This window comes from Sphingomonas sp. BL-S-30 (assembly GCF_055521475.1).
This window is the reverse complement of the sequence record NZ_CM145481.1, coordinates 1,412,096-1,526,370: the sequence shown is the minus strand read 5'-3', so window position 1 is coordinate 1,526,370 and position 114,275 is coordinate 1,412,096. Positions and strand designations below refer to the sequence as shown.

The following is a 114,275-nucleotide window of genomic DNA, read 5'->3' as shown; positions in this document are numbered from 1 at the left end:
CCCTGTCCGGCCTTGGTGATCTGGTCGACGTTCACCACCGACACGGCCATCGCGACCTTCTGCAGCGATTCGGCGCCGGACCGGTTGGCCGTGACGACGATGTCACCGAGCTCGTCGCTCTTTTCCGGTGCCGCCTGTGCTTCCTGGACCGGCGGCGCTGCTGCCGGGACTGGATCCTCGGCAGCGAAGGCCAAGCCGGGTGTGAGTGCGGCAAGGCTCGCGCCGGACGCCATCAGGACCGCCAGCAACCGCGCACGACGGCCGAAGCGAACCGATTTATCATGTGACTTTGTCATTAGCCCCCCATTTTGACGAAAATACTCTATCAGGCCTTTTGCGTCGCCGCGTCGAGCATGCATGTGCTCCAGCTTGCGACTATTGGGGCCTGACCCCCGATTTGATGGTGAAGGTCACCTGATTCGGCTGGAGCGGGAAGCAAAATAATCGGATGGGGGCATCCAATATAGGCATCATCGCCGCGTCATCCCGTCATGGGCGAGCGGACCCAGCGTTTCGACCAGTGGGCCGAGCCAGGGTTCGAAGCGCCGCCACTGGTCGAGTCCGTCGCGAAAGATCGGCTGTCGCACCTGTTCCGAACTCGGCGTGCGGACGGCCCGGTCCGTCTCGAAGAAACTGAGGCACCCATTTTCGAACTCCAGGCCGCAATGGTCGAGCAGGCGTTGCACCTCCCGCTCCGGCTCCTCGACGATCGCCTCATAGGAAAGATGCAGCACACGACCGGGCAGGACCGTATCGAAATGCCGCATCAGAGCCTCATATTCCACGAAATAGTGGCCAAGGTCGCCCAGATCGTAGCTATAGGCCTGGCCCCGCGCGAAATTCTGCTTGAACAGCGACAGGCAGCAGGCAAGCGGATGGCGCCGGATATCGATGATCCGCGCCTTGGGCAGGATCAGATGGATCAGCCCGACATGCAGGAAATTGCCGGGAAACTTGTCGACGAAATGCGCCCGTTCGAGGGGGCGATGTCCGCGCGTCCGTTCCAGATATTCGTCACCCAGCGCGGAAAAGGCATCGCGCGGCAGGTCAGCCAGCGATGCTGGATACGCCTCGCCGTCGCGCGCCGCGAGGTTCGAAAGCCGTCGCGCCAGAGCGGTAATGTCCGGCAGTTCCGACGCGCCCTCGACCTTGCTGTGGCTGGCGAGGATCTGCTCGACCAGGGTCGATCCCGATCGCGGCATGCCGAGCACGAAGATCGGGTCTTCAGCCGCCAGCCCGACATTCGCCCGCTTGGCGAAAAAGTCCGGTTGAAAGGTCGCAATCGTGCGCCTGACAAAAGCTGCATGGCCGTCCGCATCATGCGGTGTCACCGCGCGCCGCGCGGCATTGGCCTGGCGATAATGGTCGAACGAGTCGGCATAGCGCCCCTCATCCTCCCGCGCCTTGCCGAGCGCGAAATGAACATGCGCGACGCTGTCGGCGTTGAGCTCGCCGCCCGCCAGCAGCCCAAGCATGCGGTCGATATCGCCCGGCTCGAAACGCCAGGTCTTGAGATTGGCCAGGCTCCACCAGGGTTCGCCGAACGCCGGGTCGAGCGCGATCGCGCGGCGATAGGCGCTTACAGCCTCGGCCTGCTGGCCCAGCGCGCGCAAGGCATGCCCCTTGCCGTGCCACAACCGCGCATCTTCCGGCGCGGTCGCGATGGCTGCGGCGAACTCCTCGACTGCCTCGCGCTCCCGGCCGAGCTGCATCAGGATCGCTGCCTTCAACGCCCGGAAGGCAGTGATACCGGACTCCGCGATCTCCTCCAGCGCCTCCCGGTTGCGTTCGAGCCGGTGGAGCAGGATGGCCCGATGATAGCGCGCCGGCGGATAATCGGGCGCGGTCGCGAGCAAGGCTGCGGCAGCCTCGTCGCACCCGAGCCGCACGGCGACATCGGCAAGCAGCCGCCTCGCCGCCGGATCGTTGAGATCCAGGCCGAAACGAATGCGCAGTTTCTCGGCGGCAGCGGGATCGCGCCCATCGAACAATCCCATAGCCACCTCGCCCAGCGCCGCGTCGCTCGCGCTGCCGGGGACCAGTCGCGCTTGCGCCGCCGACGCCGCGTCGATCCGGCCAAGCATCGCGAGTTGATCGCCTAGCGCATGCCATGCGAGCGAGGATTGTGGGTTGACCCGGGTGGCGCGCTCCAGTCCCGCCGCGGCTGCCTCGCATTGGCCAAGCGCCGCGAGGGCCATGCCATGCTCATATTGCAGGCCCCACGCGCCCGGCCGGGCGGCGGCCAGCGGTGCCAGCACCCTCAGTGCACCGCTGGGATCGCCACTACGACGCAAGGCGGCCCCCAGCACGAACTGCGCCTCGACCGAATGCGGCGTCGCCAGCAAAACCTGCCGCGCTGCGTCCGTCGCAGCAGCCGGATCGGTGCCGAGTAGGTCTCTTGCCCGTTTCACGGCCGCCGCCGCGTCGCGATGATCGCCAGTCATGGGCAGTGCCTGAATCCCCGACATCGACATCGGGCACCGCAGTGCCGCAACGGCAGAAAGACTAGGCGCATCGTCTACCGGCCGGGCTTTCTAAAATCTATGACGGCATTGCAAAAAGGCATTGGAAGGGGTGGACGGCATGAACGCACTACCGGCACGCAACGGCATTTGCCGGGCCAGCGCGGGGGGCGCACGATAATGCCGGGTTCGCGCCGTGAGTTTCTCGCCGCCTCGCTCACCGGCCTTGCGCTGGGCCGCAGCAGCCTCGCCCGCGCGGCGGAGCCCAAGCCATGGGCGCTGCCACCCAAGGGAACGGTCAAGCATATCGACGCGGCGCGCATTCCGATGCGCGATGGCGTGACGCTCCGCGGCCGGATCTGGCTGCCCGCCGATGCCGATACCAAACCCGCCCCCGTCGTCCTCGAATATATCCCCTATCGAACCCGCGACGCCTATAGCGCCGCCGACGATTATTGGGGCGAGACGCTGGCCGGCTACGGCATCGGTTTCGCGCGGATCGACATTCGTGGCTCCGGCGATTCGGATGGCATCCTCCACGACGAATATCTGGCGAGCGAACAGGATGACGGCGCCCAGATCATCGCCTGGCTTGCCGGACAGCCCTGGTCGAACGGTGCCGTCGGCATGCGAGGCATTTCCTGGGGCGGGTTTTCGACGCTGCAGACGGCGATGCTCAACCCACCAGCGCTCAAGGCGATCATGCCGATGGCCTGTTCGGATCGCCGCTATACCGACGACGCGCATTATGTCGGCGGTTGCCTCGGTCTGACCAACTTCAAATGGGGCGCCAATTTCAAGGGTGTCATGGCCGCGCCGCCCGATCCGCTCATCGCCGGCCCGGCCTGGGAATCGATGTGGCGCGAACGGCTCCAGGCATCTCCGCCGATCATCGCGCGCTGGACTGAGCATCAGCACGAAGACGGCTATTGGCGGCATGGGTCGCTCCACTTCGATTACGCCGCGATCAAATGCCCGACCTATGTCGTCGGTGGCTGGGCCGATGCCTATGTCCATTCGGTGCCGCGGCTGCTCGAAGGATTGAGCTGCCCGCGCAAGGCGCTGGTCGGGCCTTGGGGCCATACCTATGCCTGGGTCGGTGGCCCGGGCCCGGCGCTGGACTGGGCCTATGAGGAAATCCGCTGGTGGTCGCACTGGCTGCGCGGCGAACGTACCGGCATCATGGATGAGCCGATGCTGCGCTTCTATTGCCCGAGCGCAACGCCCGCCCAGTCCGCCCCGGGCGAAATGCCCGGCCATTGGGCCGCTGAACCAGTGTGGCCGTCAAAGGCCGTACATCGGCAGCGCCTGTATCTCACCGACACCGGCCTCGCGCCGCGCCCCGGCCCGGCGAAGACGCGTCGTCACAAATCCAGCAATGCCGTGGGGCTCAAGACGCCCGAATGGGTGCCGTTCGGCCAGGCGGAAATGCCGGGCGACCAGCGTACCGACGATGCCCTTTCGATCACCTATGACATGGCGCCCCTGCCCGCTGACGTGGAACTGCTCGGCGTGCCGAAAGTCCGTCTGCGCGTCGCGGCCGACAAGCCGGTCGCCCAGGTTGCGGTGCGGCTGTGCAAGGTTATGCCGGACGGCACCTCATGGCGACTGGCCTATGGCCTGCTCAACCTCACCCATCGCGACGGGCATGACACGCCCCGACCGCTGACGCCTGGCAAGGCCGTCGATGTGGAGATCGCACTCGGCTTCGTCGCGCAACAGCTCAAGGCTGGGGAACGCCTCCGGCTCGCCATCTCGGAAGGGCTATGGCCGCTCGTCTGGCCCTCACCCGAAGGCCCGACGCTGACGCTGGATCCGGTCGCCAGCAGCCTGGAGCTGCCGATCCGAACCCCGCCGCTCGCCGAACCGGCCATGCCTATCCAGATCGTGCCGATCCCGCCCGACAAGGGCGAGGTCGTGGTAAGCACGACGATCGACCAGGGCCGCCTGACCGTGACCGGCGTCTGGCCCGACAAGAAACGAACCTGCGCCAACGGAACCGAGCTCTCGGGCTATGGCCCGAACACGGTTGCGTCGATCATGACGGGCGATCCCAATAGCGGGGTCTGGTCGGGCAACCGCATCAGCCGCTATCGCCGTGAAGGCTGGAATTGCGAGCTCCGAATTGCCTTCGAGGTGAGGTCGACAGCGGCGACGTTCGACGTCGTCGAATCGATCGAGGCCTTCAACAACGGCACATCCATCTTTTCACGCGAAGCGAAGCAGTCGATCAAGCGCCGCCTCGTTTAGACGGTCCTCGCATCATTGCCGACCGTGCGTGCCCCGCCGGGGCACGCACGGTCGGTTATTCCGGCAATCAGAACTTTGCGCGGACGCCGACGCGATACACGCGGCCCAGCGTGTCGTAGAGCGCCGGGTTCACGTCGAGGCCGGTATTGGTCTGCGGCGACGGTGCGGGATAATGGTCGAAGATATTGTCGACCTTGAAGAAGGTTTCGATCCCCTGGGTGATCTTCACCGAGCCGCCGAGGTCGAGATAGAAGGCGCCCTTCATCTTGTTGAAGTCGATCGTCGGATGATTGGCGGTCGAGGCCGGGCAGCCGGTGGTGCACACGACATATTGATTGCCGAACACGCCATTGCTGAACCAACGCTCCTGAACGAGGAGGCTGAACCGGTCGTTGCTGTAGCTCTGCGTCGCCAGCCACTTCCAATGGGGCGTGTTGCCGGTGTTGGCGCCGGCCTGGTCGACCACGTCGACGCCGGCGATGCCGGCATCGACCAGGAACTCACGGATATGCGTTCCAAGGGCGCGGATGGTGAAGTTGCCCGGCAGGCCAAGCGGCTGCTGCCACTGATAGCTCGCCTCGATATCGAACCCGCTGGTCTTCCAGGAAGCGAGATTGAACGGCTTGACGTTGATGAAGTTGTCGGCCTGGTTCGCATTGTCCAGTTTGAAGGCGCTGCAAAAGCTCTTGAGACCATCGGCGCAGAATTGCACGATCTGCGCTGCCGACAAGGTCGAGATCACGCCCTTCAGCTCGATGTTGTAATAGTCGAACGACAGGCTCAAGCCCGGGAGCCAGGACGGACGCGACAGAACGATGCCGAGTTCGGTGTTGCGTGCGATTTCCGGTTTCAGGTCGGGATTACCAACTGTGTTCTGGAACGCCTGCACCGGTGGGCCGAACGGATTGGTGAAGCTTGGCTGCGTCGTGACGGTAGGCGCGGCGAACAGCTCCGACAGGTTTGGCGCGCGCACGTCGCGCGACGTCACGGCCCGCAGCCGGATGCCGTCGAGCGGGGTTTCCCAGGTGCCGCCGATCTTCCATGCCCAAACCGTGCCCGACGTGCTGTAATGCGTGACTCGACCGGCGCCGTTCAGGTTCGCCTTGCCGATCCCGTCGCCATCGAACAACGGCACGTCGAGTTCGAGGAACCCTTCATAGACATCATATTTGCCGCTGCCATTCTTGTAATTGCCGGCCGCCCAGTTGCTCCCCTGGGAAGCATTGAGCAGCGGATCCGCCGGATAGGCAGCACTGCTCGGGCTGATGCTCGAAACGCCGGCACCATAAGGATCGGCGTTCACACGATAGAATTCGTGCCGATATTCGCCACCGAACGCGACCGATAGCGGGCCTGCCCACAGATCGAGCGGCTGGCCCGAGAAGTTGAGGCTGACGACATCCTGAGTCAGCTTGGTATGCTGGAACGGCCCGTTGGCCGGCGTGATATAGGCAAGCGCGGCCGACGACGGGACACCGCCAAAGATATTGATCGGCTGACAACCGGCGGCTCGCGCACCCGCGTCGGCGCATACGATGGCGCCGTTCAGCGTGATGGCATTGGCCGCGGCGACGTAACGGTTCTGAATGACGATGTCGTGAACTTTGATGTCGGAAATGGTCGTGCCGTGCTCGTAATAGGCATCATATTTCCAGTCGGAACCGCCCAGGTCGAACGCTCCCTTCAGGCCACCGACGAAGCGATATTGACGCCGATCGGTGAAGACCTTGGGATCCGGGAAATAGCCGTTGCTCGAGCCGAAGTTGAACTTGGTGATGCCGGCGGTGACGCACCGATCCTTTACCAGCTGCGGCAGGAACGCGTTTGAGCATTGGACGTCCGCCAGATTCTGTCGATTATAGCCTGGGCTCGGCTGATTGCTGGTCGTCACCTTTGCAACGTTGACAGTCAGATAGGCTTCGTTGTTTTCAGCGAAGTCGAAGCCGATCCGGCCAAAGCCGTTGAGGCGCTCCAGCGCCGACTTCAGCGACGCGCCGGAGCCGGGCGCACCGGACAGGTCGCCGCCGACGCAGAAGCCATTGCCGGGGTAGCAGCCCGTAACAGTGCCGGTGCCCGTCGGCTTGCCACCCGACCCGTAGTTGAAATTATACGGCGCGCCGTTCTGATCGAACGCGATTCCCTGCAGCGGGCCGTTGTTGATCAGGCCGTACCGCGCATACTGATAGGGCTGCGCATAATCGCGATAATTGAACCGCGGCAGGCCGTTATTGGCCTGTCCTGTATCGACCAGCGTGGTCGCGCGATACCAGTCGCGCCCGCCCGCAAGGTCCGTGCCGAAATCGCCCGGGCCGACACCGTCTTCATGGTCGAATTCGCCGCTTACGATCAGGTGCAGCCGGTTGTCCAACAGCGCCGTGCCCCAGGCCGCCTGGACCAGCGCCTGCTCGTCATCACCGTAATTGGTGATGCCGCCCTGGACGTTCGCCTTGAAACCCGTGAAGCGCGTGTCGGTGATGAAGTTGACCACGCCGCCGACTGCGTCCGACCCATAGGATGCGGATGCGCCGCCGTTCACCACGTCGACCCGCTTCACCAGCAGCTGCGGGAACATGCTAATGTCGGGAACGCCGGTCACGTTCGCGCCGACGACACGCTGGCCATCAAGCAGGGTCAGCGTGCGGATCGTACCGAGGCCGCGCAGCGAGAAGGAGCTCAGGCCCTGCTGGCCGCTCGACGTGCTGAACGTGCCCGTGGCCGCACCGGTCGACCCCTGCAGCGACGGCAGCTGGGCGATGGTGTTGAAGATGTTCGGCTGCGCGTTGCGGGCGATCGACTCCTCGTTGATGACGGTCGTCGGCGTCGGCGCATTGAAGCCGCTCGACATGATGCGGCTGCCGGTGACGATGATATCGCCCTCCGGCTTTTCCGCCTCTGGCGCCGACTGCAACGGCGCCGGCGTGGCTGCCTCGAGCTGAGCGGGTGCGGTTTGGGCGGATGCAGGGGCGAACGCGAGGCCGGCAGCGAGTGCGGCAAGGCTGGTAACGGTACCACGAAGGCCCGTCAGAGCGCGGCGGTCAAACGAATTTTTTCCCATCATCCATCCCCTGTTTGTCATTCTTGGACGCGCCGCCTTGGCTGACGAATCGCGTACTTGTGAGATACACTTACCGGATCACGATCCGCCCATCATCTACGACCATGGTCGCATAGCATCGCCCCGATGGGAGCGTTCACGGCCGCGCGGAATACAGTGCATGATGCGTGAGGATGAACAGCGTGCGCCCGTCCGGGCCACCGAACAGCAGCTGCAGCGGCCGCTCGGGCACGTCGATCCGCCCCAGTTCGCCGCCATCGGCACCATAGATGAATATCTGGCCGTTCGCGACATAGACGCGGCCGTCCGGCCCCGCCGCCACGCTCTCCCCGCCGCGCGGCGCGAAGGGCTTGAGATCGGTCACCGCGCCGCGCGGGCCGAGCAGGCCCGAATAGGTCCGGTCCTCCGAACCATTGGCGACATAGACCCGCTCGCCGATCTTGCCGGTGACCCAGCCATAGGTGTCGAGTGTATCGGAGAAGCGCCAGCCCAGATGATTGGCCGGCCCCTGCTGCCACACACGATAGGCCGGCAGGACCAGGCTGCCATCGGGCGAGACATAGTCGCGAGCCTTCGGTGTCGCCATGTCGCGCGCGAACATCTCGGCCAGCGTGGTGAAATGGTCGGTCGCGGGATCATATTGATCGCGGAACTCGCCATTGTTCCAGAAACTGCCGGGCAGCGCGATCCGGGCGCCCGACCGGTCGCCGGCGGGCGTCGGGGCGATCACCCGCACTGCCTGGGCCTCGCCGGGTTTGATGCTGTAAACGGTCGCCTCGGGGCCGTCTGAGGACAATATCATCAGATTGCCCGACCGATCGACCGCGAGGTTTATAGGATCGACCGGGGCATCGGCGACGATCGAAAGTCCCTCCCTGTCCGACCAGCCATGGATGCGGTGGAACTGCCGGTCGACGAAATAGAGTTTGCCGGCCGAATCCACCGCGCCGCCGCCAAGCGCGTAAAAGTCACCGGCGAGCCGCGTCACCGGCACGAGCGGCGGCACTGCGGCAACGGGCGCCGCGTCAGTCACGTCCAGCACCGCGAACTCGCGCTCGCGCACCTCCGTACCGCGCGTCAGGTCCTGGATCGCATTCGCATAAGGGTATTTGCTCGCGCGCAGATAGGTGCCGCAACCATTGGCGTCGCAGGTCGAAAAGCCGCTCTCCGCATTGACATGGACATTGCGGAAACGGATGCCGGTCGAGCCGTAAAGCTTGACCGCCGCCGGTGCCGGCTGGAGCGAACGGGTGACGCGGTAGCCATGGAAATTGGCGAACAGGATGTCGCGCGAATTGCGCACCTCCAGCGCGACCGTATTGCGCCCCTCGCCCGCCTCTTCCTCGGTCTGCGGCGCCAGGAATTCCCAGTTGCGCACGCCGTCAAGCACGATCTCGGCGCGCACATGATGCTCGGCTGACATCTGATAGACATAGCCGGGCGTCGCCGTATCCGACACATGAAGCCCGGACTGGGCATAGGTGTTCGGCGTCCACAGGCCGTTGAAAGTGCCGCCACCGCCATCCGTCACCCACAGGCTGGAATATTGCGCGTCCCAGCGCTTCTTCGGGTCGGCATCCGATGTGTGGTTGGCGTTATAGGGATCGAAGCGGCTGCCATCGGCGAGATTGGTGCCGTGCCCGCCCTGGAACTTGACGTCGTCGACCAGCGACTTTTCGCCCGCGCGCCACAGCAGCGCCGTCGCGCGCGGGTTGATGCCGCCGGTGGCGAGGCCGAGACCCGAGACGATCGCGTCGCCGCCTTTGGCGCTTTCCATCAACGCCCTGGCCGGGCCGACCCCGCGATAGGCGGGCGTGTCGTCGGCCAGCACGATCTGGGTCAGGCTGGGATGCAGGCCGATCAGCACGCTGTCGGGGCGCAGCTTCAGCGTATCGGTGACGCGGTAGAAGCCCGAGGGGAAATAGAGAATCTGATGGGTGTCGATCGCGCGCTGGAGCGCGGCGGTATCGTCAGTTGCATTGTCACCCTTCGCACCGAGATCGTGGACATTGGACCACCCAGCGGTACCGGGGAACGCGCGGATCGCCGGATCGCGGCGGCGCGGCAGCGATGACAGCGGGGCGGCATCCATGCGTGTCGCAAAGCTGCCCGCCTGGCCGAGCGCCGCCAGGGTCAGCCCATAAGTGAACTCCTTGACCCGGTAACGCGGCGCCGGCCCCGCGACCGTCTTGCCGCTCTCACGGAACCGGGCGAACACCGGCGTGCCGCTGGCCACGGCATTGTCGAACCCGATCTGGGTATAGGCATTGCCTTCGTTGCTGATGATGATCCCGGCTCGCGAGACATTCTCGAAGCGGACGTCCTTGCCCCACAACCAGTCGCCATAGCCGCGGTCGATCTCGATCCCGACGGGTACGTTGCGGAGCACGGTATTCACCAAGGTCAGCCCGGCCTCATGCTCGCGGATCGCGGCATCGCGCTGGCCGTCGAACACGGAATCCAGCAACGTGTACTGCCAGGCGGGCGAGGTCTTCTCGGCCAGGATGCCATAGCGCCCGCCATAAAATCGCAAGTCCATGCCGAGATTGCCGACCTGGTAGATGCCGGCGAGCGCCGAGCCTAGATGGAAGTCGATATGGCTGAGATAGGTGTGCTGCGCGGTGTGGAAGCGCACCGCCGTCGCCGCCGGATTGCCATTGCCGATCTCGAAATTCACATTGGCCATCGCCGAATAGAAAGTGCCCGAATTGGCGTCCGCAATGTCCGGATCGAACGGCACGCTGGTCGGCGGCGGCACCGGTACCTTGCCGCGCAGCGGTACGCCGGCCGGCCCCGGCGCGGTGCCGCTCGGCTGGTTGCCGGTGAAGAAGACCATGCTGCCGACGCCGCGCTGGAAGCCGGGCGTCGCCGCGGCGAGCAGGAGCACCGGGCGAGTCCTGCCCACGCCGAACAGGCGCACGCCGGGCCACATATAGAGGGTGCGGGTGAGCCGATGACGTCCCGAGGGCAGAAACACGATGCCGCCGCCGGGACGCGCAGCCGCCGCATCGATCGCCGCCTGGATCGCGGCGGTATCGTCAGCCAGGCCGTCGCCCCGCGCCTTGACGGTGACCGCAGCGGGATCGTTCGGGGCGACGGAGAAGGCCGAAACCGCGGGCTGCTGCGCGCCGGCGACCGCACCGATCGGCATCGCCGCGACAATCAAACACCGCGCGATCATGCTCGCCTTCATGCGTCTTCACCTTTCGCGACAAACCCGCATTTTCGCGGTTAGCGCGCAGGGTACGCGGTCGCAGCCATGTCTGCGACCGCGACAAAGGTCGCAATAGTCAAAACCGCCACGTGCCCAATAAGGTCGCCCTGGATGCGTCGCTCGAATTCGCGCGAACGGTGACGAAAGCTGAGGACGCGAGGTGAAGGCACAGGGTAACATGACTGGATTGCCCCCCTGCGCGATCATCGCGATGGGCGTGAGCGGTTGCGGGAAGTCGACCCTGATCGCACATCTCGGCGCGTCTCTGTCCTGCCCCGCCCTCGAAGGCGACGATTTCCATGCCGAGGCGAGCGTCGCCAAGATGCGGGCCGGGCAACCCCTCGACGATGCCGACCGCTGGCCATGGCTCGACCGGCTGGGCGCCGCGATCGGATCGGCGGTACATGAACATGGAATCGCCGTCGCCGCCTGTTCCGCACTCAAGCGACGCTATCGCGAGCGGCTCGAACGCGCGGCGGGCGTACCGTTGCTATGGGTATTGCTCGACGGCGAGCGGGACGAAATCGCCGCGCGGCTGGCCGCGCGAAAGAGCCATTACATGCCGACCAGCCTGCTCGACAGCCAGTTTGCCGCGCTGGAGCGGCCTATGCCCGACGAGCGCGCACTGATCCTGCATTGCTATGCGCCGATCGAGAATCTCAGCCGGGAGGTCCTCGCCTGGGCACAGGCCGGCATCCTCTCCACAGCGCGTTAGAGTAGCTTGCATTAAATCGGAGCCACCCGTTCGTCCTGAGTAGCCATCGAGTAGCCGCGTAGCGGCGTATCGAGATGGCGTATCGAAGGACAGGTTCCGCGCGATAACCTGTCCTTCGATACGGGCTCTCGATACGCCTTCGGCTACTCGATCCCTACTCAGGACGAACGGAGCGAATTAGGCACGCGCTGCTCTAGGTTTCCGGCATCAGCCGCTTGCGGCCCTGCGACAGATGCCAGCGCATCGCCAGTGCGGCGCCATCGGCATCCTGGGCGCGGATCGCATCGACGATCGCGTCATGTTCTTCCATCATCGTGGCGATCACGTCGGGTGGACGCGAACGCGAGATATCGACCCCGGCGCGCAGGATCAGCATCACGTCTTCCTGGAGGCGATCGAGCGTGTCGGCAAAGGCGCTGTTGCCGGTCGCCTCCGCGATGGTCCGGTGCAGCACCCAGTCCTCGGTATGGGCCGGGTCGCTGGACAACAGCGCTCGGCGCAACCCCTCAAGCGCCGCGTCGATCGCCTCCATCTGCTGGTGCGAGCGTCGCTGCGCGGCAAGCCGGGCGGCTTCGGCCTCGAGCACGAAACGCACTTCATAGGTGCCGAGCGTCGCCGCCAGGCCGTGCATCGGCATGTGCGAGCCGAGCCGTTCCGATGGACGGCGCTTCACATAGGAGCCCGCGCCGCGCCGCGCCTCGGTGATGCCGTCGGCGGCGAGCCGGACCAGTGCCTCGCGCACGATCGAGCGCGACATGCCGAAGACTTCGGCAAGCCGCGCCTCGGATGGGAGCCGGTCGCCGGTCACCAGGCCCTCATCGTTGATGATCTGAACGATGCCGGTATAGGCGCGCCCCGCCAGCGTCCCTTCCCGCACCACCGGGCCGTCCTTGCCGATGCGGGCGCCGCCGCCAGTCATATGACGTAGCTGAGCGCCACGACCGCGGCGAGCCCGGCCACCGAGATGACCGTCTCCAGCATCGACCAGGTACGGAAGGTGTCGGCCGTACTGGTGCCGACATAGCCCTTCACCAGCCAGAAGCCCGGATCGTTGACATGGCTGAAGAACACCGAGCCGGCGCCGATCGCCAGCACCACGAGTTCGGGCGACACGCCCGACGCGGCGACGACGCCTGGCATGACCCCGACCGCCGTGATCGTCGCGACCGTCGCTGACCCGGCGGCGAGCCGGATGCCGACCGCAACCAGCCAGCCGAGCAGCAAGGGCGAGATCGCATACATCATCACCACCCGCGCGAGCAGGTCGGACAGGCCGGCAGTGACCAGCACCTGCTTCAGCGCACCGCCGGCACCGATCGCCAGCAGGATCGCCCCCGCCGCGCCCATCGTCTCAAACCACACGGCATCCTGGATCGCCGCCTCACTGAGCCGGCGCCCGAACAACAGGGGCAGCGCGATGAGATTGGTGACGAGCAGCGCCAGCACCGGGTTGCTGGCGGCGGCCAGCCAGACGGCGTCCTTGAGCCCCGGCACCAGCTTGCCGAGCTCGCCCGCCGCGATCAGCACGATCGGCAGCAGCACGATGAACAGCGACACCGCGCGTGGCGGGGGCGTGAGGTCCAGGGAATGATCGCTGAGGACCGGTTCGACCAACTTCACGCCCCGCGTCGTAAACCTGGCGAGCACCGGGCCGGCGAGAATGGCGATCGGGATCGCGATGATGATGCCGTAAAGCATGGTGAGGCCAAGGCTGGCCCCGAGCGCCTCGACTGCGAGCAACGGACCCGGATGCGGCGGTACCAACGCATGGACCACGCCCAGGCCGGCCAGCGCGGGCATGATCAGCCGCAGCTTGGCGGCATCCCGGTCGCCATCGTCGGGCATCGCTTTCGCCGCCGCCACCACGATCGGCAACAACAGCACCAGCCCGGTTTCGAAGAAGAGCGGAAGCCCGATGATGATGGCGATGCCGAGCGTTGCCCAAGGCGCTGCCTTGGGCCCGGTCAGGCGCAGCGCGCCGGTGGCGAGCGACGCCGCAGCCCCCGACAAATGCAGCATGGCGCCGAGCGACAGGCCCAGCGCGACCACCAGCCCGGTGCCGCCGACGATATCGCCGACTCCCTTCTGCACGGCCTTGGCCGTATCGGCGAGCGGCAGGCCGGCCAGCAGGCCGACCGCGAAGGCGCCGCACAACAGTCCGATGAACGGGTGGAGACGCCCGCGAACGATCAACAGGATCGCAAGGGTGATGCCGGCGATGGCGGCCATCACCAGCCTGATATCGGCACCGGTCACCAGCACCGCTCCAGCCGTGGCACGCGACTTTCAATCGCTACGGACATCGCCCCTCCTATCCCGGCGGCGTTTTCACCTCCGGATCCCTATATCATATCTGTAGGACAGGTTTCCGCGTCGTAGCAACGAAAAAAGACTTGATCCACCGTACGTTTCAAGAACATAAATAAAGCTGTCCAACTGATTCCGCGTAAACAGGAACCCGGACAGGGGTTGCGCGACGGTGCGGATGCGCGACACGGCAGGCCGAAGAGCCAAAGGAGCGAGGATGATATGACGGGGAATCGCCAACAAGCTCATCAGATCGGCGCGGGTGTGATGCCATGCGCGATGGATGGCATCGGCGCACCGGTGCGGCTCACGCCGACTCAGGTCAAGGTGATGCGAGGCGTCCGTTCGGGTCAGCTCAACAAGCAGATCGCGTTCGAGCTGGGGATCGCGGAAGCAACGGTCAAGGCGCACATGACGGCGCTGATGCGCAAGCTCAATGTCAGCAACCGCACGCAGGTCGCCATCGCGGCGCAGACTCTCACTCTCTACGCGTCCTGACCTGACCGCTAGAGTAGCTTGCATTAAATCAGAGCCACCACCACCCGTTCGTCCTGAGTAGCCATCGAGGTGCCGCGCAGCGGCGTATCGAGAGGGCGTATCGAAGGACAGGTTCCGCGCGACAACCTGTCCTTCGATACGGGCTCTCGATACGCCTTCGGCACCTCGATCCCTACTCAGGACGAACGGATCAGATTTAACGCTCGCCGCTCTAATATGGGCGCCTTACTGCGACGCCCGTCGCGCTCGCCGAACGGTGACGCAGAAGAGCGGAAGGTCACGCTCGGACGGTGATTCGCCGATATTTCGGGACTCGATCCAGGCGAGGTTTATGCCCTGGTTCGCATCCTGAAAATCTCAATTCAGTGCGCCATGTCTTGCTTAACGCGCTCCGCCGCCCGCATTACTCTCAGGACATTTTCGCCGGCGACCTTGGCGATATCGGCGTCGCTCCAGCCCCGGCGCATCAATTCCGCGAGCAGTGCCGGATAGGTCGCGACGTCCTCGAGACCGACCGGGAGCGCATCGCCGACGCCGTCGAAATCGGAACCTAGCCCGACATGGTCGACACCGGCCACCCTAGCGATGTGCACGATGTGATCCGCCACTTCCGACAAGGTCACGCGCGGCGCGGGGTGGTCCTTGAGCCAAAGCGCATAATCGGCCTTCGCCTTTTCGGGTTGCCCGATGTCGAGCCCGCCGAACGGCGGCGAATTCAGCCGGCTTTTTTCGGCCACCGAGTCCGCCGACCAGCGGCGATAGGCGTCCGACACATAGGCCGGCGCATAATTGACCATCACGACGCCACCATTCGCGCCGACCAGCTTGAGAACCGCGTCCGGCACGTTGCGCGGATGATCGTCGATCGCCCGCGCGCTCGAATGCGAGAAGATGATCGGCGCCTTTGACAGGGCGAGCGCGTCGCGCATCGTCGCCTCGCTGACATGGCTGAGATCGACGAGCATGCCGAGCCGGTTGAGCTCGAGCACGATCGACCGGCCAAAGTCGGTCAGGCCATCATGCCTGGGATCGTCCGTCGCCGAATCCGCCCACTCGATCGTGCGCGAATGGGTGAGCGTCAGATAACCGGCACCGAGGGCTGCATAGCTGCGCAATACCGACAGATTGTTATCGATCTGTCCCCCTCCCTCGACGCCGATCAGGCATGCGATCCGGCCTGCGGCATGAGCACGGACGACATCGTCGGCGGTCCGGACCATGGCGAAGGTCTGGGGATAGCGCGCGGCGATCGACTTCACGAGGTCGATCTGTTCCAGCGTCTGCTCGACCTGCTCCTTGCCCTCGAGCGCGGACGATACCCAGACCGACCAGAACTGGCCACCGACAAGGCCCTTGCGCAGCCGCAAGATGTCAGTGTTGTAGCGGACGGGGCGCCCCGACAGATCCGTCAGATCCGCAGTCCAGCGCGCATCGCCCTCGCGTTCACGCAGGGCCTCCGGCCAGTCATTGTGCCCGTCGATCAACGGCGTCGCCTTCAGGATGCGTGCGACGCGGGCATTGTAATCCTGTGCCGGCGATGCCGTCGGCGCCGCGAGCATCGCGACCGCGGACAGCAGCAGCAGAGAGCGCCTCAACGGCTCTTCCTGACACGACGCGGTACGCCCGGCGCATCGCCGCCATCGCTCGCGGCGGTGGCGCCCTGGCGCGGCTCCTCATGCAGGGTCAGCAATGATTCCATCAATTCCTCTTCAGCGCTCGACATCACCGCCAGTACCTCCGCCTCATCGCAATCCTCCACTACGAGACACGCATGGCCCATGCTTGAATCGATATACAATGCCTCTCCCGGGCCCAATGTGACCGGATCGTAGAATTCGGTGTGCGCCAACGATCTTCCCGCTGAGGACGTAGAGGAACTCCTCGCCGGTGTGCCGGACGAGATCGCCGCTCCGCGGACCGGGCACGGATCTTGGGGACCGGGATCATGCGTTGGCAAGCGAACGCGTGGCAGGTTCATCGCAGGGTGAAATTCATCGCGCCGGCGAACCAGCGTGCGCCTTCCGCCTCCGGCTCGATATCGCCGCGTTTCGAGCGCGCGAATATGGTCAGCCCCACCAGCGTGTTGAGCGCGGTGCATCCTGTGTCCGATACGACAACCTGAGTGGCGCGGCCGCCCGGCGCGACGCGCACGGCAAAGCGCGCCTCGATATCGAAAGCCTTTTCGGTCTGGCCGGCAAACTTGCACTCGCCCTTCTTCAGCAGATCTTCCACGGCGAGGACAAGCTGGACATAAGGGAGGCGACCATGAAGCTTCAGGGCGGACAGCTTCTCCCAATTCGCCGTGCCGATGGAGATGCTCTGATCGGGCGCCAACTGGCCGGCCTGCAACGCCTCTTCGTATGAATAATCATCCTCTGCACGCCGCTCCACGCCCGAGCTATTCCAGGAAGCTTGCGTCTTGCAGAGGATGCGCTGCTTCAGGATGGAACCGGTTTCCACCGACCTGCGGCACACCACCCTGCCGGAATCATGACGTGGCCTCTCCGCCCGATCCGCGGCCTGGGCTGGCAAGGGCATCATGACGAGGACGGCAAGCGCCGTAGCAACTGCAAACACGTGAATCTCCGTCGCGCATCCGCAAGCCTGCCCGTGAAACGGAACAGGAAACATGCGGCCAACGCGCCGTTGCCACAATATGGGCTGCACGGTCTCGCGCAATCGCTCGCGTCGAAAATCGCGATGTCCGCCGATATGGTAAAAGCTGTCCTGCAGGACCGGCAGGGCCAACCGCGATCGGCTATGGCGATCTTCTGCCCTTGGCGGCGTGGAAAGCAGGGCGCCCCGGTCGGCGGGCTGCCCGCTTTGGATGCGTGGCGCCAACCACGATGGGAGCGGCCATTCGTCGACCGCCCCCTCTCGTTGGTTCGACAGCTATTACTGGAAGTACTTCTTTCTGGCCAACCGAACCGCCGAAACTTGAGGCGGCGGCAGTCCGGCCGTCTCGGGCGTAAAGCCGCCACCGTTCACGCCGAAGAACAGGAAGCTGAAGTCGAACCCGTTCTGAGTCTGCGCGACACCATGGCACCCCTGGCAACCACCGCTCGACGTGAGCGACCCCCCGCTATGATAGTCGATGACGTTGACCTGATTGCGGATATTGGTGAGCACACCGTTCGTAATCGGCGGGAAGCCCCGGAACAGCTGAATGCCCGGCTGGCTGCTTTCGACGACGATGTTGGCGAGATAGAAATCCCGGGTGCTTTCATTGTTCGTCGGGACCGCCTGGACGCCGGTGAGCTTGTAATATTGCCAGGTGAAATTCTGGTTGAAACCGGGAATTCCCTTCATCGCGGCGAGCGCCTGGGCGTTCACCGAGGCGACTTCCGGTACGGTCGGGACCGGTGAGGTGACCGGGATGGCGACCCCGCCAGGCACGGGCTTCGCCCCGGGGAAGGTGCTCGTATTGCCCTGGGGCAAGCTCACGCTGCCATTCACACCATAAGGTTTCGCCGTCGGCTGAGCTGGGTTGAAGCCGATATTCGGGTTGGGCACCACCTGACCGGTAGGCGGAAAGGTCGTGGTCGCCGGCGTCGTATACCCGACCGAATTGTAGGACGGGACATAATAGACGCCCGACGGTTGCCCGGTGACCTGGTTCTTGAAGTCGTCCACCTGTTCGAACGTCGCGAAGATGAAGGCGGGATAGTTGGGGGTCTTGTGGATGATGTGAAGCGCGATGAGCGCATAGGGCACGACATTGGTAACGGGCGCGGTGTCGGTGCCGGAATAAGTGAGCACGTTCGCGATGTGATAGCGATAGCGCTGGTTGGCCGGGATCGACGATACCGGGCGCCAGGCGGCCTTCACCTCGACGGTCGTGGTCGGAAGATTGACCACCGGGAAGAGGCGGAACGGTTTGAACTGCGGAATGAAGCTCTTGTAATTCTGCGTCACATAATTGGATTCATACTGGTTCACCTTCGCCTCGAACAATATCTGGGCATCGGTGGCCGGTTGCGGATTTCCCGGCTGGGCCGGATAGAACAGGATGTTCTGTCCGATCTGGTTCGCTTCATCGAGGTTGTTGAACGGCACTGGCCCGCCGCCCGGCACCGTGATGGTGCTACACAGGTTGTTACTCGCGGCGGTCGTGACATATTTGGGAGCCGCACCCCAGGGCTGTGGCGGTATCGGCGACGTCACCGGCCCGGTCGAAGAACTGGTGGCATTGCACGGAAACAATTCGGTCCGATGCTGATAGGTCTCCCAGACCAGCGGGCCCTTATTGGCACCGGTGCCCGAGGCCGCAAAACTGCCGCCAGGCACGCCGCGCATGCCCGATTTGTTGGGTGATACGGCCGAGATGAACTCGAGCCAGGCAAAGGTCGCCAGATCCTGATGCGCGACAGAGCTGTTGCGATAGATGTCGCTGGGGATCAGCGGATTGGTGTTGGTCATATCCGCTGTCTGCACCGTCCGTCCCGGCCCGACGACTGGCCCGAATGGCGGCGCCAGCGGTACGGCGGAAGAAGAAGACGAAGAGGTTTGCGCCACGGCGGCGGCAGCCACCAGCGAGCCTGCGCACAGCAGCAAAGTAAGTTTCTTCATAGCGGCCCCATTTCAGAGAGATCGGCAAGCAGCTTTAAATTCTGCAAATCTCTATATTGCCACAGCCTATAATGGGGCCCGACGGGCAGCAATCGAAGAAGAGGCCAGAATGGCTACATCGGAGGAGGAAACTCTTGGCCGATGCGGTACGGACCCGGGATCACTTGATCCGAATGCCATCCACGGCGGCGATCCATCGATCCGGCGCGATCAGCCATGCATCCACATGGTGCATGCCCTTGCCGTTCCACCCTTCACCCGCCGGGCCGAGGATCGGGCTTTCGGCGGATTCGCGCTCGGCATAGAGATCGGGCGTCAGGCGCGTTATCTCGAAAGCCCGCACGCCGCTGCCATAGCGCGGCCCGCAATCCTGCGCGAAGCGGTACAGGCGACCGTCCCATACCACCACCCGCCCACCGGGCCGCGACCTGCTCTTGTCTTCGGTCTTCAGCGGACTGGCCGGATGTTCGCGCCAGGGGCCATGGAGTGAATCGGCATAAAATAGCGCGAGCGCGTCATGCGTGGACGGCGCCGGACAGGCGAACATCCACCACCGCCCCTCGAACCTGAACAGGGTGGGATCGGCCAGCCGACCCGAAATAAGGTCGGCGACCGGAACCCAGCGCGTTGGAAACGGATCGGCGCGGTAAAGCCGGACAGCGTTGGCATCGAGCGTCTCCGGAACCATGAAGACCTCGCCCTCATGTTCGAACACATAAGGGTAAGACAGATGGAACGGCTCGCTCAGCACGATCCCGCGATAGGACCAGGCAGTCATATCCGCGCTGCTTGCCCAGCCGATCTCGCCCGTCTGCCGGCCATGGTTCAGCACTTCGAAGAACAAATGCCATTCGTCCCGCCAGGGCAGGAGGAACGGGTCGGCGACAAAGGCCGCCGGCACATCGGTCACCTGCTCGCGCGTCATGATCGGATTGGCGATGCCGGCGGGCGGTGCGAGATGAAGCGGATCGGGCCCGGCATAGAGGCCGATCGACCACGGGTCGCCGGGGAGCGGGTCAGTCATGGTAGCCGGCCGATCTCGCGCTGCCCGGAGCACCAGCGCAGCTTGTAGGTCTCCACGCCGCGAAGATAGTCGAACTCGGCCAGGCCAAGCGCGCACGCCTCGCGCACCGCGGCATTCGCCATCAGCATGCCGGGAGAGAAAGTCGCGAAGTCCGCGACGAACCCGGCGTTCCAGTTGCCGAGGCTGTCGGCACCCAGCATGCAGATGTCCAGTCCGATCAGCCGCTCCCCGGCCCACAGCCCGAACAGCGGTACACTGCCTTCGCGCCACAGCGCCGGGAGCATCGCGGTCGCAAAGGCCCGTGCCGCCGGATCGCGCAGGAACAGGCTGCGCTCGCCGAAGCGCGCGCGCTGCATGTCGACGAAGAAGATGCCCGGGTCGACCGCCGTGTCGCGCTCGGGATCAAGCCGGCGCACGACAAGGCCGTTGCGCGCCGCGCGGCGCACGACAAGGCCAAGCTCGCGCTGGAAGCCGGGGCTGCGTGTGGCGAACCAGCCGTCATAGCCGCCGGAAAGATCGGCGGTCGGGCAGATGAATGTCTTCTCGACGAGCATCGGTGCCGTGCCCTCGGCCGTCGCGCAGTTCGCGTCGGGACGGATGCAGGTCAGGTCGAGCCGGGGAAAGCGACTGCGCGCAAAGATCATCAGCCGCCGCGCGGCCGCGACGTCGCCATCCGCCACGATCAGGTCGTTATAATCGCTCAGCAGCGTGGCGAAACGCGCCGTTTCGTCGCGCGAGTGCTGGACCAGCGGAAAGACGCCGACGAGCTGTTCGCCGCGGCGCGCGGCGATCACACAGGGCAGGTGCTCGGGCCAGGCATCGAGCGCCGCCAGATACCAGCTCGGTCCACTGAAGGCGCGGTTGCAGCGAGAGCGTTCGAGCAGCGCACGCCACGCTCCCGCGATCGTCTCGACCGCCTCGCGATCCTCGAGCAGGTCGCAGGCGATCCCTCCGGTGACGATCTCCAGGTCAGCCGCGACCGTGTCCCGATCCGCATGGATCAGCGTGGCGACACCCGCCACCGGTGGCTGGGGTTGCCCGGCCGGCGCGTTCCAGGCGATGCGCTGGGCGGAAGGCAGCTTTTCGATCTGCCCCCTGAGGCTGTCGTCGCGCAGCAGTGCCATCGCGGTGCCGCTGGCCAGCGTATAGCGCCGCGAGACCTGGTCGAGAAAGCCGGCTGGATCGAGGCAGGATTGCACCACCAGATCGAGCTGACTGGTCCCCGTGGCCGCGCGGCACATCAGATGGGCCGGCGGGCCGCCATGGAGGCGAGCGCCGATCTCCACCAGCACCGGGCCGTGCTCATCGACGATCACCTCGCAATGCCCGGCACCGTGACGGATCTCCAGCGCATCCAGAACGCGCACGGCGAAGGCGAAGAGCAGATCGGCCAGCGGCCCCTCGGGCGGCAGCAGTTGCTTGGTGGACAGAAGCCCGATCGAGTCGAAACCCGGCGCCGGCTTGCCATAGGCCCACAACGCCGCCAGCCGATGGTGTCCATCATGGCTGACGGTGTCCACGACATATTCCGGCCCGCTCAGGAATTCCTGCACCAGCACGGTCTCGTTGCTGAACCCGAGCCGGTCGACCTGGCCGTGAACGGCATGGAAGGCGCGCGCCACCTCGTCCCGCGACGCGCACAGATGGACGCCTTCCGATCCCTTTGCGAGGCGGGGCTTCAACACCGCCGGCCAGTGACCCCCGGCATCCAGCCAGTCCATGATCTGGTCGAGCCGCCCGGATTCGATCTGCCGCGGCACCCGGATACCGTGGCGACCGACCTCCTCGATCATGCGGGCCTTGTCACGGCGTGCCTGGCTGAGACGGGTGCCGTTGCCCGCCAGGCCCAGCGCCTCGCCCAACCGATCGGCCAGCATCACGCCCCGTTCCGATCCGGCAATGACGCGATCCACCTTATGGCCACGCAACGAGGCGACGGTTTCAGTGATATCGTCATGCCAGAAGATCAGATCCCGGAAGGCCGCTGGATCGAAGGACGATGCCGCCTCCCGCGGAACTGCTGCCGTGCTTCCCACCATCACCGCCGCCACCCCATGCTCGGCAAAGGCGGGCGCCAGCATCGAACCGGCATCATAGGGATCGACGATGGCAATCGTGCGCGGCGTCACGGCTTGCGAAAGGCTCCGCGCCAGACCTGCTTGATCGGGTTTCCGTCCGGATCGAAGCTCGTCACCGGCTCCAGCACGAGCTGTTCCCAGCCGGCGAGCACGGCCTGGCAATAATCGCGGCTGAAGAAATGCATCGTCTGGCCGCCGGCGAGGATATAGGATCGAGGCCCGAGCTGGCGCTCCGGGGGCTGGAAGGCGAGCCTGCGCTCGAGATCCGCCATGGAATTGGCGTGAAACAGGAACAGCCCGCCGGGCCGGAGGCAGCGGCCGACCTCGCCGACGATGCGCCTCAGGACGATATCGTCGAAGCTGTGCAGCACCAGATTGCTGACCACCGCGTCGAACGCCTCGTCCGCATAGTCGAGCGGCAGACCGACATCGCCCTGGCGGAAATCGATCGCGAGCCCCTCCCCATCGGCGAGCTGTCGCGCCTGGTCGATCGCGACCTGCGCAAAATCCATGCCCTCGACCTGGAATCCCCGCCGCGCGAGCGCCAGCGCATCATAGCCGGTACCGCATCCGAGATCGAACACGCGGCGGCAATCATGCTCGTTCAACAACGGCAGGAACGGTTCCATCCACTGGCTCGACCGGTCCGGCTCGCCCATGGCGAGGATCGAGCGGAAGCGCGTATCCCAGACGCTCGCCCCGGCATAATGCTCTTCAGTCGCCATGACAGGAAGAAGGCCCTTTCTCCGGCACCGCGAGCGAGGCTAGACTTGCCGCCCGAACAGTTCATGTCTTGTTGGCCCAGTCCTTCCCGGAGCGAAAGATGACGAAACCACCGGAAGCGGTTCGATTCATCATCTTGAATGCCACCAGAACCGGCAGCAATTTCCTGTGCACGGTGCTGAATTCCCACCCGGGCATCCTGTGCCATCACGAAATCTTCAACCCTCATGTGATCGGGGTGGCGCGACACCTGCAGGACAGCGATTTCCGGCTGGGCAGCATGGAGGAGCGGGAACGCGATCCGGTCGAATTCGTCGATCGCGTATGGCGCACCGATCTCGGGCGCGCCGCGGTGGGGTTCAAGATGTGCCTGTGGCAGCACCAGCCGGCCTATGACGCCGTCGTGCCGGACGTGTCGGTGCGCAAAATCATCCTGAAGCGGCGCAACCGGGTGAAGAGCTTCGTGTCGCTGCTGCTGGCGCGGCAGACCGGCGAATGGGTGGTCTATGACGATCGCGGCGCGCCGGCGCCCCGCCCCCAGGTGCATGTCGATCGCGACGCCCTGCTGGAGAATATCGCGCTGCACGAGCGCTTCTATGCCGAGACCGAGCGCGCGCTGTGCGAGTCAGCGCAGGACCATGTGCTGCTCTGGTACGAGGATCTGTTCTCGCCAGACGGGATAGAGCCGGCGCTTGTCTTTCTTGGCGCCCAAGGGCGGCCGGCCCAGCCGGAAGGCCAGACCTGGAAGCTGACGCCGGTTGCGCTGCGGGAAACCATCGCGAATTTCGACGCGCTCAGCGAGGCATTGCGCGGAAGCGATCTCGAAGCGGAACTGCACGAGACGGGACGTTGAGCATCACTCCCCGTTCGTTTCGAGCGAAGTCGAGAAACACTGACGAAGCGCCAAGCCCTGTTTCTCGACTTCGCTCGAAACGAACGGAGGGGGTGATACGGGTGAGTAGTTTCAGAGCGATTCCAGATAGCGCAGGACATGGCCCGCATCGGTTTCCGGCAGGAAGCGTAGCGCCGCCTCGCGGGACGCGTTCGCGCAGCGGCGATATGCGTTGCCGTCCGACAACAGGCTGTCCAGCGCGGCCTGCCACGGCGCGATGTCCTGCGGCGGCGCGACATGGCCCATATCCGTTCGCCGGGCAGGCGCGACCGGCAGAATGAAATCCACCCCGAGCTTGGCCTCGGGCTGCCCGCCGAGATTGCCCGCGAGGACCGGAATGCCGCGCAGCATCGCGTCCAGCGCGACATAGCCGAAGGTTTCCGGCACCAGCGACGGCGCGACCAGAATGCGGGTGGTGCGCAGGACGGCACCGACATCGTCGGCTGGCTCGAGAACCGTCATGTTCGGCAGGCGCAAGAGCTGGTCGCGGACCGCCGCGTCGCCACCCCAGGTCGGCACTGCGGCAAACGGCGTATCCGGAAACAATCCCGCCAGTTCGAGGAAGATCGGAAGCCCCTTGACCAGACAGGGGTTGATCATCGTCACGGTGCCGGAATCCGGTCGCCCGACCGGGTCGAACGGGCCGTCGCCGAATACCGGAAAGTGCAGGACGACCGAGTCCAGGCCACCGAATTCCCGGAGATAGGCCCGGCTATGCTCGCTCACCACGACGATGCTCCGCGCACGGCGCAATCGTTCGTGCTGCGCCGGATCATGGGCCTCGGCCTCGGGACCGAACGGCAGGTGAAAATGGGTATGCACCAGCGCTACCACCCGGTCGGGCGCGCAGGCCAGGGCGAGGTCGAGCAGCATCGCCGGGCGATCATCGGAGACGAGGATCCAGTCGGGCCCGATCCTGCGGATGGTCTCGGCGATGCGCGCCGGCGCCTCGGGACTGCCGAGATCGAGCGCCTCGACGCTCACTCCCTCATGGCGATAGGCCATGCCGCGCGCGCCGGTTTCGACCGCAATGCCGCGTGCCTCCAGCGCTTGCGCGCTGAACCGGTCGGCCAGGACCCGGCGCCCGGCGGGCAGGCGCGACACGGCGTGACAATCGAAGCCGCGCGCCGCGAGCGCCGTCAGCAAGAGACGGTTGGCCTTGTTGCCCCCGCCATAGGACGGGAAATACGCCGCATCCTGCAGCAGGAGTATCGTGGCGCCCATCGCCGCCACTAGGCCTTTCGGCACGCGTCGCGGTCAAGCCGGTTACCTGTCAAAATGGGGGCATCGACTATGCGCCTCGTCCGATCCGCCCGGTAGAGTCGTGCATCGACCTGGGGAGAGACATGTGCGCGACCTGATCTGCGGATTGCTCGGTTCACCGGAAAGCGCTGGTACCGGGACCCCGGCGGGGCGTGCGCGCGACCTCACCGTATCGTGGCTGCGCTGGCATTATTTCGGCGCGATCATCGAGGGTGCCGATCTCGACACGATCCTCACCCGTGCCCGCGAAACGGGCGCCCGCTATTGCCTCGTTCAGGGTTACGGTCATGTCGTCGCCGAGCATGCCGGCCCGAACGGCGGCAAGGCCCGCAGCTTTTTCGACGCGCTGGAGGAATGGACCGGCGACCACGACTTCGTCTTCGCCGGCCTTCCCGGTCGCTGCCTGCTGGTCGACCTCGCCGCCTGGGCGCGGGACGGCGAGCCGGACCTCGACACGGTTGCGGTGCTGCCGTTCGGCCCAGGGCTGGATGGACATCTGATCGACCTGCGGCCCGACCTCGCCAATGCGTCGGGCTTTCTCGGTTTTCTCGACGAGATGTCCGAAAAGGCCGGGCGCGGCGTATTCGTGCTGAATTACGAATCCTATGACGATGTCGCTGAGCCCCCGCCCGGTTTCGCCACGCCCGTGTCGACCCTTTATTGCGTCGCCGCCGGGCTGAAGCCCAACCGAATCCTCGCGACGCACGGCGTGGACGCGGACAGCCAGGTGGTGTTCTTCGATTACAGCAACCAGGCACTGGAGTTCCGGCGCACGCTCGACAGCGAATGGGACGGGCGCGACTATCCGCTTTTCCTGCGCGGCCTGTTCGAGCGGCAGAACGGGGCCCATTATTATCTCTGGCCCGGCGCCTCGCCCGACAACATGGATTGGGCGGAACTCGACCGGCTATGGGCGGCCGAACTGGCGCGCTGGGGCGGCGCGGTCGCTTTCGAGGATCATTGGCGGCAGTTCCGCATATTGAAGCGCGAGTATCTGCTCTGCAACATCCTCGAGGCCGACGTCCTGCTCGCGCGCATCCGCAACGAGCCCGGCGCGCTGATCTGGTGGAGCAATGCCTTTTGCACGATCTTCAGCGCTACTCATTACAGCCTGGACCAGAAGCGCCGCATCTATGAGGACTGGATCGTCCGCCTCGCCGAGACGGCACCGGACATCTTCCTCTACGGTTCGGACCACAGCAACAGCAGCGTCAACGCGATCACCGCGCACGACTATCGCGAGCGCTATTTCGCGCATGGCGGGGATCCGCTCCTGGCGCGCGCCTTCCACCGCCATTCGATCCGGTTCTGAGGCACAAAAAACCCCGCCGCGAACCGAGGGTCGCGGCGGGGCGGATCATTCAGGCGGAGATCAGCGGAACGTCACCGTGTTCGGGAAGACGTGGCTGACGCTGGTGCCTTGCGTGCCGTTGAAGTCGCCATGGCAGCTGAAGCAGTTGGCGGCCGTGGCCTCCGGATCGGGATTGCCCGGTCGGACCTGCTGGAACGTCTCCATCGTCGTGTTCGCGACGAACTGCGACCCGATCAGCTGGTAGCCCGGCTGCGGCGGGATGATGCGGTTGCTCCAGATCGCGCCGACCAGGAAATAATTGGCCAGCGCCTTGCCGGTCGTGCCCGACGCGGCCAGCTTCGGTTGAAGCGATTGCATCAGCGATACCAGCAAGGTGTTGTTGAGCACGGCCGGGTCGGTCGGTGTCGGTGTGGCCGGCTGCTGACTGCCCCAGGGATTGAGGCGTGCGACGCTGGCCGGCGTCAATTTCGCCCCGGCCGAGACGATGCTGACGATGTTGGGGTCTTTGCCGGACGATGCCGTTTCGACGATCACATCGGGCGCGGTGGGAGCCCCTTTCGTGCCGTTGTAGAAAATCGAGGACTGGCTGCTCGTCTGGCTGAAGGTGACGGTGTTGAGGCAGCTCGTGCTCGCCTTGCACGCCTTGGTGGCGGGATCGTAATTCTGGTTGAGATAGGAATAGGTCGCATCGGGGCTGTTGAAGTTCGATTCGAACGTCGCCCAGACCATTTCCGGATGAGAGTTGACCGACCCCACGACGTGCATGCCGACCATCGCCAGGGTCCGCGTGACCATGGTCTCGCCATCCCAGGTCAGCACCAGTTGCCCCTGGGTATTGGTCGATTGGGTAAAGGCCGGGACGTCCGACTTGATCCGGATGAGGCTGCCGGCCTGAGCGGTGGTGAGATAGGCGACATCGACCCAGGCGGTCTTCACTTCGATCGCGAGCTGCTCGAGATTGGGCAGAGTCTTGCCGGAGGCTTTCTGGATCTCCTTCGCCTGGTCGAGCGTGATCGGGAAATTCGTCTTGTTCGGGCCGACCCGATAATAAGGCACCTTGCGCCAATGCTCCTTGAGCGCTGTGAAGACGTCATTTTCCTGGATCGCATAATAGACGACCGGATAGGTCGACATGCCGGGCGCGCTGGGCGCCGCGATCGGCTGTCCATTGACGATCAGCACGCCGCCGCCCGCCTGGCCGGTCGAGTCCGTATCGCCCGCCGGGCCGCCGACCACGTTATTGGTGCTGTTGGCCGATTTGAGCAGCAGCGTCCTGGGCTTGTTGACGCGGACGCGGAACGAGACGTTCGACTTACCCTGGGCATCCACGCCGGTGCTGTTGACCAGCTGGAAAGCACCAGTCGCGGTGTCCTCGACGGCATTATCGAACTTCGGCGAGAACATCAGCAGGTTGCCGCGCGCGTCCTTGGTGGTCAGCCAGAGGAACATCTGCGACGACCATTTGTAGAAAGCGCAATCCGATGAGGGCTGGAAGCTGGAACTGCTCGGCGGGGCGAAATTATTGCCGACCTTCCAGGTGGCGAACTCGGCGCTGCTGACGGCGCATAGCGGCGCCGGGCCGGCGGGCGTCTGGGACTGGACGGATGATTTGGCGGCGATGCCGACAAACAGAAACAGGCCGGCCGATAATAGCCATTTGCTCGGTTTCATTTCGCATGCTCCTTCAGAAATTCAGTGAAATCGGGAACGCTGACAACATCGGTAGATTGCGGTCGAGTCAGGTGGCGCCGACCCGCTGGGTCATCGCGCGATAGACGTTGCGGACGGCGAGATCGGGGACGGACACGAGATAGATTCCCCCGTCATAGGAGGAGGCGATCAGCCCATCGCCGCTGCGCGACAGCGAGCTAATGCCGTTGGCCGCGATGGTCCGGCGGCTGACGCGGCCCGTGCGCAGATCGGCCTTGACCAGCGCGCCCCAATAATCGCCGACGATCACCGTCTCGGCATCCCAGAAGCAGAGCGATTTGGGGGAACGGCGCCCAAGCTCGATCGAATGAGTCAGCCGCGCGTCGGCCAGGTCATAGACGTTCAGCGTGAAATCGCGCGACGCGCTGGCGATCCGGTCGCCCGTGGGAGAGATGTCGACATCGTCGACGATCGCGGTGTGGCCCGGGAAGTGATTGAGGATCTCCCCGTCGAGCGTCCAGGACAGCAGCCCGCCATCGGCGCTGCAGCTCACCCCGATCGCTTCGCTCGGGTGCAGGCGCAGCGCCTTCACCGCGCCGTCGTGCAGCGCATGGGCCTGAACGTCCCGCCCGTCCGGCGAGACCCGAACGATCGCGCCGCTGTAGCAGGCAGCGAACAGCGCGCCTTCATGGCCCGGACACTGCGCCACCCGGATCGAATTGATCGGCCCCTGCCCCAGCGCCACCGCGGCCACGCTTTCCAGCCCGGCACCGAAGATGTGCAGCTTGTGGTCGTGCGAGCCTGCGATCACCCGGTCAGCGCCGGGATCGCGGGTCACCGCGTTCATCAGCCGGCGCCCGCCGGGCGGGGCGGTACGCGCAACGAGGCTGGCCTCCCGATCGGTCAGGCGGATCAGCCGCACCATCCCGTCATCGGCGACCAGCGCAATACTTCCGTCCGATGTCGCGGAAGCTTCGTTGAAACAGGCATTGCCCTGGTCACCCGGCGCGCCGCCGATTTCGCACAGGATCCGGCCTGACGCCGCATCCCATTGCACGACGGTGCCGTCGAAGGTGCCGGCAAGGATCGTGCTGCCGTCCGGCGACCAGCCGAAGGACCGTTCCCATTTCGCCGCATGATTTTCCAGATCGACTCGCGGCGTAAAGGACGCCGCATCCCAGACCCTGATCACCTGATCATAGGCGCAGGACAGGATGTCGCCATTGACCGGCGAGACCGCGACTTTCTTGATCCCCGATCCGTGCGCCTCGATCGAGGCCAGGGCCGTGCCCTCACGGGCATCGAAGACGCGGATGACGCCGTCGTCGCAGCCCAGCACCACGCGGCCGTTGAGCATGTCGATGGCGCAGGTGTCGGTTTCGGTCTCGAACGGGCCCCAGGTGCGGATGAGCGCGCCGGTGGCGAGATCCCATTGGCGCAGCGTCATGTCGTCGCCCGACGAATAGATCAGCCCGTCGCGGCAGGCGACCGACAGCACGTCCTTCTCATGCCCCTCGATCGTCCGGCGGATGGCGCCAGTGACGAGATCCCACACGATGATCCGCCGGTCGCGCGAGGCGGAAACGCCGGTCGACTCATCGACAAAGGCAAAACCTTCCACATCGTCGCTATGCCCGCGCAGCACGAGCGCCAGTTTCCGCGCCGCCAGGTCCCAGATATAGATATCGTAATCCGAGGAGGACGAAGCCGCCCAGGCGCCGTCCTCGCTCACCGTCACATGATTGGCGAGATGGCGGTGATAGCCGAGCAGCTCGGCCGTTCCGGCTTCGAGATCGAACAGGCTGACCGCGCCGTCATAGGCGACGGCGATCGCGGCAGCGCGGCCCGGAATGGCGGCAACCGAGGTGACCGGCCCGCGGTGGCGGGTGAAGCCATCGGCTGCGATCGGGGCGATGTTGGCGTTGAGCATCGGCGGCGTTCCTACGGCGTGAAATCGTGGTGATGGAGTTCGGGCATGTCGCGCCGGTAGAGATCGTCGAGCAGCGTGGTTCCGCGCAGGGCGCCGGCGAGGTCGTCGAAATTCTCCACCACGGCGCCCAGATCGGCGGGGCCGCGTTTGTGGCTGGCGGCCGACAGCGGCGACGGTGCCGCTATCCCGAGAAAGGAAAGCACGCCGGCCATTTCGCCGGGATCGCCCAGCGCCTCATAATGCGTCTCGCGCCATGTCTGTCCGGACGCGCGGAGCGAATCCACGATCGCGGCATAATAGGCCGCGTTCAGGGCGCTATGCCGGATCAGGTCGCCCGGCTCGACATGCACCACCGGCAGCGCCGGGTCGGCCGGCGCGTCATAGCTCTCCCAGATTCCGGTCAGCTTCGCGATCTCTTCGGACACATAGGTCCGCACCCGGTTGCGCCGCCTGAGCAGGATCTTGCGCACCGACGGGTCGCGCAGGAGGATGTCCACCGCATCGCCATTCTCGTCCCGGTTCATCTTGAAGCCGATCGCCCGGGCATCCCCGCCCGAGGCCCAGACCGACGCGATGAAACCCGCCGGGTCGCGATCCCGCGCCGCCACGCCGCCCGGAAAAGCGCCGTCCAGCTGCCAGTCCCGCGCCCAGTGAAGCCCGCCCGGATTGAACAGGCCGTGATGACACAGGACATCGGGATGGGCGTTCAACAGGCTGCACAGCAGGTTGCTGCCCGTCCGGGGCGCGGCGAAGATGACGAACCGGACCGGCTGGCCGGGCATCACCGCGCCGCCCCCGCCGCGAGCGCAACCTCCACCACCCCGGATTCGAGCAGGAAACCTTCGCCAAAGGCGCTCGCCCGAAACTCGACGGGCAACACGCCAAGCGTGTCACGAGCACCGCGATCGGCGCCCTCCGCCGTGCCCGCGCGGACATAGATCGTCACCCGGTCGGCAAATCCCTGATTGAAGAAGGACCGCAACAATGTCGGCCCGCCCTCGACCAGCAGGCTTTCGATGCCGTGATCATAAAGCGAGGTCAGCGGCCCATGCAGATCATGACCGTTCATCGCCAGCGCGACCGCGCTTGGATCGACATGGTCGTGCGAGCTGACCACGAAAGCCGGGGCGCCGGGATGCGACATTGCACAGGGTTGCGACCCGGCGAAGATGACCCGGTTCGGTTGCCGGCGCGGCTCTCGTCCCAGCTTTTCCGGTCGCACCGTCAGGCGGGGCCGATCGATGTTCCAGGTCCTGCCACCGACCGCAATGGCATCGTAGCGCTCGCGCAGGATGTGCACGCGGTGCCAGTCGGCGCCACAGGAAATATTCCCGGAGATTCCCTGTGGCTGACGAACGCTGCGCACGTCCTCCGTGGCGAAGTTGATATGGATGAAGGGCCGCCGCATTCACTTCTCCAGCGCCTCTCCCCCCTGACCATCGTTGTCCACGACAATTGCATGTCGCAGAAACCAGGGCATCGCGCCGGCGCTGAATAGCATGGGAAGAACAGTGAGAAAGAAGTGTTACAACCATTTATAGTGGAACTTGCCGCACTGCACACAGAACATTGATTTCGCAGCTTCTCGGTGTTTACCACCATTCATGTGACATCTTGTCTGGACTTTTTATTTCACGTTTTGCAGTAGCCATATCCTATCATAATAGTATGGATTAGACTATCGCGCCTTGCATGGAGTCACACGTCAGCAGAGGCGCTGATCCGATCGCACGAACGCGGTTTGGCCGTTTTGCGGCCGAATTTTTCTGCACCTGTTATGTTTGATTCGGCGCGCGGATTTATCGTTCCGATCGAACACTTTAGGCACCGCCACCTGTTATTCGCCGAACAGGTGGGAACAGGTGGGATTGCCGGCGAAACAGGCAGCGCTTGATTCAAATCATCGGCGCGATCGGGTTTGAAGGTGGTGGGATCAACCATGGCTGGAACGATGACATGACCAGGCAGAGATTTGAATCGAGGGTCGAGACGAGGGACGACAGCGACGCGCGGCCAACGCAGCGTGTTCGGGGGCGGTTCGCCAAGGGCAGTTCCGGCAACCCCGCTGGGCGTCCTTCCGGACGGCGCGCGACCGGCGCGCCAGGCGACCGCCTGCCCGGATCGGATCAGCCGACGCGTGCGATGATCCTCGAGGAGGCCTATCGCCTGGTGAGACTCGGCGAAGGAGACGCCGCAATCGAGCTGCCGGCGCATCGGGCGGTCTTCCGATCGCTCACCGAGGCGGTGATGAAAGGCAACCAGGCGGCATTGCGGCGCTGGACTCAAATGGTGCAGCAGGCCGAGAACGACCAGATGCGACCAGCTCGCGCTCTACAATCTGATGGAGCGGGCGCCTTATGGGCGTGAGCCCGAGGCTTCCTATGAGGACGACATCCTGGTCGATTCGCGCTCCGGGCGGGTGATAATCAGAGGCGGGTATGGTGAGGAGGGAGGTGGCGTGAAATAGCGGCGATCAGCCTTGGCTCCGGCCACTAATCCAGGTCGCCAGCGTACGGCCCTCCGAATCGAGCGCGACGAGATCGGCGGCATATCCCGCCGCGATCCGGCCATGGGTTCGATCGAGGCGCAGGAACCGCGCAGGATTGCGCCCGGCCATGGTCAGCGCCTGGGCCTGGGATACGCCCAGCATCGTCTCCGCATTGCGCACGGCCTGGGCCATATCGAGGTCCGAACCGGCAAGCGTGCCGTCCTCATTGACGCAGACTCCGTCGACCACCTCGACCCGGTGCCCCTGCAGCACGAAGCTCTTGTCGGTCTGGCCGACGCTCGGCATCGCATCGGTGACGAGCATGATGCGGTCGCGCTTCGCATTCACCGCCACGCGCATCGTCGCGGGATGGACGTGCCGCCCGTCGACGATCAGCCCGCACCAGCTTTCCCGATCCTCGAGCGCCGCGCCGACCGCGCCGGGCTCACGCGAGGCGAGCGGCGACATCGCGTTGAACAGATGGGTGAAGCCGGTCATCCCTGCGTCCAGGGCCCCGCGGATCGCGTCATAGCTGCCGTCGGTATGGCCTGCCGCGACGATCACGCCCGCCTGCGCAAGCCGCGCGATCATCGCCGGATTGGTCTTTTCCGGCGCGAGCGTGACGAGGGTGACACCGTTCTTCAGGCCAGTGACCGCGGCAAAGCCGTTATCGTCCAGGGTGATGATCTTGTCGGGATCATGGATGCCCTTGCGCTCCACATTGAGGAACGGCCCCTCGATATGAATGCCGAGCACGCCCGGCACGCCGCGCGCGATCGCGTCGTCCACCGCGGCCACGCCAGCGCGCACCGTAGCGAGATCGTCGCTGATCAGGGTCGGCAGGAAACCCGTCGTGCCGAAACGCCGGTGCGCTGCGCCGATCGTCGCGATCGTCTCGACCGTCGGCGCATCGTTGAACAGCACGCCCCCGCCGCCATTGACCTGCGTGTCGATCAGCCCCGGTGCCAACACCGCGCCGTTCAGGTCGCGCCGTTCGGCCGACGCGGGGATATCGCGATCCGCGATGACCGCCGCGATCAGGCCGTCTTCGATGAGCACGGCCATGCCGCCGACCAGCGCGTCGTCGATCAACATGCGGCAGTTGAAAAGGGCAGTGGCCATCAGACGGTTTCGGTCACTTTGCGCAGATGGGGCGGCGAATCGGGATCGAACCCCCGGCGCACCGATAGCGCGTTGACCGCGCGGTAGAAGGACTGGATCTGCAGCATCGGCTGGATCGCGGGTGCCGCGTCAAGCGTCGGCAGCGCGACCGCGCCTGGAATGCTGCCGCCCGCACAATAGACCGTACCGCCCTGCCCCAGCGCCGCGCGCACCAGATCGTCGACGCCCGGCGCGGTCTCGTCGTCCTGGCGGAACACCAGCACGGGAAAGTCGGGGCCGATCAGTGCCATCGGTCCATGGCGCACTTCGGCAGCACTGAACGCCTCGGCATGAAGCCCGCAGGTCTCCTTGAACTTCAGCGCCGCTTCCTGCGCGACCCCAAGACCGAGGCCGCGCCCGATCACATACAGACCCCGCGCATCGGCCAGCCCGTCGACCAGCGGCGTCCAGTGCGCCTGCCAGGACTCGGCGAGCACGGCCGGCGCTGCGTCGAGCGCCTCTGACAGTGCAGCGTCTTCAGCCCATGCCGCGACCAGCCCGACGATCGCCGCCAGCGAGGCGATATAGCTCTTGGTCGCCGCCACGCTCTTCTCCGCCCCGGCGTGGAGCGGCAGCGGCGCATCGGCCAGCGCCGCGAGTGGCGAGGTGGCGTCGTTGACCATCGCCGCCAGATAAGCGCCGCCGGCCTTGCCTGCCTCGACCATGCTCAGCAGGTCGGGGCTGCGGCCGGATTGCGAAATCGCCAGCAGCAAGGTGCCGTCGAGCTGCGCCGCGGCATGATAGACCGAGGACACCGACGGCGCGGCCGAGCTGACGGGCACGCCGATCACCGTCTCGATCAGATATTTGGCGAAGGTCGCGGCGTGATCCGAAGAGCCGCGCGCGCAGGTCGATACCGCGCGCGGCGGCGCGGCGCGCAGCCGCGCGGCAAGCGCGTCGACTGCTCCACGATTGGCTGCGCGCTGGCGCATAACCACCGCCGCCGCATCGGCCGCCTCGGCGAACATCAAGGTCGATTCGGGCGCGATGCTCATGCCAGCGCGTTCAGCTCAGCAACGAAGTCATAGGCGTCACCCCGGTACCAGCTATGCGTCATCTCGATCGCGCGGCCGTCCTCCAGGAAACCGCGACGCTCGATGAACAGTCCCGGCGCGCCGGCCTCGATACCGAGTAGCGCCGCCTGGTCCTTGTCGAACAGCACCGCCCGCAAGCGCTGCAGCGCGCGCACAGGACGGTGCCCCGCCCCTTCGAGCGCTTCGTAAAGCGACACGCCGACCACATCGAGCCCGGGCAGGCCGAAACCCGGCACGGTCGAATATTCCAGCGCCATGGGCTGGTCGTCGGCGTAGCGGATGCGGTGGAAGCGGAACACGCGCGATCCGGGGCTGAGACCCAGGGTCAGCGACTCGTCCGAATTCACCGTGCTCTCGGTCTGCATGATCCATTCGCTGCGCGCGGTGCGGCCGCGCGCCGCCATGTCCTCGGAAAAGGAGGTGAGCTTCGAGAATTGCTTCTCGACTCGTCCGCCGACGAAGGTGCCCGCGCCCTGGCGCCGGGTGAGCATGCCGTCCGCGACCAGCCCGTCGACCGCCTTGCGCACCGTGATGCGCGAGATGCCGAATTCCTTGGCGATATCGCGCTCGGGCGGCAGCGCTTCCTGCGGCCGCAGCGACCCGGTCTCGATCCCGCGGCGCAGGGCATCCTGCATCTGCTGGTACAGCGGCGCCCGCGCATTGCCGTCAAGCGACCCGATCTTGTCGGCCAGATTGGTCATTCGCGCATCCCCGCTCCTGCTCGCCAGCCGTTGCCGACCCAACCTCTATAAGACCAATCAAATACCATTTTCCACAACAAAATTGCACCAACGTGACTGGACTTGCAAAAATCCTGCTTGACGCTGTCATTGGTATGACACATGTTTCACAAATTGGTATGTGATTGGTAATCAATTGGCATGCCAACAGGGACAAGAAGGGGAGAACGGCAATGACCGCAATACGACTTCTGGCTGCATCCGTGAGTTCGTTAGCATTGGCCGCCACCGCGCAGGCCCAGAGCACCGTCGCCGCCAACAACGTGCCATCCGGCCCGGCCCAGTCCGCGGAGGGAGATTCGGGCGAAAGCGACATCGTCGTCACCGGCATCCGCCAGTCGCTCCGCCTCTCGATCGACGCGAAGCGCGACTCGAGCGTCATCGCCGACGTGCTGTCGGCCGAGGACATCGGCAAATTCCCCGACAAGAACGTCGCCGAGGCGCTGCAGCGCGTGCCCGGCGTGGTGATCAACCGCGAATTCGGCGAAGGCGAACGCGTCTCGCTGCGCGGCACCGCGCCGAACCTGACCAAGACGCTGGTCAACGGCCATGCCATCGCCACCGCCGACTGGTTCATCCTCGAACAGCTCGCGGCGACGCGCAGCTTCAACTACCTCACCTTGCCCGCCGAGATCGTCGGCCAGCTCGACGTCTACAAATCGGGCCAGGCGGACGTCGAGGAAGGCGGCATCGGCGGCACGATCAATGTGCATACCCGCAACCCGCTCGACCTGAAGGCCTTCACCGTTTCCGCGTCGGTCCAGGGCGTCTATTCGGACAAGCGCGGTTCGTTCGATCCGCAGGTCTCCGGCCTGTTCAGCTGGAAGAACGACGCGGATACCTTCGGCATCCTGATCGGCGGCGTCTATCAGAAGCGCGACATCCGCCGCGACGGCATCGAAGTGCTCGGCTATCAGCCGGTCACCGTCGGCGGCCAGACCGCGCAGATCCCGTCGCTGATCGGCTCGGCGCTGTTCCAGCAGGAGCGCGAGCGCTACGGCGGCAACATCGCTCTGCAGTTCCGCCCGTCGGACGATCTCGAGCTCAACATCACCGGGCTCTATTCGAAGTTCAACGCCAACAATTTCAACCAGAATTACCTCGCCTGGGGCTCCAAGGCACTGGGCGACGGCGGCACGCTGAGCAATGCGACCGTACGCAACGGCACCGTCGTGTCGGGCACCGTCACGTCGCTGCCGGGCAGCCGCGCGGCGGTCTATGACGCGATCGACCGCCAGGCCTTCGCCAAGACCTATTCGGCCGATGCCGACCTGGTGTGGCATCCGACCGATGCGTCCACGCTGCACCTCAAGGCCGGCTACACCAAGGCGAACGGCAACACGGAATCGCAGCCCTTCTACGAGGGCGCGGCGCCCGGCGCCTTCACCTTCGACATCGGCGGCAAGGTGCCGCAGGTCAAGTTCACCGGCATCGACCCGACCCAGCCGAGCAATCTCATCCTGGACTTCGCCTCGCTCCACAAGATCACCAACACCGACGAAGAGAAGTATTTCTACGTCGATTACGAGCATGAGGTGGACTGGGGCCCGCTCCACGCGCTGAAATTCGGCGGCAAGTTCACTGACCATGACCGCGTTACCCGCTTCCTCGCGACGACCTACGGCGCCTTCTATCTCAATCTGGTCGGCGCGAACGGATGCGGCAGCCACGCCTGCAGCTCGGTCGATTTCGCCGGTGGCCCGACGCCCGACGATTTCCTCGACGGCGTCGCCCTGCCCGGCACGCTCACCAACTTCTTCCAGGTCGATCGCAAGAAGCTGCAGACCATCCTCAACAACCTGCCGGCCTCGGCACGCGAGCGCATCCTCAACCCGCCGGAGAATTACTCGATCAACGAGAAGACCTATGGCGGCTATGCCATGGCGAAGCTGGGCGGCAAGGAAGACGGCTGGAGCGCCAATTTCGGCCTGCGCATCGTGCGCACGGACCAGGATTCGCTCGGCAACCTGCTCGGCGTGCCGGCCTCGACGCCGGGTGCGGTGACCACCAATGCGTTCGGCGTCTATGTGCCGGTAGAGGTCAAGCGCAGCTATACCGACTTCCTGCCCAGCGCGAATTTGAGCGTCAACGTCACCCCCGACGTCATCGTGCGCTTCGCCGCGAGCCGCAGCGTCGCCCGGCCCGACTACACCGACATCGTCCCGCGCGTGTCGCTCAACCCCGGCTCGCTGACCGGCGACGGCGGCGATCCTCGCGTCGATCCGTACCGCTCGAACAATTACGACCTGTCGATCGAATGGTATCCGGATCACGACACGATCGTGGCGGCCGCGCTCTACTATAAGGACATCCAGTCCTACATCGTGAACCGCACGGTGCAGGAAGTGTATCCGGTGCAGAACGCGACCAACCCGAACGCCTCGCGCTGCACGGTCGCGTCCAACTCGACGCCCGCCAATCCGCTGTTCAACTGCGCGTTCGACATCAACCGTCGATCGAACGGCGCGGGCGGCACCAACAAGGGCGCCGAGTTCCAGATCTCGCGGCCGATCGCCTATGGCTTCGGGGCAATCATCAACTACACCTATTCCGATGCGAAATCGGAAACGGGCGATCCGATCCCCGGCAATTCGAAGCACGCGCTGAACCTGACCGGCTATTACGAGAACGACTTCGCCTCGTTCCGCCTGTCCTACAACTACCGGTCGTCCTTCTTCATCAACATCGACCGGGCAGCGCCGCTCAACCAGAAGGCGACTCAGTCGCTCGACGCCTCGGCGAGCTTCAAGGTGACCGAGAACATCTCGCTCACCGCCGATGCGGTCAATCTGACCAACAGCAAGATCGAGCAATATTCCGGCACCGAAGACCGGTTCCGCGCGATCTACGACAATGGCCGGCAGTTCTACGTCGGCGCGCGCCTGCGCTTCTGATAGGCATTGCGGGCCGGGGGATTCTCCGGCCCGCGTCCCTTTGTACAAGGACCTGTCCGTGCCGCGCATGATCCAGTTCCTCGGCAAGTCACTCCCGGCGCTCGCCGGGAGTTTCTTATGGGCGACGCCGCTTTCGGCTCAGGCGCTGCTCCCCGCCCCGCAATCGATGAAAGTCGCCGAGGGCGGCTTCACCCTGACCCCGGCAACGGGCATCGCTGTTCCTCCCGGCGATGCCGGCGCCCGCAACGCCGCGGCGCGGCTCGGCGAATTGCTCCTCCGCACCGGCGGGCCGAAGCTCGCGGTGGCCGCCGGCGGCAAGATCCGCTTCGAACGCGTGACCGGTCTTCCCGCCGAGGGCTATCGCCTGACCACATCCGCCTCGGGCGCCACGATCAGCGCGAGCGACGATGCCGGCCTGCTCTATGGCGCCGTCACGCTGTGGCAACTCGCTCGCGCCGGGGAGACCAGCCCCTTCATTCCCGCCGTCTCGATCGACGATGCGCCGCGCTTCAAATGGCGTGGGCTGATGCTCGACAGCGCGCGGCATTTCCAGTCGCCCGCGTTCGTGAAGCGGCTGATCGACGCGATGGCGGCGAACAAGCTCAACACGCTTCACTGGCATCTGGTCGACGATCAGGGCTGGCGAATCCCGATCCCCAAATATCCGCGCCTGACCAGCGTCAGTGCGTGGCGCCGCCCGGCCACCGCGCCCGGTGCGCCTGCCCTGCCCGTCATCGGCGGTTTCTACACGCACGAGCAAATCCGCGATATCGTCGCCTATGCCGCCGCGCGCGGCATCACCATCGTGCCCGAGATCGAGATGCCGGGCCATGCGCTGAGCGCGATCCGCGCTTATCCGCGGCTCGGCATGGGCGTTCCCATCCCGGCCGGCACGGAAAGCGACTGGGGCGTGTTCCCCTGGCTCTACAACAGCGACGAGGCGACCTTCACCTTCCTGCAGGACGTGCTCGACGACGTGATGGCGCTGTTCCCGTCGCGCTACATCCATGTCGGCGGCGACGAGGCGGTGAAGCAGCAATGGGCCGCTTCGCCCGCGATCCAGGCGAAGATGAAGGCGCTCGGCATCACCTCCGAGGACAAATTGCAAAGCTGGTTCATCCAGCGCATCGGCCGCTATCTCGCCGCGCATGACCGGCGGCTGATCGGCTGGGACGAAATCCTCGACGGCGGCATCATGCCGAATGCGACGGTGATGTCGTGGCGCGGGCTCGACGGCGCGGTCGCCGCGGCCAAGGCTGGGCATGATGCCGTGCTGAGCCCGGCGCCGACGCTCTATCTCGACAATCGCCAGGGCGTCAGCGCCGCGGAGGGCACCGGGCGCGGCAATCTCATCACGCTCGCGACCGTCTATGGGTTCGATCCGGCCCCCGCCTCGATCCCGGCGGAGCAGCAGCGCCATATCCTTGGCCTGCAGGGTAATATCTGGGCCGAGCATCTGCGCAACGAGTCCCTGGTCGCGGCGGCCGCCTTCCCGCGCGGGGCGGCGATCGCCGAACTGGGCTGGTCGAGCGGGAAGCGCGATTTCGGCGATTTCGTCCGCCGCCTCGCGCCGCAGATGCAGCGCCTGAGCAGGCTCGGCATCGAGCCGAGTGCGGCGGTGTATCGCCCGGTGGCGCGGCTCGCGCCGGACGGCGATGGCGCGAAGGTGATCCTCACCGGTCAGTCGGACCTGCCGGTTCGCTATACCATCGACGGCACTCTCCCCGGCCCCGCATCGCCGCTTTATGCCGGACCGGTGACGCTGAAGATGCCAGCCCGCCTGCGCGCCGCGACCATGCTGGGCGGTGCAGCGCTGCCGGGTGCGATCGACCTGAACCTCACCGCCGCATCGGTCCGCCGGCGCGACGACACGCAGCTCAAGCTCTGCTCGCAGGGCATTGCGTTGCGGCTGGCCGACGACGCGCCGGCCAGGGAGCCACGCGCCGCGCTGATGATCGATGTCGCCAATCCGTGCTGGATCTACGACGCCGCGCCGATGGATGGCGTGCGATCGATCGCCGTCTCGGTCGGGCAGGTGCCGTTCAATTTCCAGATCGGCGCGGACAAGGACAAGATCACATTTCGCCCGCCCGCGACCCCCGCCGGCGAGATCGAGATACGCGACGGCTGCGACGGCCCGCGTGTCGCGACCCTGCCGCTGGCGCCCGCCGCGCACCGACCTGGGATCACGCTGCTGACCACCCCGATCGCGCCGCTCAGGGGCAATCACGACCTGTGCATCACCTATACCGCCAGGGGCGTGAACCCGCTCTGGGCGGTGAGCGCCGTGCAGCTGGTGACCGCTCCGTGATCGTCCGCCTGCACGCGCCCATGGCCGGCTGGGCGCTCGATCTGGCGCAGGTGCCCGATCCGGTCTTTGCCGAGCGCATGATGGGCGAAGGCTTTGCGATCGATCCGCTCGAAGGCGTGATCCGCGCGCCCTGCGACGCGACCGTCATCGCGGTCGCCCCGACCCGCCATTCCGTCACCCTGAAGCTCGCCAATGGCGCCGAACTGCTCATCCATGTCGGGCTGGAAACCGTCGCGCTGGCGGGAGACGGCTTCACCGCCAGAGTCCGCGACGGCGAGACGGTGACGCTCGGCCAGGTGCTGCTGGAGGTCGATCTCGACCCGGTCGCCGCCCGCGCCAAAAGTCTGATCACGCCGATCACCATCATCAGCGAGGGCTTTGCCGTCACGCTCCACGGCCTCGACGCTCGCGTAAAGGCCGGCGATCCTCTCGCCGATATCGCACCGCTCGCTACCGACAAGGTCGCAACCGACCTCGGCGAGGATACCGCCCGCTGCACGATCCGCGTGCTGCTTCCCAACGGCATCCATGCCCGCCCCGCAGCCCGCATCGTCGCGGCACTCAAGCCGTTCACGGCCGAGGTAACGCTCTCCGCGCACGGCAAGACCGCCAATGCGCGCAGCATCGTTGCGCTGCTGTCGGCGGGCATCCGCCATGACGACGACATCGAGATCGCCGGACGCGGCCCCGATGCCCGCGCCGCCATCGCCGCCGTCGCCACCCTGATCGAGCAGGGCATAAGCGAGGAAGCGCACCAGCCCGTCACCCCCGTCGCAGCGCCTGCAGCCGATGGCCTGATCCACGGCGTCCGCGCCGCGCCCGGCCTTGCCATTGGCCCGATTTTCCAGTTCCGTCCTGCCGATATCACCGTGCCCGAGCAGGGTGACGGCGCGGCTGTCGAGGGTGCTGCGCTTACCGCCGCTCGAACACGGTTGCTGGCCACCGCCGCGAATGGCCATGGTGCCGGCGCGGACATCGCCGCCGCGCACCGCGCCCTGATCGAGGACCCCGAACTGCTCGCCGCCGCGCAGGGCCTGATCGCGCAAGGCAAGAGCGCGGCGTTCGCCTGGCGCGGGGCGATCCGCGGCCATGCCGAGGCGATCCGCGCGACCGGCGACCGCTTGCTGATCGAACGCATCGCCGACCTGAAGGATATCGAGCGCCAGATGATCGCGCTGCTCGTCGGCGCCGATACCGCGATGCCGACGCCACCGCGCGGCGCGATCTTGGTCACTGACGAACTGCTCCCCTCGCATTTCGCCGCGCTGACCGATGCGGGCGTTGCCGGCATCTGCACCGCTTATGGTGGGCCAACCGCGCACGCCGCGATCCTCGCCGCCTCTGCGGGCATTCCGATGATCGTCGCAGCCGGATCAGCCGTCCTCGATCTCGATGACGGCCGCGAGGTCGTGCTCGATGCCGACTGCGCCACCCTCGATCCAGCACCGGAACCTGCCGCTCGCGATGCAGCCACCACTCGGCTGCTCCGCCAGCGCGACCGTGCTGCCACCGAAACCGCAACGGCGCGGGAATTATGCGTCATGACCGACGGGACCCGCATCGAGATCTTCGCCAACCTCGCGACCAGCGCTGAGGCGGCCCCGGCGGTAGCGCTCGGCGCTGAGGGCTGCGGTCTGCTACGCACGGAATTCCTCTTCCATGACCGCAGTTCAGCCCCTGGGGAAGAGGAGCAGCGGGTCGCCTATGCTGCCGTCGCTGAAGGGCTCGCCGGCAGGCCGTTGATCGTGCGCACGCTCGACATCGGTGGCGACAAGCCGGTCGCCTATCTGCCCCTTCTCCACGAGGAGAATCCGGCGCTCGGCGCGCGCGGTATTCGTTTCTCCCTCGCCAATCCCGGCCTGCTCGCGGTCCAGTTTCGCGCGATCCTGCGCGGCGTGCCGGCGGCGCAATGCCGCATCATGCTGCCGATGGTGGTCGATGCGGGCGAGCTCGCCGCTGCCCGTGTGATCCTCGATCAGGTGCGCGCCGATCTCGGGATCGACGAACCCGTCCCGCTCGGCGTGATGGTCGAAACACCCGCCGCCGCTTTGCTCGCCGACAGCCTGGCCCGCGATGCCGACTTCCTCTCGATCGGCAGCAACGACCTGACTCAATATGCGCTGGCCGCCGATCGCGGCAATCCGGCGGTGGCGGCGATGGTCGATGCGCTTCACCCCGCCGTGCTGCACCTCATCGCCCGCGCCGCCGAAGGCGCGAGCAAGCACGGCCGCTGGCTCGGTGTCTGCGGCGGCATCGCTTCCGATCCGGCCGCCGCGCCGATCCTGATCGGCCTCGGCGTCACCGAGCTTTCGGCAACGCCCGCCGCCATCCCCGCACTGAAGGCGGCGGTCCGCACGCTCGACATGCCCACCTGCCGAGCGCTCGCGGCAAAGGCCCTGTCGATGTCTACCGCCGGCGCGGTGCGCACGCTGCTGGAAGGAGCCGAATGATGCGCCTGCGGATCGACGCCCTCCAGCCGCTCGGCCGTGCGCTGATGCTGCCGATCGCGGTGCTGCCGGTGGCAGGCCTGTTGCTGCGTCTCGGCCAGCCTGACATGTTCGACATCGCCTTCATCGCCGCCGCGGGCGAGGCGATCTTCTCCAATCTCGGGCTGATCTTCGCGATCGGCGTCGCGGTCGGCCTGGCGCGCGAGAACAACGGCGCGGCGGGCCTTGCCGGCGCGGTCGCCTTCCTCGTCACCGTCGAGGGCGGGAAGGCGCTGCTTTTCGTCCCACCCGACGTCACCGCCGCCTTTGCCGATCAGGCCGCACGCGATCTTGCTACCGCCGCTTGGAAGGCGAAGGAACTGGGCAAGCTCAGCGTGCCCGCCGGCATCCTTTCCGGGCTGGTCTCGGGCTGGCTGTACAACCGCTATTCCGGGATCCGGCTGCCCGACTATCTCGCCTTTTTCGGCGGCCGGCGTTTCGTGCCGATCGCGGCAGGCTTTGCCGGGCTGATCGGCGCAGCGCTGTTCGGCCTCGGCTTCCCCGCGCTCGAAACCGCGATCGACACGCTCAGCCGCTGGGTGGTCAACGCCGGGCCCATCGGCCTGTTCATCTACGGCACACTGAACAGGCTCCTCATCGTCACCGGCCTCCACCATATCCTCAACAACATCGCCTGGTTCATCCTCGGCGATTTCCATGGCGCGACCGGCGACCTGAAACGCTATTTCGCGGGCGATCCGAGCGCGGGCGCCTTCATGAGCGGCTTTTTCCCGGTGATGATGTTCGGCCTGCCCGCCGCCTGCCTCGCCATGTACCGCTCTGCCCTGCCCGAGCGGCGCAAGGCGGTTGGCGGCATGCTGCTCAGCCTCGCGCTCACCTCGCTGCTGACCGGCGTCACCGAGCCGATCGAGTTCACCTTCATGTTCCTCGCGCCGCTGCTTTACGCGGTGCATGCGGTGCTGACCGGCCTGTCGATGGTCATCATGGACGCGCTGGGCGTCAGGCTCGGCTTCGGCTTTTCGGCGGGGCTGTTCGACTATGTGCTCAACTATGGCCTGGCGACCCGGCCGCTGCTGCTGCTGCCGGTCGGCGCGGCCTATTTCGCCATCTATTATTTCGCTTTCCGCTTCTGCATCGTCCGCTTCGACCTGAAGACACCCGGGCGTGAGGTGGAGACGGACAAACCCGCCGGTTCCGGCGCCACGGGCGATCAGGCGGCCGGGCTGGTGCTTGCCTTGGGCGGGGCCGCCAACCTCCAGTCGATCGATGCCTGCACGACGCGCCTGCGGCTGATCCTCATCGACCCGGCCAAAGTCGACGAAGCCGCGCTCAAGGCACTCGGCGCGCGCGGTGTGGTGCGTCCTGGCGGCAATGCGCTTCAGGTGGTGCTCGGCCCGATCGCCGACCGCGTTGCCGGGGAGATGCGCGCACTGGGCAAGACCACCCCCGTCCCCGAGGCAAAGGACGACATCTGGCTGGCCGCACTAGGTGGCCGGCAGAATGTGCTGGAGATCGCGGTGAACACCGGACGGATGCGGGCGCGCCTGGCCGACATGGCGGCGATCGATTCCGCGGCGCTCGACAAGGCCGCGCCGCGGGGCTGGAGCGAGGTCTCGCCCGGCATCGTCCACGCCCTCATCTGAGCGCTCGCGAAAAAAGTTGCGGATTTTTCATTACCGCCCGTCTATCACGGTGCCGGCGATGAAGAATCGCACGTCGAAACGAGGAACCACCGGACCGTGCAGGGCATGTCGGCAGTGACGAAGAAAGCAGCGGCCTCCGCCCTGTCTTCGCACGCCCGAATGCCTGGCGTCCCCGCTCGCGCCTCGATCCGACTTATTATCCGGACCCGAATTACGACCGGGCAGATCTCCGCGATCTGACCCCAAAGGTCACAGGCGCTGGCGCGGGACGCATCCGCCACGCCGACTTACATAATTCAGTGTTTTCCGAAAGCTTCATCATGGACTTTTCCCATGCGCGCGACGCGCATCCGCCCGAGCAGGTCGTTCGCCTGCAGGATTCCGCCAGCGGCCTTGACGGTGTCATCGCCCTTCATTCCACGCATCTCGGCCCAGCCGCCGGTGGCTGCCGTTTATGGACCTATCCCGACTTCAACCACGCCACCCAGGACGCGCTCCGCCTCGCCGAGGGCATGAGCTACAAGAACGCGCTGGCCGGCCTGCCGCTCGGTGGCGGCAAGGCAGTGCTGCGTCGCCCCGAGGGCGATTTCGATCGCGCCGCGCTGTTCCGTGCCTTTGGCGAAGCAGTCGAGGAACTTGGCGGCCGCTATGTCACCGCCGAGGATGTCGGCACCACCGTCGGCGACATGGCCGAAGTAGCGCGGCAGACGCGCCATGTTGCGGGCCTGCCGCCGCAGGGCGGACGACCCGGCGGCGACCCATCGCCATGGACGGCGCTCGGCGTGTTCCGTGCGATGCAGGCGGCGGCGGAGCATCGGCTCGAACGCCCGATCGGCGACTGCACCGTCGCGATCCAGGGACTCGGATCGGTCGGCGCGGCGCTCGCCTATCTGCTCCATGATGCGGGGGCGAAGCTGATCGTGGCCGAACCGCGCTCCGCCGTGGTCGCCGAAGTCGCGACGCGTACCGGCGCCGATGTCGCCTCGCTGAGTGGCGTGCTGGAGGCGCGGTGCGACATCTTCGCGCCCTGTGCTCTTGGCGGCGTGCTCAATGCGCGCAGCATCCCGAAGCTGCGCGCCGCCGTGGTCTGCGGCGCCGCCAACAACCAGCTTGGGAGCGAGGAAGACGGCGCGGCTTTGGCCGAGCGCGGCGTGCTCTACGCCCCGGATTATGTCGTCAACGCCGGCGGGATCATCAATGTCTGCGCCGAATATCTCGGCTGGGACAGCGACGAGGTCGCGGCGCGGATCGATGCGATCCCGGGCCGCCTCCACCAGGTCTGGGCCGATGCCGAGCACGGCGGCATCGCCGTCAACCTCGCCGCCGACCGCCTGGCGCGCGCGACGATCGCGCGCGGCCGCACCCCGGCGATGGCGCTATTATGAGGGAGCTCAAGCGCCCCGTCGCGCGCTATCGGGTTCATGGCACCGATGATCCCGAGCTGGTCCCGCGCGTCTTCGGCCAGTTCGCGCGGCGCGGGCTCGTGCCCGCCTTCGCGCTGATTCGCCGTTCCGCCGGACTGGTCAGGATGCAGATCGAGGCCGATGTCGCCGATCCCCATCTCGCGCGCATTCTGGAGGAGACCTTGCGCTCCCAGTTCCTGATCAGGGAAGTAACGCTCGATTATGGGGATTCGGGATAGCGGCATGATCAGGAACGCGATCGAAGCGGATATAGGCACCCTCGCCCGCTTGTGGTTCCACGGCTGGCAGGACGGCCATGCCGCCGTGGTGCCGGCCGACCTGGCGCGGCTGCGTACGCTCGAGAGCTTCCACGAACGGCTCGTGGAAGCGCTCGACCGCGTACGGGTCTGCGTGCGCGACGGGACGCTGCTCGGCTTCTCGATGCTGAAGGACGGCGAGCTCTATCAATTCTATGTCTCGGCCGAGGCGCGCGGCAGCGATGTCGCGCCCTCGCTGATGGCGGATGCGGTGGAGCGACTGCGCGCGAACGGTGTCGCAGTCGCGTGGCTCGCCTGTGCGATCGGCAATGATAGGGCGGCGCGCTTCTACGAGAAATCGGGCTGGCATCGCGCCTGCGTCTTCACCAGCGAGTTGTCCACGCCGGACGGCATCTTCCGCCTCGATGTCTGGCGCTACGAAATCCGCCTCTGACCGGACTGGCGAAAAACCGCGTCAGACGGCAGAAAGACTTCATGTCCTTCTCTCCTGCCGATGCGCCCCGCATCGAAACCTTCGCCGGCACCGCGACCGAGGCGGTCGCCCTCCTCCTGCCGCTGTGTGACGCCGTGTTTCCAGGCTTCGATCCCGCCTATCTCGCGGGCCGGCTGCCGCACGTCGCCGATCCGCATCTGCTGCTTGCCCGGCGGGAGGATGGCGTGCCGGTCGGATTCAAGCTCGGCTATCGCCGCGGCGATAGCCTGTTCTACAGCTGGCTGGGCGGCGTCGCGCCCGAGGCACGCCGCATCGGCCTCGCCGCGCTCATGATGGAGCGCCAGCACGCCGAAGTACGGGCGCTCGGCTATCGTCATGTGGAGACGCGCACGCGGGCCGCGAACAACCCGATGATCCTGCTCAACCTGCGCCACGGCTTCCATGTCGCGGGCTTCGAGGTCGATGCGCGCGGCAATGCGGTGGTCACCCAGCGCAAGGCCTTCGAAGAGTAGCGCGGAGCCCGGCCGCCCCGCGCATCCCGAACGCCGGGTTCAACGCGCGGCGGTGATGATGATCTCGACCTTATAGTCGGGCGTCGCCAGCCTGGCCTCGCCGGTGGCGCGGGTCGGCGCGTCCTGGCCGCCGATCCAGGCATCCCACACGGCATTCATCTCGCCGAAATCGGCCATGTCGGCCAGCCAGATCGTCGCCGACAACAGCTTCGACTTGTCGCTCCCGGTGCGCGACAGGAGATCCTCGATCTGTGCGAGGATCGACTTTGTCTGCGCCGTTACGCTCTCGCCCGGCGCGCCGACCTGTCCTGCCAGATACACTGTGTCGCCGTGGACCACGGCCTGGCTCATGCGCGGGCCGGCGTCGATACGAGTGATGGTCATGCTTCAAATCTCCCGGCGCTTGCGCGCGCTTTTCAGGTGCAATCGACGATCCCCGGTCGCCCGAGTCGATCGCGCGCTGCCTGCCGGAGATGGCTCCCGCGCGCAACCGACGGGGAATCGGCGCGAATCGGACACCCGGCACGACTGATCTGAAAGCGGGTTGGCCCGTCCGAAAATATGGCGGCGTTGTTGCGCCGCTGCCACACTGGCATCCATCCGGCACGCCTGAGCCGGCAATGCCGCGCCGCGTCGTCGGAGACCCGAATCGCGCGGTGAATCGCACGCCAACCCGCGCATTTGTGCGGGATCTATACGAGCTGAACCATCGGCGCGACCTTGCTGCGCGCGCTAACATCCGGCACCGCCGAATCCATCACCCGGAAAAACATCGTCATTATGGTTTTATTCTCCTCGTCAAACTCGTCTCGTCGTCGTTGACAACGTCAGACATTTTGGTACCGTTACCATCAAGCAGCGCGAATCCTGCTTGCAGAAAACAACGGCCCGGGCGCCTCGCGGCGCGCCGGATAGGAGGGGTGATTTATGAAAAGCTTTGGGCGTTCGTCGGCGTTTGCGCGGTCCACATCCGCAATCGCGGTCGCGGTGTGTCTGATGATGCCGGCCGCAGCGCTGGCGCAAGCTGCGCCGGCCACGGCTGCCGATGGACAGTCGGGCGATACCGATCAGGACATCGTTGTCACTGGTATCCGCGCCAGCCTCGAGCGGTCGATCGCGATCAAGCGCGATTCTGCCGGTGTCGTCGACGCGATTTCGGCGGAAGATATCGGCAAATTCCCCGATACCAACCTGGCCGAGTCGCTTCAGCGCATCACCGGCGTGTCGATCAACCGCACCAATGGCGAGGGCGCGCTGGTCACCGTGCGCGGTTTCGGCCCTACCTATAACCTCGTCACGCTGAACGGCCGCACGCTCGCGACTTCGGTCGTCTCGGTCGTCGGCGGCGACCAGAACTCGGACGGCGCGCAGGGTACCAGCCGCTCGTTCGACTTCTCCAACCTCGCTTCCGAAGGCGTGAAGACGCTCGAAGTCTACAAGACCGGCCGCGCCGCCATCCCCTCGGGCGGTATCGGCGCGACGATCAACGTGGTCTCGCGTCATCCCCTCGACGGCAAGTCGGGGCTGTCGGGCAGCATCGGGGCGAAGGCCGTCTACGACACCAGCGTGAACGGCTGCCTGGACTGCGGCTCCAAGGTGACGCCGGAAGTTTCGGGCGTGCTCAACTGGGCGAATGACGCCGAAACGTTCGGCGTGTCCGTGTTCGGCAGCTACCAGAAGCGCAACTATACCTCGATCGCCGCGACGTCGAACAACTGGAACATCATTCCGTACAGCACCTTCCTCTCCGGCGGCTTCGCCCGGTCGGGCGGCGCCTGCCCCTCGTCCACGCCGGGGCCGAATTGCACGGTCGTCAACAATGCGCCGACCAATGCCAGCCAGCTGGTCGCGATCCCGAACGACAGCCGTTACCATTATGCCGAGGGCACGCGCGAGCGCTTCAACGGCCAGGGCGTCCTGCAATTCCGTCCCACCGAGTCGCTGACCCTCACGGCCGACGCGCTCTATGCGGAAAACAAGCAGCGTGAGGTCCGCTCGGATCTGTCCAACTGGTTCAGCCGGCCGTTCGACGTCGTCACCTTCGACGGCAACCCGACCGTCGCGACCGCGACCTATCTGCACGAGACCCTGGGCGGCCCCAAAGACGAAGGCTTCGAAGCGCAGAATCGCGCGCAGCGGAGCAAGCTGCAGGATTATGGCCTGAACGCGAAATGGGACTTTGCCGAGAATTTCTCGCTGAACCTCGACGGCCATATCAGCAAGTCGTCGAGCCGGCCTGACAATCCCAACGGCAAGAGTTCGACCCTGGTCGGCATGGGCGCGAACGTGGTGGCGGCGCACTCGGTCGACTACACCGGCGGCATCCCGAAACAGGCGATCACGATCAGCAGCAACGGCAACGGGCAACTCGACATCAACGATGTCGGATCGCAGGTCGGCCGCACCTTCGCCTCGACTCAGGACCAGACGGTCAAGGAAGTCCGCGCCGACTTCGGCTGGGATCTCGGCGGCGGAAGCCGGTTCGATTTCGGCGGCAATTACCGCACCGCCGACATGCACCAGACCTTCCTCGCGACTCAGCAGACGCTGGGCGACTGGGGCATCACCAGCCCCGGCGACGTGAACAAGCTGGCACCGGGCGCGCTTCAGGCCTTCTGCCTCGAATGCAAGTTCAACCAGTATAACCCCGGCGGCGATGCGCCGTCGCAGCTCGCCTTCCGCGGCAATGCGGCCAATATCTATTCGATCCTCTCGCCTTATTATGTCGGCCTGGATGCGAACTCGGCCACGAAGCCGCACGCTGTCGGCATCACGTCCAACCAGGACAACCGGGTGAAGGAAACCATCTGGGCAGCCTATGGCCAGATCACCTGGGACGGCGAGATCGCCGGCCGCAAGGCGAGCATGGTCGCCGGCGTGCGCTACGAGAACACCAAGACGACCTCCACCTCGCTGGTCGCGGTTCCGGCGGCGATCAACTGGGTTTCGGACAACGACTTCACCGTCGTCATCTCCAACCAGAACAGCTTCCTTACCGACAAGGGCAGCTACAACAATCTGCTGCCGTCCTTCGATTTCAAGATCGAGGCACTGCAGAATTTGGTCGCACGTTTCTCCTTCAGCCGGACGATCGGCCGGCCGAACTATAGCGACCTCTACACCGCAACCACGGTGGGCGGACCGCCGCGGCCGATCAGCAATGGCGGCGTCCCCAGCGGCAATACCGGCAACGCCCGGCTGGCGCCGCTGACGTCCGACAATTTCGACATCTCGCTGGAATATTATTTCAAGCCGGACAGCTATGTGTCGATCGGCCTGTTCGACAAGCGCGTGCATAACTTCATCGGCCGGGGCCAGTTCACCAGTGACCTGTTCGGTCTTCGCGACCCCAGCTCGGGTGCTGCCGGCTCGCGGTCGGGCTCGGCAAAGACCGCGCTCCAGGGGCTCGGCGTCGATACCAGCGACGAGAATCTGTTCGCCATGACCGCGCTGATCCAGCAGACCGGCTCGGTGGCGGCCGCGACGGCGCAGTTCAGCGCGAACTATGATACGGCCAATCGCCGGTTGAACACCGCCTATCTCCAGAACATCAACAATACGCTCGACGTGACCGCCAATGCGAGCGATCCGCTCTATCAGTTCCAAGTCTCGCGCCCGATCAACAACAAGGACGCGAAAATCTGGGGCATCGAGATCGCCGGGCAATATTTCCTCGGCAATACCGGCCTCGGCGTCGCCGCGGCCTATACGATGGTCCGGGGCGATGTCGGCTTCAACCTCGGCGCGAGCCCCAGCGAGGATCAGTTCGCGCTGCTCGGGTTGAGCGACACGTTCAACGCGACGCTGATCTACGACAAGAACGGCCTCTCGGCCCGGCTTGCCTATAACTGGCGCGACAAGTTCCTCTCGGGGATCAACCGCCAGGATTCACGTAATCCGGAATTCACGGCACCGTTCGGCCAGCTCGACATGAACATCAGCTACGATGTCACGTCGAATGTTTCGGTCACGCTGGAAGCTCTCAACCTGCTGGAAGAAAGCGTCCGCACCTATGCTCGCGCCGAAACCGAGCTGTGGTACGCGCAGGAACTCGACCGGCGCTTCATGCTGGGTGCGCGGTTCAAATTCTGATCCGCCCCATCGATCGACTAAGGGGGAAGGCCGCTGTTCGCAGCGGCCTTTTTCCCGTTTGGAATTGAGCTTGGCCGGGCTTTGTCCCATCATCATCGCCAACCCCCGTATCGGCGGTTGGAGAGCCGCCCGGTCGAAAGGCCGCACATTCCAGGGGCTGGATATCATCGCATGACCAACCGTGTGCCGCTGAACAATGTCGACCATCCCGATCTGCGCGTGATCGCGCATCACCGGGCCGAGTTCGGCGACAGCGTCAACCAGGTGCTGGTCTTCCCGACCGAGTTCGAGGAGATTCAGCGCGAATATCCGATCTTCTTCCGCCGCGAGGAAAGCGGCGCGTTCCAGGCCGTCGCGCTGCTCGGGCTGGACCGGGACGAGAATCTCTTTCTCGGCGAGGATGGCTGGCAGGGCCGCTACATTCCGGCGGTGCTGCAGCGCGGCCCCTTCCTGATCGGCTTCAAGGATGGCGGGACGGAGGGCGAGCCGATGATCCATATCGATCTCGACCATCCCCGCGTCAGCCATATCGACGGGCTTCCCCTGTTCCTGCCGCATGGCGGGAACGCGCCCTATCTCGACCATATCGCCGGTGTCCTGCGCACGATCTATACCGGGCTGGAGGCGAACCAGCCGATGTTCGAGGCGTTCGAAGAGGCTGGCCTGATCGAGCCGGTCGCCGTCGAGATCGAGCTGGACGAAACGCGCAAATATGTCCTGCCCGATCTCTTCACCATCTCCCGCACCGCGCTGGCGCAACTCGACGGCGTCCGGCTCGAGCGGCTGAACGCCAGCGGTTTCCTGCCCCTCGCCTTTTTCGTGATCGCCTCCATGGGCAATATAAGCCGCCTGATCGACCTCAAGAACCGAAAGGCCGGCGCCGCCTGACCGGCGCGAACCGATGATGACCAGCCTCCGCAAAACCAGGGTGATCGAAGGCGTCGCAGCGGACGCGGTCCCGCTCGATGCGCTGATGGAGGCGCAGCAGCCGACCATCCTGCGGGGTGTCGCACGCGACTGGCCGCTGGTGCGAGCCGGGCTGGACTCGCCCGAAGCCGCGATCGCCTATCTGAAATCCTTCTACCGCGGAAAGCCGGTCGTCGGCTTTGTCGGCAAGCCCGAGATCGAAGGGCGCTTCTTTTACGACGAGGGAGCGACGGCGATGAATTTCGAAGCCGGTCGGATGCTGCTCGACGAGCTGCTCGACCGGCTCCAGGCTGAATGGCATCTGGATCGGCCGCCCTCCTATTATGTCGGCTCCACCGATCTCGACACCTATCTGCCGGGCCTTCGGCACGAGAACGACCTCGGGCTCGATCAGGCGATGCTCGGCGACAGTCCGCCGATCGTCAGCATCTGGATCGGCAACCGCACGACCGCGTCGGCGCACTACGACATGTCGAACAACATCGCCTGCTGCATGGTCGGCAAGCGCCGCTTCACGCTTTTCCCGCCCGAACAGGTGCCCAATCTCTATCCCGGCCCGCTCGAGCCGACACCCGGCGGCCAGGTCGTCTCGATGGTCGACTTCCGCGATCCCGATCTGGATCGCTTCCCACGTTTCGCCGAGGCGCTCGCCGAGGGCCAGGTGGCCGACCTGGAACCGGGTGACGTCCTCTTCTATCCGGCGCTCTGGTGGCATCATGTCGAAGCGCTCGACCGCTTCAACGTCCTGATCAACTATTGGTGGAACGCCTCCCCCGCCTTCATGGATACGCCGCAGAACACGCTGCTGCACGCCCTGCTCAGCCTGCGCGATCGTCCGGAGCCGGAAAAGCGCGCCTGGCAGGCACTGTTCGACTATTATGTCTTCGGCCCCGCCGACCAGGCTGGCGCTCATCTGCCCGAGGCGGCGCGCGGCAATCTCGCGCCGCTCGACGAGACCAGGGCGCGCCGCTTGCGCGCCATGCTGCTCAATCGCCTGAATCGCTGACATGGGAGGCCCCGGCATGGACGGACAGGTCGTACGCAAGGTCGTCATCGCCGGCGGCGGCACCGCCGGCTGGCTCGCCGCCGCGGCCCTTTCGAAGCAGCTGGGCGGGCTGCTCGACATCACCCTGGTCGAATCCGACGAGATCGGCACGATCGGCGTGGGCGAATCCACCATCCCCACGGTGCGCGCCTTCCACACGCTGCTCGGCATCGACGAGCAGGAATTCATGCGCGCCACCCAGTCGAGCTTCAAGCTGGGCATCGCCTTCGAGAATTGGGGCCAGATCGGCGATCGGTACCTCCACTCGTTCGGCGTGCTCGGCAAATCGACCTGGATGGCGGATTTCCACCATTTCTGGCTTCACGCCCGCGCCGAAGGCCATGCCGGCCCGATCGGCGACTATTGCTTCGAATTGCAGGCCGCCGAGGCAAGCAAGTTCGCGACGGGCGAGAATGCCCAGATCAACTATGCCTATCATCTCGATGCGACGCTCTATGCTCGCTTCCTTCGCACCCGGAGCGAGGCCAGTGGGGTCAAGCGCGTCGAAGGCAAGATCGCGAAGGTCGAGCAGGACGCCGAAACCGGCTTCATCCAGTCGCTCGTGCTGGAGTCGGGACAGACGGTTTCGGGCGACCTGTTCATCGACTGCACCGGCTTTCGCGCCCTGCTGATCGAGCAGACGCTGCAGACGGGTTATGAGGATTGGGGTCAGTGGCTCACCACCAACGGCGCCTATGCGGTCCAGACTGAATCGGTCGGCCCCGCCGTCCCCTATACCCGGGCGATCGCGCACAAGGCCGGCTGGCGCTGGCGCATCCCGCTCCAGCACCGCGTCGGCAACGGCCTGGTCTTCTCCAGCGAGCATATGGCGGATGAGGAAGCCAAGGCGCTGCTCCTCGACCAGATCGAGGGCGAGCCGTTGTTCGATCCGCGCCTGATCCGCTATCGCACCGGCACGCGGCGCAAGGTCTGGAACCGGAACTGCATCGCCCTGGGTCTCGCCAGCGGCTTTATCGAGCCGCTCGAATCCACCAGCATTCACCTCATCATGATCGCGGTGACGCGGCTGATGCAGTCCTTCCCGTTCAATGGCTTCGATGAGGCGCTGATCGATCGCTACAACCAGTTGTCGCGCACTGAGCTGGAGGGCGTCCGCGACTTCGTCATTCTCCATTATTGTCTTACCGAACGCGACGACAGCGCCTTCTGGCAGCGCTGCCGCACCATGGAACTCCCCGAAACGCTCGTCCGCCGCATCGCTCTGTTCCGCGAAAATGCCCAGGCCTATCAGGCATCGGACGAGCTGTTCCGCGTGGATTCCTGGGTCCAGGTCATGCTCGGCCAGCGGATTCAGCCCCGCGGCTATCATCATCTCGCCCGCCTGATGCCGCCGGGCCAGCTGCGCCAGGCGCTTGTCGATCTGAAGACCGGCATCGCCGGCGCCGTGGCGAGGATGCCCGCCCACCAGGATTTCCTTCAGCGCTACGGTGCCGCGCCCTTATGAGGCCTCCGCGCGATTTTCGCGCTGGCTTGGCGCGAAACTGGGCATATACGGCAGGAAAGCCGGGCGTATCGTAGCGTGCGGCGAACCAATTTTACCGATCGGCGTTCCATCACGCACATGATCAAGGTCGCCAGCTACAATATCCACAAGGGCATCGGCCTCGATCGCCGCCGCGATCCCAACCGGATCCTCGAGGTCCTGCGCGAGGTCGATGCCGACATCATCGCCTTGCAGGAGGCGGATCGCCGCTTCGGCACCAAGGCGGGCGTCATCCCGCTCCACACGCTGGAAGAACATAGCCCGTGGAAGGCCGTGCCGCTCGGCGCGCGCACCGGCAGCATGGGCTGGCACGGCAATGTCCTGCTGATCCGCAAGGATTCGGTGGTGATGGATTGCGAGGCGATCCACCTCCCCGCGCTCGAGCCGCGCGGCGCGGTGATGGCCGATGTCCGTGCCGATGGCGTGCCGATCCGCATCGTCGGCATGCATCTCGACCTGTCGGGTCTGTGGCGCCGTCGCCAGGCGCACGCGATCCTCGCTCATGTCGATGCGAGCACCAAGCGCCGCCCGACCGTGCTGATGGGCGACCTCAACGAGTGGAGCGCCCAGGCCGGCTGCCTGCGCGATTTCGGCCGCGATTACAGCTTCGCCGCGACCGGCCCGAGCTTCCATGTCCGCCGCCCGGTCGCCCGGCTCGACCGGATCATGGTCTCGTCCGATCTGCGCGTCACCGATTGCGGGGTCCATCACAGCGCCACCGCGCGCAAGGCATCGGATCATTTCCCGATCTGGGCGACGGTGGAACTCGCCTGATGCGTCAGAAGGAGCTCCGTCTCGCCCTGGTCTGCTATGGCGGCATCAGCCTTGCCGTCTACATGCACGGCATCACCAAGGAGATCTGGCGCCTGGCGCGCGCGAGCCAGGCCTTCCACAAGGGCGTGACACCGGCGGGCGGCAGCCAGGGTGTCTACCGCGACCTGCTCCAGGAGATCGAGGAAGAAACCGGCCTGCGTATGCGCGTGCTGGTCGATATCGTCGCCGGGGCCAGCGCCGGGGGCATCAACGGCGTGTTCCTCGCCCAGGCCATCTCGACCGGCCAGTCGCTCGAACCACTGACCAAGCTGTGGCTCGATTCGGCTGACATCGAGGCGCTGATCGACGATCATCAGGCCCCGTCCTCGCGCTTCTCCAAGATATGGGCGCTGCCGATCGCCTGGTACGCCGAGAGGCGCAGCGGCGACAATATCGACGAACTGGTCGAGGCCGGCGCGCGCGACGAGGTCCGCACCAAGCTGTCGCATTTCATCCGCTCACGCTGGTTCGAGCCGCCCTTTGGCGGTGCGCTGTTCACCGGGCTGATCCTCGATGCACTCAATGCCATGGCCTCGGCCCCGCGTGGCGCCCGCCTGTTGCCGGAAGGCCAGCCGCTCGACCTGTTCGTCACCGTCACCGATTTCCGCGGCCATCCCGAGCGCCTGATGCTCAATTCGCCGCCCGAAGTGCTGGAGACCGAGCACCGTCTCGTCGTCCCCTTCACCGATCACGGCACGTCCGGCGACACGCTTGCGCACGCGGCCGAACTCGCTTTCGCCGCACGATCGACCTCGAGCTTCCCGGGCGCCTTCCCGCCGTTCATGGTCGGCGAACTCGACAAGGTGCTGAAGCACCGCAAGGTCGAATGGCCTGGACGCGCCGACTTCCTGAAGCGAGTCCTGCCGCGCCAGTTCGCCGCCAATGCGGCTGACCAGGCAGTGTTGATCGACGGCTCGGTCCTGGCCAACGCGCCCTTCCGCCCGGCTATCGAGGCGCTGCGCGAACGGCCCGCCCGACGGGAGATCGACCGACGTTTCGTCTATATCGACCCATCGCCCAATGTGAAGCTGCGCTTCGGCCCGCACAATCCCAACGCGCCCGGCTTCTTCCAGACGATCATCGGCGCCGTGTCCGAGCTGCCGCGCCAGCAGCCGATCCGCGACAATCTGGAGGATATCGCCGAGCGCTCCCGCACGATCGAGCGCATGCGCGGTATCGTCGCGAGCATCCGGCCCGAGGTCGAGACTCGGGTGGAGGCGCTGTTCGGCTATACCCTGTTCCTCGATTCCCCGACCGTCTCGCGCCTCGCCACCTGGCGCGCCCGGGCGCAGTCCGCCGCGGCCAAGGCCGCCGGCTATGGCTATGCCGCGTACGGCCATCTCAAGATCGCCGGCGTGGTCGAGGCACTGACCTCCTTGCTCTACCATGCCGGCGGCGAACCGGGGCCGCAGCGCTGGGAGCGCATCCGCGGCCATATCGCCGAGGCGGTCCGCGAACGCGGCTTCGACGAGGTGAAGCCCAGCTTCTCCGGCGGCGCCAGCCAGACGACGATCGGCTTTCTGCGCTCCTATGATCTCGGCTTCCGCATTCGTCGCCTTCGCCTGCTCGCCCGCCGCCTGACCGAGCTCGAAGGCGATCATGACGAAGTCGATCTGGAGCCTGTTCGGGACGCGGTCTATGCCTCGCTCGCCGATTATCTGGAGTGCAAGCGTACCGACCGGCACGCCCATCTGCGCAAGGACGTCCGGCTGTTACGCGGCGACGCTGGGCCGCTGCTCGACAAGCTTGCCGAATCGCTCGACCTCAAGCAGCTCGATACCGATACCGAGAAACGCCTTGCCGCTGCCTTCACTGGCCTGCCGCGCGCGTTGAAGCGGCCGATCCTGCTGACCTATCTCGGCTTTCCCTATTTCGACGTCGCCACCCTGCCGTTGCTCCAGGGCGAGGGGCTAGACGAGTTCGACCCGATCAAGGTCGACCGCATCGCCCCCGACGACGCCAAATCGATCCGCGCCGGTGGCGCCGAGGCGACGCTCAAGGGCATCCAGTTCAACAGCTTCGGCGCGTTTTTCAGCCGCGCCTATCGCGAGAACGACTATCTCTGGGGCCGCCTCCACGGCGCCGAGCGGATGATCGACATCGTCCTCTCTTCGCTTCCCGCCACGGCGAACCTGAAGCCAGGCCGCGTCGCCGCGATCAAGCGCGCCGCCTTCTGCGCCATCCTCGACGAGGAGGAACCCAAGCTGGAGGCGATCCCGGGGCTGATCGCATCGCTGCGCAAGGAAATCGGTTAGCTGCGGCCTCTCTTCCCGTCACCCCGGGCTTGTCCCGGGGTCCATTTCTCCACTCGCGGCGACAGCGCTTGTTGCACAATGGATGCCGGAACAAGTCCGGCATGACGAACTTGGGGTGCGAGGCTGGTCAAAGCGGCACCGGAGACGTAAGAATTACCCAATATGGGAAATCTCAAAGGCCACAGCGCTCGATGCAGTTCCTGAAGATCCTGTTCTGGTGCCTGCTCGCCTTCATTGCCGCGGTGTTCACCCTGGGCAACTGGACCACGGTGCCGATCAAGCTGTGGGGCGGGCTGATCGCCGAGGTGAACCTGCCCCTGCTGCTGTTCGTCACCTTCCTGATCGGCCTGGTGCCGACCATGCTCTATTACAACGCGATCCGCTGGCGGCTGCGCAACCGGCTATCCACCTCGGAGCGCACCCTCGCTGATCTGCGCGGTGTGCTCGCGCCGGTCGCGACCACGCCGCTCGAACCCGATGCGCCGGCCATCCCGCCGGCCGCCGTGCCCACCGCCGTTCCGCCGGGGGGCGCATGAGCAGCCGCATCTTCGTCGCGCTCGACACGCCTGACCTGGAAAAGGCCAGGGCGATCGCGCAGCGCGTCCATCACCATGTCGGCGGCATCAAGCTCGGCCTCGAATTCTTCATGGCCAATGGCCGCGCCGGCGTGCGCGAGATGGCCGAGCTCGGCCTGCCGATCTTCCTCGACCTGAAATTCCACGACATCCCCAATACCGTGGCCAAGGCGATCATGGCGCTGCGTCCGCTCGAGCCCGCGATCCTGACCGTGCACGCAGCCGGCGGCCGCTCGATGCTCGAAGACGCCAAGGCCGCCGCCCCGACCGGCACCAAGGTGGTCGCGGTGACGACGCTCACCAGCCTCGACGCACGCGATCTCGCCTCGATCGGCTGCCCGGACGATCCGCACACCCAGGTCGTCCGCCTGACCGAGCTGGCGATGAAAGCCGGCGTGGACGGCGTGGTCTGTTCGGGCGAGGAAGTCGCGGCGGCCAAGGCGATCTGGCCCAAGGGTTTCTTCGTCGTCCCGGGCGTGCGCCCCGCCAACGGCGCGGCCGGTGACCAGAAACGCGTGGTGACGCCGCGCCAGGCGCTCGACGCGGGCGCCTCGATCCTGGTGGTCGGTCGCCCGATCACGCAGGCCGAGGATCCCGATACCGCCGCGCGCGAAATCGGCGCCACGCTCTAACCCATGTCCGACCCCGTGATTCGCCTTGCAACACCGGACGATTTGCCGCGCCTGCATCCTGTGATCGAGCGCGCCTATCGCGGCGACAGTGCCCGCGCCGGCTGGACTCATGAAGCTGACCTGCTCGACGGCACCCGCACCGATCTCGCCACGCTTCGGGCCGCGCTCGCCAACCCGGCCGAACGCCTGCTGATCGCGCTCGACAGCGATACCCCGATCGGCTGCGTCGAAATCACTGATCGCGGCGACGGCCTCGCCTATCTCGGCCTGCTGTGTATCGAACCCACCTTGCAGGCCGCCGGCCTCGGCAAGCGGCTGATCGCGACAGCGGAAGCGCTCGCTCGTGACGTCTTTGGCGTCTCGATGATGGAAATGACCGTCATCGAGAACCGGGCCGAGCTGATCGCTTATTATGAGCGCCGCGGTTACACCCGTACGCCGGAACGTCGCGACTTCCCCGTCGCGGTGGAGCCGCCGCTCTACATGACGGTACTGGCCAAGCCCCTCGCCTGACGGCTATGGCGGCGCCGTGCCCGTCACCGCCAAGATCTGTGGCCTTTCGACGCCCGAGACCCTCGACGCCGCGATCCGCGGCGGGGCGAGCCATGTCGGCTTCGTCTTCTTCCCGCCCTCGCCCCGCAGCCTGAGTCGCGAGCGCGCCGCGCAACTCGCCGCGCGCGTACCGGAGCATGTCAGTCGCGTCGGCGTGTTCGTCGATCCCGACGACGCGCTGCTCGAAGCCTCGATCGGCGCCGGCCAGCTCCAGGCGCTCCAGCTTCACAACACCAGCCCGGCCCGCACCGCCGCGATCAGGGCGCGTACGGGCCTCGCCATCTGGGCCGCCGTCGCGGTGAAGGCCCGCGCCGACCTGGCCGCCGCCGAAAGCTTCGCCGGCGCCGCCGATCGCATCCTCTACGACGCGAAGACTCCACCCGGCGCGACCTTGCCCGGCGGCATGGGCGTGCGCTTCGACTGGACCCTGCTTCAGGGTTTCCGCCACCCGCTGCCCTGGACTCTGTCCGGCGGACTCGATCCGCTTAACCTCGCGGAAGCCGTGGCGGTCACCGGCGCGCCGATGGTCGACGTGTCCTCCGGCGTCGAATCCGCGCCCGGCATCAAGGACGTGACCAAGATCGCGACCTTCCTGGAAACCGTCAAAGCCCTCTGACGTCGCGCGGCTTCACCCGCGAACAGCTTTACTCAACTCGACACCGTCATCCGAGGTGCTAAAGCGCGCGCATCATGAACGTCCCCAATTCCTTCCGCGCCCAGCCCGACGATCGCGGGCATTTCGGCGAGTTCGGCGGCCGCTACGTCGCCGAGACGCTGATGCCGCTGATCCTCGAGCTGGATGAGGCCTATCGTGCCGCCAAGGCCGATCCCGCCTTCACCGCCGAGTTCGAGGATCTGCTCGAACATTATGTCGGTCGGCCCAGTCCGCTTTATTATGCCGAGCGGCTGACCGAGGCGCTCCGCGAGTCCGCCCCGCAAGGCAAGGGTGCCCAGGTCTGGTTCAAGCGCGACGAGCTGAATCACACCGGCGCGCACAAGATCAACAATTGCATCGGCCAGATCCTGCTTGCCATGCGCATGGGCAAGACGCGGATCATCGCCGAGACCGGCGCCGGCCAGCACGGCGTCGCCACCGCGACCGTCTGCGCGCGCTTCGGCCTGCCCTGCGTCATCTATATGGGCGCGCGCGATATCGAGCGGCAGCAGCCGAACGTGTTCCGCATGAAGCTGCTCGGCGCCGAAGTCCGCCCGGTCACCTCGGGCGCGATGACGCTGAAGGATGCGATGAACGAGGGCCTGCGCGACTGGGTCGCGAACGTCCACGACACCTTCTACATCATCGGCACCGCCGCCGGCCCGCATCCCTATCCGGAGCTGGTGCGTGATTTCCAGAGCGTGATCGGCAAGGAAGCACGCGCGCAGATGCTGAGCCGCATCGATCGCCTGCCCGACCTGCTCGTCGCCGCGATCGGCGGCGGATCGAACGCGATCGGTCTGTTCCACCCGTTCCTCGATGACGCCGGTGTCGCGATGCTCGGCGTGGAAGCGGCCGGCCACGGCCTCGACAAGCAGCATGCCGCCAGCCTCGCCGGCGGATCGCCCGGCGTGCTCCACGGCAACAAGACCTATCTGCTGCAGGACGAGGACGGCCAGATCGCCGAGGCGCATTCGATCTCGGCCGGTCTCGACTATCCCGGCATCGGCCCGGAGCATTCATGGCTCCACTCGACCGGTCGCGTCCAATATACCAGCGCGACCGATACCGAGGCGCTGGACGCCTTCCAGCTGCTCTGCCGGACCGAGGGCATCATCCCCGCGCTTGAGCCGAGCCACGCCATCGCCGCCGTTGCCCGCGTCGCGCGCGAGATGGACCGCGACCAGATCATCCTGTGCAATCTGTGCGGGCGGGGCGACAAGGACATCTTCACCGTCGCCGAGGCGCTGGGGGTCGAGATATGAACATCCCCAATCTGTTGACGGGCGCCGTGGTGGGCGCCGCGGCTGCGCTGATCGTGCGCGAGCTGAACCAATATGGCCTCGCTTTTTCCGACTGGCGCTTGCCGCTTCCCCATGGCCTCGAAGCCGTGGAAATGGGCGCCCTGGTCGGCGTCCTGTCCCAGCTCTTCAGCCAATGGCGCTCCGCTCGATGACTCGTCTCTCCGCTGCCTTCGATCGTGCCCGCGAACAGCACCGCGCCGCGCTCGTCACGTTCGTCACCGCCGGCGATCCGACGCCCTGGGCCACCGGCTCCATCCTCGACGCGCTGGTTGCCGGTGGTGCCGATGTGATCGAGCTGGGTATGCCCTTCACTGACCCGATGGCCGACGGCCCCGCGATCCAGGCCGCCAATCTGCGCAGCCTCGGCGCCGGCACCACCACCGCCGACATCCTCGCCATCGCCAAGGCCTTTCGCGAACGCCATCCCGGCGTACCGGTCGTGCTGATGGGCTATGCCAACCCGATGCTCCGCCGCGGCGCCGACTGGTTCGCCAGTGCCGCGCGCGATGCAGGCGTCGACGGCGTGATCTGCGTCGACCTGCCGCCCGAGGAAGATGACGAGCTCGGCCCGAACCTGCGCGCCGCCGGCATCGACCTGATCCGCCTCGCGACGCCCACGACCCATGCGGCGCGCCTGCCCGCGGTGCTCGGCGGGGCGAGCGGCTTCGTCTATTATGTCTCGGTCGCGGGCATCACCGGCCTGCAACAGGCAGCGCAGGATTCGATCGAGAGCGCCGTCGCCCGGCTCAAGGCAGCGACTGACCTGCCCGTCGCCGTCGGCTTCGGCGTTCGCACGCCCGATCAGGCGGCCGCCATTGCCCGCGTCGCCGATGGCGTCGTGGTCGGCTCGGCGATCGTCGAGCTGGTCGGCCAGCACGCCGAGGGTGCAAGCGGGCCGGTCGAAGCCTATATCCGCTCCCTGTCCACGGCGATCGCCGCGGCCCGAAAGGAAACAGTATGAGCTGGCTCACCAGCGTCCGGAACGCGCTGTCGTTCGTCGTCCCGAAAAAGGATACGCCCGACAATCTCTGGCACAAGTGCAAGGGATGCGGGCAGATGGTGTTCCTGAAGGAACTGGAGGAGAATCTCCATGTCTGCCCGAACTGCCAGCATCATGAGCGCATCGGCCCGGTCCTGCGCTTTCAGTATGTCTTCGACGCGGGCAGCTACACGATCATCCCGCTCCCGCGGGTGCAGGACGATCCGCTCAAGTTTCGCGACACCAAGCGCTATGTCGACCGCATCAAGGCAGCCCGCGCCGCGACGTCGGAAGGTGACGCGCTGATCAACGCGCGCGGCACGATCGAAGGCCGCAAGGCGGTGGTCGGCGTGCAGGATTTCGCCTTCATGGGCGGATCGATGGGCCTGGCGGTCGGCGAGGCGTTCGTGCGCGGCGTCGAGAACGCGATCGAGGACAATTGCCCCTATATCATCTTCACCGCCGCCGGCGGTGCACGCATGCAGGAGGGAATTCTCAGCCTGATGCAGATGCCCCGCGCGACGGTGGCGATCCAGATGCTGCACGATGCCGGCCTGCCCTATATCGTCGTGCTGACCGACCCGACCACCGGCGGCGTCACTGCAAGCTATGCGATGCTCGGCGACGTGCAGATCGCCGAGCCAGGCGCGCTGATCGGCTTCGCTGGCCAGCGCGTGATCGAGCAGACCATCCGAGAGAAACTCCCCGAGGGCTTCCAGCGGGCCGAATATCTGCTTGAGCACGGCATGCTCGACATGGTGAAGCACCGCCGCGACCTGCGCGCGACCCTCGCCAGCCTGATCGATTATCTGTGCGCGAAGAAAGCGGCGTGACCATAAAGCCCTCTCCCCTCCGGGGAGAGGGTTGGGAGAGGGGCAGTGCCGAAGACTGACGAAGCCCTTCTCGCCCGTGCGAAATCCATGCGTAGCGACATGACGCAGCCCGAGCGCGAGTTGTGGATTGCGTTACGGGCCAAGCGCTTCGACGGTGTCAAATTCTCCCGGCAAGTTGTGATAGGCCCGTTCATCGCCGACTTCGTGGCGAGGTCTCGCAAACTGATTATCGAAATCGATGGCGACACGCATGCCGATGCCGCGAGAGACGACCGGCGTAGCGAGTGGCTGAACCAGCAAGGATATCGCGTGATCAGATTTGGCAATTCAGACGTGATGCGGAATTTAGAGAGCGTTCTCACAGCTATAAGCGCTGCGCTCGCGACTGCCCCTCTCCCAACCCTCTCCCCAGAGGGGAGAGGGCTTTAGATGCCCGACTTCGCCACCTCCACCTCCGCCGCGGTCCAGCAGCAGCTCGACCGCCTCTGGTCGCTGTCGCCCGGCGCCGACATCCTCGGCCTCGAGCGCATCACCGAATTGCTCGGCCGTCTCGGCAACCCGCAGGACAGCCTCCCGCCGGTGCTGCATGTCGCCGGCACCAACGGCAAGGGCTCGACCTGCGCTTTCCTGCGCTCGGCGATCGAGGCGGCCGGGCTGACGGCTCATGTCTATACCAGCCCCCATCTGGTCCGCTTCAACGAGCGCATCCGCATCGCCGGCACGCTGATCGGGGACGACGCCCTCGCCGCCCTCCTCGAGGAAGTGCTCGATGTCGCGGGTGATATCGGCGCCAGTTTCTTCGAGGTGACGACCGCCGCTGCCTTTCTCGCTTTCTCGCGCACGCCGGCGGACGCGTGCATCATCGAGGTCGGCCTGGGCGGCCGGCTCGACGCGACCAATGTCATTGCCCGTCCGCTCGTCACCGGCATCGCCCAGCTCGGCATCGATCATCAGAGCTTTCTAGGCGAGACCGCGGAAGAGATCGCCGGCGAGAAAGCCGGCATCGCCAAGCCGGGCATACCGCTGGTTACGATGCGCTACCCCATCCCTATCGCGCAGCGCGTCGAGGCGGTCGCCCGCGCGGCACGCGCGCCGGTGTCGGCGGCCGGAGATGGCTGGTTCTTCGCCGCCGATGACGGCAAGCTCGGCTATCGCGACGCCGCCGGCCGGATCGAGACTCCGCTGCCCGCCCTTGCCGGTCCGCACCAGCCCGAGAACCTCGCTCTCGCCATTGCGATGCTCCGTCACCAGACCTCGTTGATCATCCCGCCCGAGGCTTATCGCACCGCCGCCGAGACGACCCGTTGGCCCGCGCGCATGCAGCGCTTGGGCACCGGCCCGCTCGCCGAGCTGCTTCCGCCGGGCAGCGAGCTCTGGCTCGACGGCGGCCACAACCCCGCCGCCGCCGCCACCGTCGCCGCGACGCTTCGCCAGATCGCCTTTCCGGGCACCGGTCGCAGCGAAGTCCACCTCATCCTCGGCATGCTGGCCAACAAGGACCCCGCCGGCCTGCTCGCGCCCTTCGTCGGCTTGGCCACCACGCTTCACGCCGTCCCGGTGCCCGACCATGAACACCATGCGCCCGAGGCACTGGTCGCCATCGCCCGCGGCCTCGGCATGATCGCCAACCCCGCCACCGACGTGCGCACCGCGCTCGCCGACATCACCGCGGCCGCCGATCCGGCCGAGCCGCCGATCGTCCTGATCCTCGGCTCCCTCTATCTGGCCGGCGACGTGCTCGCCGCAAACGACGAACCACCGACCTGATCCTTATTGCTATTGACTTGCAATAACCAAATCGCGACGCTGCCATTCCAGCAGATGGAGTCGCGTATCATGACGGTCACCCCAGCCCCGGCCCCTACCCAGATGTTGCCGCACGCCATGCCGACCTGCCCCAATGGGCGGCTCGCCTTGTTCGCGATCCGGCGGATCGGAGCGCATGGCCTCGCCGATGCTCATGCAGCGCATGCCATGCTCAACGGTTTCGGCGAGGGTTTCCGTCGCCCGCTCGTGCTGATGCGCGCGCTGATGGCCGATCTCGCGACCACGGCGAACGGCCCCATTTCGATCGCGCCCTGTTGCTGCATGCGCATGACCGCAGCTGAAAGTGCAGTACTGACCGTGCTCGCCCGCGCCGAGACGGCGCCGGAGACGGCCCGGCTGTTGCTCGCCGACCTGCTCGGCATCCGCCGCATCGACGGCGTGCTCGCCAGCGCGATGGCCCTCGCCGCCGCCTTTGCCGATGCGGGTCGGCCGATTACGATCTAGCGCGAAGCTCGCCCAGCCGATCCATCGCCCAGCGATACATGTCGGCCTCGGCCGCGCGCTGCTGCCGGTCGAGCCGCTTCATCCGCGCCTCGACTTCCTCCAGCACGGTCCGCGCCTTTTTCTCCCAGCCCTGGTCGAGCAGCAGCGCGGCATAGCGGCACCGCCCTTCCTCGCCCGGCAGGCGCGTGACGAGATCGGCATACATCGCCAGCGCCTCCTCCTTGCGCCCGAGCGCTTCGAGGATTCGCGCCCGGAGCAACCCCTGGCGGTCGCGATCGCTCTGCGCGCTCGCCGGATCGTTGGCGTCGAGCACCGTCAGCGCCTCGGCCGGATCGCCCGTCTCGAACAGCGCCCGCGCCAGCTTTTCGCCCGTCCGCATATCGGCCGGCCCCCGCTCGATCGCCTCGCGCAGCAGGGGCAGCGCCTCGCCATATCGGCCCAATGCCGCCAGCGCGTCCGCCAGCCGGATGCGATTGGCCGCGGTATCCGCCAGGTCCAGCGCATCGCGCGCCGCCCGGACTTCCCGCTCCGGATCGAGCGCCGCCACTGCTTTGGCACGTGCGGTGCGGACATGACGATTGCCCTGCAGCCGCGGATAGACCTCGATCACCAGATAGGCGATCGTGCTGGGGCCCGGCAGGAACATCAGCGCCATGATCCACAACTGATTGCGCCCGTTGCGGATCACGTCGATCACCAGCATCACCTGGATTGCCAGGATCGCGAGATAGAGGATCATGTCGCGGGCGGCTCCGATGCCCCCGCAACGACGGGAGCCGCGCCAGGCACGGGCGGTTCATCGCCCCCGCCCGCGCTGCCGATCGACCGGTCGACCAGTCCCGACCGGATCATCCACCAGAACAGGAGCACCCCGGGAAAGGCGATCACGGTGGTGAGCAGATAGAAATTCACATAGCCCATGGCCTCTATCAACCCACCAGCCGTGGTGCCCGTCACGAACCGCCCGACGATGCTCGCGGCGGCGGAGATCAGCGCATATTGCGCGGCGGTGAAGCGCAGGTCGGTCAGCGCCGAGAAATAGGCGACCACCGCGACACCGCCGAACCCGCTCGCGAAATTCTCGAAGCCGATCGCGCCCGCCATGCCGATATTCGAATGCCCCGCCGCGGCGAGCACGGCGAAGCTCAGATTGGACACTGCCATCAGCACCAGGGACAGCAGCACCGACCGCTTCATCCCCATTTTCGCGTAGAGCACGCCGCCGACGAAGATGCCGATCAGATAAGCCCAGAAGCCGATCCCGACATCGTAAAAGGCGATCTCGTCATTGGTGAATTTCAGATCGTCGAACAACAGGCGGAAGGTCAGGTTGGCGAGCGTGTCCCCGACCTTGTGGATCAGGATGAAGGCCAGCACGATCGCCGCGCCCTCGCGGGTGAAGAATTGCGCGAAGGGGCCCCAGATCGAGGCGAGCATGGCGCCGATGCCACGCCGCACCGCAATCTCCCGGTGCCGCGCCGGCTCGCCGACGATCAGGCCTGCCAGCATCGCCGGCAGCGCCAGCATCGCGCAGGCGAGATAAGCCCATTCCCAGCCGCCCCGCGCGGCGATCACCAGCGCCAGCGCCCCGGCGCCGGCCGACCCGATCCGCCAGCCATATTGCGACATGCCGGAGCCGACGCCGAGCTGGCGCGGTTCGAGGATCTCGATGCGATAGGCGTCGATCACGATGTCGAAGGTCGCGCCCGCCGCCCCCACCAGGATCGCGGCAATCGCCGCCGCCATGATATCCGCCTTGGGATCGATCAGCGCGAGGTTGGCGACCGCCGCCATCACCAGCACGCCCGCGAGCAGCAGCCACGACACGCGCTGCCCCAGCCGGCCGATGATCGGCAGCTTCACGCCGTCGACCGCCCAGGCCCATATCCATTTGAGATTATAGACCAGGAAGGCGAGGCTGAACGCGGTGACGGTCTTCTTGTCGATCCCGTCCTGCGCCAGCCGCGTCGTCAGGGTCGCGCCGATCATCGCATAGGGAAAGCCCGAGGAGATGCCGAGCGCCAGCGCCGCCAGCGGGGCCTTTTCGAAATAGGGGCGGACGCCGTCCATCCAGCCGCCCGGCCGCTCGATTTCCAGCTCGCTCATCCCGCTCTTGCTCCCCGGCCTTATCCGGCAGACACTAGCGTCAAAAATCGGGAGAGGAAGCGAGATGAACGCGCCCACCAAGATTACCGTGCCGACCCTGGGCCAGCTCGCGCTGGCCGCGCAGCTTGCCGCCGGCGGGACCCGGCCGACTCTCGGCATCACCCATGTCGATGCCCGCGCCTATACGGCGCCGGAACGCCATGCCGCGGAACAGGCACGCATCTTTGCCAAGGTGCCGCTGGTCATCGGGCCTTCCGCGCTGCTGCCGCAGAACAATATGGCGGTGCCGCATGACGGCTTCGGCAAACCCCTGCTCGTCGCCCGCGGCAGGCAGGGCAAGGCGCAGGTGTTCCTCAATGTCTGCCAGCATCGCGGCACCCGCCTGGTCGAAGGCAGCGAGCCGGTCTGCGCGCCGCGGCTGATCTGCCCTTATCATGCCTGGAGCTACACGCTCGACGGCGCGCTTGCCGGCCTGCCCCGGCCGGACAGCTTCCCCGGCCTCGACAAGAGCGGCTTCGGCCTCAAGCGCCTGCCGACGCGCGAGGCCGGCGGCCTGATCTGGTTCGCTTTCGACGACCATGCCGATTTCGCCGAGGCCGAGGCGCTGGGCCATGATTTCGACGCCTTCGATCTCGCCGGCCAGCATCTCTTCCGCCGGCGGACGCACGACGTGGCCGCCAACTGGAAGCTGATCATGGACGCTTTCCTTGAGAGCTATCATGTCCAGCGGCTGCACGCGCAGACGATCGGCCCCTTCTTCAAGGACGGCGTCTCCACCGGCGACCATATCGGCCCGCACCAGCGCTCCGCGGTGGGCCGCGAGGCAGCGCTCGCTGCCTGCTCGGCCGAGGACTGGCCGACGCTGAGGGCGGCGATCACCTATACCTATCAGATGTTCCCCGGCACCGTGCTGATCGTCAGCCCGGACTATATGAACCTGATGGTGCTGATGCCCCAGTCCGAAGGCCGGGTGCTGGTCGAGGACTTCATGCTGATCCCCGAAGCCCCCACGACCGAAAAGGCGCTGGCGCATTGGGAGAAGAGCTGGAACCTGCTCGATGGCGGCGTCTTCGCCTCCGAGGATTTCCGTGCCGCCGCGCTGGGTCAGGAGGGGCTGGCCTCGGGCGCGATCGATCGGGTCACGCTCGGCACGCTGGAAACCGGCATCCGCGCCTTTCACGACCAGGTCGAAGCGAGACTCTGAGCGCCGGAGCTAGTGCAGACGCACGATGCGTGACAGCAAGGTCTCGGTGATCGCGACGAAGCGCTCCGGCTCCCCGAATGCCCGGGCGGAGAGCATCGCACCGTAGATCGCCGACATGAACGCATCCGCCTCTTCCGCCGGCGAGCGGACAAGCGACACGCTTCCCTGCCGCACGCCCAGTGCGAGGATATGCGCGAGCCATCCCGACAGCTCGGCGAAATGTGCGCGCACCGAGTGCGCGAGATCGTCCGGCAGGCTAGGCAGTTCGGCGGCGAGGATCGCGGCGACGCAGAAGGGCGCCGAATCGTCCAGGATGCAGCGCTCCCAATAACCCGCATAGGCGCGAAGCTGGACGCCGGCCTCGGGCTCGGTCTCCGCCAACTGGGCGACCTGCGCGCGGATGATCGCGCGCGATTGCTCCACCACGGCGACCGCCAGGTCGCTCTTGCCGGTGAAATGATGGTGGATGCTCGGTTTGCGGATGCCGATCGCCGCCGAGATATCGGCATAGCTGAACCCGTTATAGCCACGTGTCATGATCAGCTGACGCGCCGTCTCCACAATCTGCTGTGCCGTACTTCCCGCCATATGCCTACCTTCCAATAGGTAGGTATTTGCTTGCAAGCCGATGAGCAAGGGCCTAGTCGCCTACCTACTAGAAGGTAGAGAGAGAATCACTCATGTCGAGCATCGAACAACGCCATTCCCTGAGCACCGTCACGCCGGATGCCGCCGGGCTGCGAAACTATTATTTCCTGCGCGCCGTGGTCGCCGCCATCTGGGTCGCGGCGGCCTTTACGATCGGGGCGGCTTCCGCCGCGATCGGCGCTGCGCTGCTCGTTGCCTATCCGGCCTGGGACGCGCTGGCGAACCTGATCGACGCGACGCGCAATGGCGGACTGGCGCGCAATCGCACCCAGGCGCTCAACATGGTCCTCAGCACCCTAACCGCGGTCGCGGTGGCGGTGATGATCGGAAACCTGCATGCGGTGCTCGCGATCTTCGGCCTGTGGGCGATCTTTGCTGGCCTGTTGCAGCTCGCCACGGGGGTGCGGCGCTGGCAAACCTATGGCGCGCAATGGGCCATGATCCTGAGCGGTGCCCAGTCCGCGCTCGCCGGCGGGTTCTTCATCAAACAATCGCTGGGCAGCGCTACCCCGGGAATCACTGATGTGGCGCCCTATGCCGCGTTCGGCGCCTTCTACTTCCTCGTATCGGCGCTCTGGCTCACCTTCCGGCCAGGAGCCAAAGGCTAGGGTCCTAGGCCGCCTTGTCGAACAGGCTGAACCCGCTGGGCAGCCGTTTCGGCTTCCGGCCTTCGATCACCGCTTCGATCGCGTTGATCGCCGCCAGCAGGTCGCGTTGCGCATAGGGTTTGGACAGGCACCCCGCAGCCACGTCGCGTGCCCCCTCGGGGCACGCGCCGGTCACGAACAGCACCGGGATGCCGGCACCATGGGCCTCGTGCGCCACGTCGATTCCGCTGCCATCGGCCAGGCTGATGTCGACCAGCACCAGATCGATGTCCTCCTCGCCGCGAATCACTTCCACGGCCGTGGCGACGCGGTCCACCGTCGCGACGATCTCGAATTCCGCCTCGCGCAGGAAATGTTCCGTGTCGAACGCGACGAGAGGCTCGTCCTCGACAATCAACACCCTGCAAATGCGCCGTTTCTTTTTGCCGAACAACATCGTCCGGTGCCCGCCTTTGTACTGGGCCCGGGCAAGCAACTTCCCCCGACCTTGTTACGCATCCGTCTCTTAACGCGCGGCTTCGGGATCGGGCGCAATATTTTTTTCATGTCGACACGAAGAAAAGCGGTATCAGCGCCCTTGTGTCCATTTTCAGAGAATCCAAGGAGCAGCAGCGCATCGCCAAGCTGCTCGCCCGTGCCGGCATCGCCTCGCGCCGTGAAATCGAACGCATGATCGCCGAAGGGCGCGTCGCGCTCAACGGCACCGTCATCGATACGCCTGCGACGATCCTCACCTCGCTCCACGGCGTTACCGTCGACGGTAACCCGGTCCAGGCCGCGGCCCCCGCGCGGCTGTTCCTTTACCACAAGCCGAGCGGCCTGCTCGTCACCGAGCGCGATCCCGGCGGGCGCCCGACGATCTACGACAAGCTGCCGAACGATCTGCCGCGCGTGGTCCCGGTCGGCCGGCTCGATCTCAATACCGAAGGGTTGCTCCTCCTCACCACCGACGGCGAGCTGAAGCGCCAGCTCGAACTGCCGGCGACCGGCGTCGAGCGCGCGTACCGTGCCCGTGCCTATGGTCCCGTCACTCAGGCGCAGCTCGAGGAGTTGATCCACGGCGTCGAGATCGAGGGCGTGCGCTACGGATCGATCAACGCCAATCTCGAACGCCGCACCGGGGCGAATGTGTGGATCGAAATGATCCTGACCGAGGGCAAGAACCGCGAAGTCCGCCGCGTGCTCGAACATCTGGGTCTTCGCGTCTCGCGCCTGATCCGCACGCGCTACGGCCCGTTCGTGCTGGGCGACCTGCCGGTGGGCGAGGTCGGCGAAGTGCGCCAGGTCGATGTGATCGCCTTCCGCAAGAACCCCACGAAGAACATCACACCGGAGAGTTCGCCCCCCGAGATCAAGCGTCGCGCCCCAGCGCCGTCGCCTGTCCGGCTCGGCGCGCAGACGCCGCAGCGGACGACGCGCGCGCCGCGCCATGACGAGCGCCCCGCCGCCGCCCGCGACGCGCGGATCGCGCAGGAAGCGCCCAAGCGTGCCGTCCGCCCCGCCGCCCGCATCACCCGCGAGGACGCGGCCAAGGCAGATCGCGCCGCCTTCGACGTCCGTCCGGCACGTCGCGCACCCCGCGAAGACAAGCCGGCGACATGGTCGCCGCGCGACAGCCGCCCGGCCGAGGAACGCGCTGCCCGTCCGGCGCCGTCTTCCGCGGGCGTGAAGCCCAAGCGCTTCTACGACGCCAAGCCGAAGGGCGGCGGCAAGGCCGCGCATCCGGGCGAAACCCGCCCCGCCCGCGTGTTCAACCCGGAGCTCGGCCGCAACGTCCGCGCCAAGCCGCCGCGTCCGCCCCGCGACGAGGCGCCGTCGGACACCCGCGCCGCCAAGCCCGCTGGCAAACCCACCGGCAAGCCGCGCCCCAAGGCCGGCTGGGCCAAACCCAAGCCCAAACCCCGTACCCGGAAATAAGTCATGCGTATCATCTCCGGCCTGTGGCGCGGCCGCGCCATTATCGCCCCCAAAGGCGACGCCACCCGCCCCACCGCCGACCGCACGCGCGAGGCGCTGTTCTCGATGCTCACCAGCCGCCTCGGTAGCTTCGAGGGGCTGGCGGTGGCCGATCTCTTCGCCGGATCGGGCGCCCTCGGGCTCGAGGCGCTGTCGCGCGGAGCCGGATCGTGCATCTTCGTCGAGCAGGACCGCGCCGCGATCGACGCGCTCAAGGCCAATATCGCCAAGCTCGGCACGAAAGCCGATGTCCGTGCGCAATCGGTGCTGGCCCTGCCACCCGCCACCCAGCCGCTCGACGTGATCCTGATGGACCCGCCATACGGCACCGGTGCCGGCATGGTCGCGCTCGACCGGCTCAACCGGCTCGGCTGGGTGAGCGATGCGACCTGGATCAGCATCGAGACCGCCAAGACCGAGACGGTCGAGGTCGATGGTTTCACGAGCGATGCCGAACGCACGCACGGCAAGATGAAGATCACCCTGCTGCGCCGCGCCGGCTAGCCCTACTCACTACGTCACCCCGGACCTGTTCCGGGGTCCATCGTGCCGCACACCCATCAGTTGAGGCTCTTGCGCAGACATGGATGCCGGAACCAGTCCGGCATGACGGTTACACCAAAGGCACGCGCGGCTTGCGCAGCAGCGCCAGCCCGCCAAAGCTGAGCAGGCCCGCCACCAGTAGATAGACCCCAACCAGCCCCAGCCCGCCCTTGGCCGCCAGCCAGGACGCCACGATCGGCGCCATCGCGCCGCCCAGGATGCCGCCGACATTGAAGGTCATCGACACGCCGGTATAGCGCACCTCGGCCGGGAACAGCTCGGGCAGCCAGCCGCCGAGCGGGCCATAGGCAAAGCCCATCACGAACAGCGCAAAGGCCAGCCACAGGAACACGACAAACAGCGACGCCGCGCCGAGCATCGGCCCCATCAGCAGCCCCGCCACCGCGGCGCCGGCAAAGCCCCAGCGCAGCATCGCGGTCGCGCTGTGCCGGTCCGCCAGCACGCTCGCGACGATCACGCCAAGCGCGAGGAACAGGATCGCGGCGAGTTCGACCGCGAGAAACGCCTGGCGGTTATGGCCGAGCGTCGTCGTGCCGTATCCGAGCGCAAAGGCGGTCGCGAGGTAGAAGAGCGCGAAGCAGGCTACCACGCCGAAGATGCCGGCCATGGTCGGGCGGAGATGATCGCGGAACAAGGTGACGATCGGCACCTTGGGCAGCTTCTCCTCTTTTGCTGCCTCGAGGAAGGCCGGAGTCTCGGTCAGCTTCAGCCGCACCCACAGCCCCAGTGCGACCAGCACCGCGCTGGCGAGGAAGGGCAGCCGCCAGCCCCAGTCGCGGAATTGCGCATCGGTCAGGGTGGCGCCGAGGATCAGGAAGAAACCGTTCGCCGCGATGAACCCCACCGGCGCGCCGAGCGGCGGAAACATGCCGTAGCGGTTGCGCCAGCCCGGCGGCGCATTCTCCACCGCGAGCAGCGCCGCCCCGCCCCATTCGCCGCCGAGCCCGAGCCCCTGGCCAAAGCGCAGAATGCACAGGATCAGCGGGGCGACCCAGCCGATCTGGGCATAGGTCGGCAGGAACGCGATCGCGACGGTCGATCCGCCCATCAGCATCAGCGAAGCGACCAGCGTCGACTTGCGCCCGATCCGGTCCCCGAAATGCCCGAAGATCGCCGCGCCCACTGGCCGCGCGATGAAGGCGAGGCCGAAACTGGCATAGGACAGCAGCAATTGCGCCGACTGGTCCTCGGCCGGGAAGAATAGCGGCCCGAACACCAAGGCGGCGGCGGTCGCGTAAATGTAGAAATCGTAGAACTCGACCGAGGTGCCGATCAGGCTGGCGAGCAGCACGCGCTTGTGCGCGGTCATGGGGAGTGAGTTCATGACCACTGGTTCGCGCGGCCAATCCTTTCGGTCAAGAAACTATTCCCTCTTCCGGCAGAGCCGGCGAAATGGCCTGCACTACCTTTCCGGTCCGTCACCCCGGACTTGTTCCGGGGTCCATCGTGCCGGAGAAACAATGCTCGTTGCGCTTGCGGGACGATGGATGCCGGAACAGGTCCGGCATGACGTATGAGGTGAAGGCGGTCGCCCCACCCTTTTTCGTCGCTTCGCTCCTCCCTTCGCTCTCCCGTTGAGAAAGGGACTCCTCAACGCGTCGCGAACGTATCCAGCAAGGTCAGCATCAGCCAGTAGAGCCCGCCCGCCAGCAGCATCGCCGCCGGCAGCGTCATCACCCAGGCCAGCGCCATGCTGCCGATCGTCCGTGCGCGCAGCCCGGCGCCGTTCGCGACCGAGGCGCCGGCCACGCCGCTGGTCAGGATATGCGTGGTCGATACCGGCAGGCCGTAATGTTCGGCCGCGAAGATCGTGCCCGCCGCGACCAGCTCGGCCGAGGCGCCCATGCCATAGGTCAGGTGAGTCTTGCCGATCCGCTCGCCCACGGTGACGACGATCCGCTTCCAGCCGACCATCGTGCCCAGCCCCAGCGCGATCGCGACGGTGATCTTCACCCAGAGCGGGATGAAGCGCGTGCCCTCTTCGAGATGCTTCTGATAGCCGTCGATCGTCTTCAGCTCGGGTCCGGAGAAGGTCTTCGCCGCCGCCGGATCCTTGGTCACCAGCCGCGTGGTGTCGAGCACCAGATACATGTCGTTGCGCAGGTTCGGCGTCGCCGCCGCCGGCACCTTGTCGAGCGAGCCGAAGCCGCTGATCCGCTGGCTCACGTCGCGCGACAGCGTATCGACCGCGGCATAGACCTGCGGGCTCGCCGCCTGCTTGGTCTGGAGCGCGCGCGTCAGGGTGTCCCGCGCCACGCCCACGTCGTTGCTCGCGGCGCCCGCGGCATGGCCGCTGAACGCCGAGGCCGCGCTGGTCGCACTCGCCACGAAGGCCGGCATCGCGCTTTCCGGCATGGTGCGGTTGAGCGCATAGGCGGTCGGCGCGCAGCCGATCAGGATCAGCATGATAAGGCCCATGCCCTTCTGCCCGTCATTGCCGCCATGGGCGAAGGAGACGGCGGTGCAGGTCGCGATCAGCAGCGCGCGGATGCCCCGCGGCGGCGGCGCATTGGCCTCAGGCTCGCGGTAGAGCTTGGGGTTGCGCAGCACCATCTTCATCACGAACAGCAGCGCCATCGCGGCGAAGAAGCCGATCAGCGGCGCCATCCACAGCCCGGTCAGGATCTTGTAGGCCTGGCTCCAGTCGACGCCCGAGGTGCCGCCCTTGCTCGCCGACAGCAGCTGGTTGGCGAAGCCGACGCCGAGGATCGAGCCGATCAGCGCATGGCTGGAGGAATTGGGCAGGCCGACATACCAGGTCGCGAGGTTCCAGATCACCGCCGCGAGCAGCAGCGCGAAGATCATCGCGAAGCCGGCATTGCTGCCGACATGCAGGATCAGATCGACCGGGAGCAAGGTGATGATCGAATAGGCGACCGCCCCGCTAGAGAACATCACGCCGAGGAAGTTGAAGAAACCGGACCACACCACCGCGACATGCGCCGGCATGGAGTTGGTGTAGATCACTGTCGCGACGGCGTTGGCGGTGTCGTGGAAGCCGTTCACGAACTCGAAGCCGAGCGCGATCACCAGCGCGAGACCGAGGAACAGGAACACGCCCGTCGCCATCTGCTCACCGACCTGGGCGGTGTCGAGGAAGATGCTGAACCCGGCATAGGCCAGGCCGCCGAGCAGCACCGCGAGGAACAGCCAGCGGCCGGCAGGATGCATCGACTGATCGAGCCGGGGCCCACCAGAGGATCGCTCGTCCGAATCGGCGAGCGCTGAGAATGTCGTTGCCATGGTGAAACCGCTTTGCGCGCTTGTGTGACAAGTTGATGACAAGGCCCGTCCCCTCCCGGGGCCGTCGGCTTCGCAGCCCTTGTCGTTCGTCCTGGGCGGCGTCTTTACCGATGACGAGGCAGGTCCGCCACCCTTTTCATCTCAAAGATAGGGCGCCGGCGTCACCGTCACCTGCAGCGCCCGGCCGCCGCGCCGGAGCGACAACGGCACCGACGCAGCGCCGCCGCGCCGCCCGTCGAGCTTGCCGATCAGCGGGCCGAACCGCTCGCCGACGATCTCGTCGCCGACCTGCACGCCCGCCTTCTCGCCCGGGCTGCCGCGGCCCACCTGCCCCACCACGATGCCCTCGCCCTTCCGGTCGATCCAGATGCCGGACATGGCGTAACGGTCCGGGATGGGCGGAAGCCGGTTGGGCTGGACCCACATGATGCCTGCCTTGACGTCGCTCGCCAGGTTCAGGCGGCGCAGCAGGGGCAGGCCGATATAGCCGTCCGCGATCTCGTAGCGGCCGGCCGAACCGCTTTCGACCACGACCAGCGGCGCATCGAACCTCGTGTCGCCGATCTGCAGGCTGCCGGCGCGCACCAGGCGGCTCGCATGCTCCCCGCGCGCCGCGAGCGGCACCCAGGGCTTCGCATCGTCCCACAACCCGCTCTTGCGCGAGGCAGGGCCATAAAGCCGCGCGGCGACCGGCGCGCCGGTATCGAGCAGGAAGCGATAGGTCTGCCCGTCGAGCATCACGTCGGCGAAGATATAGGCGGACCCGTTGACCAGATTGTGATGACGGATCTCGGACGCGAGCCGGACATAGCCGGTGCGATTCGTGATGCCGTCGCGATAGATCCGCCACTCGCCCTTGCCGAAATCGAGCTCGCTGTCGAAGGCGGTCATCGCCCCCGCCGCCAGCGATCCCGACACGTCGTCGCCGAACGACACCCGGTCGGTTCCCGCCAGCGCCACATCCTCGTCGCGCAGGCTGCCGCCGATGATGAAGTCGCGCGCATCGTAGATCGGGTAGATGCGCTTCTCCCCGCCGATGCCGAGCGACGCTGTCGTCTTCTTCACCAGCCCCAGCCGCTTCGCGAGATCGTCCCGGATCAGGCCGACCACGCCACCGGTATCCATCGCGAAGAAGAACGGCCCCTGCCCCGCCACGCCGCACGCCACCAGCACGCGGCCTTCCTCCAGCGCGATCGGGATGGTCACCGGCGGCCGCGCCGCTGCGGCGCGCAGTCCACCGACGGGCAGGATCGTTGCGGCGGCCATTCCTCCGAGCAGGTTTCGGCGTGAAATCATGATGATGCGACTCCAGGTGGCGGTCACTTTGTAGCCGAGGAAAAATGACGGCGTGAAGACTCGCTATTCTCCCTCTCCCGGCGGGCAGGGTGATCACATATCGAGCGCACCGCGTTTGTTTCTGGCCTGGTGAAACGGAAGAATTGGTTCACGCGAAGGCGCGAAGCCGCGAAGTTTTGGATAGACGCTCCGTGATACGCGGTCCGTTCGATCGCCTCCAAACATCTTCGCGGCTTCGCGCCTTCGCGTGAACCCCCTTCTCCGGCGCCTCCCTTGTCGCGCCGCTCTAAATGCGATCACGCTCACCCTTCCGTCTTTCCGCTCCTCCTTCCCGCAAGGGCAGAGGGAGCAGAAGCAAGCTTGCCCCAAACCGCCGCGTTCCCTACCTGTTCACCGATGAGTCTCCCCGCGCCCACACCTCAAGACCCGCCTTACCTGTCAGGCCTGAACGCCCCGCAGCGCGAGGCCGTGCTCACCACCGAGGGCCCGGTGCTCGTCCTTGCCGGCGCCGGCACGGGCAAGACGGCGGCGCTCACCGCGCGCCTCGCCCATCTGCTCTTCACCAAAAAGGCCTGGCCGTCCGAGATCCTGTCGGTCACCTTCACCAACAAGGCCGCGCGCGAGATGCGCGACCGGGTCGGCCGGCTCGTCGGCGATGTGGTGGAGGGCATGCCCTGGCTCGGCACCTTCCACGCGATCGGCGCGAAGATGCTGCGCCGCCATGCCGAGCTGGTCGGGCTGCAGAGCAATTTCACCATCCTCGACACCGACGATCAGCTGCGCCTGCTGAAACAGCTCATCCTCGCCGCCGATCTCGACGAGAAACGCTGGCCCGCGCGCCAGCTCGCCGGGCTGATCGACCAGTGGAAGAACAAGGGCCTGACGCCGTCCGACATCGATGCCGGCGAAAGCGAGCTCTACGCCAATGGCCGCGGGCGGGAGATGTACGCGCAATACCAGGCCCGGCTGAAGGCGCTCAACGCCTGCGATTTCGGCGACCTGCTACTCCACATGCTGACCATATTGAAGCGCGATCGCGGCGTGCTCGCCGACTATCAGCGCCGCTTCAAATATATCATGGTCGACGAATATCAGGACACCAACAGCGTCCAGTATCTCTGGCTCCGCCTGCTCGCGCAGGAGAGCAAGAACCTCTGCTGCGTCGGCGACGACGACCAGTCGATCTATTCGTGGCGCGGCGCGCAGGTGGAGAATATCCTGAAGTTCGAAAAGGACTTCCCCGGCGCCAGGGTGATCCGGCTCGAGCAGAATTACCGCTCCACCCCGCACATCCTCGCCGCGGCCTCGGGCGTGATCGCCAATAACAGCGGCCGGCTCGGCAAGTCGCTATGGACCGATGCGAGCGAGGGCGAGAAGGTCAAGGTGCTCGGCGTGTGGGACGGCCCCGAGGAAGCGCGCCGCGTCGGCGAGGAGATCGAGTCCTGCCAGCGGGCGGGCAAGAGCCTCGACGACATCGCCATCCTGGTCCGCGCGCAGCACCAGACGCGCGAGTTCGAGGAACGCTTCATCACTATCGGCCTGCCGCACAAGATCCTCGGCGGGCAGCGCTTCTACGAACGGCTCGAGATCCGCGACGCGATCGCCTATCTGCGCGTCGTCGCGCAGCCGGCCGACGACCTGGCCTTCGAACGCATCGTCAACACGCCGAAGCGCGGCCTTGGCGACAAGGCAGTGCAGAAGGTCCACCAGCTCGCCCGCGCCGAGGATGTGCCGCTGACCGTCGCCGCCGTGCGCATCCTCGACACCGACGAGCTGACCGGCGCCGCGCGCCGCGCACTGGGCAATCTCGTCGGCGACATGGCGCGCTGGCGCGGCATGGCGGGCGAGATCCCGCATCCCGAGCTGGCCCGGCAGATCCTCGACGAGAGCGGCTATACCGGCATGTGGCAGGCCGAGAAATCGGCCGAGGCCGCCGGCCGGCTGGAGAACCTGACCGAGCTGATCCGCGCGATGGAGGAGTATGAGACTCTCGGCGCCTTTCTCGAGCATGTCAGCCTGGTGATGGACAACGAGGCACAGGCGGGCGAAGCGCGGGTGACGATCATGACGATCCATGCCGCCAAGGGCCTGGAATATGACACCGTCTTCCTGGTCGGCTGGGAGGAAGGCCTGTTCCCCTCGCAGCGCGCGCTCGACGAGGGCGGCATTGCCTCGCTGGAGGAGGAACGCCGCCTCGCCTATGTCGCGATCACCCGCGCGCGGCGCCGCGCGATCATCCTCCATGCCGCCAATCGCCGCATCTACGGCCAATGGACCTCGAGCATCCCGAGCCGCTTCGTGAACGAGCTGCCCGATGCGCATATCGAGCAGGAAAATTCGATGAGCGGCGGCGAAAGCCTGTGGCGCGCCAACTGGTCCGAACGCGCCGATCCCTTCGCGGACGTGGCGCGCGGGACCGGGCGCGGGCCGGGCTGGCAACGCGCGGCCGGCGTGGCGCCCAATGGCGGCGGATTCACCAGCCGCACCTTTACGCGCGAGCCTTCACGGGTGGTGGAGGCGCGGGCCAGCGCGGTGAGCATCGGCAACAAGGGGCGCGACGACCTGTCCGTGGGGATGCGGGTGTTTCACCAGAAGTTCGGATACGGCTCGATCGCCGAGATCGAGGGGAACAAGCTCGAGATCGATTTCGAGAGCGCCGGGCGGAAGCGGGTGATGGATAGTTTTGTGAGTTTGGGGTGAACCGCATCGGGCGCCGGCTTGAAATCTATAGCTCCAGGGACTACACTATGCGCCATGATGGGCTTGTCCGGCCATGAGCGTCTACATGACCAAGCAGTTTGCGCGCTTTGCCCGCAAGGCTCGGTTGGAAGACTCCGGTCTGATGGAAGCGGCGGCCGATATTGCCGAGGGCCATTATGATGCGGATCTCGGCGGAGGCGTGTTCAAGCAGCGTGTTGCCCGCCCGGGCGGCGGCAAATCCGGCGGCTTCCGCACCATCATATTGTTCAGGGTCGGCGGGCACAGCTTCTTCGCACACGGTTTTGCGAAGAACGACAAGGCGAATGTTACGCCCGTGGAGTTGAAGGCGCTGAAGCGTCTGGCGGAGATATTTCTAGCCTTCTCCACGGACGAGATAGGCGTGGCGATGGACGCCGGGCAATTGATCGAGGTGACGGACGGTGACGACGAAGAACAAGGCTGAAAACGACATCCTGGCCTCGGTCCACAAGACTGCTGCCGGGCTGCATCAGATCGGACTGGTCGACAAGGCGACGATGCGCGAGTTCGACGCACTGTGCCTCACCCCTGTCGAGCCCCTGAGCCCGGTGGAAATCCGCGCCCTGCGCGAACGCGAGCAGGTCTCCCAGCCGGTCTTCGCGCGATATCTGAATGTGCGGAAGGACGCCGTCAGCAAATGGGAACGGGGCGAGAAGCGACCAGATGGTCCATCGCTCAAGCTGCTCAACCTGGTAAAGGCCAAGGGGCTACAGGCTATCGCGTGAGGCCCTTGCGTTCAGGGGTAATTGCACGCTTCCCGGTTATACGGTGCTGCGGAGGCAAAGAATTACGGTGCCAGTTTACTAATTATCGCCGCGCTGTTCGGAAAATCGTAAGCCAGTCGCAACCGATAGAGCCGCAAGATCGCGGGCAAGATCGCCCTGGGGACTCACTACATTATTCTGCGACAATTCGAGCAACGCCCCTTCGAATCGGCGCCTGACAAGGGGATCGGCGGCCAGATATGAAGCGCCCGCCTCGCTCGCCGCGTCGGGCCCGGCGGCGACGAGAAGATATTCTACGAGCGACTTTGGCCAAAGCGCCACATTCTTCACCAGGGGCAAGACCGTCTCGGTCCGCCCGAACGCGGCGAAAAAGGGGAAGATGATCTCCCGGATCGCGTTGGCGGCAGCTGCTCGACTGGAAGCCGGTCAAGGCGGGGGACTTCATCAGGCCGGTCGAAACCGCCCAATGCCTCCGATCTCGAAATCCCGGTGACGTTGCACTTTCAGCCAGCGGAAAGCCGCCATCGGCCCGGCAGGGCGTCAGGGCCCAACGTCCGGGCAGACGATACCGAACGAGCCCGCCGTGAGCGCCCGTACCGGCTCACCCCGGCGACCCCGACGAGGCTGACCGGTGCGCGGATCCGGAGCCAGATCGAATCCGATATCGTAGAGCTGCTCCCCCGGGCCCAGGAGGAGATCGGCGCGGATCGTGACCTTTGGTTTCTGGCCCGCGGGAATACCCGACCAATCGCCCCCGAACGTCATCGCGCAGGTAAGGCGCGTGCTCCATTGCGGCGAGATGTCGAGATCGGCCCACGCATGGGTGAAATTGTTGGCGTTCGTGCTGGTGTCGCGATGGCCGAGCACCTGACCGTTCAGCGGCGTTCCCGATGAAATGGTGTAGCTGCTGCCCTTGGGGATGTTCTCGAATATCACCGAGAAGTCGACCCGGGCTTGCTCGTCGCCCTGATTATAACCCGATTCAAACGCGACCTGAGGCACGTCTCCGCGGATCGAATGGACATTGCGCTGGGCGATGTTCGCGTTGCGCGACAGTGCCGCAGCGAGGCTCGATATATCGCGGACGCCCCTCAGCGGATCGCGATGTTCGCGCGTTTCGGCGATCGCGATGAGGCAATAATACTCCGCGATATCGCTCGGTACCCAGGTGAAGGGATCGGTGGTGGCGCCGATCGCCCCGGGGCCGATCGCGAAGCGCGGGTTCTGGTCCCCCGACGAGGTGGCAAGCTTGTTTTGTTCCCACAGCCAGGGATAGAGCAGGATGTTCGGCCTCGCCCAGAAGAGGTTCCACCAGCCCGACTGCGCATCCGGCGCGCAGTTCTTTCCCCGCACATAAAGATAGTTCGGCCAGCCGACATGAAGGCCGTTGTCATAAACCTTGCCATAGTTGCCGGGATCGAGGAGCAAGCCGGGATCCTGAAATGGGACCGGGCCGGCGAGAATAATGTCCGGCGACGTCGCCAGCGCGGAGCGCGGGACCGTGCCCCGCTCGTTCAGCGTGGCCCGGGCGACGATCCCGTCCCATTGCTCGTCCATCGCAATTCTCCTTCCACGCCGATTGCTTCACTCGGCCGAGTGAATTGCGGTGTCAGGTCGCTTAGCCCTTAAGCGATCCGGTGGCGACAGAGATAGAACAGCTCCCGCTGTTTATCCTCGGTCCGGCCTTACGCGCCCCGCCCGGCTATGGCATCCCGCGCCCGGCTCCCCGGCCCCAGCGCCACACCGACGCTCCCGCGAGCCGCCGCCGCCCTGCCGGGAACCCGTCACTCCTGTTTCTTCTGAAACTTCTTGCCTGGGCCTTCCCCCGCATCGATCATCAGGGTGGCCCAGGCCTGCATGTCGATCCCGGCCAGCAGCCCGACCATCGATTTCTCGACGGCCGGATCGCTCATCAAGCCCGTCATCGCGGTCTCGCCCAGGACCCGGAAACCCTTTTCCAGGGCGTCCGTCCCGCCGGCCTTGATGCTGCCGATCGCCTCGGCGCGACAGTCGACCGTCAGCACCCGGGTGAAAATGATGCCGGCGGCCTTGGACAAGGCGTCACGCTGCGCCGGCGTGATCGAGGACATGGACGATACTTCCGGGCTGGCCGCCATCACCGAGAAGATCCATTTGACGAGGGCGCTGCGGTCACTGGGGCTGGTATGGGAAACGAGGCACTGCGCCAGCGGATCTTCGGCCTGCGCGTTCGCTGAGGCCGGCACGCCCGCGACGACAAGCAGGCCGCAAGCAAGTGCCGTGATTTTCCGTAGCATCGTCTTCCCCCCGGTTTGAAATCGCAGCATGGAAGAATTTAGGGCGCGATGCCAGTCGGATATCGGGCTGCGCGGCCGAAGCCTGCCGGGCCCGCGCGCGACGTCCCCGGCGGTCGGTATCACCCTTCGCCACCCCATTCACACCACCGTCGCAAACCGACGCTACCGGGCGCGCATCCAGTGCGGATGAACCGAAAGCCGGGAGCGACACGATATGCCGCGCAAGACGATACGGACCGCCCTGACCGCCCTCTCCCTCGTCCTGCTGAGCCTGACCGCTGCGGTCGCGCAGCAGGAGAGCAGCGACCCGATCCAGAACGCGCAACTCGTCGGCACCCTGCCGCTCGACGGGGAGCTGTTCCACGTCCAGGGCGTCGATCTCGACAGCCGGCACATCTGGGTCACCTCGGTCGATCTCGCCGGCCACAAGGGCTATCTCCATCAGTTCGACCGGCGCAGCGGCCAGTTGTTGCGGCGCCTGGAGCTGACCGACGGCCCGCGCTATCATCCCGGCGGGCTGTCGCTGCATGACGGATCGATCTGGGTGGCCGTCGCGGAAATGACCGCGAACAGCTCCGCCACGCTGATGGAGATCGACACGAACTCCCTGGCGGTCCGCCGCAGGATCCCGGTCGCGGATCACCTCGGGTGCGTCGCGGTCTCGGGCGACACGCTCGTCGCGGGCAATTGGGACAGCCAGTTGCTGCGCATCTTCGACCTGACCAGCGGGAAGCAGGTCCGGGTCGTGCCCAACCCCTTCCCCACGCGCTATCAGGACATCAAGTTCGTCGACGGCCAGCTCGTCGCGGGCGGCGTGGTGACGCCGTTCAGCGGCACGATCGACTGGATCGACTGGCCGTCGATGAAGCTCGTCCGGACGACCCGCACCGGCGTCACCGATCGCGCCAGGCCCTATACCGGCGAAGGCATGGCAGTGAAGGGCCGCGACCTGTTCCTCGTGCCCGAAGACGGGCCGAGCCGGCTGTTCCATTTCAGGATGAGGGACGCGGCGGTTTAGAAGTAGCTTGCATTACATCGGAGCCACCAACACCCGTTCGTCCTGAGTAGCCATCGAGTAGCCGCGCAGCGGCGTATCGAGAGGGCGTATCGAAGGACGGGTTCCGCGCGACAACCTGTCCTTCGATACGGGCTCTCGATACGCCTTCGGCTACTCGATCCCTACTCAGGACGAATGGATCAGATTTAACGCTCGCCGCTCTATCCCGCAGGCGACGAAATAGAACCGGATCCCGCTGTTTAACCAAGATCCGGGTTTACAGGCTCCGCCCGGCCATGGCCTTTTGCGGCCCGGCCCGCGACCTGTCGCCACGCCGGCGCCATGGCGAGCCCTGGAGGTGCTTATGAGCGATACGCCCCCGACCGACCAGCCCAGCGGCATTGGCGCGGATTTCACGTCCATTACCTGCGCGGACCCCGATGGCGGCTCCGCGCTCGGCGCGACGCCGTTGCTGCCTGAGGCCGGCTGGCTCGCGATCAACGGCAACAGCGATCTGCAGGGCTGCGTGGTCGGGCCGTCCGGCGCCGTGGTCACCTGCGCCTATGTCACCAACCAGCCGCCAAAGGCGTATGAACGCTACGCCTATGGCATCTGGGTGTTCGGCCAGGGGCCATCGGGTTTCGGGTCCGGCACGTTCCAGCTCGACTTCACCGACCAGGGCGGGTCAGGTTACAGCCTGAAGCTCTATTCCCCCACGCCGGCCTGGCATTACGTCAATTACAATTCGGATTCGCCCGGCATCATCGAGATGCGCTGGGCACCCAACAACCTCCCCGCGGAATAGCGCTCATCCCCGATCGGGCCGCGCGGATCGGCCGCTACGCCGCCCCGATCCGCCGCAGCTTGGCCAGCAGCGCCTGCTCGTCGAACGGCTTGGTGATATATTCGTCGGCGCCGGCGGCGATGCCCTGATAGATGTCGGGCGTCTGCGTCTTGGAGGTGCAGAACACGACTTTCGGCGCGGCGCCGCCCGCAATCCGGCGCAGCGCGGCGACGAACTCGACCCCGCTCATCACCGGCATTTCCCAGTCGAGCAGGATCAGGTCGGGCATCGCCGCCCGGCACCGGGCGAGCGCCTCCTCGCCATTTTCGGCCTCGGTCACCTGATAGCCGATGCCGGCGATGATGCGGTGCGCGACCTTGCGCATCACCCGCGAATCATCGACCAGCAGGCAATGCGGCTGGCGCGGCGCCGCGGCCGGCACGGGCGCCGGCGCTACCTCGGGCGGCTGCGGGTCCGCGGGAAGGGGCGCGGCGCGGCCGATGGCTGCGGCGCTCCCCAGGCGCTTGATCAGACCGTGAATGGCTGTGGCTCCCTCTGGCTCAGAATCTGGCTTGCCGCGGCGGCGACCACGGCCTGGTCCGCTTCGGTCATGCGGACATGGATATAGGGCACCCAGATCTCGCCGAACTCGGCCTTCTGGTACCACACGTCGATGATGTCATAGGACGCCCAGAAGCCGTCCGGCTGGCGCAGGCGCAGCCCCTCCCCGATCCGCGGGACCGCAGCGAAGCGCAGCCCGACCTGCGTCTGATTCGTCTCGTTCTGGACTTCGATCTCGATCAAGGACGGCAACCTCCAGTGCGCCGGGTCACCCTAGCCTGCAATTCTTGCCGAAAAGCGAACGAGCGGCGGGGAAAGTCATGAGGCCTGCCCGCCCGGGGCAAGCCTCCCGGCTCAGCAATCCAACGCTCGACAGGTCCGTGACCGGCGGTCGATTCAACTTTCCGGGAAATCGCCACAAGGTGCCGGCGAACGCAGCATTCGACGCCGCTGCCGCTCTTTGAAATCGTTGGCACGACAGACAGGTCGCTCATCGTCGAGAGACCGCCGAAACCGGCTCGCCGTTCGGGACAGTCTATCCCTGTTCCGCGCCGCTCGCTTCCCTGTTATCCCAATAACAGGGATAAGCCATGAATCCGATTGATATAACACGGAAAATCCAGACAATTTCGCCCTTGAACGTCCCGATAACAGCGAAGAAAAAAACCCTTCCCTGTTCCGTCGCTGTTATCCGCCCTGGAACAGGGAAAGCCGCGCCGTTCAACCGGCCAGGTCGATCGGGATCGCCAAGGCTGCGTTTGCCGGCGCCGAGCGCGACGTCCGTGGTGAATCGGCGCACATTGGGATCGTCGGCGATCCGCCGGCTCATGAACGCGTCATAGGCCTCGTTGTCCCGTGCGGTCACGACCAGGATGAAATCCGCCGTGCCGGTGACGTAGAAGATCTCCCAGGCCAGGCAGGCTTTATTCCTTTGTGAGATCATCTTAAGGAATAGGTACTGCCTTGGGTGAAACAGTCCTACCGGTGCGCATGTCGAATCATCGTTACTAAGACGCACTTGAGCGCGCTCGCCGCTTTGTTCCGTCATATCTTCGTGATATCGGTGACCGGTCGTCTCTTCCGAGGGGCGATGAACCACTGGCGCGAGCGAAATCCTATGAGGATGATCCGGGCGCTTCTCGGTTCAGGTTTGCCTGCCGACAATCGGCCAACGACAAGTCGAAGCAATTTCGGGTCTGCGCAACACAAATCTGAGATGGAGCATGAGATGCATAAAATCTGGATGAAGTTAGCGATGGCCCTGGCTGTCCTGTTCACTCTTTCCGCGACTCCGGCCCTGGCCCAGGCGACTCGTACCTGGGTCTCCGGCGTTGGCGACGACGTCAATCCCTGCTCGCGCACGGCGCCCTGCAAGACCTTCGCTGGCGCGATCTCCAAGACCGCGGCGGGTGGCGAGATCAACATCATCGACAACGGCGCCTACGGTACCTTGACGATCACCAAGGCGATCACGATCCGTGCCGGTGGGGGGCAAGCGGGCGTTCTCGCCAGCGGCACCACTGGCTTCAATATCAATGCGGGCGCGAACGATGTGATCGTGCTCGACGGCATCGATATCGAAGGAGGTACTACGGGCGTCACCGGGATCAATTTCATTGCCGGAAAGGCACTTTTGGTCATCGATTGCACTATTCGTAATTTTACCAACAACGGGATCAACATGACGGCGTCGGGCGGTGCGGCGCTTCATGTGAGCGATACGATCATCAGCAGGGCCGGACAGAGCGGCACCTTTGCAGGGATCAATATCCGCCCGGCGGGCGCCGCAACGACCGACGTCACAATCACGCGCACTCAGATCACCGGCGGGACCTTTGGCATCATTGCTGATGGGTCCGCCACGACCGGCAAAATCAACGGTGTCGTCCGCGACAGCGTCGTCAGCCGCAATACTCAAAATGGCATCACGACCAGCAACGGCACCGCGGCTAACGTGACGTTACTGCTCGACAATGTTGCCGTTTCCGCCAACGGCAACAAAGGCTTGGCGGTAAGCGGTGCCAATGCAGGCATGCTTGTTGGCAATTCGACGATCTTCGGCAATGTCGCCGGGCTGTTTCCCACTGCCGGTGGGGTCCTAGCTTCCTACGGGAATAATCGCGTCAACGGTAACAATGGCGCCGACGGCGCCTTCTCGGCAACCATCCCGGTGAAATAACCACCGCGATCCGAACAACGTTTTGCGCGACCATCATATGGGCCTGACCCAAATGATGGTCGCTGCGTTGTCGAGCTGGATGCCCCGCATCCTCGAGATCTTGCTACGAACCGGCCATCGCTCTTTTCTCGAGCTGCGGCCCGCGATAGGCATCGGCGCCTTCTCCTTGCCACAACGGGACACGTCGCCGCATGCACGCCTCCTCCATGGAAAATATGCGCAGATGCTATGCGCGCCACGTTGTTGGAAACGCGCTGGAGACGCAGGACTGCGTACGCGTGCTCGATATTGGCGGCTCCGATGTCAACGGAAGCTACCGCGAAATCTTCGCGCATCCCCGTTACGCCTATACCGCGGCCGATATAGCTGCCGGACCGGGCGTACGCCTGGTTCTGGAGGACCCATATCGACTACCGCTCGACGACGCCTCGATCGACATCGTCATTTCCGGACAGATGCTGGAACATTGCGAATTTTTCTGGCTGACCTTTGCCGAAATGGTGCGCGTCCTCCGCCCTGGAGGTTTCATATTCCTGATCGCGCCCTCTGCAGGGCCGGAGCATCGCTATCCAGTCGATTGCTATCGTTTCTATCCAGATGCCTATCGTGCCTTGGCACGCTACACCCATTGCGAGCTGGTCGACCTTTGGCTGGACGAACGGGGCCCCTGGAAGGATTTGGTCGGTGTCTTCGCACGCCACGGTCCGCCGCCGGCGTCCGCACCGTTGGCGGAACCTGTTGCCATCGACCCGGCGAGCATCCCCCCCGGCACCGATGAGGAAGAGCGGACGCAAGGGCAGCGCGACTATATTCATGTCTTGGCAGATCTGCACCAGATACTGGCACCACGTTCCTATCTCGAGATCGGAATACGTTTCGGACGCAGCCTTGCCTTGGCGCAAGGAGCGGCGATCGGTGTCGATCCAGCACCGGAGATTCGGGTAGAGTTGCCGAGCTCCACACGTGTCTTCACTCAAATGAGTGATGATTTCTTTGCCGACCATGCCAGTACGATCTTTGTGGAGCCGGTGGACCTCGCCTTTATCGATGGGCTACATCTATTTGAAGCGGCTCTGCGTGATTTCATGAATATTGAACGCGTCGTCGGGCCGAATGCTATCCTCGTCGTCGACGACGTCCTGCCCAATCACCCGGCGCAAGCCGAACGACTGCGCCGCACTCGCGTATGGACCGGGGATGTGTGGCGATTGGTGCCCATATTGCAACGCTGGCGCCCCGATCTCACCCTGATATTGCTTGATACGTCACCGTCGGGCTTGCTGTTGGTAACCGGCCTCGATCCTGCCAATCGCGTTCTTTGGGAAAACTACAATCCCATTGTCCGCGAAGCGCTTGCGATGGGTGATCCACCGTCGTCGATAGTGATGCGGAGCGACGCGATATCGCCATCGACACCCGCGTATGACATTTTCCGTACCGATCTCGCGAGCGCGTCTCGAGAAGCCCGGATCGAGGCCTTGCGTCATTTCGCCGCCACGGGCAGCCCGTCGAAAGCCATGGCAGGAGATTTATGAACGGGTCTCTTTCGCTATCGGTGATTGTCGTTAGCTACGAGATGGGCCGGGAATTGCCCCGGACAATCCGCAGCCTGTCTCCCGCGCTTCAGCGTGATATCGGCGAAGGCGACTATGAGATATTGGTCGTCGATAACGGCTCCACGGATCCGCCGACGGCAGAACAAGTAGCGGAATGGTCGCCCAACGCTCGTCTCGTCGCGATAGCGGAGCCTACCGTGTCGCCGGTCCCTGCGATTAACCTCGCGATAGAGCAAGCGCGCGGTGATCTGGTCGGTGTCTGGATCGACGGTGCCCGCATGGCTTCGCCGCGCCTGCTGGCAACCGCGCGCGAAGCGTCACGACTGCACGATCGTGCGGTGGTCGGCACGCTTGCCTTTCATCTTGGTCCGGATGTGCAGATGCGAAGCGTGCTCGCGGGATATGATCAAGGGGTCGAAGATCGACTGCTCGCCTCCAGCGACTGGGAGGAAGACCCCTACAGGCTTTTCAACATTTCCACCTTCGCCGGATCCTCGGAAAATGGATGGTTCGTGACGCCCGCCGAGACCAACGCCCTGTTCCTCACGCGGACGCATTGGCAGGAGTTGGGCGGCTATGATCCGCGTTTCGCTACGCCCGGCGGCGGCCTGGCCAATCTCGATATCTGGGAGCGGCTCTGCGCCGATCCGCTTAACCGCATCATTCTACTGATCGGGGAGGCGACGTTCCATCAGGTGCATGGCGGCGTTGCCACTAATGCCGCGCAATCCCCTTGGGACCGTTTCCATGACGAATATGTCGCCATTCGCGGCAAGCCGTACGCACCGCCCGAAGTGGAACCGTTACTCGTCGGGCGCCCTCATCCCGCGAGCCTGCCGTCTCTACGCGAGTCTTTGGACCGACTTGCAGCCCCTCCCCGCCAGCCGCGACTGTCCGCTATGCCGGTGATTGCCGGCAGCAGCCCACGCGATTTCTCGACCAATGTACCGAGCCTGGTTCTCGACGGGATCCAGGAAGGTGTAATGCGCTCGGTCTATCGAGGAGTGCCGTTCCTCAAAAGCCCGTTCGACATTGGGCTCTATCTCCAATTGCTCTCGAGATTGCGCCCGCGGACGATTGTGGAGATCGGGTGCCGTTTCGGAGGATCGGCCCTGTGGTTTGCTGATATGATGGCCGCTCACGGTGTCACGCCTCGGGTCGTCACCGTCGATCTGGATCCTCAAACACCATATGAGGATCCACGGATACACGTAGTTGTCGGCGATGCGGCAGACTTGGGGGCCTGCCTTCCCCCAGAATTGCTTGCCGCAGCGCCCAGGCCCTGGCTGGTGATCGAAGACAGCAGCCACTTCTACCGTCATTCACTGGCCGTCCTCGAATTCTTCCATCCATTGTTACAGACGGGCGATTATATCGTCGTCGAGGATGGCGTGGTCGCTCACCTCCCCGGCGAGCAGTATATTCAGTACGAAAATGGTCCCAATCGCGCCGTCGCGGACTTCCTTGCGCGAGAAGGCGCGGGATACCGTCTCGACACCGGACTTTGCGACTTTTACGGGCGCAACGCCACATACAATCCGAATGGGTGGCTACAGCGGCTCTAGTTTAGTGGACAAGCTTGACGTTGTGACTCCTGGTTGATCAAAGGTTGCTTGTTGCGGCAGCTTTGGCGACGGATTGGTCTTCGGACGAAAAATGAGACCTGATCATGAGCTCCGGTCCTGCCGGCGATGGACCATATCGGAAACAAGCAGGCAGATATTAAGTCAGGGAGTAGAGCCGCAACTAGGCGCCGGTCACCGCCGCAGCTTCGGCGCAAGCATGCCGACCTCGCCCTGATACCGGACATAAGGGTCGCCGAACATGTCGATCAGATCGCGCTCCTCGTGCCGGATCGCGATCAGGATATAGACGAACATCGCGGCGGCGAGCAGCAGATGCCCCGCGGTCATCACTGGGATCGCCCAGAAGGCCAGGATGAAGCCGCTATAAAGCGGATGCCGGACCAGCTTGTAGAAGAAGGGCTTGCGGAACACCGGGGCGCCCGCGGGCGCGTTTCGCGCATGGCCCCACACCTGCTTCAGGCCGAACAGCTCGAAATGGCTGATCAGGAAGGTGCTGAGCAGCACGATCCCCCAGCCCGCGACGAACAGGGCGTAGATCGCGATCACGGCGGCGCGGTTCTCGACCGACCAGATCACCGCCGGGATCGGCCGCCAGAACAGGAACAGGAGGATCAGCGCGATGCTGGCCAGCAGCACGTAGATGCTGCGCTCGATCGGCTCGGGCACGATGCGGGTCCACCACCGCTTGAAGCCCGGTCGCGCCATCACGCTGTGCTGCACGCCGAACAGCGCCACCAGCGCGAGATCGATAATCGCGGCAAGCGCCGTACCGCCTACCGGCCCGCCGCGATCGACCGTCAGCGGCAGCCAGGGCAGATTTCCGACAAAGCCTACGAGATAGAGGAAGGTCAGGAAGAAGATCAGATAGGCGGCAATGCCGAATAGCAGGAACAGACCCCGAGTCATCATCGCCCTCCGATGGCAGTAACATGATATCAGCGACGGGCGCGACGCTGCGGCTGGCGGGCGCGATCGTCTAGGCGATAATCGACCATGGCGACGGCGCTGCGACGGATCAGCGACGGATCGCCGCACCCGACGAGATGGCAGTCGCGATATCGCGTCGATTGGGTCCGCGCGCGTCTGGAACAACCGGCCCTCCCACCCCATATACCGCCCCGAAACGGAGGTACCCAATGACCGAGTATCGCAAGACGGCCGAGGCCGTTGCCGCCCTCACCCCCGAAGAGTTCTACGTCACGCAGAAAAGCGGCACGGAACGTCCCGGCACGGGCAAATATCTGAACAACAAGGAGCCCGGTATCTATGTCGATATCGTCTCCGGTGAGCCGCTGTTCGCCAGCAGCGACAAATATGAATCCGGCTGCGGCTGGCCCAGCTTCACCAAGCCGATCGAGCCCGCCAATGTGAACGAGCTGCGCGACGCCAGTCTGGGCATGGTGCGGACGGAAGTGCGCTCGGCGGGTGGCGACAGCCATCTCGGCCATGTCTTCGACGATGGCCCGCGCGATCGCGGTGGCCTGCGCTATTGCATCAATTCCGCCTCGCTCCGCTTCGTCCATCGCGACGACATGGAAGCACAAGGCTATGGTGCCTATCTCAACCAGGTGGAGGAAGTGGCATGAGTCAGGAAACCGCAATTCTCGCCGGCGGCTGCTTCTGGGGCGTGCAGGATCTGGTCCGCCGTCAGCCCGGCGTCATCTCGACCCGCGTCGGCTATTCCGGCGGCGAGGTCCCGAACGCGACCTATCGCAACCATGGCAATCATGCCGAGGCGATCGAGATCGTCTTCGATCCCGAGGTGACGAGCTTTCGCAACCTGCTGGAATTCTTCTTCCAGATCCACGACCCGAGCACCAGGAACCGCCAGGGCAATGATGTCGGCGCGAGCTACCGCTCGGCGATCTTCTACACCAGCCCGGAGCAGAAGGCCGTCGCCGAGGACACCATCGCCGATGTCGACGCCTCGGGCCTGTGGCCCGGCAAGGTGGTGACCGAAGTCACCCCCGCCGGCGATTTCTGGGAGGCCGAGCCCGAGCATCAGGATTATCTCGAGCGCATCCCGAACGGCTATACCTGCCACTTCGTGCGGCCGGGCTGGAAGCTCCCGCACCGCGCCGACGCGGCGTGACATTGTCGCGGGGAGGTTCGCCCTCCCCGCTTCATTCCGCAACGATCAGCGGCAGCGGCGCTTCTTGGTGATCGTCCGGTCGATCGCGCGACCGGCCAGGGCACCGCCCACGGCGCCCCCCGCCGTGCCGAGCAGCCCGTGGCCGAAGATCGACCGGCCGACCAGTGCACCGCCGACACCGCCTGCGACCAGGCCCGTGGTGCCCTTGGAATAGCGGCAGCCATGATGGCGGTATGTGCCATGGTTGTAATGGTGCCGCGTGCGCGCTTCCGCCGACCCGGTCGGGAAGGCCATGCTGGTGGGGATGGCGAGGGAAAAGGCGCTGAGCGCGAAGATGGCTGTACGCATCGGATGCTCCGGATTGAAAGAACGATGCGGGCAGAACTGACGCAGCGCCCCGAAGGTTGCGTGACAACCGTCGTATTGGGGTTCTTCAATCCAGCGCCAATGGTTGCCCATATGGATTGACGCTGAGCCCGCCTCCGCTGATGGCAGCGCCCTCGCGCGAGGATAAGTCATGCTTTTCGGATATCTCGGGGCCGCTGCGTTCGTCACGGCACTCGTCGCGACGCCCGATACGGCATCGGCGCAAACGCGCGACGGCATCCGCTATGATTGCGACACCGCCGCGAACCATTTCTCCGAACTCGTACTGCCTGCCGGTCCGGCTCCTTTCATTGTGACGGGGAAGGTCAAGCTGATGAGCCTGTCCACCAGCAAGAACTATGTGCCGATGACTCAGGTCGCGATCAGCACCGCGAGCGACAAGCCCGGACCTGCGGATGAAGACTTGGCTGGCTTCAGATATATCGTCGCACCGACCGCGCAGGGCAAACCGCCCAGCCTCCCGTTCCTGGCCTTCGTGACGCAAAAGGCCGGCGGCAAGGACAAGGGCACGCAGATCGTGGCCAAGCCGAGCGATGCAGAAGTCGGCTTCACGGTCCTGTATGACGGCGCGGATGTAACCGTGATTGTCGACGGCCATCAGATGAGATTCGAGCTCAGGGCACCACGGCCGGTCGTGCGGATCACCTGCTCGACTGGCGAGTTCCTCTATTCCGACCTGCGGATCCGCCCGAACGACTGAACGCGCGGGAGTGGGCGAGTCCGCCGACGCCATCAAATGCCGACGCCATCAAATACAGCGCGTCTCCGATACATGTGCCGCCGCAGCCTGGCGCGGACGGAACCGTCGCCAGGCCAGCCCGCCGAGCAGCACGACAATTCCGGGCGGCCCGAAAGAACCAGCAGTGTCGGGGTCAATGGCGGTTGTACCCTGGAAGGCCGGTGTTTACGTTCGTCCGGACGACGGTTGGGGTGCATTCAGCGGCAGCCCGGCAACCCGGACAGGATGCGGATCCGGCAGCCCGTCGCCTGCGTTTATCGGGCGGACCGCAACGCCAAGGAGGCACTTATGTCCATCCACGGAGCCCAATGGGACAAGGAACTCAGCGCCCTGCTCGACCAGATCCAGGCCCATCCCTCGCGGGACTGGAGCGCCGAGCGCGAGCGCATCGCCGTCCTGAAGAACCTGATCGCGGCGCGCGACAAGGCACACGCCTGACACCGGCGCCGCGGGCGGTCACCCCGAGAACATGTCGTTCAGCTGCTTGCTCGCGACCCCTCGCGTCAGGCCTTCGAAGCTTCCCGATGCCAGCGCCTGCGCGGCATCGATCGCCGCTGCCCAGGCGACGCGCGCGAGCCCGCCGCCGACGCTGATCCGGCGCACGCCCAGATCGGCCAGCGCGGCGACTGAAAGGCCGGGCACCGCCACCACGTTCAGCGGCAGCGGCGCGACCGCCCGCACCATCGCCGCGATATGTTCGGGGTGCTTGACGCCCGGCGCGAACAGGCAATTGGCGCCCGCCGCGGCGAAGGCGACCAGCGCGTCGGTCACCGGTCCGGTCGCTTCGGGATCGATCAGCAGGCCTTCCGCGCGCGCCACCAGCACCACGTCCTCGCCCGACCGGTCGATCGCCCGCCTTGCCGCGGTGATGCGCTCGACCGCGAACGCCCGGTCGTGGAGCCGCCCTGGCGCGCCGAGCACGCGATCCTCGATCGACAGCCCGGCAATGCCCGTCGCGATCGCCATCCGCACATTCTCCGCCACCGCTTCGGGCGCATCGGCGAAGCCCGTCTCGAAATCGGCGTTCACCGGGATGTCGACGGCTGCGGTCAGGGCGGTCAGATGGGCCAGCACATCGTCCCGCTCGCAGCCATAATCGGGGCGCCCGATCGTCCAGGCGAAGCCGGCGCTGCTCGATGCCACTGCCTTGAAGCCCAGCGCCTCCAGCATCCGCGCGCTACCTGCGTCCCATGGATTGGGGATGACGAAGCATCCCTCCTGATGGAGCGCACGAAACCTGCGTCTCTTCTCCGCTATGCTCGTCATGCGGGTCTTCCTTGTTACTGCCTCTGGCCGCGACCTGATAGCACGATCGCGGCGCGACATTCACGCCGCGCGCGCAGCATGACCGGTATAAACTCCGGTTGACCGCGCCGCGCCGGCGCGCGACCAAGGCGACGCGACCAGCGCCCCGAACGAAGGATCTCAGGTGCGGATTCCGATCACTCTCGCCGCGCTGGGGGCCGTCTTGCTCTCCGTCCCAGCCGCCGCCGAAACCAAATGCTCCGTCGGCCAGATGCTCGAACTGCCCATCACCATGATGGGTCTCCGGCCGACCGCGCCGGCAAGGATCAACGGCCATGAGGTCAGGTTCCTGGTGGACAGCGGCGCCTTCTACAGTTCCATCTCCCCCGGATCGGCCGCCGAACTTCAGCTGCGACTTACCGCGGCGCCGCCCAATTTTCGAGTCAGGGGTATCGGCGGCGAAGCGCGCATGTCAGTCGCCAAGGTCAAGGATTTCGGGCTCGGGACGGCGACCCTGCACAATATCGAGTTCCTCGTCGGGGGCAGCGAGATGGGCAGCATCGGCCTGCTCGGCCAGAACGTTCTCGGCATCGGCGACACCGAATATGATCTTAATGGCGGCGCGATCCGGCTGATGAAATCCAAGGATTGCCGGGACATGAACCTGGCGTATTGGGCCACGGAAAAGGGACTCGCCGTCTCGACGCTCGACATCGAGGCGCCGACGCCGCTCACGTCGCACACCATCGGCACCGTGCTGCTCAACGGCGTCAAGATCCGCGCGGTGTTCGACACCGGGGCGCCGACCACGATCCTCACCAGGGCGGCCGCGGCGCGCGCGGGGATCAAGCCCGACATGCCCGACGTGGTCGAAGCCGGATCGGTCGGCGGCCTTGGCCGGCGCTTCTCGGAAAGCTGGATCGGTCCATTCCAGAGCCTCAAGATCGGCGACGAGGAGGTCCGCAAGATCCGCCTGCGCTTCGCGGAGATGGGCGATCTCTCCGCCGACATGCTGATCGGCGCCGATTTCTTCCTGTCGCACCGGGTCTATGTCTCGAACGCGCAGAAGCGGATGTTCTTCACCTATAATGGCGGGCCGGTCTTCGACCTCAGCGTAAGGCACGCCGAAGCGCTGGCCGCCGCGCAGGAGAAACAGGCGCCGGCGAGCGGCACGGGCGAGGGCAATGCCCCGGGCCCCGTCACCGCACAGGAATTCTTCCAGCGCGCCAATGCGCGCGCGGCACGAAGCGACAACAAGGGCGCCCTTGTCGACCTGAATCGCGCGGTGGAGCTCGCACCCGACAATGCCGAATATCGCTTTCATCGCGCGCTCGCTCTTCTGATCACCGGCAAACCGGCGGACGCCCGCACCGACCTGGATCGCGCGCTGAACCTGAAGCCGGACTATGCCGACGCGCTGTTGCTGCGCGCGTCGGCCCGGCTGCGAACCGGCGACAGGCCGGGCGCCAGAGCGGATCTCGCGACCCTCGATCGCCTGCTGCCGGATGCCTCCAATCTGCGCCTGACGGTCGGCGCCTATTATCAGGACATGGAAGATCCTGAGGCATCCATTCCCCAATATGATCGGTGGATCGCCGCGCATCCCGACGACAATCGCATGCCCACCGCGCTCAACAGCCGCTGCTGGGCACGTGCCCTTCTCGGGCGCGATCTCGACAAGGCAATCTCCGACTGCGACCGGGCGCTCAGGCTGCGTCCGAAAACGGCGGCCTATCTCGATAGTCGCGGCCTGGCGCGTTTGCGCAACGGCGATCTCGACAAGGCGCTGGCGGATTACAACGCCGCGCTGGCGCTCGAACCGAAAATGGCCTGGTCGCTATACGGGCGCGGCCTTGTCGAGCATCGCAAGGGCATGGCGGCGCAGGCCAAGGCGGACATGGACGCCGCTATCGCCCTGCAAAAAACCCTGCCGGAAAGGGCGAAGAAGATTGGGCTGGACGTTCCGCAGTGAAAAGGCGTTCGGACACGCCCGAGCGATAATCGACCAGTGGCTTGGCGTTCCCGTCAGCCCCTTTTGGGCTGACCAGGCAACGGCACCGGGCCGTCACCGGCGGCACTGTCACTGTCGTAATCCTCGCCGGAGCTGCCGCCGCCCGCGCCGACGCCGCTGCCGTGAACTTCTCCTGTCGCAGAATCGATCGAGGCGCGGCGACCATTTTCAGGCGGAATCTCGGGTATGTGGGGGACTGTGTCGGCCATGGCTGTTCTCCTTGGAGCTTGAACGGACCGGATGCCGACGCGTTCCGATCTCGCCCCGACAGGTCTCAACAAAACGCCCGCCACAATCGGTCATTTGGCAACAGCCGGCTTCAGCGCCTTCGCCAGGAAGGCATCGGCCTGCGCGAGCATATCCGCCCGGACCGTGCTGTCGTAAAGCTGATGGTCCAGCCCGGGATAGACGACCAGCCGGGTCGTCTTGCCAGCTGCCCGCAGCGCCGAATCCATCTTCCGAGAATCCTTGATGTCGACATTCAGGTCCTGGTCGCCATGGAACATCAGTACCGGCGCCTTGAACATCTCTGCATGGCGCGTCGGCGACCCCTCGCTCGCATTGGCACCCGATCCGACAAATTTCGAAACCAGGACGGCGTTCTGTGACTCGCGCGATTCGTTGCGCAACGCCTGCAGATCGGTCACCGGCGCTACCGCGACGACAGCCTTGAACAGCGCCGGGTCTAGGTAATTGACCTGCAATGCCGCATAGCCGCCATAGGACCAGCCGAAGATGCCCAGCCGGTCGGGGTCCGCAACACCCTGTTTGATCAGCCAGCGCCCGGCGTCGGTCACGTCGCCGATCGCGGTGCGCCAGGTCTTGAATCCGCTTTCGTTGAGGAACGCGTCACCATAGCCGGTCGATCCGCGAAACTGCGGCTGCAGCACGGCATAGCCGCGCGCCGCGAAGAACTGGGCCAGCCAGTCGAATCCCCAGACGTCGCGCGACGCCGGGCCGCCATGCGGCATCACGATCGCCGGCAACCCCTTCCCGGTCGATCCGACCGGCAGGGTCAGATAGGCCGGGATGATCGTACCATCGGCCGCGGGATAGGAAATGGCGCGCTGCTCCGCTAGCGTGCGGCCGTCGAGTTGCGGACGCGCGCGCAGCACCTCGGTCAGACGCTTGGTGTCGCGGTTGAAGATATAATAATGCCCCGCATCGACGTCGCTCGCCGCGAAGATGAGCAGCTTGCGCTCGTCCGAACTCGCGCCTTCGAAGACGATCGTCGGCAGGTTGGGGAGCACCTTGGTAAGGCTGGCCGCCAGAGCGCGATATTCCGGGTCGAAATAAACGACATATTTCTTGTCGGTGATGTAGCTGTAGCCGATCGGCCGTTCGTGACGACCGATCGTCTCGACGGAATCCACATCGACCTGGGCATGCGCAAAGACCAGGTCGGTCTTCATCGATCCGTCGAGCGCGACGCGGTATAGCGCGTCACGTCCGTCCAGTTTCTGAAATGCGTAGACGACATTAGTGCGCTCATCGACGATTGCGGGCCTCAGGCCCTTTTCGTCAGCATCGATCTTGCTGAAAATCTGCCAGTCGCCATCGTCCCCCGGACGATAACGATACGTCACCTTGCCGGTGTAATTGTACATGTTGTTGAAATTATAGTCCGCGGTGATGCGGACCGTGCCGTTACCATCAGTGATATAGCTTCCGGCATCGGGCGCCTTCACACGAACGCCATCGGCCGTGCGTGTGTCGACTCGCTCCAGCCCCAGCGCCCCGTCCTTGCGAAATCGCACCATCAGGATCTGCGCGTCGGCACCGGAAAGCCAGTCGACCACGCGCCCGTCATAAGTCTTGGGGCCATAATACATGGAGCGGTTCGGCTTTCCCATCGCCAGCGCCTTGGTGCCGTCGGCATTGACCGCAACGATCCGGTTCCATCCAAGCTTGCGGTTCTCGAGTACCGAGACACCGTAGAGCTGGCACACCAGGCGGTCGTTGGCCGACCAGCCGCAATAAGTGAGGCGCAGCGGCTTGCCGTCCGCATAGGTGATCGTCTTCATCTCGCCCGTCGCGACGTTTTCGACCATCGCGACATTCATCGGCCCGGCACCGGGCGAAATGAACACGACGTGTTTTCCATCCGGGGACAGGCTGGCGCTCTGCACCCAGGGCTGCGCCCCAAACGCCTCTGCGGTCTTTGCCGGGTCTTCCGAAGCGCGGGCCACACCGCTTCCGGCGGTGGACAGCATAACAAGGATCGCAAGTGGTCTGGTCATCTTCACGCGTGTCGCCCTCAATCGGGCAACTTTATCCTCGGGCGATGGAGGACGACAAGCGTGCGTGACATGAATTCGGTGTCACGACCGAGTGAATTTGTTCAGCAATATCCGTCGAGAGCGTGATCTGCGGCGCTCCGCCTGGCTCGGCCCGACGAATGCAGCGCGACACATGGTCGCGCCGCTCAGTGCCAGAAGATCAGCAGAAGGATGATGATCGGGAGCGGAATGCCGATCAGCCACAACAAGATGCCTTTACCCACGACATGTTCCTCTCGATTGTTACGTTGGTGATAGAACCATTTTGCCGCGTGCCCGTTCCACTTGCCCCTGCCTCTTTCGGATTATTTAACTAGCCGATCAGGACTAATGCCGGTGCTCGGAAAGCGGCCAGCGTCAGAGCGTCACCGTTTCCAGCGTCACCGTCTCCGGCTTGGGAAGTCCGGACGCCTTGTAGGTCGCGATCAGTTCTTCCTTGCGCGCGCGGAGCTGGTCGCCCAGCGCGTCCATGTCGAGCCCGGCATGCCGCGCCTGGGAGAACATGCCCTCCATGCGCTTCTCTTCCTCTTCGACATGATGCTCGATCTGCTCGGAGAGCACCTTCACCTTGGCGTCGTAATAGTCGTCGTCGGGGCTGCCCGCCTCGATCTCGGCGATCAGCACCTTGGCGCCGTCATGCTCGACATAGGCTTCCTTGAGCAGGTCTTCCTCGATCTTGCCCTCACAGGCCGGATAGAAGATTTCCTCCTCGATCGTCGCATGCACGGTCAGCTCCAGGCAGATCTGCATCGCGATCTTCTGCTTCTTCGCGGGGCTGCTCGCACCCTCGAACTGCTCGAACAATTGCTCGACCGTGCGGTGATCCGCCTTGAGCAGAGCGACCGCGTCCTGTTTCGTTTCAGCCATGAAAACCTCCTGTTTGTCGCTGGATCAACCGCAACGCGGAAGGTTCGTTCCGCGCGCTCAGCCTGTTGCGAGTCGTTAGCGGCCGGGCTTGATTCAGATCAGGCCGCTTGCCGCTGAACGACAAGTCATGCAGACGTCACGGCCCGTTCACGCAATCGACGGCAGATCGCGACGGACGTGAACCCAGATCACCAGGCCCGCCGCCCGCGGCGGCCATTAAGGCACGCGCTTGCTCCATTTCCCCCGATCGACTTTCCGGACCACCCGCCTCCAGAACACCTCACCATCCAGCGCCGCCGCCCATGCTATTCCAGGTACATGGGTGACCGCCGGCACGCTGCTCAGCCTCACCGCGCTGATCGTGCTGATGGCGTGGCAGGGACTCCGGATCGACCCCTGGGCGCGCAGCACGCTCGTCTTCTCCGCTCTGGGTGTCGTTGCCGCTGCCATCCGTTATGCCCTGCGCCACTCGCCCACCAGGGGCCGCCGCATCGCGCGCGACATGGCCGAGTATTTTGGCCTGTTCACCCTGATCTCGCTGATGGGCGCGACCGCGACCTATCCGCTGTCCGCTGGCAGCCATGGCTTCATCGATCCCACCCTGCAACGGATCGACGCAATGCTGCGCTTCAACTGGATCGCCTGGTATGATCTGGTGGCCGCGCACCGTTCTCTGCAGTTGCTCGGCATCGCCGCCTATCAGAGCATCTTCGTCACGCCCGTCATCCTGCTCGGTTATTTCGCCTGGTTTGACCGCCGCCGTGCGGCTCGATCGTTCATCGCCGCCTTTTGGCTAGCCGCGGTCATCTCGCTGATCCTGTTCCGCTTCATCCCGGCGGAAGGACCGCTCGCCTTTCTGTGGCGCGGACCGATCCCCTATATGCCGGTCAGCCAGCTTTCCGAGGCGACGATCATCCCCGCGCTGCGCCTGCACGCCGTCAGCCATGTCGATCTGGGCGATCTGCGTGGGCTGGTATCGGCGCCCAGCTTCCATACCGCGAGCGCGGTGCTCTATATCGCCGCCGCCTGGCCGTTTCGCCGGCTGCGCTGGCCGCTCATCCTGCTCAATGTCGCGATGCTGCTGTCCACCCCGGTCGAGGGCACGCACTATCTGTCCGACATGATCGCCGGTGCGCTGGTGGCGCTGGTGGCGATCGTCGCCGTCCGGCAACTGGAAATACGGCGCTCATCCTTTGGGATGATGGATAGTGTCATCATCGCGACCTAGATCGAGCCCATCGCGAACGGATCATCCCGCTCGCGATTGCTTTACCCCCCCGAGGAGACACCGCGATGAGCACGATCACGACCAAGGACGGCACCGAAATCTTCTACAAGGACTGGGGTACCGGACAGCCGATCGTGTTCCATCACGGCTGGCCGCTGAGCTCGGACGATTGGGACGCGCAGATGCTGTTCTTCCTCGCCCAGGGCTACCGCGTGATCGCGCATGACCGCCGCGGCCATGGCCGGTCGAGCCAGCCGTCCTTCGGCAACGAGATGGACACCTATGCCGACGACGTCGCCGAGCTGACCGCCGCGCTCGATCTGAAGGACGCGGTCCATATCGGCCATTCGACCGGCGGCGGCGAAGTCGCGCGCTATCTCGGTCGTCACGGCACGTCGCGGGTCGCCAAGGCAGTGCTGGTCAGCGCGGTGCCGCCAGTCATGATCAAGAAGGAATCGAACCCGGGCGGAACCCCGATCGAGGCGTTCGACGATCTGCGCAATCAGCTCGCAGCGAACCGCGCGCAATTCTACAAGGATGTGCCCTTCCCCTTTTACGGGTTCAACCGTGAAGGCGCGACGATCTCGCAGGGCGTCATGGACCATTGGTGGCTGCAGGGCATGATGGGGTCGGCCCAGGCGCATTACGAATGCATCAAGGCCTTTTCGGAAACCGATTTCACCGAAGACCTGAAGAAGATCGACGTGCCCGTGCTGATCCTGCACGGCGATGACGACCAGATCGTGCCCTACAAGGACGCGGCATTGCTCTCGGCCGAACTGGTCCAGCAGCCGACCCTGAAAATCTATCCCGGCTATCCGCACGGCATGCTGACGGTGCATGCCGATGTGCTGAACGCCGATCTTCTGGCCTTTATCAAGGCATGAGCGACGCCGCCGCCCTCATCGCCCGGCTGGGGCTCGAGCCCCATCCCGAGGGCGGCTGGTACCGCGAGACGTTCCGCCAGCCCGCGCCTGCCAACGGGCGTGAGCCCGCGTCTGGCTCTGGCCGCGGGCTGGCGACGGCGATCCTGTTCCTGCTCGACCTGGGCCAGAGGTCGCACTGGCACCGGGTCGACGCGGCGGAGATGTGGCTGTGGCACGCCGGTAGCCCGTTGCGGCTGCTGATCGACGACGGCACCCCGCAGGAGCATCTGCTCGGCGGCGACGTGCTGGCGGGCCAGCTCCCCCAGGCGATCGTCCCGGCCAATGCCTGGCAGGCGGCGGAAGCGCAGCTCGGCTGGGCGCTGGTGAGTTGTATCGTCACCCCCGCCTTCGAATTCTCCGGCTTCGAGCTCGCCGCGCCGGGCTGGTCGCCCCGCTGACGCAATGCTCGGGTAGCTGGTCTCACTTGTCTCCGTTCGGGCTGAGCTTGTCGAAGCCCTGCTCTTTCTTTCCGATATCGCAAGAAGAACAGCCCTTCGACACGCTCAGGGCGAATGGGGGTAGACCGCAGTCAGCCCGCGCCGTTGATCTGCTGGATCAGCGCACGGTGCGGCGGCAGGTCGAGCGTGGCGCGCTCGCCGAAATTGCGGATGCGGGCAAAGGTCTTCTCCGCCGCGCCGACATTGGGGAAATCGCTCCGGCTCGGCGCCAGGTCCGTCCTGAACTCCATGCCGTACAAGATGTACTGGTAATTGAAGAAGGCGAAGGATTCGAGGTCGAGCGTGAAGTCGAACCGGCCCGGGGGCCGGTGCCGCCACTGGTCGAGCATCTCTGCGAGGCGCTCGGGGATCGAGGCGGGGTCGGCATTGTCGCGCCAGAACGGTTCGCTGCGCTGGCTCAGGCAATAATGCAGCTTCAGGAAATTGACGATATTGTCGTAGCGCGCGGCCATCAACTCGTTGAAGCGCCGCGCCGGCGCATCGATCGGGCCGTTGTGCGGGAACATCTCGGCGATCATGCCGATCGCTGCCTCGATCACCAGCACCCCGGTCGATTCGAGCGGCTCGAGGAAACCGCCCGACAGGCCGACGGCGACGCAGTTCTTCACCCATTGCCGCTCGCGATAGCCGGGCTCGAACAGGATGCGGCGCGGCACGACCTCCTCCGCGCCCGGCCCGATATAGTCGCGCAGGATCTCGGCGGCGCGATCGTCGGACATATGGTCGCTCGAATAGACGCAGCCGATGCCGCGCGCACCATTCAGCCCGATATCCCAGGTCCAGCCGGCCTCATGCGCCGCGGCGATGGTATAGCTCTCGATCGGTGCGTCGGGCCGTTCATAGGGAATCTTGCAGGCGAGCGCCCGGTCGGTGAACAGGATCGACCGGACCGATTTGAACGGGACCTTCAGCGCCCGTCCGATCAGCTCGGCACGGAACCCCGTACAATCGATATAGAGATCGGCGTCGAGCCGGCCCTGTTCGGCGGTGACGACATGGTCGATCGCGCCGGCCGCATCGATCTCGACATGGTTGAGCAGGCCCTGGAGGTGCACCACGCCAAGCTCGCGCGCCCGTTCGGCCAGGATCTTCGCCAGCATCGTCGCGTCGAAATGATAGGCATAGCTGAGCGGCCCCGAGAAATCGCCCTCGCCCGGCCCCTTGGGCCCGCGCTTGGCCTCGGCCACGCGATTCTGGATCGTCATCGCCTCGGCGAAGGGCCGGCGCGTCTTTTCGTCCTGCAACAGCCAGTAAGGCACGAGGCTCACGCCCTCGACATGGAAGGGCGCCTCGAACGGGTGGAAGAAATGGCTGTGCTCGCCGTCCCGGGGCGTGCGCACCCAGTCGACGAAACGGATGCCCTGTTTGAAGGTCGCCGAGGTCTCGCGGATGAAGCGGCTTTCGTCGATGCCGATGAACTGGAGCGTGCTGCGGATGGTGGGGAAGGTCCCCTCGCCCACGCCGATGATGCCGATCTCGGGCGATTCGAGCAGCCTTATCTCGAGCCGTTCATTGCCGGACAGCTCCAGGAACTTGGCGAGATAGGCCGCCGTCATCCATCCGGCCGTACCGCCGCCGACGATCAGGATACTGCGTTTCCGGTTCATGCCGCCTTCCTGCCCCATGATCATGCCCTGACGAACAGGTTTTTGAGCCAGAGCGGCCCAGACTTCGCTGCCTGGCGCCAGTCACCATCCTCCTCCGCCGCCTCCGCGGTATAGGCCCAGGGATTGAGCAGCTTGACCCGGCCCGCCTTGAACGCGCCCGGATGGCGCGTCGCCAGGGTCAGACCATGTTCGATGGCGGTCGCGGCGAGCAGGCCGTCACGCGCATCGGCATAAGGCAGTTGCGCGCGCCGCCGCACCACGGCGGTATCGACCGGCAGGATCCGCCCGTCGAACGCGCCAAGCACCTGGTTGTTGATCCACTGGCGGAGCGCCGCTCCGGCGACCTTGTCCCGCTGCGCCGTGCGCGCGACGCCGCTATCCAACTCGAGCAGGGTCAGCGCCGAGATGAACAGACTCTGTCGGGCGAGCCCCGTTGCCCAGCTTGCGAAGCGCGGGTCGCTCTGGCCGGCGCGCGCGTTGCGCAGCTCGAAGACCACGCCGGTGTCGAGCAGATACATCAGCCGATCCCCTCATGCCGGCTCCACGCGTCATGCGCGCTGCCCGCCAGGTCGATGTCGGGCAGGCCCGGCATCGCCAGCAGGTCGACGATCGTCTCGGTCTGGCCGGTAAGCTGGCGAAACGCGTCGATGCTCATCAGCACATGGGTCGGCTTACCGCGATCGGTGACGAACACCGGTTCGAGTCGCGCGGCCCGCTTCGCAGCGGTCACATCCTGGTTGAAATCTCGGCTTGAGACGAGCTTCATCGTGCCGATTCCTGTATCTACATCGCTACAATGTTCACGCTAACTTGTAGGCACATTACTACTCTGTGGCGACTTCGCAACAACTGGGACGCTCCGACCGGAAAAATGACAGCGTGAGGCATGGCGGACGCATTTTCCGGTTGCGCACCGTACCGGATTTCGCCCCCATCATGAGCAGGCAACAGGAATTGCCGCGGGGACGAGCCCGGATTTAGGAGGGGAAGTACATGGCTGACGGAGTCATCGACAGCATCTGGTCTACTGTGGGCGGCATCTTGTCAGCCCATGGCCCGGCAACGCCGGCCGCGGCCGCAAGCTATACACCAGGCGATTTCAGCGTTCACTTCTTCCTGCAGCTGGCGGTCATCCTGCTGGCCTGCCGCGTGGTCGGCTGGGCCGGCAAGAAGTTCCTCGGCCAACCCCAGGTCGTCGGCGAGATGATCGCCGGCGTGATTCTCGGGCCGTCACTGATCGGCCTGCTTTTCCCGGGCCTGCAAGGCGCGATCTTCCCCAAGGAAACCCGCAACGTCCTCTATGCCGGGTCGCAGCTCGGCGTCGGGCTCTACATGTTCCTGGTCGGCACCACGCTGCAGCTCGACAAGTTCAAATCCAAGGCGAAGAGCGCCATGGGCGTATCCTTCGCCGGGATCGGCGCACCATTCCTGATCGCGTTCCTGATCACGCCCTTCCTGCTCACCGTGCCCGGCCTGTTCGCGAAGGACATCTCGACCTTCAACGCCACGCTGTTCATGGGCGCCTGCATTGCGCTGACTGCCTTTCCGATGCTGGCGCGGATCATCAACGAACGCGGCCTCGCCGACACCTCGCTCGGCACGCTGTCGCTGACCGCCGGCGCGTTCGACGATGCCTGTTCCTGGTGCGTGCTGGCGATCGTACTGGCGACCTTCGGCGGCGGGCCGGGCGTGGCCGTGCTCGCGATCGGCGGGGGTCTCGCCTATGCCGCCTTCATCATCCTGTTCGGCCAGCGCCTGCTGGCGCCGCTCGGCCGCGCGGTCGAACGCGCCGGGGAGATGAGCGTGACCGTGCTCGCCATCACCCTGATGCTGTTCTGCCTCTCCGCCTTCCTGATGGATGCGATCGGCATCCATGCGATCTTCGGCGGCTTCATCCTCGGCGTCGTCATGCCGCGCGGATTGTTCGTCGAGGAGCTCAAGAAGAAGGTGGAGCCGCTCGCCGTCGTGCTGCTGCTGCCGATGTTCTTCACCTATTCGGGCCTCAACACCCGGCTGGACATGGTCAACTCCCCTACCCTGCTGCTGATCGCACTCGGCATCCTGATCGCCTCGATCCTCGCCAAGGGCGGCGCCTGCTATCTCGCGGCGCGGCTGGCCGGGGAAGACAACCGGACTTCGCTCGGCATTGGCGCGCTGATGAACTCGCGCGGGCTGATGGAACTGATCATCATCAATATCGGCCTGCAAAAGGGCATTATCGGCCCGACGCTGTTCTCGATGCTGGTGCTGATGGCGATCGTCACGACGATGATGGCCGGCCCCCTGTTCGAGCTGGTCTATGGCCGCCAGGCGCGCGCCTCCGGTGAGCTCGGCGCGATAGACGGCGGGCTCGTCGCCAAGCCGGCCTGACCCTTGCCTCCCCTGGAGCGGGCGGCCCACCCCGCCCGCTCCATTTTTTCGAGTTCAAGGATTTGCTCATGAGCAAGACGATGGCGCGGGTCCTCGGACTCGCGGCGCTGGGAACATGCGCTCAGGCCGCCCATGCCCAGGATGTGACGCTGAAGCCGCTGATCGACGCGCGCCTCCGCTACGAACATGTCGACCAGGACGGCATCGCCGATACAGCCGACGCCGCCACCTTGCGCGTTCGCAGCGGCGTCCAGGCGAGCACCGGCCCCTGGTCGGCCTTGGTCGAGAGCGAAGCGACGATCGGGATTTCCAACCGCTATAATGACGGACTGAACGGCCGGCCGCTGCCGCTGGTCGCCGATCCGCAGAATATCGAGATCAATCGCGCCCAGCTCCGCTACGCCGCGCACAAGGCGAGCATCACCGCCGGACGCCAGGTGCTCGACCTCGCCGACCAGCGCTTCGTCGGACCCGCGCCATGGCGCCAGAACGAGCAGACCTTCGACGCGGTGCGGGTGACCTGGGCGGGCATTGCCCGGCTCAGCGTCGACGCCAGCTATGCCTGGAGCGTGCGCACCGTGAACGGGATCGACGGCACGGGCGCTCGTCCCACGGCGGTTCCCGGCAGCAACTGGTTCGGCCTGGTCAGTTACACGGCGCCGATCGGCACGCTCACCGGGTTCGCCTATCTCGTCGATCAGGATCTGGCGGCGGTGCAGGGCTTCCGCCTGTCGAGCCAGAGCTACGGCGTGCGCTTCGCCGGCAGCCGGCCGATCGGCGCGGGATGGAAGATCGGCTATATCGCCAGCGCCGCGCGGCAAAGCGACTATCGCCGCAACCCGAACAACTATGCCGCCAGCTATTATCTCGCCGAGGCCAATCTCAGCGGCAAGGTGATCGCAGCAACGGCGGGCTATGAAGTGCTGGGCGCCGATCATGGTACCGCACTGACCAGCTTCCAGACGCCGCTCGCCTCGCTGTTCCGTTTCCAGGGCTGGGCCGGCAAGTTCGGCACCACGCCGCCCAACGGCATCCGCGATCTCTACGGGACGCTCGGCGCCAACTGGAAGACAAAAGGCCCGATCAGCGGCGTCGGTCTCGGCGCGACCTGGCACCATTTCGACAGCGACCGGCTGTCGCAACATTATGGCGACGAGCTCGACCTGCTTGCCCAGGCAAGGCTGAAACGCTTCACCGTCGCGGCGCGACTCGCCCGCTACAAGGCCGACCGGTTCCAGACCGACACGACCAAAGGCTTTCTGTCGGTGGAGTGGGTGCTTTAAGCCGCTTCGACCGCGATCAGCGCCTCGACATATTTCGCGTCATTGGCGTGGAACAGCGTGCTCGCGGGGAATTCGCGCTCGATCAGCTTCAGCTCGTTGAGCCCGGCGAGCTTGAACGTGCCGATCTTCTCCTCGCGCGGCGGCTTGCCGTCCTTTTCGACCGCCACGGCGTCGATGAACAGGTCGCCGTGCTTCGTGTAGATCACGTGCGGCGCAAGCGTCATGGTGACGCGGTTGTAGGTCGCGACCACGCAACGCTTGCGCACGATCGCCTCGAAAATGGTCGGGACCGGGCCTGCGGGGGCCGCCTTGTCGCTTTCGATGGGTAGCTTCATGACATAGCCATACAATAATATGCTGCATCGCAGCAAGCACAGATCGATGAACTGAGTGTTTCCATTTTTTGGAACCCCGGCAATCGCCCACCCGTTCGGACGCGGCAACATCAAGGAAATCGCCATGCCCGATACGCAGGACATCACCGCCAAGTTCTGGAAAGCGCTCCGCTCCGACATGACCCTGATGCTGGGTCTCGACGGCGTCGAGGACGGCCATGCCCAGCCGATGACCGCGCAGCTGGACGGTAACGAGGATCACGGCCCGATCTGGTTCTTCACCTCGAAGGAGGCCGATCTGACCAAGGAACTGCGCGAGGGCCAGGGCAGTCGCGCGCTCGCTCATTTCGCCTCCAAGGGGCATGATCTGTTCGCCAGCATCCATGGCAGCCTGTCGCTGTCCGACGACCGCGCCGTGATCGACCGGTTGTGGAATCCGTTCGTCGCCGCCTGGTTCGAAGGCGGCAAGGACGATCCCAAGCTCCAGCTTCTGCGCCTCGACCCCGAGCGCGCGCAGATCTGGCTCAACGGCTCCAGCCTGTTCGCCGGGGTGAAGATGCTGCTCGGCCGGGATCCGAAGCAGGATTATAAGGACAAGGTCGCCGAAGTCTCGCTGGCCTGAGAAACGCGTTACCGGGGCGGCGCACCGGCACCGCCCCGGTTCCAAAAAATTTCCCACACCTGCCGATTTTGTCGCATAGGCCGCGTGTGACGACTCCGCCCTCACCTCCCGCGGACACCGGCGGCACCGGTGTGTTGGGCCTGTTTCGCCGCAAACAGGAACCCGACAAGCACAATAGCGGCGACGGCCTTCCCCTGCCGCGCCGCTACGTCGCCATTGCCGCCATGTCGTTCGGCTCCGCGCTGGTCATCATCGATGGCGGCGTCGCCAATGTCGCGCTGCCGACCATCGCTCGCGACCTCGGCGTCGGGCAAAGCGCGATCGTCTCGGTCGTCACCGTCTATCAGGTGATGCTGGTGATGCTGCTGCTGCCCTTTGCGGGTCTCGGCGAACGCATCGGGCTGAAGACCGCCTATCAGGCCGGGCAGGCGATCTTCACCATTGCCACGATCCTCTGTTTCTTCGCCAAGAGCCTGCCCTTCCTGCTCATCGTGCGCGCCGCCCAGGCGATCGGCGCGGCGGGCGTGCTGAGCGTCTCCTCGGCGCTGATCCGCCAGATCTACCCGTCGAACCAGCTTGGTCGCGGGCTCGGCATCAACTCGGTGGTCGTGACCAGTTCGGCGGCGATCGCGCCCACGATCGGCGGCCTGATCCTGTCGGTCGCGCCCTGGCCCTGGGTATTCGCCAGTGCCGTGCCCTTCGCGCTCGCCAGCCTTGCGCTCGGCCGCGCCATCCCCAATCCGCGCGCGCGCCACGCGACGTTCGACATATTCGGCGCGGTGCTCTGCGCGGCAATGTTCGGGCTGATCATCGGCGGGCTGGAAAGCATGGTGCATGGCGACAGCCCGGTCGTCTCGGCGGCGATCGTCCTGGTCGGCGTGCTGGTCGGCATCTATTTCGTCCGGCGCGAACGCGGCGAGCCCAACCCGATCCTGCCGATCGACCTGCTGGTCCGCCCGGTGCTTGCTTTGTCGGCGATCGGCGGCTTCATTGCTTTCACCGCCTCGATGACCCTGCTCATCTCGACGCCCTTCCGCCTCCACGCGCTCGGCTTCAGCGCAGCGGCGATCGGCGCCGCGATCGCGCCCTGGCCGCTGACCAACATGATCGTCGCACCGGCTTCGGGCTTCCTGTCGGACCGTGTGCCCGCGGGCATCCTGGGCGGCATCGGCATGAGTATCTCGATCGTCGCATTGCTGCTCCTCGCCTTCATGCCGGCGGACCCGAGCCTGTTCGATGTCGCATGGCGGATGGCGCTGTGCGGGTCCGGCTTCGGCACCTATCTGCCGCCCAACGCCAGACTGCTGGTCGGCTCGGCCCCGCGCGAGCGCGCTGCCGCTGCCGGCGGCCTGGTGTCGACCGTACGCCTTGCCGGCCAGACCACGGGCGCGACACTGGTCGCGGCACTGCTTGCGCTCGGCATCGGCGAGGGCCGCATCCCGCCGATGGTGTCCGCCGGCCTCGCGATCATCGCCGGCCTGTGCAGCATCGCCCGCCTCCGCCCCTCGATCCGCAACCCGCGCCCCGAAGAGGCCGAAAACGTCCAGCCCGAGGCGCAGAACCGCTAGGGGCTGGCCAGCACCACACCCTCTCCGTTCGTTTCGAGCGAAGTCGAGAAACGTGGCTTGGCGCTCGATCGATGTTTCTCGATTTCGCTCGAAACGAACGGGGTAGTGGTGGCGATCTACGGCTTAGCCGCAGTCTTCTCGTTCGCGAGATAGTTGGCGCTGATCGTCGCATGCGCCGTCGCGACGGGTAGCAGCGTCGGGTAGAATTGCACGAAGGTCGAATCGACCGCCGCATTGGCCTGATGGCAGGCATAGCAGCTCGCATCATAGCCGATCATCGCTGCGGGCTTGGTGCCGTCGAAGCCGAAAAAGCCCCAGCCGCCCTTGAAGCGCTTGCGGTCATGGACATGCACTTCCACCGCCAGCGGCGCGCCCGACTGAAAGGCGCCGCTCCTGTTGATCGATCCTTTCGAGGTGCTGCCGCGAATCTCCAGCACCAGCACCGTTCCCTCGGGCCAGTGCCCGGTCTTCAGGAATGCGGCATGCGCCTCCGGATTGACGAAGACATTGTCGAACGGCCCCTCGGGCGAGGCGGCATTGGCCGAGGCGTTGTAACTCATCGCATGGCCCGAAGTGACAAAGGTCCAGCTGCGATATTCGGCCGGAAACAGCATCTCGCCCTTGTCGTTATAGTGCGCCGCCGCCGCTGCCTCGGGCGCCTTGGCCGGCGCTACCGACATGGCGAACAGCGCCGCCGCGCCCGCTGGAACCAGATATCGCCCGAACCCCATAAAACCCCTCGCTTTCAGACGGGAAGCCATAGGGCGCGGCCGGCCCCGCGAGGATGTCGACTATCCTGCCGTTCCGGACATGCGCCGCCGGTCGCGCGTCACCTCGGGCGGCTCGCCATGCGCGCGGGCATAAGCGCGGCCGAACGCGTCGGGACTGCGATAGCCGGCGAGCCGCGCGACCTCTCCCACCGGCACCGCATCGGCGCTGAGCATGTCGCGCGCCGCCGCGAGGCGCAGCCGTGTCACCAGCGCGCCGGGGCTCTCGCCCAACCCCTCGCGGAACATGCGCGACAATTGCCGCTCTCCGATTGCCGCGCGTTCCGCCAGCGCCGGCAACGACAGGTCGGCCTCCAGATTGGCGCCGATCCACGCTATCAGATCGGCCAGCCGGCGCGGGGCGCGCGCCTGGGCGCGGAGCGGCTCGGAGAATTGCGCCTGCGGACCGGCGCGCATGCTCGGCACGACCATCTCGTGCCCGACCGACAGCGCCAGGGTCGGCCCCAGGTCAGCGCGGACCATCGCCAGCGCAAGATCGATGCCGGCACAGACTCCGCCCGAGGTGAAGCAGGGTCCGTCCTCCACATAGATGCAGTCGCTCTGCATCCGGATCGCGGGAAAGCGCCGCTGCACGTCAGCGATGAAGCGCCAATGCGTCGTCGCCCGCCGCCCGTCGAGCACGCCGGTCGCCGCCAGCCCATAGACTCCAGTGCAGACCGACGCGATCCGGCGGGTCGTTTGGAGCCGCGGCCTGAGCCATCCGGCGACGGCGGCGCTGATCTCCGGTTCCCGCAGGCCGACCCCGCCCGGGACGATGATCGTGTCGTACGCGCCGCCTTCCGCGAAGCCGCGATCGGGCAGGATGCGCATGCCCGCCTCCGTCGTGACCGGATCGAGCGTGGCGGCGACGATCTCGACGCCATAGGCCGCGCGGGCCGGATCAATGGCCGTCGCGGTGGCGAACACTTCCAGCGGCCCGGCAATGTCGAAGCCGTTGACCCGGTCATAGGCGAGCAGGCCTACCCGCCAGCGAACGGGCGAGCCCGCCCCGCTCAAAACACCGCTTTCCCGTCGCCGCCCATCATCGCCTTGCGCACCAGCGGGATCGGCGGGCCGCCAAAGCTCAGGAACTGGTCGTGGAACGCCTTCCACCCCTGCCGCCCGCCATGCGTCGCGGTCCAGTCGTCGCGCAGCTTGCGGATCATCAGCTTGCCCATCGTATAGTTGAGATAGGCCGGGTCATAGGTGCCGCGCGCCGCCTGCTGCCTCGCATTGCCCTCGTCCTGATAGCATTCGTCGCGGAACATCCGGTATGACTGTTCCTGCGTCATGCCGCGCGCGTGCAATCCGATCGCCGAGAGATAACGGCAATTGCGCAGCAACGCGTTGGACAGCTGGCCGACATGCGTTTCCGGGTCGCCATCATTGAGGCCCGCGTCCCACATCATTTCCTCGGCATAATGCGCCCAGCCCTCGGCATAGGCATAGCCGACGAACAGCCGCCCGAAGAGCGAGGGCGATTTGTTGGCATGGCGGAACTGCAGGAAATGCCCGGGCATCACTTCGTGCACCGAGGTGAACAGCAGGTCCATCTTGCCCGGCACGAACGAGTCCTGCACGGCCTTGGCCCAGGCCGGATCAGGCGGAGAGATGTAATAGACCGAGGGGATGCCCTTTTCGAACGGTCCCGGCGGATCGATATAGGCGGAATTCTGCCGGTTATAGGGCGGGCTTTCCTCGACCAGTGCCTGTTCCGCGTCGGGGATCGAGACAATGTCCTTGGCGATCACGAATGCCTTGAGCTCGGGTATCTGCCGCCGCGCCTCGGCGACCGGGCCGCCCTCGGGCTTGTTGGCGTTCATCTTCGCCATGCAAGCCGGGATCGTCGCGCCTGGCGCGAACTTCGCGCAGGCGGCCGTGAGCGCGTCCTGGTTGCGCTTCAGGTCCGCCTTCCCCGCCGCCTCGAGCTGGTCGAGCGGCACGTCCACGCCCTCGGTCATCTTGACCATGCGGGAGAATTTGTCGGCGCCGAGCGCAAAGCCCTGCGTCGCGGTGGCGCGCTGCCCGTCGAGATAGCCGGCAAGGTCATGCATCGATTTGGCCGCGGCACCCGCCGCCTGGTCGAACTGGCCCTGCAGCTCGGGGCTCTGCACCCCGGCAAAGGCCTTTTTCGCGTCGCCCGTGTAATAATCGGCGAAACCGTTGAAGCCCGCCACGCCATAATCGATGAAGCTCAGCGGCATCGGCGTCTTCAGGTTCGCCTTGATGTTCGCCGCCGCGCCGGGAATCTGGCGCAGGAACTTGATCATCGCCTTCATGCGTGTCGGCGCATCGGCATAGTTGCGGGCGATATAGACGTTCGGGTCGAGCCCGGCGCCGATATACCAGGCCGGGTTGGTGTGCGGCTGGTCCGCATCGGTCAGCCAGAACAGCTTGCCCTCGGCGACATTCACCAGATAGTCGCGCTCGAACGCGTCCTGCTTGCTCAACTTGGCCGCGTCGAAGGCCGATGCCTTGATGATCGAGGCGCGCAGGAAATCGGCCTGGCGCTTCAGCCCGACCTCGCTCCAGTCGCCCAGCCCACCGTCGAAATCATGCCGCCCCTGATAGACCGCATTGGCCGGATCGAGCTTGAACCAGCCCTCAATGAACGCGTCGCGGAACGCCGGCCATTCGGTCGTCGGCAGCGCCAGTTCGGCATCGTTGGTGATGGGCTTGGTTTCAGACGGCCCGCATGCCGTGACCGCCAGCAAGGCCGCCCCGGCGAGCAATATCCTGC

Annotated in this window: 102 protein-coding genes (2 of these 102 running past the window's edge); 55 read left to right on the top strand and 47 right to left on the bottom strand. The window is 65.6% G+C overall.

What is annotated here, in order from left to right:
- Positions 1-233, bottom strand: the start of a protein-coding gene (locus ACZ1I5_RS07090; RefSeq protein ID WP_465173002.1) for a TonB-dependent receptor. Its footprint begins 2,212 nt before the window's first position; the window shows 233 of its 2,445 coding nt (coding positions 1-233); the start codon lies at positions 231-233; its stop codon lies off the left edge, out of view.
- 237 nt (positions 234-470) lie between these two features.
- Entirely contained in the window at positions 471-2,444 is a 1,974-nt protein-coding gene (locus ACZ1I5_RS07085) for a tetratricopeptide repeat-containing sulfotransferase family protein (protein ID WP_465173001.1), read from the bottom strand.
- Positions 2,445-2,642: 198 nt separating this feature from the next.
- On the opposite strand from ACZ1I5_RS07085, the gene ACZ1I5_RS07080 reads away from it, so the two are divergent.
- Complete coding sequence (locus tag ACZ1I5_RS07080) at positions 2,643-4,712, top strand: CocE/NonD family hydrolase (RefSeq protein WP_465173000.1); 2,070 nt, start codon at positions 2,643-2,645, stop codon at positions 4,710-4,712.
- A 67-nt stretch (positions 4,713-4,779) separates the two neighbouring features.
- Here ACZ1I5_RS07080 and ACZ1I5_RS07075 read toward each other — a convergent pair whose 3' ends face one another.
- Positions 4,780-7,767, bottom strand: coding sequence for a TonB-dependent receptor plug domain-containing protein (locus ACZ1I5_RS07075; RefSeq protein WP_465172999.1), 2,988 nt, complete (start codon positions 7,765-7,767; stop codon positions 4,780-4,782).
- A gap of 136 nt (positions 7,768-7,903) precedes the next feature.
- Positions 7,904-10,960: a glycosyl hydrolase family 28-related protein gene (locus ACZ1I5_RS07070; protein WP_465172998.1), complete on the bottom strand. Its 3,057-nt coding sequence runs from the start codon at positions 10,958-10,960 to the stop codon at positions 7,904-7,906.
- Between the two features lie 199 nt (positions 10,961-11,159).
- Here ACZ1I5_RS07070 and ACZ1I5_RS07065 point away from each other — a divergent pair, with 199 nt between their 5' ends.
- Positions 11,160-11,696: a gluconokinase gene (locus ACZ1I5_RS07065; RefSeq protein WP_465172997.1), complete on the top strand. Its 537-nt coding sequence runs from the start codon at positions 11,160-11,162 to the stop codon at positions 11,694-11,696.
- A gap of 193 nt (positions 11,697-11,889) precedes the next feature.
- Here the strand turns inward: ACZ1I5_RS07065 and ACZ1I5_RS07060 are convergent, their stop codons facing one another.
- Together ACZ1I5_RS07060 and ACZ1I5_RS07055 are read right to left on the bottom strand one after the other, a co-directional pair.
- Positions 11,890-12,573 (bottom strand): FadR/GntR family transcriptional regulator, encoded by a 684-nt coding sequence (locus ACZ1I5_RS07060; RefSeq protein WP_465173914.1) that lies wholly within the window; start codon positions 12,571-12,573, stop codon positions 11,890-11,892.
- 38 nt (positions 12,574-12,611) lie between these two features.
- A complete protein-coding gene (locus tag ACZ1I5_RS07055; protein WP_465172996.1) occupies positions 12,612-13,952 on the bottom strand; it encodes a GntP family permease in 1,341 nt (446 codons plus the stop codon).
- A gap of 318 nt (positions 13,953-14,270) precedes the next feature.
- On the opposite strand from ACZ1I5_RS07055, the gene ACZ1I5_RS07050 reads away from it, so the two are divergent.
- Positions 14,271-14,501 (top strand): response regulator transcription factor, encoded by a 231-nt coding sequence (locus ACZ1I5_RS07050; protein ID WP_465173913.1) that lies wholly within the window; start codon positions 14,271-14,273, stop codon positions 14,499-14,501.
- 362 nt (positions 14,502-14,863) lie between these two features.
- Here ACZ1I5_RS07050 and ACZ1I5_RS07045 read toward each other — a convergent pair whose 3' ends face one another.
- From ACZ1I5_RS07045 to ACZ1I5_RS07015, 7 genes are all read right to left on the bottom strand, one after another.
- Entirely contained in the window at positions 14,864-16,060 is a 1,197-nt protein-coding gene (locus ACZ1I5_RS07045) for a dipeptidase (protein WP_465173912.1), read from the bottom strand.
- 32 nt (positions 16,061-16,092) lie between these two features.
- The gene (locus tag ACZ1I5_RS07040) at positions 16,093-16,350 is read right to left on the bottom strand and encodes a hypothetical protein (RefSeq protein ID WP_465172995.1); all 258 of its coding nucleotides are present in this window, start codon (positions 16,348-16,350) and stop codon (positions 16,093-16,095) included.
- 125 nt (positions 16,351-16,475) lie between these two features.
- Entirely contained in the window at positions 16,476-17,249 is a 774-nt protein-coding gene (locus ACZ1I5_RS07035; protein ID WP_465172994.1) for a hypothetical protein, read from the bottom strand.
- Positions 17,250-17,396: 147 nt separating this feature from the next.
- Entirely contained in the window at positions 17,397-19,070 is a 1,674-nt protein-coding gene (locus ACZ1I5_RS07030; RefSeq protein WP_465172993.1) for a hypothetical protein, read from the bottom strand.
- A 160-nt stretch (positions 19,071-19,230) separates the two neighbouring features.
- Complete coding sequence (locus tag ACZ1I5_RS07025; RefSeq protein ID WP_465172992.1) at positions 19,231-20,094, bottom strand: glucosamine inositolphosphorylceramide transferase family protein; 864 nt, start codon at positions 20,092-20,094, stop codon at positions 19,231-19,233.
- Complete coding sequence (locus tag ACZ1I5_RS07020) at positions 20,091-22,223, bottom strand: GNAT family N-acetyltransferase (protein ID WP_465172991.1); 2,133 nt, start codon at positions 22,221-22,223, stop codon at positions 20,091-20,093. Before ACZ1I5_RS07020 ends, ACZ1I5_RS07025 begins: the two co-directional genes overlap by 4 nt.
- Positions 22,220-22,897 carry a class I SAM-dependent methyltransferase gene (locus ACZ1I5_RS07015; RefSeq protein ID WP_465172990.1) on the bottom strand — a complete coding sequence of 226 codons (678 nt, stop codon included), beginning with the start codon at positions 22,895-22,897 and terminating at the stop codon, positions 22,220-22,222. Before ACZ1I5_RS07015 ends, ACZ1I5_RS07020 begins: the two co-directional genes overlap by 4 nt.
- A gap of 98 nt (positions 22,898-22,995) precedes the next feature.
- On the opposite strand from ACZ1I5_RS07015, the gene ACZ1I5_RS07010 reads away from it, so the two are divergent.
- The gene (locus ACZ1I5_RS07010) at positions 22,996-23,748 is read left to right on the top strand and encodes a hypothetical protein (RefSeq protein WP_465172989.1); all 753 of its coding nucleotides are present in this window, start codon (positions 22,996-22,998) and stop codon (positions 23,746-23,748) included.
- A gap of 111 nt (positions 23,749-23,859) precedes the next feature.
- Here ACZ1I5_RS07010 and ACZ1I5_RS07005 read toward each other — a convergent pair whose 3' ends face one another.
- Complete coding sequence (locus ACZ1I5_RS07005) at positions 23,860-25,035, bottom strand: glycosyltransferase family 4 protein (protein WP_465172988.1); 1,176 nt, start codon at positions 25,033-25,035, stop codon at positions 23,860-23,862.
- A gap of 100 nt (positions 25,036-25,135) precedes the next feature.
- Here ACZ1I5_RS07005 and ACZ1I5_RS07000 point away from each other — a divergent pair, with 100 nt between their 5' ends.
- Positions 25,136-26,362: a hypothetical protein gene (locus ACZ1I5_RS07000; RefSeq protein ID WP_465172987.1), complete on the top strand. Its 1,227-nt coding sequence runs from the start codon at positions 25,136-25,138 to the stop codon at positions 26,360-26,362.
- 60 nt (positions 26,363-26,422) lie between these two features.
- Here the strand turns inward: ACZ1I5_RS07000 and ACZ1I5_RS06995 are convergent, their stop codons facing one another.
- From ACZ1I5_RS06995 to ACZ1I5_RS06980, 4 genes are all read right to left on the bottom strand, one after another.
- Positions 26,423-28,033 (bottom strand): hypothetical protein, encoded by a 1,611-nt coding sequence (locus tag ACZ1I5_RS06995; protein ID WP_465172986.1) that lies wholly within the window; start codon positions 28,031-28,033, stop codon positions 26,423-26,425.
- A 67-nt stretch (positions 28,034-28,100) separates the two neighbouring features.
- On the bottom strand, positions 28,101-29,942 hold the full coding sequence (locus ACZ1I5_RS06990) for a WD40 repeat domain-containing protein (RefSeq protein ID WP_465172985.1): 1,842 nt from the start codon (positions 29,940-29,942) through the stop codon (positions 28,101-28,103).
- A gap of 11 nt (positions 29,943-29,953) precedes the next feature.
- A complete protein-coding gene (locus ACZ1I5_RS06985) occupies positions 29,954-30,724 on the bottom strand; it encodes a hypothetical protein (RefSeq protein WP_465172984.1) in 771 nt (256 codons plus the stop codon).
- A complete protein-coding gene (locus ACZ1I5_RS06980) occupies positions 30,724-31,350 on the bottom strand; it encodes a RibD family protein (protein ID WP_465172983.1) in 627 nt (208 codons plus the stop codon). The genes ACZ1I5_RS06985 and ACZ1I5_RS06980 overlap by 1 nt, the downstream gene beginning before the upstream one ends.
- A 482-nt stretch (positions 31,351-31,832) precedes the next feature.
- Between ACZ1I5_RS06980 and ACZ1I5_RS06975 the strand changes: the two genes are divergently transcribed.
- Positions 31,833-32,309, top strand: coding sequence for a DUF5681 domain-containing protein (locus tag ACZ1I5_RS06975; protein WP_465172982.1), 477 nt, complete (start codon positions 31,833-31,835; stop codon positions 32,307-32,309).
- Positions 32,310-32,415: 106 nt separating this feature from the next.
- On the opposite strand, the gene nagA is transcribed toward ACZ1I5_RS06975, so the two are convergent.
- Genes nagA through ACZ1I5_RS06960 form a run of 3 tightly spaced genes read right to left on the bottom strand, consistent with a single transcriptional unit; the run spans position 32,416 to position 35,326 of the window.
- Complete coding sequence (gene nagA, locus ACZ1I5_RS06970; protein WP_465172981.1) at positions 32,416-33,552, bottom strand: N-acetylglucosamine-6-phosphate deacetylase; 1,137 nt, start codon at positions 33,550-33,552, stop codon at positions 32,416-32,418.
- On the bottom strand, positions 33,552-34,586 hold the full coding sequence (locus tag ACZ1I5_RS06965; RefSeq protein ID WP_465172980.1) for an SIS domain-containing protein: 1,035 nt from the start codon (positions 34,584-34,586) through the stop codon (positions 33,552-33,554). The genes nagA and ACZ1I5_RS06965 overlap by 1 nt, the downstream gene beginning before the upstream one ends.
- Positions 34,583-35,326, bottom strand: a complete 744-nt coding sequence (locus ACZ1I5_RS06960; protein WP_465172979.1) for a GntR family transcriptional regulator — start codon at positions 35,324-35,326, stop codon at positions 34,583-34,585. The genes ACZ1I5_RS06965 and ACZ1I5_RS06960 overlap by 4 nt, the downstream gene beginning before the upstream one ends.
- A 257-nt stretch (positions 35,327-35,583) precedes the next feature.
- Here ACZ1I5_RS06960 and ACZ1I5_RS06955 point away from each other — a divergent pair, with 257 nt between their 5' ends.
- The 8 genes from ACZ1I5_RS06955 to ACZ1I5_RS06920 all read left to right on the top strand — a co-directional run bounded on the left by ACZ1I5_RS06955 (position 35,584) and on the right by ACZ1I5_RS06920 (position 47,286).
- Positions 35,584-38,259, top strand: coding sequence for a TonB-dependent receptor (locus ACZ1I5_RS06955; protein WP_465172978.1), 2,676 nt, complete (start codon positions 35,584-35,586; stop codon positions 38,257-38,259).
- Positions 38,260-38,326: 67 nt separating this feature from the next.
- Positions 38,327-40,570, top strand: coding sequence for a family 20 glycosylhydrolase (locus tag ACZ1I5_RS06950; protein WP_465173911.1), 2,244 nt, complete (start codon positions 38,327-38,329; stop codon positions 40,568-40,570).
- Positions 40,567-43,020 (top strand): phosphoenolpyruvate--protein phosphotransferase, encoded by a 2,454-nt coding sequence (gene ptsP, locus ACZ1I5_RS06945; RefSeq protein WP_465172976.1) that lies wholly within the window; start codon positions 40,567-40,569, stop codon positions 43,018-43,020. The genes ACZ1I5_RS06950 and ptsP overlap by 4 nt, the downstream gene beginning before the upstream one ends.
- Complete coding sequence (gene nagE / locus ACZ1I5_RS06940; RefSeq protein ID WP_465172975.1) at positions 43,020-44,660, top strand: N-acetylglucosamine-specific PTS transporter subunit IIBC; 1,641 nt, start codon at positions 43,020-43,022, stop codon at positions 44,658-44,660. Before ptsP ends, nagE begins: the two co-directional genes overlap by 1 nt.
- A gap of 320 nt (positions 44,661-44,980) precedes the next feature.
- Positions 44,981-46,045 (top strand): Glu/Leu/Phe/Val family dehydrogenase, encoded by a 1,065-nt coding sequence (locus ACZ1I5_RS06935; protein ID WP_465172974.1) that lies wholly within the window; start codon positions 44,981-44,983, stop codon positions 46,043-46,045.
- Positions 46,042-46,302, top strand: coding sequence for a hypothetical protein (locus ACZ1I5_RS06930; RefSeq protein WP_465172973.1), 261 nt, complete (start codon positions 46,042-46,044; stop codon positions 46,300-46,302). Before ACZ1I5_RS06935 ends, ACZ1I5_RS06930 begins: the two co-directional genes overlap by 4 nt.
- Before the next feature lie 4 nt (positions 46,303-46,306).
- Positions 46,307-46,774 carry a GNAT family N-acetyltransferase gene (locus tag ACZ1I5_RS06925; protein ID WP_465172972.1) on the top strand — a complete coding sequence of 156 codons (468 nt, stop codon included), beginning with the start codon at positions 46,307-46,309 and terminating at the stop codon, positions 46,772-46,774.
- A gap of 41 nt (positions 46,775-46,815) precedes the next feature.
- Entirely contained in the window at positions 46,816-47,286 is a 471-nt protein-coding gene (locus ACZ1I5_RS06920; RefSeq protein ID WP_465172971.1) for a GNAT family N-acetyltransferase, read from the top strand.
- A 39-nt stretch (positions 47,287-47,325) separates the two neighbouring features.
- Here ACZ1I5_RS06920 and ACZ1I5_RS06915 read toward each other — a convergent pair whose 3' ends face one another.
- Complete coding sequence (locus tag ACZ1I5_RS06915; RefSeq protein WP_465172970.1) at positions 47,326-47,670, bottom strand: RidA family protein; 345 nt, start codon at positions 47,668-47,670, stop codon at positions 47,326-47,328.
- Between the two features lie 543 nt (positions 47,671-48,213).
- Between ACZ1I5_RS06915 and ACZ1I5_RS06910 the strand changes: the two genes are divergently transcribed.
- The 17 genes from ACZ1I5_RS06910 to ACZ1I5_RS06830 all read left to right on the top strand — a co-directional run bounded on the left by ACZ1I5_RS06910 (position 48,214) and on the right by ACZ1I5_RS06830 (position 65,723).
- Complete coding sequence (locus tag ACZ1I5_RS06910) at positions 48,214-51,378, top strand: TonB-dependent receptor (protein ID WP_465172969.1); 3,165 nt, start codon at positions 48,214-48,216, stop codon at positions 51,376-51,378.
- Positions 51,379-51,549: 171 nt separating this feature from the next.
- Positions 51,550-52,266, top strand: coding sequence for a SapC family protein (locus tag ACZ1I5_RS06905; protein ID WP_465172968.1), 717 nt, complete (start codon positions 51,550-51,552; stop codon positions 52,264-52,266).
- 13 nt (positions 52,267-52,279) lie between these two features.
- On the top strand, positions 52,280-53,311 hold the full coding sequence (locus ACZ1I5_RS06900) for a cupin-like domain-containing protein (protein WP_465172967.1): 1,032 nt from the start codon (positions 52,280-52,282) through the stop codon (positions 53,309-53,311).
- Positions 53,312-53,327: 16 nt separating this feature from the next.
- Positions 53,328-54,815, top strand: a complete 1,488-nt coding sequence (locus ACZ1I5_RS06895; RefSeq protein ID WP_465172966.1) for a tryptophan halogenase family protein — start codon at positions 53,328-53,330, stop codon at positions 54,813-54,815.
- 117 nt (positions 54,816-54,932) lie between these two features.
- Positions 54,933-55,628, top strand: a complete 696-nt coding sequence (locus ACZ1I5_RS06890) for an endonuclease/exonuclease/phosphatase family protein (protein ID WP_465172965.1) — start codon at positions 54,933-54,935, stop codon at positions 55,626-55,628.
- The gene (locus ACZ1I5_RS06885) at positions 55,628-57,922 is read left to right on the top strand and encodes a patatin-like protein (protein ID WP_465172964.1); all 2,295 of its coding nucleotides are present in this window, start codon (positions 55,628-55,630) and stop codon (positions 57,920-57,922) included. The genes ACZ1I5_RS06890 and ACZ1I5_RS06885 overlap by 1 nt, the downstream gene beginning before the upstream one ends.
- A gap of 191 nt (positions 57,923-58,113) precedes the next feature.
- Positions 58,114-58,458, top strand: coding sequence for a hypothetical protein (locus ACZ1I5_RS06880; protein ID WP_465172963.1), 345 nt, complete (start codon positions 58,114-58,116; stop codon positions 58,456-58,458).
- Positions 58,455-59,129, top strand: a complete 675-nt coding sequence (pyrF, locus tag ACZ1I5_RS06875) for an orotidine-5'-phosphate decarboxylase (RefSeq protein ID WP_465172962.1) — start codon at positions 58,455-58,457, stop codon at positions 59,127-59,129. The genes ACZ1I5_RS06880 and pyrF overlap by 4 nt, the downstream gene beginning before the upstream one ends.
- Positions 59,130-59,132: 3 nt before the next feature.
- On the top strand, positions 59,133-59,642 hold the full coding sequence (locus ACZ1I5_RS06870) for a GNAT family N-acetyltransferase (RefSeq protein ID WP_465172961.1): 510 nt from the start codon (positions 59,133-59,135) through the stop codon (positions 59,640-59,642).
- 16 nt (positions 59,643-59,658) lie between these two features.
- On the top strand, positions 59,659-60,297 hold the full coding sequence (locus tag ACZ1I5_RS06865; protein ID WP_465172960.1) for a phosphoribosylanthranilate isomerase: 639 nt from the start codon (positions 59,659-59,661) through the stop codon (positions 60,295-60,297).
- Between the two features lie 74 nt (positions 60,298-60,371).
- Complete coding sequence (gene trpB, locus ACZ1I5_RS06860) at positions 60,372-61,601, top strand: tryptophan synthase subunit beta (protein ID WP_465172959.1); 1,230 nt, start codon at positions 60,372-60,374, stop codon at positions 61,599-61,601.
- Entirely contained in the window at positions 61,598-61,792 is a 195-nt protein-coding gene (locus tag ACZ1I5_RS06855; RefSeq protein WP_465172958.1) for a hypothetical protein, read from the top strand. Before trpB ends, ACZ1I5_RS06855 begins: the two co-directional genes overlap by 4 nt.
- Positions 61,789-62,601, top strand: coding sequence for a tryptophan synthase subunit alpha (trpA, locus tag ACZ1I5_RS06850; RefSeq protein WP_465172957.1), 813 nt, complete (start codon positions 61,789-61,791; stop codon positions 62,599-62,601). The genes ACZ1I5_RS06855 and trpA overlap by 4 nt, the downstream gene beginning before the upstream one ends.
- Positions 62,598-63,452: an acetyl-CoA carboxylase, carboxyltransferase subunit beta gene (accD, locus tag ACZ1I5_RS06845; protein ID WP_465172956.1), complete on the top strand. Its 855-nt coding sequence runs from the start codon at positions 62,598-62,600 to the stop codon at positions 63,450-63,452. The genes trpA and accD overlap by 4 nt, the downstream gene beginning before the upstream one ends.
- Positions 63,453-63,497: 45 nt before the next feature.
- Positions 63,498-63,881, top strand: a complete 384-nt coding sequence (locus tag ACZ1I5_RS06840; protein WP_465172955.1) for an endonuclease domain-containing protein — start codon at positions 63,498-63,500, stop codon at positions 63,879-63,881.
- Positions 63,882-65,219, top strand: coding sequence for a bifunctional folylpolyglutamate synthase/dihydrofolate synthase (locus tag ACZ1I5_RS06835; protein ID WP_465172954.1), 1,338 nt, complete (start codon positions 63,882-63,884; stop codon positions 65,217-65,219).
- Positions 65,220-65,288: 69 nt separating this feature from the next.
- Positions 65,289-65,723, top strand: a complete 435-nt coding sequence (locus ACZ1I5_RS06830; protein WP_465172953.1) for a DUF6628 family protein — start codon at positions 65,289-65,291, stop codon at positions 65,721-65,723.
- Here ACZ1I5_RS06830 and ACZ1I5_RS06825 read toward each other — a convergent pair.
- Both ACZ1I5_RS06825 and ACZ1I5_RS06820 read right to left on the bottom strand, forming a co-directional pair.
- On the bottom strand, positions 65,713-66,462 hold the full coding sequence (locus tag ACZ1I5_RS06825; RefSeq protein ID WP_465172952.1) for a tetratricopeptide repeat protein: 750 nt from the start codon (positions 66,460-66,462) through the stop codon (positions 65,713-65,715). The genes ACZ1I5_RS06830 and ACZ1I5_RS06825 overlap by 11 nt on opposite strands.
- Positions 66,459-67,829, bottom strand: coding sequence for an AmpG family muropeptide MFS transporter (locus tag ACZ1I5_RS06820; RefSeq protein WP_465172951.1), 1,371 nt, complete (start codon positions 67,827-67,829; stop codon positions 66,459-66,461). Before ACZ1I5_RS06820 ends, ACZ1I5_RS06825 begins: the two co-directional genes overlap by 4 nt.
- Before the next feature lie 64 nt (positions 67,830-67,893).
- On the opposite strand from ACZ1I5_RS06820, the gene ACZ1I5_RS06815 reads away from it, so the two are divergent.
- Positions 67,894-69,033 carry an aromatic ring-hydroxylating oxygenase subunit alpha gene (locus tag ACZ1I5_RS06815; RefSeq protein WP_465172950.1) on the top strand — a complete coding sequence of 380 codons (1,140 nt, stop codon included), beginning with the start codon at positions 67,894-67,896 and terminating at the stop codon, positions 69,031-69,033.
- Between the two features lie 9 nt (positions 69,034-69,042).
- Here ACZ1I5_RS06815 and ACZ1I5_RS06810 read toward each other — a convergent pair whose 3' ends face one another.
- On the bottom strand, positions 69,043-69,621 hold the full coding sequence (locus tag ACZ1I5_RS06810) for a TetR/AcrR family transcriptional regulator (protein ID WP_465172949.1): 579 nt from the start codon (positions 69,619-69,621) through the stop codon (positions 69,043-69,045).
- 92 nt (positions 69,622-69,713) lie between these two features.
- On the opposite strand from ACZ1I5_RS06810, the gene ACZ1I5_RS06805 reads away from it, so the two are divergent.
- Positions 69,714-70,289 (top strand): DUF308 domain-containing protein, encoded by a 576-nt coding sequence (locus ACZ1I5_RS06805; RefSeq protein ID WP_465172948.1) that lies wholly within the window; start codon positions 69,714-69,716, stop codon positions 70,287-70,289.
- 4 nt (positions 70,290-70,293) lie between these two features.
- Here ACZ1I5_RS06805 and ACZ1I5_RS06800 read toward each other — a convergent pair whose 3' ends face one another.
- Entirely contained in the window at positions 70,294-70,725 is a 432-nt protein-coding gene (locus ACZ1I5_RS06800) for a response regulator (protein ID WP_465172947.1), read from the bottom strand.
- A gap of 233 nt (positions 70,726-70,958) precedes the next feature.
- Between ACZ1I5_RS06800 and ACZ1I5_RS06795 the strand changes: the two genes are divergently transcribed.
- On the top strand, positions 70,959-72,206 hold the full coding sequence (locus tag ACZ1I5_RS06795; RefSeq protein ID WP_465173910.1) for a pseudouridine synthase: 1,248 nt from the start codon (positions 70,959-70,961) through the stop codon (positions 72,204-72,206).
- Positions 72,207-72,209: 3 nt separating this feature from the next.
- Complete coding sequence (rsmD, locus tag ACZ1I5_RS06790) at positions 72,210-72,749, top strand: 16S rRNA (guanine(966)-N(2))-methyltransferase RsmD (protein WP_465172946.1); 540 nt, start codon at positions 72,210-72,212, stop codon at positions 72,747-72,749.
- A gap of 109 nt (positions 72,750-72,858) precedes the next feature.
- On the opposite strand, the gene ACZ1I5_RS06785 is transcribed toward rsmD, so the two are convergent.
- The 3 genes from ACZ1I5_RS06785 to ACZ1I5_RS06775 all read right to left on the bottom strand — a co-directional run bounded on the left by ACZ1I5_RS06785 (position 72,859) and on the right by ACZ1I5_RS06775 (position 77,318).
- Entirely contained in the window at positions 72,859-74,133 is a 1,275-nt protein-coding gene (locus tag ACZ1I5_RS06785; RefSeq protein ID WP_465172945.1) for an MFS transporter, read from the bottom strand.
- 266 nt (positions 74,134-74,399) lie between these two features.
- Positions 74,400-76,052 carry an inorganic phosphate transporter gene (locus ACZ1I5_RS06780; RefSeq protein WP_465172944.1) on the bottom strand — a complete coding sequence of 551 codons (1,653 nt, stop codon included), beginning with the start codon at positions 76,050-76,052 and terminating at the stop codon, positions 74,400-74,402.
- 141 nt (positions 76,053-76,193) lie between these two features.
- Entirely contained in the window at positions 76,194-77,318 is a 1,125-nt protein-coding gene (locus tag ACZ1I5_RS06775; RefSeq protein ID WP_465172943.1) for a pepsin/retropepsin-like aspartic protease family protein, read from the bottom strand.
- Positions 77,319-77,744: 426 nt separating this feature from the next.
- Between ACZ1I5_RS06775 and ACZ1I5_RS06770 the strand changes: the two genes are divergently transcribed.
- From ACZ1I5_RS06770 to ACZ1I5_RS06760, 3 genes are all read left to right on the top strand, one after another.
- A complete protein-coding gene (locus ACZ1I5_RS06770; RefSeq protein WP_465172942.1) occupies positions 77,745-80,048 on the top strand; it encodes an ATP-dependent helicase in 2,304 nt (767 codons plus the stop codon).
- An 85-nt stretch (positions 80,049-80,133) separates the two neighbouring features.
- A complete protein-coding gene (locus tag ACZ1I5_RS06765) occupies positions 80,134-80,511 on the top strand; it encodes a type II toxin-antitoxin system RelE/ParE family toxin (RefSeq protein ID WP_465172941.1) in 378 nt (125 codons plus the stop codon).
- Positions 80,489-80,812, top strand: a complete 324-nt coding sequence (locus ACZ1I5_RS06760; protein ID WP_465172940.1) for a helix-turn-helix domain-containing protein — start codon at positions 80,489-80,491, stop codon at positions 80,810-80,812. Before ACZ1I5_RS06765 ends, ACZ1I5_RS06760 begins: the two co-directional genes overlap by 23 nt.
- Before the next feature lie 540 nt (positions 80,813-81,352).
- Here the strand turns inward: ACZ1I5_RS06760 and ACZ1I5_RS06755 are convergent.
- Positions 81,353-82,369: a hypothetical protein gene (locus tag ACZ1I5_RS06755; protein WP_465172939.1), complete on the bottom strand. Its 1,017-nt coding sequence runs from the start codon at positions 82,367-82,369 to the stop codon at positions 81,353-81,355.
- Between the two features lie 227 nt (positions 82,370-82,596).
- On the bottom strand, positions 82,597-83,211 hold the full coding sequence (locus tag ACZ1I5_RS06750; protein WP_465172938.1) for a hypothetical protein: 615 nt from the start codon (positions 83,209-83,211) through the stop codon (positions 82,597-82,599).
- 91 nt (positions 83,212-83,302) lie between these two features.
- On the opposite strand from ACZ1I5_RS06750, the gene ACZ1I5_RS06745 reads away from it, so the two are divergent.
- On the top strand, positions 83,303-84,106 hold the full coding sequence (locus ACZ1I5_RS06745; RefSeq protein ID WP_465172937.1) for a DUF6454 family protein: 804 nt from the start codon (positions 83,303-83,305) through the stop codon (positions 84,104-84,106).
- A 343-nt stretch (positions 84,107-84,449) separates the two neighbouring features.
- On the top strand, positions 84,450-84,890 hold the full coding sequence (locus tag ACZ1I5_RS06740; RefSeq protein WP_465172936.1) for a hypothetical protein: 441 nt from the start codon (positions 84,450-84,452) through the stop codon (positions 84,888-84,890).
- 34 nt (positions 84,891-84,924) lie between these two features.
- On the opposite strand, the gene ACZ1I5_RS06735 is transcribed toward ACZ1I5_RS06740, so the two are convergent.
- From ACZ1I5_RS06735 to ACZ1I5_RS06725, 3 genes are all read right to left on the bottom strand, one after another.
- Positions 84,925-85,311 (bottom strand): response regulator, encoded by a 387-nt coding sequence (locus tag ACZ1I5_RS06735; RefSeq protein ID WP_465172935.1) that lies wholly within the window; start codon positions 85,309-85,311, stop codon positions 84,925-84,927.
- A gap of 86 nt (positions 85,312-85,397) precedes the next feature.
- Positions 85,398-85,673 carry a hypothetical protein gene (locus ACZ1I5_RS06730; RefSeq protein WP_465172934.1) on the bottom strand — a complete coding sequence of 92 codons (276 nt, stop codon included), beginning with the start codon at positions 85,671-85,673 and terminating at the stop codon, positions 85,398-85,400.
- A gap of 292 nt (positions 85,674-85,965) precedes the next feature.
- Complete coding sequence (locus ACZ1I5_RS06725) at positions 85,966-86,478, bottom strand: Lrp/AsnC ligand binding domain-containing protein (protein ID WP_465172933.1); 513 nt, start codon at positions 86,476-86,478, stop codon at positions 85,966-85,968.
- Positions 86,479-86,553: 75 nt separating this feature from the next.
- On the opposite strand from ACZ1I5_RS06725, the gene ACZ1I5_RS06720 reads away from it, so the two are divergent.
- The 3 genes from ACZ1I5_RS06720 to ACZ1I5_RS06710 all read left to right on the top strand — a co-directional run bounded on the left by ACZ1I5_RS06720 (position 86,554) and on the right by ACZ1I5_RS06710 (position 90,730).
- Entirely contained in the window at positions 86,554-87,609 is a 1,056-nt protein-coding gene (locus ACZ1I5_RS06720) for a right-handed parallel beta-helix repeat-containing protein (protein ID WP_465172932.1), read from the top strand.
- Between the two features lie 191 nt (positions 87,610-87,800).
- Positions 87,801-89,144, top strand: coding sequence for a methyltransferase domain-containing protein (locus ACZ1I5_RS06715; RefSeq protein WP_465172931.1), 1,344 nt, complete (start codon positions 87,801-87,803; stop codon positions 89,142-89,144).
- Positions 89,141-90,730, top strand: coding sequence for a CmcI family methyltransferase (locus ACZ1I5_RS06710; RefSeq protein ID WP_465172930.1), 1,590 nt, complete (start codon positions 89,141-89,143; stop codon positions 90,728-90,730). The genes ACZ1I5_RS06715 and ACZ1I5_RS06710 overlap by 4 nt, the downstream gene beginning before the upstream one ends.
- Before the next feature lie 192 nt (positions 90,731-90,922).
- Here ACZ1I5_RS06710 and mddA read toward each other — a convergent pair whose 3' ends face one another.
- Positions 90,923-91,657, bottom strand: a complete 735-nt coding sequence (mddA, locus tag ACZ1I5_RS06705) for a methanethiol S-methyltransferase (protein WP_465172929.1) — start codon at positions 91,655-91,657, stop codon at positions 90,923-90,925.
- Positions 91,658-91,887: 230 nt separating this feature from the next.
- On the opposite strand from mddA, the gene msrB reads away from it, so the two are divergent.
- Complete coding sequence (gene msrB / locus ACZ1I5_RS06700; RefSeq protein WP_465172928.1) at positions 91,888-92,337, top strand: peptide-methionine (R)-S-oxide reductase MsrB; 450 nt, start codon at positions 91,888-91,890, stop codon at positions 92,335-92,337.
- Complete coding sequence (msrA, locus tag ACZ1I5_RS06695) at positions 92,334-92,843, top strand: peptide-methionine (S)-S-oxide reductase MsrA (RefSeq protein ID WP_465172927.1); 510 nt, start codon at positions 92,334-92,336, stop codon at positions 92,841-92,843. Before msrB ends, msrA begins: the two co-directional genes overlap by 4 nt.
- Before the next feature lie 45 nt (positions 92,844-92,888).
- Here the strand turns inward: msrA and ACZ1I5_RS06690 are convergent, their stop codons facing one another.
- Positions 92,889-93,191, bottom strand: a complete 303-nt coding sequence (locus ACZ1I5_RS06690) for a hypothetical protein (RefSeq protein WP_465172926.1) — start codon at positions 93,189-93,191, stop codon at positions 92,889-92,891.
- A gap of 169 nt (positions 93,192-93,360) precedes the next feature.
- Here ACZ1I5_RS06690 and ACZ1I5_RS06685 point away from each other — a divergent pair, with 169 nt between their 5' ends.
- Together ACZ1I5_RS06685 and ACZ1I5_RS06680 are read left to right on the top strand one after the other, a co-directional pair.
- Positions 93,361-93,930: a hypothetical protein gene (locus ACZ1I5_RS06685; protein ID WP_465172925.1), complete on the top strand. Its 570-nt coding sequence runs from the start codon at positions 93,361-93,363 to the stop codon at positions 93,928-93,930.
- Positions 93,931-94,257: 327 nt separating this feature from the next.
- The gene (locus tag ACZ1I5_RS06680; protein WP_465172924.1) at positions 94,258-94,407 is read left to right on the top strand and encodes a hypothetical protein; all 150 of its coding nucleotides are present in this window, start codon (positions 94,258-94,260) and stop codon (positions 94,405-94,407) included.
- An 18-nt stretch (positions 94,408-94,425) separates the two neighbouring features.
- Here ACZ1I5_RS06680 and ACZ1I5_RS06675 read toward each other — a convergent pair whose 3' ends face one another.
- Positions 94,426-95,235, bottom strand: a complete 810-nt coding sequence (locus ACZ1I5_RS06675) for an isocitrate lyase/PEP mutase family protein (protein WP_465172923.1) — start codon at positions 95,233-95,235, stop codon at positions 94,426-94,428.
- Between the two features lie 163 nt (positions 95,236-95,398).
- Here ACZ1I5_RS06675 and ACZ1I5_RS06670 point away from each other — a divergent pair, with 163 nt between their 5' ends.
- Entirely contained in the window at positions 95,399-97,186 is a 1,788-nt protein-coding gene (locus ACZ1I5_RS06670; RefSeq protein WP_465172922.1) for an aspartyl protease family protein, read from the top strand.
- A 53-nt stretch (positions 97,187-97,239) separates the two neighbouring features.
- Here the strand turns inward: ACZ1I5_RS06670 and ACZ1I5_RS06665 are convergent, their stop codons facing one another.
- From ACZ1I5_RS06665 to ACZ1I5_RS06655, 3 genes are all read right to left on the bottom strand, one after another.
- Positions 97,240-97,434, bottom strand: a complete 195-nt coding sequence (locus tag ACZ1I5_RS06665; RefSeq protein ID WP_465172921.1) for a hypothetical protein — start codon at positions 97,432-97,434, stop codon at positions 97,240-97,242.
- Between the two features lie 90 nt (positions 97,435-97,524).
- Positions 97,525-99,315: an alpha/beta hydrolase family protein gene (locus ACZ1I5_RS06660; protein WP_465172920.1), complete on the bottom strand. Its 1,791-nt coding sequence runs from the start codon at positions 99,313-99,315 to the stop codon at positions 97,525-97,527.
- A gap of 546 nt (positions 99,316-99,861) precedes the next feature.
- Positions 99,862-100,371 (bottom strand): hemerythrin domain-containing protein, encoded by a 510-nt coding sequence (locus ACZ1I5_RS06655; protein ID WP_465172919.1) that lies wholly within the window; start codon positions 100,369-100,371, stop codon positions 99,862-99,864.
- Between the two features lie 322 nt (positions 100,372-100,693).
- Between ACZ1I5_RS06655 and ACZ1I5_RS06650 the strand changes: the two genes are divergently transcribed.
- The 3 genes from ACZ1I5_RS06650 (at position 100,694) to ACZ1I5_RS06640 (ending at position 102,923) form a co-directional block, all read left to right on the top strand.
- Positions 100,694-101,599 carry a phosphatase PAP2 family protein gene (locus ACZ1I5_RS06650; RefSeq protein ID WP_465172918.1) on the top strand — a complete coding sequence of 302 codons (906 nt, stop codon included), beginning with the start codon at positions 100,694-100,696 and terminating at the stop codon, positions 101,597-101,599.
- A 65-nt stretch (positions 101,600-101,664) separates the two neighbouring features.
- Entirely contained in the window at positions 101,665-102,486 is an 822-nt protein-coding gene (locus ACZ1I5_RS06645; RefSeq protein ID WP_465172917.1) for an alpha/beta fold hydrolase, read from the top strand.
- The gene (locus ACZ1I5_RS06640) at positions 102,483-102,923 is read left to right on the top strand and encodes a cupin domain-containing protein (protein WP_465172916.1); all 441 of its coding nucleotides are present in this window, start codon (positions 102,483-102,485) and stop codon (positions 102,921-102,923) included. The genes ACZ1I5_RS06645 and ACZ1I5_RS06640 overlap by 4 nt, the downstream gene beginning before the upstream one ends.
- Before the next feature lie 131 nt (positions 102,924-103,054).
- Here the strand turns inward: ACZ1I5_RS06640 and ACZ1I5_RS06635 are convergent, their stop codons facing one another.
- The 3 genes from ACZ1I5_RS06635 to ACZ1I5_RS06625 are packed head-to-tail and all read right to left on the bottom strand — an operon-like array spanning position 103,055 to position 105,356.
- Positions 103,055-104,590: a tryptophan halogenase family protein gene (locus tag ACZ1I5_RS06635; RefSeq protein ID WP_465172915.1), complete on the bottom strand. Its 1,536-nt coding sequence runs from the start codon at positions 104,588-104,590 to the stop codon at positions 103,055-103,057.
- Positions 104,591-104,610: 20 nt separating this feature from the next.
- Complete coding sequence (locus ACZ1I5_RS06630; protein ID WP_465172914.1) at positions 104,611-105,108, bottom strand: PIN domain-containing protein; 498 nt, start codon at positions 105,106-105,108, stop codon at positions 104,611-104,613.
- The gene (locus ACZ1I5_RS06625) at positions 105,108-105,356 is read right to left on the bottom strand and encodes a type II toxin-antitoxin system Phd/YefM family antitoxin (RefSeq protein WP_465172913.1); all 249 of its coding nucleotides are present in this window, start codon (positions 105,354-105,356) and stop codon (positions 105,108-105,110) included. The genes ACZ1I5_RS06630 and ACZ1I5_RS06625 overlap by 1 nt, the downstream gene beginning before the upstream one ends.
- A 227-nt stretch (positions 105,357-105,583) precedes the next feature.
- On the opposite strand from ACZ1I5_RS06625, the gene ACZ1I5_RS06620 reads away from it, so the two are divergent.
- Both ACZ1I5_RS06620 and ACZ1I5_RS06615 read left to right on the top strand, forming a co-directional pair.
- Positions 105,584-106,960, top strand: a complete 1,377-nt coding sequence (locus ACZ1I5_RS06620; RefSeq protein WP_465172912.1) for a cation:proton antiporter — start codon at positions 105,584-105,586, stop codon at positions 106,958-106,960.
- A gap of 68 nt (positions 106,961-107,028) precedes the next feature.
- Positions 107,029-108,243 carry a hypothetical protein gene (locus tag ACZ1I5_RS06615; protein WP_465172911.1) on the top strand — a complete coding sequence of 405 codons (1,215 nt, stop codon included), beginning with the start codon at positions 107,029-107,031 and terminating at the stop codon, positions 108,241-108,243.
- On the opposite strand, the gene ACZ1I5_RS06610 is transcribed toward ACZ1I5_RS06615, so the two are convergent.
- A complete protein-coding gene (locus ACZ1I5_RS06610) occupies positions 108,240-108,578 on the bottom strand; it encodes a hypothetical protein (protein ID WP_465172910.1) in 339 nt (112 codons plus the stop codon). The genes ACZ1I5_RS06615 and ACZ1I5_RS06610 overlap by 4 nt on opposite strands.
- A 124-nt stretch (positions 108,579-108,702) precedes the next feature.
- On the opposite strand from ACZ1I5_RS06610, the gene ACZ1I5_RS06605 reads away from it, so the two are divergent.
- On the top strand, positions 108,703-109,200 hold the full coding sequence (locus ACZ1I5_RS06605; RefSeq protein WP_465172909.1) for a pyridoxamine 5'-phosphate oxidase family protein: 498 nt from the start codon (positions 108,703-108,705) through the stop codon (positions 109,198-109,200).
- A 224-nt stretch (positions 109,201-109,424) separates the two neighbouring features.
- Complete coding sequence (locus ACZ1I5_RS06600) at positions 109,425-110,768, top strand: MFS transporter (RefSeq protein ID WP_465173909.1); 1,344 nt, start codon at positions 109,425-109,427, stop codon at positions 110,766-110,768.
- A gap of 116 nt (positions 110,769-110,884) precedes the next feature.
- Here the strand turns inward: ACZ1I5_RS06600 and ACZ1I5_RS06595 are convergent, their stop codons facing one another.
- The 3 genes in view from ACZ1I5_RS06595 to ACZ1I5_RS06585 are tightly spaced (at most 60 nt apart) and all read right to left on the bottom strand, a layout consistent with a single transcriptional unit that may run on beyond the window.
- Positions 110,885-111,499: a cytochrome P460 family protein gene (locus tag ACZ1I5_RS06595; RefSeq protein WP_465172908.1), complete on the bottom strand. Its 615-nt coding sequence runs from the start codon at positions 111,497-111,499 to the stop codon at positions 110,885-110,887.
- Between the two features lie 60 nt (positions 111,500-111,559).
- Complete coding sequence (locus tag ACZ1I5_RS06590; RefSeq protein WP_465172907.1) at positions 111,560-112,552, bottom strand: GlxA family transcriptional regulator; 993 nt, start codon at positions 112,550-112,552, stop codon at positions 111,560-111,562.
- On the bottom strand, positions 112,549-114,275 hold the 3' portion of the coding sequence (locus ACZ1I5_RS06585) for a DUF885 domain-containing protein (protein ID WP_465172906.1). The gene runs 4 nt beyond the window's last position; the window shows 1,727 of its 1,731 coding nt (coding positions 5-1,731); its start codon lies off the right edge, out of view — the gene reads right to left on this strand; the stop codon is at positions 112,549-112,551. Before ACZ1I5_RS06585 ends, ACZ1I5_RS06590 begins: the two co-directional genes overlap by 4 nt.

Bases quoted from the DNA above. Each gene is read 5' to 3' on its own strand.
- ACZ1I5_RS07085 (WP_465173001.1), bottom strand. From the start codon at position 2,444: ATGACTGGCGATCATCGCGACGCGGCGGCGGCCGTGAAACGGGCAAGA.
- ACZ1I5_RS07080 (WP_465173000.1), top strand. From the start codon at position 2,643: ATGCCGGGTTCGCGCCGTGAGTTTCTCGCCGCCTCGCTCACCGGCCTT.
- ACZ1I5_RS07075 (WP_465172999.1), bottom strand. From the start codon at position 7,767: ATGGGAAAAAATTCGTTTGACCGCCGCGCTCTGACGGGCCTTCGTGGT.
- ACZ1I5_RS07070 (WP_465172998.1), bottom strand. From the start codon at position 10,960: ATGAAGGCGAGCATGATCGCGCGGTGTTTGATTGTCGCGGCGATGCCG.
- ACZ1I5_RS07065 (WP_465172997.1), top strand. From the start codon at position 11,160: ATGACTGGATTGCCCCCCTGCGCGATCATCGCGATGGGCGTGAGCGGT.
- ACZ1I5_RS07050 (WP_465173913.1), top strand. From the start codon at position 14,271: ATGCCATGCGCGATGGATGGCATCGGCGCACCGGTGCGGCTCACGCCG.
- ACZ1I5_RS07045 (WP_465173912.1), bottom strand. From the start codon at position 16,060: ATGCTCGCGGCGCCGACGGCATCGCCGGCACAGGATTACAATGCCCGC.
- ACZ1I5_RS07030 (WP_465172993.1), bottom strand. From the start codon at position 19,070: ATGAAGAAACTTACTTTGCTGCTGTGCGCAGGCTCGCTGGTGGCTGCC.
- ACZ1I5_RS07025 (WP_465172992.1), bottom strand. From the start codon at position 20,094: ATGACTGACCCGCTCCCCGGCGACCCGTGGTCGATCGGCCTCTATGCC.
- ACZ1I5_RS07015 (WP_465172990.1), bottom strand. From the start codon at position 22,897: ATGGCGACTGAAGAGCATTATGCCGGGGCGAGCGTCTGGGATACGCGC.
- ACZ1I5_RS07010 (WP_465172989.1), top strand. From the start codon at position 22,996: ATGACGAAACCACCGGAAGCGGTTCGATTCATCATCTTGAATGCCACC.
- ACZ1I5_RS06995 (WP_465172986.1), bottom strand. From the start codon at position 28,033: ATGAAACCGAGCAAATGGCTATTATCGGCCGGCCTGTTTCTGTTTGTC.
- ACZ1I5_RS06990 (WP_465172985.1), bottom strand. From the start codon at position 29,942: ATGCTCAACGCCAACATCGCCCCGATCGCAGCCGATGGCTTCACCCGC.
- ACZ1I5_RS06985 (WP_465172984.1), bottom strand. From the start codon at position 30,724: ATGCCCGGCCAGCCGGTCCGGTTCGTCATCTTCGCCGCGCCCCGGACG.
- ACZ1I5_RS06980 (WP_465172983.1), bottom strand. From the start codon at position 31,350: ATGCGGCGGCCCTTCATCCATATCAACTTCGCCACGGAGGACGTGCGC.
- nagA (WP_465172981.1), bottom strand. From the start codon at position 33,552: ATGGCCACTGCCCTTTTCAACTGCCGCATGTTGATCGACGACGCGCTG.
- ACZ1I5_RS06965 (WP_465172980.1), bottom strand. From the start codon at position 34,586: ATGAGCATCGCGCCCGAATCGACCTTGATGTTCGCCGAGGCGGCCGAT.
- ACZ1I5_RS06960 (WP_465172979.1), bottom strand. From the start codon at position 35,326: ATGACCAATCTGGCCGACAAGATCGGGTCGCTTGACGGCAATGCGCGG.
- ACZ1I5_RS06950 (WP_465173911.1), top strand. From the start codon at position 38,327: ATGATCCAGTTCCTCGGCAAGTCACTCCCGGCGCTCGCCGGGAGTTTC.
- nagE (WP_465172975.1), top strand. From the start codon at position 43,020: ATGCGCCTGCGGATCGACGCCCTCCAGCCGCTCGGCCGTGCGCTGATG.
- ACZ1I5_RS06935 (WP_465172974.1), top strand. From the start codon at position 44,981: ATGGACTTTTCCCATGCGCGCGACGCGCATCCGCCCGAGCAGGTCGTT.
- ACZ1I5_RS06930 (WP_465172973.1), top strand. From the start codon at position 46,042: ATGAGGGAGCTCAAGCGCCCCGTCGCGCGCTATCGGGTTCATGGCACC.
- ACZ1I5_RS06925 (WP_465172972.1), top strand. From the start codon at position 46,307: ATGATCAGGAACGCGATCGAAGCGGATATAGGCACCCTCGCCCGCTTG.
- ACZ1I5_RS06920 (WP_465172971.1), top strand. From the start codon at position 46,816: ATGTCCTTCTCTCCTGCCGATGCGCCCCGCATCGAAACCTTCGCCGGC.
- ACZ1I5_RS06915 (WP_465172970.1), bottom strand. From the start codon at position 47,670: ATGACCATCACTCGTATCGACGCCGGCCCGCGCATGAGCCAGGCCGTG.
- ACZ1I5_RS06910 (WP_465172969.1), top strand. From the start codon at position 48,214: ATGAAAAGCTTTGGGCGTTCGTCGGCGTTTGCGCGGTCCACATCCGCA.
- ACZ1I5_RS06905 (WP_465172968.1), top strand. From the start codon at position 51,550: ATGACCAACCGTGTGCCGCTGAACAATGTCGACCATCCCGATCTGCGC.
- ACZ1I5_RS06900 (WP_465172967.1), top strand. From the start codon at position 52,280: ATGATGACCAGCCTCCGCAAAACCAGGGTGATCGAAGGCGTCGCAGCG.
- ACZ1I5_RS06895 (WP_465172966.1), top strand. From the start codon at position 53,328: ATGGACGGACAGGTCGTACGCAAGGTCGTCATCGCCGGCGGCGGCACC.
- ACZ1I5_RS06890 (WP_465172965.1), top strand. From the start codon at position 54,933: ATGATCAAGGTCGCCAGCTACAATATCCACAAGGGCATCGGCCTCGAT.
- ACZ1I5_RS06885 (WP_465172964.1), top strand. From the start codon at position 55,628: ATGCGTCAGAAGGAGCTCCGTCTCGCCCTGGTCTGCTATGGCGGCATC.
- ACZ1I5_RS06880 (WP_465172963.1), top strand. From the start codon at position 58,114: ATGCAGTTCCTGAAGATCCTGTTCTGGTGCCTGCTCGCCTTCATTGCC.
- pyrF (WP_465172962.1), top strand. From the start codon at position 58,455: ATGAGCAGCCGCATCTTCGTCGCGCTCGACACGCCTGACCTGGAAAAG.
- ACZ1I5_RS06870 (WP_465172961.1), top strand. From the start codon at position 59,133: ATGTCCGACCCCGTGATTCGCCTTGCAACACCGGACGATTTGCCGCGC.
- trpB (WP_465172959.1), top strand. From the start codon at position 60,372: ATGAACGTCCCCAATTCCTTCCGCGCCCAGCCCGACGATCGCGGGCAT.
- ACZ1I5_RS06855 (WP_465172958.1), top strand. From the start codon at position 61,598: ATGAACATCCCCAATCTGTTGACGGGCGCCGTGGTGGGCGCCGCGGCT.
- trpA (WP_465172957.1), top strand. From the start codon at position 61,789: ATGACTCGTCTCTCCGCTGCCTTCGATCGTGCCCGCGAACAGCACCGC.
- accD (WP_465172956.1), top strand. From the start codon at position 62,598: ATGAGCTGGCTCACCAGCGTCCGGAACGCGCTGTCGTTCGTCGTCCCG.
- ACZ1I5_RS06835 (WP_465172954.1), top strand. From the start codon at position 63,882: ATGCCCGACTTCGCCACCTCCACCTCCGCCGCGGTCCAGCAGCAGCTC.
- ACZ1I5_RS06830 (WP_465172953.1), top strand. From the start codon at position 65,289: ATGACGGTCACCCCAGCCCCGGCCCCTACCCAGATGTTGCCGCACGCC.
- ACZ1I5_RS06825 (WP_465172952.1), bottom strand. From the start codon at position 66,462: ATGATCCTCTATCTCGCGATCCTGGCAATCCAGGTGATGCTGGTGATC.
- ACZ1I5_RS06820 (WP_465172951.1), bottom strand. From the start codon at position 67,829: ATGAGCGAGCTGGAAATCGAGCGGCCGGGCGGCTGGATGGACGGCGTC.
- ACZ1I5_RS06815 (WP_465172950.1), top strand. From the start codon at position 67,894: ATGAACGCGCCCACCAAGATTACCGTGCCGACCCTGGGCCAGCTCGCG.
- ACZ1I5_RS06810 (WP_465172949.1), bottom strand. From the start codon at position 69,621: ATGGCGGGAAGTACGGCACAGCAGATTGTGGAGACGGCGCGTCAGCTG.
- ACZ1I5_RS06805 (WP_465172948.1), top strand. From the start codon at position 69,714: ATGTCGAGCATCGAACAACGCCATTCCCTGAGCACCGTCACGCCGGAT.
- ACZ1I5_RS06800 (WP_465172947.1), bottom strand. From the start codon at position 70,725: ATGTTGTTCGGCAAAAAGAAACGGCGCATTTGCAGGGTGTTGATTGTC.
- ACZ1I5_RS06795 (WP_465173910.1), top strand. From the start codon at position 70,959: ATGATCGCCGAAGGGCGCGTCGCGCTCAACGGCACCGTCATCGATACG.
- rsmD (WP_465172946.1), top strand. From the start codon at position 72,210: ATGCGTATCATCTCCGGCCTGTGGCGCGGCCGCGCCATTATCGCCCCC.
- ACZ1I5_RS06785 (WP_465172945.1), bottom strand. From the start codon at position 74,133: ATGAACTCACTCCCCATGACCGCGCACAAGCGCGTGCTGCTCGCCAGC.
- ACZ1I5_RS06780 (WP_465172944.1), bottom strand. From the start codon at position 76,052: ATGGCAACGACATTCTCAGCGCTCGCCGATTCGGACGAGCGATCCTCT.
- ACZ1I5_RS06775 (WP_465172943.1), bottom strand. From the start codon at position 77,318: ATGGCCGCCGCAACGATCCTGCCCGTCGGTGGACTGCGCGCCGCAGCG.
- ACZ1I5_RS06770 (WP_465172942.1), top strand. From the start codon at position 77,745: ATGAGTCTCCCCGCGCCCACACCTCAAGACCCGCCTTACCTGTCAGGC.
- ACZ1I5_RS06765 (WP_465172941.1), top strand. From the start codon at position 80,134: ATGACCAAGCAGTTTGCGCGCTTTGCCCGCAAGGCTCGGTTGGAAGAC.
- ACZ1I5_RS06755 (WP_465172939.1), bottom strand. From the start codon at position 82,369: ATGGACGAGCAATGGGACGGGATCGTCGCCCGGGCCACGCTGAACGAG.
- ACZ1I5_RS06745 (WP_465172937.1), top strand. From the start codon at position 83,303: ATGCCGCGCAAGACGATACGGACCGCCCTGACCGCCCTCTCCCTCGTC.
- ACZ1I5_RS06740 (WP_465172936.1), top strand. From the start codon at position 84,450: ATGAGCGATACGCCCCCGACCGACCAGCCCAGCGGCATTGGCGCGGAT.
- ACZ1I5_RS06725 (WP_465172933.1), bottom strand. From the start codon at position 86,478: ATGACGGAACAAAGCGGCGAGCGCGCTCAAGTGCGTCTTAGTAACGAT.
- ACZ1I5_RS06720 (WP_465172932.1), top strand. From the start codon at position 86,554: ATGATCCGGGCGCTTCTCGGTTCAGGTTTGCCTGCCGACAATCGGCCA.
- ACZ1I5_RS06715 (WP_465172931.1), top strand. From the start codon at position 87,801: ATGCACGCCTCCTCCATGGAAAATATGCGCAGATGCTATGCGCGCCAC.
- ACZ1I5_RS06710 (WP_465172930.1), top strand. From the start codon at position 89,141: ATGAACGGGTCTCTTTCGCTATCGGTGATTGTCGTTAGCTACGAGATG.
- mddA (WP_465172929.1), bottom strand. From the start codon at position 91,657: ATGACTCGGGGTCTGTTCCTGCTATTCGGCATTGCCGCCTATCTGATC.
- msrB (WP_465172928.1), top strand. From the start codon at position 91,888: ATGACCGAGTATCGCAAGACGGCCGAGGCCGTTGCCGCCCTCACCCCC.
- msrA (WP_465172927.1), top strand. From the start codon at position 92,334: ATGAGTCAGGAAACCGCAATTCTCGCCGGCGGCTGCTTCTGGGGCGTG.
- ACZ1I5_RS06690 (WP_465172926.1), bottom strand. From the start codon at position 93,191: ATGCGTACAGCCATCTTCGCGCTCAGCGCCTTTTCCCTCGCCATCCCC.
- ACZ1I5_RS06685 (WP_465172925.1), top strand. From the start codon at position 93,361: ATGCTTTTCGGATATCTCGGGGCCGCTGCGTTCGTCACGGCACTCGTC.
- ACZ1I5_RS06680 (WP_465172924.1), top strand. From the start codon at position 94,258: ATGTCCATCCACGGAGCCCAATGGGACAAGGAACTCAGCGCCCTGCTC.
- ACZ1I5_RS06675 (WP_465172923.1), bottom strand. From the start codon at position 95,235: ATGACGAGCATAGCGGAGAAGAGACGCAGGTTTCGTGCGCTCCATCAG.
- ACZ1I5_RS06665 (WP_465172921.1), bottom strand. From the start codon at position 97,434: ATGGCCGACACAGTCCCCCACATACCCGAGATTCCGCCTGAAAATGGT.
- ACZ1I5_RS06655 (WP_465172919.1), bottom strand. From the start codon at position 100,371: ATGGCTGAAACGAAACAGGACGCGGTCGCTCTGCTCAAGGCGGATCAC.
- ACZ1I5_RS06645 (WP_465172917.1), top strand. From the start codon at position 101,665: ATGAGCACGATCACGACCAAGGACGGCACCGAAATCTTCTACAAGGAC.
- ACZ1I5_RS06640 (WP_465172916.1), top strand. From the start codon at position 102,483: ATGAGCGACGCCGCCGCCCTCATCGCCCGGCTGGGGCTCGAGCCCCAT.
- ACZ1I5_RS06635 (WP_465172915.1), bottom strand. From the start codon at position 104,590: ATGAACCGGAAACGCAGTATCCTGATCGTCGGCGGCGGTACGGCCGGA.
- ACZ1I5_RS06630 (WP_465172914.1), bottom strand. From the start codon at position 105,108: ATGTATCTGCTCGACACCGGCGTGGTCTTCGAGCTGCGCAACGCGCGC.
- ACZ1I5_RS06625 (WP_465172913.1), bottom strand. From the start codon at position 105,356: ATGAAGCTCGTCTCAAGCCGAGATTTCAACCAGGATGTGACCGCTGCG.
- ACZ1I5_RS06620 (WP_465172912.1), top strand. From the start codon at position 105,584: ATGGCTGACGGAGTCATCGACAGCATCTGGTCTACTGTGGGCGGCATC.
- ACZ1I5_RS06615 (WP_465172911.1), top strand. From the start codon at position 107,029: ATGAGCAAGACGATGGCGCGGGTCCTCGGACTCGCGGCGCTGGGAACA.
- ACZ1I5_RS06610 (WP_465172910.1), bottom strand. From the start codon at position 108,578: ATGAAGCTACCCATCGAAAGCGACAAGGCGGCCCCCGCAGGCCCGGTC.
- ACZ1I5_RS06605 (WP_465172909.1), top strand. From the start codon at position 108,703: ATGCCCGATACGCAGGACATCACCGCCAAGTTCTGGAAAGCGCTCCGC.
- ACZ1I5_RS06600 (WP_465173909.1), top strand. From the start codon at position 109,425: ATGTCGTTCGGCTCCGCGCTGGTCATCATCGATGGCGGCGTCGCCAAT.
- ACZ1I5_RS06595 (WP_465172908.1), bottom strand. From the start codon at position 111,499: ATGGGGTTCGGGCGATATCTGGTTCCAGCGGGCGCGGCGGCGCTGTTC.